At 69.7% G+C, this 109,497-nt stretch carries 112 protein-coding genes and 2 riboswitches (2 of these 114 cut by a window edge); of the genes, 65 read left to right on the top strand and 47 right to left on the bottom strand.

The window, feature by feature from the left end:
• Both FWJ24_RS11300 and FWJ24_RS11295 read right to left on the bottom strand, forming a co-directional pair.
• Positions 1-271: the start of a DnaJ C-terminal domain-containing protein gene (locus tag FWJ24_RS11300; protein ID WP_150287933.1), read on the bottom strand. Its footprint begins 662 nt before the window's first position; only the first 271 of its 933 coding nucleotides appear in the window; it begins with the start codon at positions 269-271; its stop codon lies beyond the left edge, outside the window.
• An 86-nt stretch (positions 272-357) separates the two neighbouring features.
• A complete protein-coding gene (locus tag FWJ24_RS11295) occupies positions 358-867 on the bottom strand; it encodes an RT0821/Lpp0805 family surface protein (protein ID WP_246155660.1) in 510 nt (169 codons plus the stop codon).
• Between the two features lie 151 nt (positions 868-1,018).
• On the opposite strand from FWJ24_RS11295, the gene pdxH reads away from it, so the two are divergent.
• From pdxH to FWJ24_RS11270, 5 genes are all read left to right on the top strand, one after another.
• Positions 1,019-1,621 carry a pyridoxamine 5'-phosphate oxidase gene (gene pdxH, locus FWJ24_RS11290; RefSeq protein ID WP_150287932.1) on the top strand — a complete coding sequence of 201 codons (603 nt, stop codon included), beginning with the start codon at positions 1,019-1,021 and terminating at the stop codon, positions 1,619-1,621.
• 12 nt (positions 1,622-1,633) lie between these two features.
• A complete protein-coding gene (locus FWJ24_RS11285) occupies positions 1,634-2,392 on the top strand; it encodes an SDR family NAD(P)-dependent oxidoreductase (protein ID WP_150287931.1) in 759 nt (252 codons plus the stop codon).
• Entirely contained in the window at positions 2,385-2,822 is a 438-nt protein-coding gene (locus tag FWJ24_RS11280) for an NUDIX hydrolase (protein WP_150287930.1), read from the top strand. Before FWJ24_RS11285 ends, FWJ24_RS11280 begins: the two co-directional genes overlap by 8 nt.
• A complete protein-coding gene (locus FWJ24_RS11275) occupies positions 2,819-3,295 on the top strand; it encodes a TIGR02301 family protein (RefSeq protein WP_150287929.1) in 477 nt (158 codons plus the stop codon). Before FWJ24_RS11280 ends, FWJ24_RS11275 begins: the two co-directional genes overlap by 4 nt.
• 172 nt (positions 3,296-3,467) lie before the next feature.
• Entirely contained in the window at positions 3,468-3,728 is a 261-nt protein-coding gene (locus FWJ24_RS11270) for a hypothetical protein (RefSeq protein WP_150287928.1), read from the top strand.
• A gap of 28 nt (positions 3,729-3,756) precedes the next feature.
• Here FWJ24_RS11270 and FWJ24_RS11265 read toward each other — a convergent pair whose 3' ends face one another.
• Positions 3,757-5,097 (bottom strand): dihydroorotase, encoded by a 1,341-nt coding sequence (locus FWJ24_RS11265; RefSeq protein WP_150287927.1) that lies wholly within the window; start codon positions 5,095-5,097, stop codon positions 3,757-3,759.
• A 117-nt stretch (positions 5,098-5,214) separates the two neighbouring features.
• Between FWJ24_RS11265 and ygfZ the strand changes: the two genes are divergently transcribed.
• The 6 genes from ygfZ (at position 5,215) to FWJ24_RS11235 (ending at position 9,658) form a co-directional block, all read left to right on the top strand.
• Positions 5,215-6,114 (top strand): CAF17-like 4Fe-4S cluster assembly/insertion protein YgfZ, encoded by a 900-nt coding sequence (gene ygfZ, locus FWJ24_RS11260; protein WP_246155659.1) that lies wholly within the window; start codon positions 5,215-5,217, stop codon positions 6,112-6,114.
• Positions 6,115-6,166: 52 nt separating this feature from the next.
• Positions 6,167-6,838 carry an HD domain-containing protein gene (locus tag FWJ24_RS11255; protein WP_150287926.1) on the top strand — a complete coding sequence of 224 codons (672 nt, stop codon included), beginning with the start codon at positions 6,167-6,169 and terminating at the stop codon, positions 6,836-6,838.
• Between the two features lies 1 nt (position 6,839).
• Entirely contained in the window at positions 6,840-7,358 is a 519-nt protein-coding gene (locus FWJ24_RS11250; RefSeq protein ID WP_150287925.1) for a tyrosine phosphatase family protein, read from the top strand.
• Positions 7,359-7,364: 6 nt separating this feature from the next.
• On the top strand, positions 7,365-8,324 hold the full coding sequence (locus FWJ24_RS11245) for an NUDIX hydrolase (protein WP_150287924.1): 960 nt from the start codon (positions 7,365-7,367) through the stop codon (positions 8,322-8,324).
• Between the two features lie 96 nt (positions 8,325-8,420).
• Entirely contained in the window at positions 8,421-8,675 is a 255-nt protein-coding gene (locus FWJ24_RS11240; RefSeq protein ID WP_150287923.1) for an exodeoxyribonuclease VII small subunit, read from the top strand.
• A 62-nt stretch (positions 8,676-8,737) separates the two neighbouring features.
• Positions 8,738-9,658 (top strand): pirin family protein, encoded by a 921-nt coding sequence (locus FWJ24_RS11235; protein ID WP_150287922.1) that lies wholly within the window; start codon positions 8,738-8,740, stop codon positions 9,656-9,658.
• Here FWJ24_RS11235 and FWJ24_RS11230 read toward each other — a convergent pair.
• Complete coding sequence (locus FWJ24_RS11230) at positions 9,655-10,011, bottom strand: carboxymuconolactone decarboxylase family protein (RefSeq protein WP_150287921.1); 357 nt, start codon at positions 10,009-10,011, stop codon at positions 9,655-9,657. The genes FWJ24_RS11235 and FWJ24_RS11230 overlap by 4 nt on opposite strands.
• A 152-nt stretch (positions 10,012-10,163) precedes the next feature.
• Here FWJ24_RS11230 and dxs point away from each other — a divergent pair, with 152 nt between their 5' ends.
• Positions 10,164-12,083 carry a 1-deoxy-D-xylulose-5-phosphate synthase gene (gene dxs, locus FWJ24_RS11225; RefSeq protein ID WP_150287920.1) on the top strand — a complete coding sequence of 640 codons (1,920 nt, stop codon included), beginning with the start codon at positions 10,164-10,166 and terminating at the stop codon, positions 12,081-12,083.
• Here dxs and FWJ24_RS11220 read toward each other — a convergent pair whose 3' ends face one another.
• Positions 12,084-12,821, bottom strand: a complete 738-nt coding sequence (locus tag FWJ24_RS11220; RefSeq protein WP_150287919.1) for a superoxide dismutase — start codon at positions 12,819-12,821, stop codon at positions 12,084-12,086.
• A 116-nt stretch (positions 12,822-12,937) separates the two neighbouring features.
• On the opposite strand from FWJ24_RS11220, the gene FWJ24_RS11215 reads away from it, so the two are divergent.
• Positions 12,938-13,669, top strand: coding sequence for a TlyA family RNA methyltransferase (locus FWJ24_RS11215; RefSeq protein WP_150287918.1), 732 nt, complete (start codon positions 12,938-12,940; stop codon positions 13,667-13,669).
• Positions 13,666-14,907 (top strand): class I SAM-dependent RNA methyltransferase, encoded by a 1,242-nt coding sequence (locus FWJ24_RS11210; RefSeq protein ID WP_150287917.1) that lies wholly within the window; start codon positions 13,666-13,668, stop codon positions 14,905-14,907. The genes FWJ24_RS11215 and FWJ24_RS11210 overlap by 4 nt, the downstream gene beginning before the upstream one ends.
• 29 nt (positions 14,908-14,936) lie before the next feature.
• Here FWJ24_RS11210 and FWJ24_RS11205 read toward each other — a convergent pair whose 3' ends face one another.
• Positions 14,937-16,142, bottom strand: a complete 1,206-nt coding sequence (locus FWJ24_RS11205; protein ID WP_150287916.1) for a helix-turn-helix domain-containing protein — start codon at positions 16,140-16,142, stop codon at positions 14,937-14,939.
• A 101-nt stretch (positions 16,143-16,243) separates the two neighbouring features.
• Here FWJ24_RS11205 and FWJ24_RS11200 point away from each other — a divergent pair, with 101 nt between their 5' ends.
• Complete coding sequence (locus tag FWJ24_RS11200) at positions 16,244-17,089, top strand: outer membrane protein (RefSeq protein WP_150287915.1); 846 nt, start codon at positions 16,244-16,246, stop codon at positions 17,087-17,089.
• A 70-nt stretch (positions 17,090-17,159) separates the two neighbouring features.
• Here the strand turns inward: FWJ24_RS11200 and FWJ24_RS11195 are convergent, their stop codons facing one another.
• From FWJ24_RS11195 to FWJ24_RS11175, 5 genes are all read right to left on the bottom strand, one after another.
• The gene (locus tag FWJ24_RS11195) at positions 17,160-17,459 is read right to left on the bottom strand and encodes an Rdx family protein (RefSeq protein WP_150287914.1); all 300 of its coding nucleotides are present in this window, start codon (positions 17,457-17,459) and stop codon (positions 17,160-17,162) included.
• The gene (locus tag FWJ24_RS11190) at positions 17,459-18,454 is read right to left on the bottom strand and encodes a magnesium transporter CorA family protein (RefSeq protein WP_150287913.1); all 996 of its coding nucleotides are present in this window, start codon (positions 18,452-18,454) and stop codon (positions 17,459-17,461) included. The genes FWJ24_RS11195 and FWJ24_RS11190 overlap by 1 nt, the downstream gene beginning before the upstream one ends.
• 84 nt (positions 18,455-18,538) lie before the next feature.
• Complete coding sequence (locus FWJ24_RS11185) at positions 18,539-19,405, bottom strand: SDR family oxidoreductase (RefSeq protein WP_150287912.1); 867 nt, start codon at positions 19,403-19,405, stop codon at positions 18,539-18,541.
• Between the two features lie 51 nt (positions 19,406-19,456).
• On the bottom strand, positions 19,457-20,209 hold the full coding sequence (locus FWJ24_RS11180) for a crotonase/enoyl-CoA hydratase family protein (protein WP_150287911.1): 753 nt from the start codon (positions 20,207-20,209) through the stop codon (positions 19,457-19,459).
• Positions 20,210-20,213: 4 nt separating this feature from the next.
• Entirely contained in the window at positions 20,214-22,001 is a 1,788-nt protein-coding gene (locus FWJ24_RS11175) for an acyl-CoA dehydrogenase family protein (RefSeq protein ID WP_150287910.1), read from the bottom strand.
• 261 nt (positions 22,002-22,262) lie between these two features.
• Here FWJ24_RS11175 and FWJ24_RS11170 point away from each other — a divergent pair, with 261 nt between their 5' ends.
• Complete coding sequence (locus FWJ24_RS11170; RefSeq protein WP_150287909.1) at positions 22,263-23,264, top strand: L-threonylcarbamoyladenylate synthase; 1,002 nt, start codon at positions 22,263-22,265, stop codon at positions 23,262-23,264.
• A 123-nt stretch (positions 23,265-23,387) separates the two neighbouring features.
• Positions 23,388-24,302, top strand: a complete 915-nt coding sequence (locus tag FWJ24_RS11165) for a LysR family transcriptional regulator (protein ID WP_150287908.1) — start codon at positions 23,388-23,390, stop codon at positions 24,300-24,302.
• A gap of 6 nt (positions 24,303-24,308) precedes the next feature.
• On the opposite strand, the gene FWJ24_RS11160 is transcribed toward FWJ24_RS11165, so the two are convergent.
• The 4 genes from FWJ24_RS11160 to FWJ24_RS11145 form a co-directional block, all read right to left on the bottom strand.
• The gene (locus FWJ24_RS11160) at positions 24,309-25,631 is read right to left on the bottom strand and encodes an MFS transporter (protein WP_150287907.1); all 1,323 of its coding nucleotides are present in this window, start codon (positions 25,629-25,631) and stop codon (positions 24,309-24,311) included.
• A 152-nt stretch (positions 25,632-25,783) separates the two neighbouring features.
• Entirely contained in the window at positions 25,784-27,994 is a 2,211-nt protein-coding gene (gene glyS / locus FWJ24_RS11155) for a glycine--tRNA ligase subunit beta (protein ID WP_150287906.1), read from the bottom strand.
• 3 nt (positions 27,995-27,997) lie between these two features.
• Positions 27,998-28,600 (bottom strand): cysteine hydrolase family protein, encoded by a 603-nt coding sequence (locus tag FWJ24_RS11150; RefSeq protein ID WP_150287905.1) that lies wholly within the window; start codon positions 28,598-28,600, stop codon positions 27,998-28,000.
• A gap of 3 nt (positions 28,601-28,603) precedes the next feature.
• Positions 28,604-29,530 carry a glycine--tRNA ligase subunit alpha gene (locus FWJ24_RS11145; protein WP_150287904.1) on the bottom strand — a complete coding sequence of 309 codons (927 nt, stop codon included), beginning with the start codon at positions 29,528-29,530 and terminating at the stop codon, positions 28,604-28,606.
• Between the two features lie 249 nt (positions 29,531-29,779).
• Between FWJ24_RS11145 and FWJ24_RS11140 the strand changes: the two genes are divergently transcribed.
• Positions 29,780-30,196 (top strand): hypothetical protein, encoded by a 417-nt coding sequence (locus tag FWJ24_RS11140; protein WP_150287903.1) that lies wholly within the window; start codon positions 29,780-29,782, stop codon positions 30,194-30,196.
• Positions 30,197-30,304: 108 nt separating this feature from the next.
• On the top strand, positions 30,305-30,613 hold the full coding sequence (locus FWJ24_RS11135; protein WP_150287902.1) for a hypothetical protein: 309 nt from the start codon (positions 30,305-30,307) through the stop codon (positions 30,611-30,613).
• A gap of 6 nt (positions 30,614-30,619) precedes the next feature.
• On the opposite strand, the gene FWJ24_RS11130 is transcribed toward FWJ24_RS11135, so the two are convergent.
• The gene (locus FWJ24_RS11130) at positions 30,620-31,378 is read right to left on the bottom strand and encodes a tRNA1(Val) (adenine(37)-N6)-methyltransferase (protein WP_150287901.1); all 759 of its coding nucleotides are present in this window, start codon (positions 31,376-31,378) and stop codon (positions 30,620-30,622) included.
• Positions 31,379-31,516: 138 nt separating this feature from the next.
• On the opposite strand from FWJ24_RS11130, the gene FWJ24_RS11125 reads away from it, so the two are divergent.
• The gene (locus tag FWJ24_RS11125; protein ID WP_166443669.1) at positions 31,517-32,530 is read left to right on the top strand and encodes a polyprenyl synthetase family protein; all 1,014 of its coding nucleotides are present in this window, start codon (positions 31,517-31,519) and stop codon (positions 32,528-32,530) included.
• A gap of 9 nt (positions 32,531-32,539) precedes the next feature.
• On the opposite strand, the gene FWJ24_RS11120 is transcribed toward FWJ24_RS11125, so the two are convergent.
• From FWJ24_RS11120 to FWJ24_RS11110, 3 genes are read right to left on the bottom strand one after another with little or no spacing between them, the layout of a single operon-like run.
• A complete protein-coding gene (locus FWJ24_RS11120; protein WP_150287900.1) occupies positions 32,540-33,049 on the bottom strand; it encodes a DinB family protein in 510 nt (169 codons plus the stop codon).
• The gene (locus FWJ24_RS11115; protein ID WP_150287899.1) at positions 33,036-33,944 is read right to left on the bottom strand and encodes a 4-(cytidine 5'-diphospho)-2-C-methyl-D-erythritol kinase; all 909 of its coding nucleotides are present in this window, start codon (positions 33,942-33,944) and stop codon (positions 33,036-33,038) included. The genes FWJ24_RS11120 and FWJ24_RS11115 overlap by 14 nt, the downstream gene beginning before the upstream one ends.
• Entirely contained in the window at positions 33,934-35,718 is a 1,785-nt protein-coding gene (locus tag FWJ24_RS11110; RefSeq protein WP_166443668.1) for a tetratricopeptide repeat protein, read from the bottom strand. Before FWJ24_RS11110 ends, FWJ24_RS11115 begins: the two co-directional genes overlap by 11 nt.
• 243 nt (positions 35,719-35,961) lie before the next feature.
• Between FWJ24_RS11110 and FWJ24_RS14640 the strand changes: the two genes are divergently transcribed.
• Positions 35,962-36,384 carry a thioredoxin family protein gene (locus FWJ24_RS14640; RefSeq protein WP_166443667.1) on the top strand — a complete coding sequence of 141 codons (423 nt, stop codon included), beginning with the start codon at positions 35,962-35,964 and terminating at the stop codon, positions 36,382-36,384.
• Between the two features lie 22 nt (positions 36,385-36,406).
• Here the strand turns inward: FWJ24_RS14640 and FWJ24_RS11105 are convergent, their stop codons facing one another.
• The gene (locus FWJ24_RS11105; RefSeq protein ID WP_246155658.1) at positions 36,407-38,083 is read right to left on the bottom strand and encodes an electron transfer flavoprotein-ubiquinone oxidoreductase; all 1,677 of its coding nucleotides are present in this window, start codon (positions 38,081-38,083) and stop codon (positions 36,407-36,409) included.
• Between the two features lie 195 nt (positions 38,084-38,278).
• Here FWJ24_RS11105 and FWJ24_RS11100 point away from each other — a divergent pair, with 195 nt between their 5' ends.
• The 3 genes from FWJ24_RS11100 (at position 38,279) to FWJ24_RS11090 (ending at position 40,368) form a co-directional block, all read left to right on the top strand.
• Positions 38,279-39,085, top strand: coding sequence for a uracil-DNA glycosylase (locus FWJ24_RS11100; RefSeq protein ID WP_150287897.1), 807 nt, complete (start codon positions 38,279-38,281; stop codon positions 39,083-39,085).
• Positions 39,086-39,167: 82 nt separating this feature from the next.
• Entirely contained in the window at positions 39,168-40,061 is an 894-nt protein-coding gene (ypfJ, locus tag FWJ24_RS11095; protein WP_150287896.1) for a KPN_02809 family neutral zinc metallopeptidase, read from the top strand.
• A 13-nt stretch (positions 40,062-40,074) separates the two neighbouring features.
• The gene (locus FWJ24_RS11090; protein ID WP_150287895.1) at positions 40,075-40,368 is read left to right on the top strand and encodes a c-type cytochrome; all 294 of its coding nucleotides are present in this window, start codon (positions 40,075-40,077) and stop codon (positions 40,366-40,368) included.
• A 6-nt stretch (positions 40,369-40,374) separates the two neighbouring features.
• Here the strand turns inward: FWJ24_RS11090 and FWJ24_RS11085 are convergent, their stop codons facing one another.
• Positions 40,375-40,911, bottom strand: a complete 537-nt coding sequence (locus FWJ24_RS11085) for a hypothetical protein (protein ID WP_150287894.1) — start codon at positions 40,909-40,911, stop codon at positions 40,375-40,377.
• A gap of 127 nt (positions 40,912-41,038) precedes the next feature.
• Here FWJ24_RS11085 and FWJ24_RS11080 point away from each other — a divergent pair, with 127 nt between their 5' ends.
• Positions 41,039-42,214: a PA0069 family radical SAM protein gene (locus FWJ24_RS11080; protein ID WP_150287893.1), complete on the top strand. Its 1,176-nt coding sequence runs from the start codon at positions 41,039-41,041 to the stop codon at positions 42,212-42,214.
• Positions 42,215-42,216: 2 nt separating this feature from the next.
• On the opposite strand, the gene FWJ24_RS11075 is transcribed toward FWJ24_RS11080, so the two are convergent.
• Positions 42,217-42,735: a hypothetical protein gene (locus FWJ24_RS11075; RefSeq protein ID WP_150287892.1), complete on the bottom strand. Its 519-nt coding sequence runs from the start codon at positions 42,733-42,735 to the stop codon at positions 42,217-42,219.
• Between the two features lie 172 nt (positions 42,736-42,907).
• Here FWJ24_RS11075 and FWJ24_RS11070 point away from each other — a divergent pair, with 172 nt between their 5' ends.
• Complete coding sequence (locus FWJ24_RS11070) at positions 42,908-43,471, top strand: ribonuclease HII (protein ID WP_150287891.1); 564 nt, start codon at positions 42,908-42,910, stop codon at positions 43,469-43,471.
• 96 nt (positions 43,472-43,567) lie between these two features.
• Positions 43,568-44,731 (top strand): site-specific DNA-methyltransferase, encoded by a 1,164-nt coding sequence (locus tag FWJ24_RS11065; protein ID WP_150287890.1) that lies wholly within the window; start codon positions 43,568-43,570, stop codon positions 44,729-44,731.
• A 2-nt stretch (positions 44,732-44,733) separates the two neighbouring features.
• Here FWJ24_RS11065 and FWJ24_RS11060 read toward each other — a convergent pair whose 3' ends face one another.
• Complete coding sequence (locus FWJ24_RS11060; RefSeq protein ID WP_150287889.1) at positions 44,734-45,804, bottom strand: A/G-specific adenine glycosylase; 1,071 nt, start codon at positions 45,802-45,804, stop codon at positions 44,734-44,736.
• Positions 45,805-45,881: 77 nt separating this feature from the next.
• On the opposite strand from FWJ24_RS11060, the gene FWJ24_RS11055 reads away from it, so the two are divergent.
• The 9 genes from FWJ24_RS11055 to FWJ24_RS11015 all read left to right on the top strand — a co-directional run bounded on the left by FWJ24_RS11055 (position 45,882) and on the right by FWJ24_RS11015 (position 54,588).
• Positions 45,882-46,457 carry a DUF721 domain-containing protein gene (locus FWJ24_RS11055; protein ID WP_166443666.1) on the top strand — a complete coding sequence of 192 codons (576 nt, stop codon included), beginning with the start codon at positions 45,882-45,884 and terminating at the stop codon, positions 46,455-46,457.
• A gap of 179 nt (positions 46,458-46,636) precedes the next feature.
• Complete coding sequence (locus FWJ24_RS11050) at positions 46,637-47,362, top strand: DsbA family protein (protein WP_150287887.1); 726 nt, start codon at positions 46,637-46,639, stop codon at positions 47,360-47,362.
• Between the two features lie 66 nt (positions 47,363-47,428).
• On the top strand, positions 47,429-50,887 hold the full coding sequence (gene smc / locus FWJ24_RS11045) for a chromosome segregation protein SMC (RefSeq protein WP_150287886.1): 3,459 nt from the start codon (positions 47,429-47,431) through the stop codon (positions 50,885-50,887).
• 218 nt (positions 50,888-51,105) lie between these two features.
• Positions 51,106-51,492 (top strand): AtpZ/AtpI family protein, encoded by a 387-nt coding sequence (locus tag FWJ24_RS11040; protein ID WP_150287885.1) that lies wholly within the window; start codon positions 51,106-51,108, stop codon positions 51,490-51,492.
• A 47-nt stretch (positions 51,493-51,539) separates the two neighbouring features.
• Positions 51,540-52,271 carry a F0F1 ATP synthase subunit A gene (locus FWJ24_RS11035; protein ID WP_150287981.1) on the top strand — a complete coding sequence of 244 codons (732 nt, stop codon included), beginning with the start codon at positions 51,540-51,542 and terminating at the stop codon, positions 52,269-52,271.
• 56 nt (positions 52,272-52,327) lie between these two features.
• Entirely contained in the window at positions 52,328-52,555 is a 228-nt protein-coding gene (locus FWJ24_RS11030; protein ID WP_150287884.1) for a F0F1 ATP synthase subunit C, read from the top strand.
• A gap of 76 nt (positions 52,556-52,631) precedes the next feature.
• Positions 52,632-53,198 carry a F0F1 ATP synthase subunit B family protein gene (locus FWJ24_RS11025; RefSeq protein WP_246155657.1) on the top strand — a complete coding sequence of 189 codons (567 nt, stop codon included), beginning with the start codon at positions 52,632-52,634 and terminating at the stop codon, positions 53,196-53,198.
• Between the two features lie 10 nt (positions 53,199-53,208).
• Positions 53,209-53,676: a F0F1 ATP synthase subunit B family protein gene (locus FWJ24_RS11020; RefSeq protein ID WP_150287883.1), complete on the top strand. Its 468-nt coding sequence runs from the start codon at positions 53,209-53,211 to the stop codon at positions 53,674-53,676.
• A 114-nt stretch (positions 53,677-53,790) separates the two neighbouring features.
• The gene (locus FWJ24_RS11015) at positions 53,791-54,588 is read left to right on the top strand and encodes a dienelactone hydrolase family protein (protein WP_150287882.1); all 798 of its coding nucleotides are present in this window, start codon (positions 53,791-53,793) and stop codon (positions 54,586-54,588) included.
• A 27-nt stretch (positions 54,589-54,615) separates the two neighbouring features.
• Here the strand turns inward: FWJ24_RS11015 and gcvPB are convergent, their stop codons facing one another.
• From gcvPB to FWJ24_RS10985, 6 genes are all read right to left on the bottom strand, one after another.
• Entirely contained in the window at positions 54,616-56,250 is a 1,635-nt protein-coding gene (gcvPB, locus tag FWJ24_RS11010; RefSeq protein ID WP_206110828.1) for an aminomethyl-transferring glycine dehydrogenase subunit GcvPB, read from the bottom strand.
• Complete coding sequence (gene gcvPA / locus FWJ24_RS11005; RefSeq protein WP_150287880.1) at positions 56,250-57,590, bottom strand: aminomethyl-transferring glycine dehydrogenase subunit GcvPA; 1,341 nt, start codon at positions 57,588-57,590, stop codon at positions 56,250-56,252. The genes gcvPB and gcvPA overlap by 1 nt, the downstream gene beginning before the upstream one ends.
• Positions 57,591-57,612: 22 nt before the next feature.
• The gene (gcvH, locus tag FWJ24_RS11000) at positions 57,613-57,981 is read right to left on the bottom strand and encodes a glycine cleavage system protein GcvH (protein ID WP_150287879.1); all 369 of its coding nucleotides are present in this window, start codon (positions 57,979-57,981) and stop codon (positions 57,613-57,615) included.
• Positions 57,982-58,012: 31 nt separating this feature from the next.
• On the bottom strand, positions 58,013-59,164 hold the full coding sequence (gcvT, locus tag FWJ24_RS10995) for a glycine cleavage system aminomethyltransferase GcvT (protein WP_150287878.1): 1,152 nt from the start codon (positions 59,162-59,164) through the stop codon (positions 58,013-58,015).
• A gap of 58 nt (positions 59,165-59,222) precedes the next feature.
• Positions 59,223-59,327, bottom strand: a riboswitch (glycine riboswitch).
• Positions 59,328-59,423: riboswitch (glycine riboswitch) on the bottom strand.
• A 38-nt stretch (positions 59,424-59,461) separates the two neighbouring features.
• Entirely contained in the window at positions 59,462-60,070 is a 609-nt protein-coding gene (locus tag FWJ24_RS10990; RefSeq protein WP_150287877.1) for a hypothetical protein, read from the bottom strand.
• A 34-nt stretch (positions 60,071-60,104) separates the two neighbouring features.
• The gene (locus FWJ24_RS10985; protein WP_246155656.1) at positions 60,105-60,665 is read right to left on the bottom strand and encodes an invasion associated locus B family protein; all 561 of its coding nucleotides are present in this window, start codon (positions 60,663-60,665) and stop codon (positions 60,105-60,107) included.
• A 464-nt stretch (positions 60,666-61,129) separates the two neighbouring features.
• On the opposite strand from FWJ24_RS10985, the gene coxB reads away from it, so the two are divergent.
• From coxB to FWJ24_RS10935, 11 genes are all read left to right on the top strand, one after another.
• Complete coding sequence (gene coxB, locus FWJ24_RS10980) at positions 61,130-61,957, top strand: cytochrome c oxidase subunit II (RefSeq protein ID WP_150287978.1); 828 nt, start codon at positions 61,130-61,132, stop codon at positions 61,955-61,957.
• Between the two features lie 36 nt (positions 61,958-61,993).
• Positions 61,994-63,604, top strand: a complete 1,611-nt coding sequence (gene ctaD, locus FWJ24_RS10975; protein ID WP_150287876.1) for a cytochrome c oxidase subunit I — start codon at positions 61,994-61,996, stop codon at positions 63,602-63,604.
• Between the two features lie 57 nt (positions 63,605-63,661).
• On the top strand, positions 63,662-64,609 hold the full coding sequence (cyoE, locus tag FWJ24_RS10970; RefSeq protein WP_150287875.1) for a heme o synthase: 948 nt from the start codon (positions 63,662-63,664) through the stop codon (positions 64,607-64,609).
• Positions 64,606-64,773: a hypothetical protein gene (locus FWJ24_RS14635; protein ID WP_166443665.1), complete on the top strand. Its 168-nt coding sequence runs from the start codon at positions 64,606-64,608 to the stop codon at positions 64,771-64,773. Before cyoE ends, FWJ24_RS14635 begins: the two co-directional genes overlap by 4 nt.
• Positions 64,774-64,781: 8 nt before the next feature.
• Positions 64,782-65,423: a cytochrome c oxidase assembly protein gene (locus FWJ24_RS10965; RefSeq protein WP_150287874.1), complete on the top strand. Its 642-nt coding sequence runs from the start codon at positions 64,782-64,784 to the stop codon at positions 65,421-65,423.
• Between the two features lie 19 nt (positions 65,424-65,442).
• Positions 65,443-66,315 carry a cytochrome c oxidase subunit 3 gene (locus tag FWJ24_RS10960; protein ID WP_150287873.1) on the top strand — a complete coding sequence of 291 codons (873 nt, stop codon included), beginning with the start codon at positions 65,443-65,445 and terminating at the stop codon, positions 66,313-66,315.
• A gap of 64 nt (positions 66,316-66,379) precedes the next feature.
• On the top strand, positions 66,380-66,781 hold the full coding sequence (locus FWJ24_RS10955) for a DUF983 domain-containing protein (protein WP_150287872.1): 402 nt from the start codon (positions 66,380-66,382) through the stop codon (positions 66,779-66,781).
• A 52-nt stretch (positions 66,782-66,833) separates the two neighbouring features.
• On the top strand, positions 66,834-67,604 hold the full coding sequence (locus FWJ24_RS10950; RefSeq protein ID WP_150287871.1) for an SURF1 family protein: 771 nt from the start codon (positions 66,834-66,836) through the stop codon (positions 67,602-67,604).
• A gap of 31 nt (positions 67,605-67,635) precedes the next feature.
• Positions 67,636-69,048 (top strand): threonine synthase, encoded by a 1,413-nt coding sequence (thrC, locus tag FWJ24_RS10945; protein ID WP_150287870.1) that lies wholly within the window; start codon positions 67,636-67,638, stop codon positions 69,046-69,048.
• Positions 69,045-69,641, top strand: coding sequence for a GNAT family N-acetyltransferase (locus FWJ24_RS10940; protein ID WP_425468930.1), 597 nt, complete (start codon positions 69,045-69,047; stop codon positions 69,639-69,641). The genes thrC and FWJ24_RS10940 overlap by 4 nt, the downstream gene beginning before the upstream one ends.
• Before the next feature lie 167 nt (positions 69,642-69,808).
• On the top strand, positions 69,809-72,679 hold the full coding sequence (locus FWJ24_RS10935) for an EAL domain-containing protein (protein WP_150287869.1): 2,871 nt from the start codon (positions 69,809-69,811) through the stop codon (positions 72,677-72,679).
• A gap of 22 nt (positions 72,680-72,701) precedes the next feature.
• On the opposite strand, the gene FWJ24_RS10930 is transcribed toward FWJ24_RS10935, so the two are convergent.
• Positions 72,702-73,313 (bottom strand): YqgE/AlgH family protein, encoded by a 612-nt coding sequence (locus FWJ24_RS10930; protein WP_150287868.1) that lies wholly within the window; start codon positions 73,311-73,313, stop codon positions 72,702-72,704.
• A 118-nt stretch (positions 73,314-73,431) separates the two neighbouring features.
• On the opposite strand from FWJ24_RS10930, the gene FWJ24_RS10925 reads away from it, so the two are divergent.
• Both FWJ24_RS10925 and FWJ24_RS10920 read left to right on the top strand, forming a co-directional pair.
• The gene (locus FWJ24_RS10925; protein ID WP_150287867.1) at positions 73,432-74,268 is read left to right on the top strand and encodes a protein-disulfide reductase DsbD domain-containing protein; all 837 of its coding nucleotides are present in this window, start codon (positions 73,432-73,434) and stop codon (positions 74,266-74,268) included.
• A 55-nt stretch (positions 74,269-74,323) separates the two neighbouring features.
• Positions 74,324-74,809: a peroxiredoxin gene (locus FWJ24_RS10920; RefSeq protein ID WP_150287866.1), complete on the top strand. Its 486-nt coding sequence runs from the start codon at positions 74,324-74,326 to the stop codon at positions 74,807-74,809.
• A gap of 11 nt (positions 74,810-74,820) precedes the next feature.
• Here the strand turns inward: FWJ24_RS10920 and rnhA are convergent, their stop codons facing one another.
• Entirely contained in the window at positions 74,821-75,267 is a 447-nt protein-coding gene (gene rnhA, locus FWJ24_RS10915; RefSeq protein WP_150287865.1) for a ribonuclease HI, read from the bottom strand.
• A complete protein-coding gene (gene thrB, locus FWJ24_RS10910) occupies positions 75,264-76,229 on the bottom strand; it encodes a homoserine kinase (RefSeq protein ID WP_150287864.1) in 966 nt (321 codons plus the stop codon). The genes rnhA and thrB overlap by 4 nt, the downstream gene beginning before the upstream one ends.
• Positions 76,230-76,348: 119 nt before the next feature.
• Between thrB and FWJ24_RS10905 the strand changes: the two genes are divergently transcribed.
• The gene (locus FWJ24_RS10905) at positions 76,349-77,233 is read left to right on the top strand and encodes a DMT family transporter (protein ID WP_150287863.1); all 885 of its coding nucleotides are present in this window, start codon (positions 76,349-76,351) and stop codon (positions 77,231-77,233) included.
• Between the two features lie 106 nt (positions 77,234-77,339).
• On the opposite strand, the gene ispH is transcribed toward FWJ24_RS10905, so the two are convergent.
• Entirely contained in the window at positions 77,340-78,305 is a 966-nt protein-coding gene (gene ispH / locus FWJ24_RS10900) for a 4-hydroxy-3-methylbut-2-enyl diphosphate reductase (protein WP_206110827.1), read from the bottom strand.
• A 209-nt stretch (positions 78,306-78,514) separates the two neighbouring features.
• Here ispH and FWJ24_RS10895 point away from each other — a divergent pair, with 209 nt between their 5' ends.
• Complete coding sequence (locus FWJ24_RS10895; protein WP_150287861.1) at positions 78,515-78,964, top strand: hypothetical protein; 450 nt, start codon at positions 78,515-78,517, stop codon at positions 78,962-78,964.
• 17 nt (positions 78,965-78,981) lie between these two features.
• On the opposite strand, the gene ubiA is transcribed toward FWJ24_RS10895, so the two are convergent.
• Both ubiA and FWJ24_RS10885 read right to left on the bottom strand, forming a co-directional pair.
• Positions 78,982-79,917, bottom strand: coding sequence for a 4-hydroxybenzoate octaprenyltransferase (ubiA, locus tag FWJ24_RS10890; RefSeq protein WP_150287860.1), 936 nt, complete (start codon positions 79,915-79,917; stop codon positions 78,982-78,984).
• The gene (locus FWJ24_RS10885) at positions 79,917-80,345 is read right to left on the bottom strand and encodes a hypothetical protein (protein WP_166443664.1); all 429 of its coding nucleotides are present in this window, start codon (positions 80,343-80,345) and stop codon (positions 79,917-79,919) included. The genes ubiA and FWJ24_RS10885 overlap by 1 nt, the downstream gene beginning before the upstream one ends.
• 153 nt (positions 80,346-80,498) lie before the next feature.
• On the opposite strand from FWJ24_RS10885, the gene FWJ24_RS10880 reads away from it, so the two are divergent.
• The gene (locus FWJ24_RS10880) at positions 80,499-81,251 is read left to right on the top strand and encodes a 16S rRNA (uracil(1498)-N(3))-methyltransferase (RefSeq protein ID WP_150287858.1); all 753 of its coding nucleotides are present in this window, start codon (positions 80,499-80,501) and stop codon (positions 81,249-81,251) included.
• A 116-nt stretch (positions 81,252-81,367) separates the two neighbouring features.
• Positions 81,368-82,738 (top strand): glutamate--cysteine ligase, encoded by a 1,371-nt coding sequence (locus tag FWJ24_RS10875; RefSeq protein WP_150287976.1) that lies wholly within the window; start codon positions 81,368-81,370, stop codon positions 82,736-82,738.
• Between the two features lies 1 nt (position 82,739).
• Here the strand turns inward: FWJ24_RS10875 and FWJ24_RS10870 are convergent, their stop codons facing one another.
• Positions 82,740-83,636, bottom strand: coding sequence for a LysR substrate-binding domain-containing protein (locus tag FWJ24_RS10870; protein ID WP_150287857.1), 897 nt, complete (start codon positions 83,634-83,636; stop codon positions 82,740-82,742).
• A gap of 159 nt (positions 83,637-83,795) precedes the next feature.
• Between FWJ24_RS10870 and FWJ24_RS10865 the strand changes: the two genes are divergently transcribed.
• The gene (locus FWJ24_RS10865; RefSeq protein ID WP_150287856.1) at positions 83,796-84,137 is read left to right on the top strand and encodes a DUF1127 domain-containing protein; all 342 of its coding nucleotides are present in this window, start codon (positions 83,796-83,798) and stop codon (positions 84,135-84,137) included.
• Between the two features lie 191 nt (positions 84,138-84,328).
• Here FWJ24_RS10865 and FWJ24_RS10860 read toward each other — a convergent pair whose 3' ends face one another.
• The 4 genes from FWJ24_RS10860 to FWJ24_RS10845 form a co-directional block, all read right to left on the bottom strand.
• A complete protein-coding gene (locus FWJ24_RS10860; RefSeq protein WP_150287855.1) occupies positions 84,329-86,275 on the bottom strand; it encodes a hypothetical protein in 1,947 nt (648 codons plus the stop codon).
• A 183-nt stretch (positions 86,276-86,458) separates the two neighbouring features.
• Complete coding sequence (locus FWJ24_RS10855; protein WP_150287854.1) at positions 86,459-87,271, bottom strand: DUF937 domain-containing protein; 813 nt, start codon at positions 87,269-87,271, stop codon at positions 86,459-86,461.
• Between the two features lie 72 nt (positions 87,272-87,343).
• Positions 87,344-88,702, bottom strand: a complete 1,359-nt coding sequence (locus FWJ24_RS10850; RefSeq protein ID WP_150287853.1) for an MATE family efflux transporter — start codon at positions 88,700-88,702, stop codon at positions 87,344-87,346.
• The gene (locus FWJ24_RS10845; protein WP_150287852.1) at positions 88,699-90,564 is read right to left on the bottom strand and encodes a monovalent cation:proton antiporter-2 (CPA2) family protein; all 1,866 of its coding nucleotides are present in this window, start codon (positions 90,562-90,564) and stop codon (positions 88,699-88,701) included. Before FWJ24_RS10845 ends, FWJ24_RS10850 begins: the two co-directional genes overlap by 4 nt.
• Before the next feature lie 188 nt (positions 90,565-90,752).
• On the opposite strand from FWJ24_RS10845, the gene FWJ24_RS10840 reads away from it, so the two are divergent.
• From FWJ24_RS10840 to lpxK, 6 genes are all read left to right on the top strand, one after another.
• Entirely contained in the window at positions 90,753-91,172 is a 420-nt protein-coding gene (locus FWJ24_RS10840) for an MAPEG family protein (RefSeq protein WP_206110826.1), read from the top strand.
• A 9-nt stretch (positions 91,173-91,181) separates the two neighbouring features.
• The gene (locus tag FWJ24_RS10835) at positions 91,182-92,003 is read left to right on the top strand and encodes an inositol monophosphatase family protein (protein ID WP_150287851.1); all 822 of its coding nucleotides are present in this window, start codon (positions 91,182-91,184) and stop codon (positions 92,001-92,003) included.
• Between the two features lie 73 nt (positions 92,004-92,076).
• A complete protein-coding gene (locus FWJ24_RS10830; RefSeq protein ID WP_150287850.1) occupies positions 92,077-92,334 on the top strand; it encodes a DUF4170 domain-containing protein in 258 nt (85 codons plus the stop codon).
• A 31-nt stretch (positions 92,335-92,365) separates the two neighbouring features.
• Positions 92,366-93,136 carry a lysophospholipid acyltransferase family protein gene (locus FWJ24_RS10825; RefSeq protein ID WP_150287849.1) on the top strand — a complete coding sequence of 257 codons (771 nt, stop codon included), beginning with the start codon at positions 92,366-92,368 and terminating at the stop codon, positions 93,134-93,136.
• A complete protein-coding gene (locus FWJ24_RS10820; protein WP_150287848.1) occupies positions 93,136-94,407 on the top strand; it encodes a 3-deoxy-D-manno-octulosonic acid transferase in 1,272 nt (423 codons plus the stop codon). Before FWJ24_RS10825 ends, FWJ24_RS10820 begins: the two co-directional genes overlap by 1 nt.
• Positions 94,407-95,429 carry a tetraacyldisaccharide 4'-kinase gene (lpxK, locus tag FWJ24_RS10815; RefSeq protein ID WP_150287847.1) on the top strand — a complete coding sequence of 341 codons (1,023 nt, stop codon included), beginning with the start codon at positions 94,407-94,409 and terminating at the stop codon, positions 95,427-95,429. The genes FWJ24_RS10820 and lpxK overlap by 1 nt, the downstream gene beginning before the upstream one ends.
• On the opposite strand, the gene FWJ24_RS10810 is transcribed toward lpxK, so the two are convergent.
• Positions 95,372-95,602 (bottom strand): DUF2093 domain-containing protein, encoded by a 231-nt coding sequence (locus FWJ24_RS10810; RefSeq protein WP_150287846.1) that lies wholly within the window; start codon positions 95,600-95,602, stop codon positions 95,372-95,374. The genes lpxK and FWJ24_RS10810 overlap by 58 nt on opposite strands.
• A 102-nt stretch (positions 95,603-95,704) precedes the next feature.
• On the bottom strand, positions 95,705-97,285 hold the full coding sequence (gene xseA, locus FWJ24_RS10805) for an exodeoxyribonuclease VII large subunit (protein ID WP_150287845.1): 1,581 nt from the start codon (positions 97,283-97,285) through the stop codon (positions 95,705-95,707).
• A 79-nt stretch (positions 97,286-97,364) separates the two neighbouring features.
• Here xseA and purD point away from each other — a divergent pair, with 79 nt between their 5' ends.
• From purD to FWJ24_RS10790, 3 genes are read left to right on the top strand one after another with little or no spacing between them, the layout of a single operon-like run.
• Complete coding sequence (purD, locus tag FWJ24_RS10800; RefSeq protein ID WP_150287844.1) at positions 97,365-98,627, top strand: phosphoribosylamine--glycine ligase; 1,263 nt, start codon at positions 97,365-97,367, stop codon at positions 98,625-98,627.
• Between the two features lie 12 nt (positions 98,628-98,639).
• Positions 98,640-99,539 carry an alpha/beta fold hydrolase gene (locus tag FWJ24_RS10795; RefSeq protein WP_150287843.1) on the top strand — a complete coding sequence of 300 codons (900 nt, stop codon included), beginning with the start codon at positions 98,640-98,642 and terminating at the stop codon, positions 99,537-99,539.
• Positions 99,536-100,411: a patatin-like phospholipase family protein gene (locus FWJ24_RS10790; protein WP_150287842.1), complete on the top strand. Its 876-nt coding sequence runs from the start codon at positions 99,536-99,538 to the stop codon at positions 100,409-100,411. The genes FWJ24_RS10795 and FWJ24_RS10790 overlap by 4 nt, the downstream gene beginning before the upstream one ends.
• A gap of 25 nt (positions 100,412-100,436) precedes the next feature.
• Here the strand turns inward: FWJ24_RS10790 and FWJ24_RS10785 are convergent, their stop codons facing one another.
• Entirely contained in the window at positions 100,437-100,901 is a 465-nt protein-coding gene (locus tag FWJ24_RS10785; protein WP_150287841.1) for a nucleoside deaminase, read from the bottom strand.
• Between the two features lie 73 nt (positions 100,902-100,974).
• Here FWJ24_RS10785 and FWJ24_RS10780 point away from each other — a divergent pair, with 73 nt between their 5' ends.
• Together FWJ24_RS10780 and rsmD are read left to right on the top strand one after the other, a co-directional pair.
• Positions 100,975-102,894, top strand: a complete 1,920-nt coding sequence (locus FWJ24_RS10780; RefSeq protein ID WP_150287840.1) for a pseudouridine synthase — start codon at positions 100,975-100,977, stop codon at positions 102,892-102,894.
• Between the two features lie 3 nt (positions 102,895-102,897).
• Positions 102,898-103,455, top strand: coding sequence for a 16S rRNA (guanine(966)-N(2))-methyltransferase RsmD (gene rsmD, locus FWJ24_RS10775; RefSeq protein ID WP_150287839.1), 558 nt, complete (start codon positions 102,898-102,900; stop codon positions 103,453-103,455).
• Here the strand turns inward: rsmD and mutL are convergent.
• From mutL to FWJ24_RS10755, 4 genes are all read right to left on the bottom strand, one after another.
• Positions 103,452-105,317, bottom strand: coding sequence for a DNA mismatch repair endonuclease MutL (mutL, locus tag FWJ24_RS10770; protein ID WP_150287838.1), 1,866 nt, complete (start codon positions 105,315-105,317; stop codon positions 103,452-103,454). The two genes, rsmD and mutL, sit on opposite strands and share 4 nt — an antisense overlap.
• 61 nt (positions 105,318-105,378) lie before the next feature.
• Entirely contained in the window at positions 105,379-107,205 is a 1,827-nt protein-coding gene (gene typA, locus FWJ24_RS10765; protein WP_150287837.1) for a translational GTPase TypA, read from the bottom strand.
• A gap of 107 nt (positions 107,206-107,312) precedes the next feature.
• On the bottom strand, positions 107,313-108,605 hold the full coding sequence (locus FWJ24_RS10760; protein WP_150287836.1) for a TAXI family TRAP transporter solute-binding subunit: 1,293 nt from the start codon (positions 108,603-108,605) through the stop codon (positions 107,313-107,315).
• 69 nt (positions 108,606-108,674) lie between these two features.
• Positions 108,675-109,497: the 3' portion of an argininosuccinate synthase gene (locus tag FWJ24_RS10755; protein WP_150287835.1), read on the bottom strand. Its footprint extends 407 nt past the window's final position; only the last 823 of its 1,230 coding nucleotides appear in the window; the start codon falls outside the window, past its right edge; the stop codon is at positions 108,675-108,677.

Raw genomic sequence — 109,497 nt, 5'->3', positions numbered from 1 at the left:
CCATGCCCTGGCTGGCGGGGTCGAAGCCGGGATGGAAGGTGGCGCGCGGCTTGCCTTCGGCATCGATCTCGCCGCGGTCGAATTGCCGGCGGCGCGCCGCATCGCCGAGGATCTCGTAGGCGGCGTTGATCTCGGCGAAGCGCTCCTTCGCCTTCGGATCCCCGGAATTGCGATCAGGATGCCAGGTTTTCGCGAGCTTGCGGAAGGCGCGCTTGATCTCCTCCGCGCCCGCATCGCGCTTCACGCCCAGAACAAGGTAAGGATCGCGCATCTGTCCCTCGATCGGCTGCCGCACTCGTCGCGGCGCCCGCCGCCTAGATGGGAACGCTGTTGCCGAAGCGCAACGCGCCGGAGAGGCTATTCGTCGGCCGCCCTCGCCTCGAGCGCCGAACCGGCAGGGCCGGGCAGCCGCGGCGTCAGCGCGAAAGGCGCCGCGGCGGCGCGTCCATCCCTGACTTCGGGTTCCGGAACGCTCCGGAGCGCCCATTCGCCGGGGCCGGTGCGGCAGGCGCGACCGTTGCGCCGCGTCTCGCGGGTGCCGGGCAGCGAGGAGCCGAGCGTCGCCACGAAGGGGCGGCAGACCTGCCCCTCGACGAGGACGAGGTCGCCGGCCGGCGCGAAGCTGCCGCGCCGCCGGGTTGCGGGATTGTCCCAGTTGACCGGCTGCCCCGGTCCCTGCGGATCCACGGCCAGCGCGAGCGCGGCCTGGGCGCGGCGCCAATCCTCGGCATCGAGCGCCGGATCGAGGGCGGCGGCCGGGCTCGCGAGGCTGCCCGTGGTCTCGGCATCCTGGTGGAAGGAGGCGAGCGGCATCACGAGGCTGCACCCGCCGAGCAGCGGCCCGCCGAGCAGCAGGGCCGCGAGCATGCGCGCCGAACTGTTCCGATTGCGCGCACCCGGCGGCGCGCTATATCGGAAGCATGGCACGGCCATCCGGCCGGCAGGGGAGCAGGTTGAACGCGACACGACGCGACCCCAGCGAGTGAACCGCAATCTTCATTAGAGGACGGAACCGTTAATGACCGGTTTGTGGGATGACGTGCGGGACCCTTTCGCGCTGTTTGCGGAATGGTTTGCGCAAGCGCGCGACAAGGAGATCAATGATCCCGACGCGATGGCCCTCGCCACCGCCGGCGCCGATCTGATGCCCAATGTCCGCATGGTGCTGCTGAAGGAGTATGATCCGCGCGGCTTCGTCTTCTATTCCAATCGCGAGAGCCAGAAGGGCGGCGAGCTGGCCGCGAACATGCAGGCGGCGGGCGTTCTGCACTGGAAGAGCCTGCGCCGGCAGGTGCGCTTCCGCGGCCCCGTCGAGGAGGTCGCTCCGGAACAGGCCGATGCCTATTTCGCCTCGCGCCCGCGTGACAGCCGGATCGGCGCCTGGGCCTCGCGGCAATCGCGCCCGCTCGAGGGCCGCTTCGCGCTGGAGGCGGCGGTGGCGCGCGAGGCGGCTCGGTTCGGGCTCGGCGAGGTGCCGCGCCCGCCCTATTGGAGCGGCTGGCGGATCCGGCCGCTCTCCATCGAATTCTGGCAGGACAAGCCGTTCCGCCTGCATGACAGGCTGATCTTCCGCCGCGCCGCGCTCGACGCGCCGTTCGAGATCGTGCATTTCTACCCCTGAACGGAGGCCGCCATGGAACGGGACCGCGCCAATGCCCCCGCCGAGCGGCGGACCCTGCTCCTGACCGGTGCCTCGCGCGGGATCGGGCACGCCACCGTCAAGCGTTTCGCCTCGGCCGGCTGGCGGGTGATCGCCTGCTCGCGCCAGCCCGTGCCGGAGAACTGCCCCTGGGACGCCGGGGGCGACAACCATGTCCAGGTCGATCTCGCCGACCCGGCCGACACCCTGCGCGCGATCGGCGAGATCAAGTCGCGGCTGGCGGATGGCCGGCTGCACGCGCTTGTCAACAATGCCGGGATCTCGCCGAAGGGGCCGGGCGGCGCGCGGCTCTCGGCGATCGAAACCCCGATCGAGGATTGGGCCACCGTCTTCCAGGTCAATTTCTTCGCCCCGATCATGCTCGCGCGCGGGCTGATCGATGAATTGCGGGCCGCGAAGGGCGCGGTGGTCAATGTCACCTCCATCGCCGGCGGGCGCGTCCACCCCTTCGCGGGGGCGGCCTATGCCACCTCCAAGGCCGCGCTGGCGGCGCTGACCCGCGAGATGGCGGCGGATTTCGGCCCCTTCGGCGTGCGGGTCAACGCCATCTCGCCCGGCGAGATCGACACCTCGATCCTCTCCCCCGGCACGGAGAAGATCGTCGAGACCCTGCCGATGCGCCGGCTCGGCACGCCGGACGAGGTCGCCAAGGCGATCTATTTCCTCTGCACCGATGCCTCCGCCTATGTCACCGGCGCCGAATTGCACATCAATGGCGGTCAGCATGTCTGACCCGCCGGCGCGGCCGGTGCTCGCGGCGTCGATCGCCGTGTTCCGCGACGGCCGGGTGCTGGTCGCGCGCCGCGCCCGCGCACCGGCGCTCGGGCTCTGGTCGCTGCCCGGCGGCCGGATCGAGCCCGGCGAGCGCATGGCTGAAGGCGCGCTGCGCGAACTCGCCGAGGAGGTGGGGGTCACGGCCGAGATCGTCGGGTTCGTCGATCATGTCGAGCATATCGAGCATGATCCCGCCGGGCTGCTGCGCGCGCATGCGGTGATCGCGGCCTTCGCCGGGCGCTGGATCGCGGGCGAGCCCACCCCATCGGCCGAAATATCCGATATCCGCTGGGTCGATCCGCTCGCGCCGGGCGATCTCGCGATGACGCGCGGGCTCGAGGCGGTGCTCGCGCGCGCGGCGCGCCTCGTCGCCGGGGCGGCGGCGTGACCGGGCGACGCGCCCGGTCCTTTGCCCGCGCCGCGATGGCGCTCGTTCTCTCCCTGCTGCCGGCGCTGGAGGCGCTCGCGCAACCGGCGGCGCAGCCGCGCCCGATCCGCCGCAAGCGCCCTGCGGCGGAGGCGCCGGCACCGGTGCCGAAACCGGCGATCGCGCCGCCGAATGCGCAGGAAGCTCCCCTGACGCAGTTCTCGGAGGTGATCGGGGCGCTGGCCTTCCTCGCCGATCTCTGCGCGCCGGACACGTGGCCCAACCCCTGGCAGCGGCGGATGGAGGCGTTCCTCGAAGCCGAGGGCGACAATTCCGGGCTGCGCGAGCGGCTGACCGGCGCCTACAACCAGGGATTTTCCGAATATTCGACGAGCTACCGCCAATGCACGCCGGCCGCCCGGGCCGCCCGCGCCATGCTGACGCGCGACGCCGCGCGGCTCGCCCGCGAACTCGACCGCCGCTTCGGGAGCTGAGCTTTCCCCGCTTTCATCCACAAGACGAACGGCCGCGTTAACGTTTTCTCAACGGAATGCTCGCTTTCGCGCTCTGCGCGGTCTAGCCTGATCCTGCCAGCAAGGGGCGAGTGGAAGGCGAGCAGCGCCGGGAACGGCGGGCCGACCTGCGGACGAAACGGGGAATGCGCGCGTGCAGACGAACGACGAACTGGGCAGGTCGAACGACGCGCTCTACGCCGACCAGCGGCGTGCAGCGTATAATTATGTCTCGGAAGCCTTTGCCGAAGGCCGCTATGACGGAATCGACGGCGATTGCCTCGCCCATGCCGCGCTGTTCGCCGCCTTCGTCGAGCTCGTCGCCACCTATGGCGAGGAGGCTGTCGGCAAATTCGCCGAACGGTTGCCCGAGCGGATCAAGGCCGGCGAATATTCGCTCAAGATGAAGAACTGAGCCGGCCGGCCCGTCAAGAGCGGCCCGTTCATCCGCGTTCCGGCAAGGCTTCCCCGAAACGCACCGGCTCGCCCGTTCCCGGTCCCGTCAACTCGCCCTGCCACATCACGCGGCGGCCGCGCACGAAGGTGCCGACCGGCCAGCCGGTGACCTGCATCCCGTCATAGGGCGTCCAGCCGCATTTCGAGGCGATCCAGCCGTCGGTGATCGTCTCGCGGCGCTTCAGATCGACGATCGTCAGGTCCGCGTCGTAGCCGACCGCGATGCGCCCCTTCGCGGCGATGCCGAACAGCCGCGCCGGCCCGGCCGCGGCGAGATCGACGAAGCGCTCGAGGCTCAGCCGCCCGGCATGGACGTGATCGAGCATGACCGGGACCAGCGTCTGCACGCCGGTCATGCCCGAATGCGATCCGGGATAGGGGTGATCCTTCTCCGCGCGGGTATGGGGGGCGTGGTCCGAGCCAAGGATATCGACGACCCCTTCCGCCACACCGCGCCAGATCCGCTCCTGATGCGCCCTATCGCGCACCGGCGGGTTCATCTGCGCGTAGGTGCCGAGGCGTTCGTAGCATTCCGGCGCGGCGAGCGTGAGATGATGCGGCGTCACCTCGCAGCTCGCGACATCCTTGTGACCAGCGAGGTATTCGATCTCGTCGCCGGTCGAGACATGCAGAACGTGCACCCGCCGGCCGAAGCGGCGCGCCAGCGTCACCAGCCGCTGCGTCGCCAGCAGCGCCGCCTCCGGATCGCGCCAGACGGGATGGGAGGCGGGGTCGCCCGGCCGGCGCAGATCGAGCCGCGCGCGGAGCCGCGCCTCGTCCTCGCAATGGAAGGAGGCGCGGCGGGAGAGCCGGGCAACGATCCGCGCCAGGGTTTCGTCATCCTCCACCAGCAGGTTGCCGGTCGACGAACCGATGAAGACCTTGATCCCCGCCGCGCCGGGCAGCTTTTCCAGAACCGGGATCTCCTCGACATTCTCGGCCGTGCCGCCGACAAAGAAGGCGAAATCGCAATGCATGCGGTGATGCGCCGCGGCAACCTTGGCGGCGAGCGCCGCGGCGGAGGTTGTCATCGGGTTGGTGTTCGGCATCTCGAACACCGCCGTCACCCCGCCCAGAACGGCGGCGCGCGAGCCGGATTCGAGATCCTCCTTGTGGGTGAGGCCCGGTTCGCGGAAATGCACCTGCGTGTCGATGATGCCGGGCAGGATGGTCAGGCCCCGGCAGGAGAGCGTCTCGGCGGCGGCGGCGCGGGAGAGATCGCCGATCACGGCGATCCGCCCGCCGCGCAGGCCGAGATCGCAGATGGCGCGGCCGTCCTGGTTGACGATCTCGGCGCCGAGCAGCAGGGTGTCGAATGTCTCTGCCATACCTCTCTCCGCGGCCGGTGATCCGGGCGCCCTTGCCGCGCCCCCGCACCGGACTTATCTGCCGCTCCGGAGGCAAACAAGCCCCCAACGCGCCCGCCAGCCCGTGAACGAGATCCCGTGACCGCGATCGAGCCCTCCGCCCCGCCCCACGTCATTCCCGCAGAGGATCGCGCCGTTCTCGCGATCACCGGCGGCGAGGCGCAGCATTTCCTGCACAACCTCGTCACCGCCGATATCGCCGGGCTCGCGCCGGGAACCGGCCGCGCCGCGGCGCTTCTGACCCCGCAGGGCAAGATCATCGCCGACATGCTGGTGTTCAACGGCAGCGACGACGAGCCGCTTTACCTCATCGATGTTGCAGCCGGGCTGGCGGATGACCTTCTCGAACGCCTCGAACGCTACCGGCTGCGCGCGGCGATCGCCATCAGCCGGCTCGGGGCGCCGATCGATATGCGGATCTGCCTCGATGCACCGCCGGTCGAGGGGCCGGATTTCTACGCCTTCGCCGATCCCCGCGCGCCGGAACTCGGGCAGCGGCTCTACGGCCCGCGCGATGCGCTGGAGCGTGCGACCGCCGGCTTCGCCCCCGGCGCCGCGGAAGCCTATCACGCGCGGCGCGTGGCGCTCGGCATCCCCGAAGCGGGGAAGGATTTCGTCACCGGCGACGCCTTCCCGCACGAGGTCAATCTCGACCAGCTCGGCGGGGTCGATTTCCGCAAGGGCTGCTATATCGGCCAGGAGGTCGTGAGCCGCATGGAGCATCGCGGCACGGCGCGCACGCGCGCGCTCGCGGCGCGGTTCCTCAACGGGTTCGGCGTTACCGGCGGTGCCGAGGTGATGGCGGGAGAGCGGGCGATCGGCCGGGTCGGCGAAAGCTTCGGCGACCGTGCCATCGCCATCCTGCGGCTCGACCGGCTGGCGGAGGCCGAAGCAGCGGGGCTGCCGGTCACTGCCGGCGGCGTTCCCGTCGAGCTGACGCCGCCCGCCTATGCCCGCTTCGGCAAGGGCATGGCCTGACCGGCGCATCGCGCCTGTTGCCAATCCCGGCGCGAGAGGACAAAACCGCTGCATGGCGCGCTCCGCATCCGCCCCCTCATCCGCCGCGCGGACGACGCGCGCGAAACCGCCGCGCGCCTGGCAGCGCATGCTCTCCGGGCGGCGGCTCAACCTGCTCGACCCCTCGCCGTTCGATATCGAGATCGCCGACATCGCCCATGGTCTGGCGCGGGTCGCGCGCTGGAACGGGCAGACGCATGGCACGCATATCTTCTCTGTGGCACAGCATTCGCTGCTCGTCGAGGCGATCGCGGGGGAGATGGCGCCGCAGGCCGGCCTGCGCACCCGGCTCGCGGTGCTGCTGCACGATGCCGCCGAATACGTGATCGGCGACATGATCTCGCCGTTCAAGGCGGTGATCGGCGACGCCTATCGCGAGACCGAGAGCCGCATCCTCGACGCGGTGCTGCGTCGCTTCTCGCTGCCGGCGCCGATGCCGCGCCTCGCCGCCGATCTCGCCAAGCGCGCGGATCGCGCCGCCGCGTATCACGAGGCGACCCGGCTCGCAGGCTTCACCGAGGCCGAGGCGCGGGAATTCTTCGGCCAGCCGTTCCGGCTCAAACCGGACATGGCCGCGCTCGTCCTTCCCCTGCCGATCGAGGCGGTGGAGGCGGCCTTCCTCGCCCGCTTCACCGAACTCGACGCCGCCCTCCATGCCGGGCCGCCCGGTCGACAGGAGCCCTGACATGCCCCGCATCCATGTCTGTTCGCTGCAGCGCCTGTACGAAACCGTCCGCACGACCGGCGCGGCCGATGTCGTGACGGTGATCAAGGCGGTCACACCGGTGCCGCGCCCGGAGGGAATCGCGCCGGAGCGGCATCTCGTGCTCAATTTCTCCGACATCACCGAACCGCGCGAGGGCGAGGTGATGGCCGGGGAGCAGGATGTCGCGGCGCTCGTCGCGTTCGTGACGCGCTGGGAGCGCGCGCGGCCCCTGGTCATCCATTGCTATGCCGGGGTCAGCCGCTCAACCGCGAGCGCCTTCATCGCCGCCTGCGCGCTCCGGCCGGACCGGACCGAGACCGAATGGGCCGGACATATCCGCGCCGTCTCGCCCACCGCGACGCCGAACCGGCATCTGGCCGCGCTCGGCGACGATCTGCTCGGGCGCGGCGGGCGGATGGTCGATGCGATCGACGCCATCGGCCGCGGAATCGATACGTTCGAGGGCGTGCCCTTCGCGCTCGATATCGGCGCCGGCTGAACGGATATGCGCCCCGCCCTGCCCATCGAGATCAATCTCACCGCCGTCCTCATGGCGGTGGAGGGGCAGACGCCGCTGGTCTATGCGGCGCGGGGCGGGGAGAGCCTCGGCCTGCCCTCCGGGCCGTTCGACCCGCTGAAGCATCGCACGCTGGAAATCGGGCTGCGCTCCTTCGCGCAGGAGCAGGCCGGGCAGGCATTGGGCTATGTCGAGCAGCTCTACACCTTCGGCGATCGCGGCCGGCACGCCGCCGAGCGCGCGCGCGGCGAGGTCGATGCGAGCCCGCATGTCGTCTCGATCGGCTATCTCGCCCTGACCCGGATCGCCGATCGCGGCGCGGCGCATTTCGCGCCGCTCTACGCCTGCTTCCCCTGGGAGGATTGGCGGGGCGGCAAGCCGGCGCTGATCGACGCCATGATCCGGCCGGCGCTCGAAAGCTGGGCGCGCGGCGCCGATCAGCGCGGCGCCGGCATCGACCGCCGCGCGCTCTCGCCTGTCGAGCGCGTCGCGCTCTATTTCGGTTCCGATACCCTGCCCTTCGACGAGGAGAAGGTGCTCGAACGCTACGAACTGCTCTACGAGGCCGGGCTCGTGCCGGAGGCGATCCGCGACGGCCGCGCCGCCGGCGCCGTTTGCGTGCCGGGCGAGCCGATGGCGTTCGATCATCGCCGCATCCTCGCGACCGCGCTGGGGCGCATCCGCGGCAAGCTGAAATACCGCCCGCTGATCTTCGAGATGATGCCCGAGAGCTTCACGCTGACCGATCTCCAGAAGAAGGTCGAGGCGATCTCGGGCCATCACCTGCACAAGCAGAATTTCCGCCGCCTCGTCGAGCAGGGCGGGCTCGTCGAGCCCACCGGCGGCCAGACCGTGACCGGCGGCCGCCCGGCCGCGCTGTTCCGCTTCCGCCGCGAGGTGCTGACGGAGCGCCCGGCGCCCGGCTTCCGCCTCGGCCGGCTCGGCTGATGCGCGGGCGGCCGCGTCGGGGCGTGGATAACCCGCCGCGCTGTTTCCTCCCCGGCCGCGATCGTCTAGGGTCTGCCCGATCACAGGTTCTTCCCCATGAGCAGCACCCTTCCCCCCGATATCGCCGCGATGCCCTTCGAGGCGGCGCTGGCCGAACTCGAAACCATCGTCGCCGAGCTCGAACGCGGCGAGGTGAGCCTCGAAAAATCGATCGAGCGCTACGAGCGCGGCGAACAGCTGAAGAAGCGCTGCGAGGCGCTGCTGAAGGAAGCCGAGATGCGCATCGCCCGGATCGCGCTCGGACCGGACGGCAAGCCCGCCGGCGCCGCGCCGCTCGATCCCGAGCGCTGAAGCCGCCTGCCCTTCCCGCAGCGGCGCACGGCCCCATTTGCTTGCGCAAGGAGGAGCCCGCCATGTCGAGCCTGCCCGCCGAAGATCCCGCCCCCGGCGATGCCCGCGCCTGCGCGGCGATCGAACAGGTGATCGTGCCGCGCGCCCACGATATCGGTGGATTCGAGGTGCGGCGCGCGCTGCCCGCAGCCGGGCGGCGGATGGTCGGCCCCTTCGTCTTCTTCGACCAGATGGGGCCGAGCGAATTCCTGCTCGGCACCGGGCTCGACGTGCGGCCGCACCCCCATATCGGGCTCGCGACCGTGACCTATCTCTTCGATGGATCGATCCTGCATCGCGATTCGCTCGGGATCGTGCAGGAGATCCGGCCCGGCGCGCTCAACCTGATGAGCGCCGGCGCGGGCGTCGTCCATTCCGAGCGCACCAGCCCCGAGGCGCGGCAGGCCCCGAACCGGCGGCTCTTCGGCATCCAGGCCTGGGCCGCCCTGCCCGCCAGCCACGAGGAGACGGCGCCGGCCTTTGTCCACCATGCCGAGACCGAATTGCCGCGCGTGACCGGCGAGGGCAAGCGGGTGCGGATCATCATGGGCGAGGGCTACGGCGCCCGCTCGCCCGTCGCCTTCCCCCATCCCGCCTTCTATGCCGAGGCGGTTCTGGCGCCCGGCGCCGTGCTGCCGCTCGACGCCGATCTCGACGAGCGCGCCGTCTACACGGTCTCGGGCGAGATCGACATCGCCGGCGACACGTTCGGCCCCGGCCAGCTCCTCGTCTTCCACCCCGGCGACCGGATCTCGATCCTCGCGCTCGGCCATGCGCGGCTGATGATCTTCGGCGGCGAGCCCATGGACGGACCCCGGCACATCTGGTGGAATTTCGTCTCCTCGCGCAAGGACCGGATCGAACAGGCCAAGGCCGACTGGGCGGCCGGCCGGTTCGATTCCGTGCCCGGCGAAAGCGAGTTCATCCCGCTGCCGGAGCGCTAGGTCCGGGCCTTTTCGCCGGCCTCGAACTGGAGGAAGGCGGTCATCGCATCGGCGGCATACATCAGCGAGGGGCCGCCGCCCATCTGCACCGCCACCGCCAGCACCTCCGCCAGTTCCTGGCGCGTGGCGCCGAGCCGCACCAGCGCCTCTGCGTGGTAGCCAAGGCAGGCATCGCAGCGCGCCGCGACGCCGAGCGCCAGGGCGATGAATTCCTTGGTCTTGGCATCGAGCAGCCCCGGCTTCATGGCCTCCTTGGTCAGGGCGGAGAAGGCCGCGAGCGTCTCGCCGGCATCCTTGCGCAATTCGCGCAGGCCGGCCGAGGTCGAGCGGGTGATGTCCGGATAATCCTTCATGGGGTGCTCCGCTGCCGGCGGCCATCGCGCCGGACCTTTCATAGACACATTCAGTTTTTCATATGATTTCCCTTGCGGTGGCGCAAGCCGTGGCGGTGCATGATCAGGGATGGGCGATTGCCCGAACCGCCAGAGGCGCTATAACGCTGCGGATGAACCCGCGCCCTGAAACGCCGCTGCTCGACCGCATCGCCAGCCCCGCCGACCTGCGCCGGCTCGACCCATCGCAATTGCGGCAGGTCGCCGACGAACTCCGTGCCGAGACGATCGACGCGGTCTCCGTTACCGGCGGCCATCTCGGCGCCGGGCTCGGGGTTGTCGAACTGACGGTCGCGCTGCATCACGTGTTCGACACCCCGGCCGACCGGCTGATCTGGGATGTCGGACACCAGGCCTATCCGCACAAGATCCTGACCGGGCGGCGGAGCCGCATCCGCACGCTGCGCCAGGGTGGCGGGCTCTCCGGCTTCACCAAGCGCGCCGAGAGCGAATACGATCCCTTCGGCGCCGCGCATTCCTCGACATCGATCTCGGCCGGGCTCGGCATGGCGGTGGCGCGCGATCTCGCCGGCGGGACAAACCACGTCATCGCCGTGATCGGTGACGGCGCGATGAGCGCCGGTATGGCCTATGAGGCTATGAACAATGCCGGCGCAGCGCATTCGCGGCTCATCGTCATCCTCAACGACAACGACATGTCGATCGCGCCGCCGGTGGGGGGGATGTCCGCCTATCTCGCGCGGCTCGCCTCGGGCAAGACCTATCTGAAGCTGCGTGATTTCGGCAAGCAGCTCACCGCGCAACTGCCCAAGCGGCTCGATTCCGCGATCACCCGCGCGGTGGAACATGCGCGCGGCTATGTCACCGGCGGCACGCTGTTCGAGGAGCTGGGCTTCTATTATGTCGGGCCGATCGACGGCCACAATCTCGACCATCTGCTGCCGGTGCTGCGCAATGTCCGCGACGCCGAGGTCGGCGCGCCGATCCTCGTTCATGTCGTGACGCAGAAGGGCAAGGGCTATGCCCCGGCCGAGGCGAGCGCCGACAAATATCACGGCGTCGTCAAGTTCGATGTCGTCACCGGCAAGCAGGCCAAGGCCCCGACCAACGCGCCGGCCTATACCCGCGTCTTCGCCGAGAGCCTGATCCGCGAGGCGGAGGTGGACGAGAAGATCGTTGCGATCACCGCCGCGATGCCTTCCGGCACCGGGCTCGATCTGTTCGGCGCGGCGTTTCCGCGCCGCACCTTCGATGTCGGAATCGCCGAGCAGCACGCCGTGACCTTCGCGGCCGGGCTCGCGGCCGAGGGGTTCAGGCCGTTCTGCGCCATCTATTCCACCTTCCTTCAGCGCGGCTACGACCAGGTGGTGCATGACGTCGCGCTCCAGAACCTGCCGGTGCGCTTCGCGCTCGACCGGGCCGGGCTTGTCGGCGCCGACGGGCCGACCCATGCCGGCGCCTTCGACCTCGCCTATCTCTGCTGCCTGCCGAACATGGTGGTGATGGCGGCGGCGGACGAGGCCGAATTGTGCCACATGGTGCGCACCGCCGCCGCCCATGATGCCGGCCCCATCGCCTTCCGTTATCCGCGCGGCGAGGGAATCGGGGTCGAGATGCCGGCGCGGGGCGAGGTGCTGGAGATCGGCCGGGGTCGCATCCTGCGCGAAGGGCGGGAGATCGCGCTGCTCTCGCTCGGCACCCGGCTTCAGGAGGCGCTGAAGGCCGCCGAGGAGCTGGAGAAGCTGGGGCTTTCCACCAGCGTCGCCGATGCGCGCTTCGCCAAGCCAATCGACCGCGCGCTGCTCCGGCGTCTCGCGGAGGGGCATGCGCTGCTCGTCACCATCGAGGAGGGGTCGGTCGGCGGCTTCGGCAGCCAGGTGCTGCACGCGCTGGCCGAGGACGGGTTGCTCGACGGCGCGCTCAAGGTGCGCACGATGACGCTGCCGGACCGCTATCAGGACCAGGACAGGCCGGAGCGGATGTATGCCGAGGCAGGGCTCGACGCGCGCGGCATTGTCGCCACGGTGTTGCGCGCGCTCGGCAGCCAGGCCGAGCGCGCGGTGCGGGCCTGATCAGATCGTCAGCGTGCCGGCCTTGGCGGCGGCATAGCGCTCGCCGATCTTCGTCCAGTTGACGACCGCCCACCAGTTCACGAGGTATTCGGCGCGGCGGTTCTGATACTTGAGATAATAGGCGTGCTCCCAGACATCGTTGCCGAGCAGCACCCGCTGCCCGTCCATCAGCGGCGTATCCTGGTTGGGGCGCGTGGTGATCGCCAGCTTGCCGCTCTGGTCCACCGTGATGAAGACCCAGCCCGAGCCGAAGACGCGCGCACCGGCGGCGTTGAAATCGGTCTTCATCTTGTCGAACCCACCGAGATCGCGCTCGATCGCGGTCCTGAGTTCGCCCGAGGGTTCCTTGGCGCCGCCGGGGGTCATGATGATCCAGAACATGGTGTGGTTGGCATGGCCGCCAAGCGAATTCTTGGCCCCCATGCGGATCGATTCCGGCAATTGCTGCCAGCCGGCGAGCAGCTTCTCGACCGGGTTCGCGGCCAGGACCGAATGCTCCTTGGCGAAATTGTTGAGATTGCCGATGAATGCACCGTGGTGGCGCTGCGAGTGAACCTCCATCGTCATCGCGTCGATATGCGGTTCGAGCGCGTTGAAGGCATAGCCGAGCTGCGGCAGGACGAAGGGACCGGCGGGCGCGGCCTGCGCCAGCACGGCGCGCGGAAGCGCCGGCAACGTGGCGGCGCTTGCGGCACCGGCGAGGAACAGGCGGCGCGAGAACAGGGTTTCGGGTTTCATTGTCTTCCTCCGGGTCGAGTCTGGGGTTAAGGGTCCGCTCTGGACCAGGGCGCGAAGCCTCCCCGTTTTTCTACCTCCCGGCCGCCACGCCGGATGCATAGAGGCACTGATAAAATATGGCACGGATGCGGCTCGACCAGTTGCTCGTCGAACGGACAGTCTTCCCGAGCCGCGCCCGTGCCGCGGCAGCGATCGCCGCCGGCCGGGTCCGGATCGGCGGCAGCCCGGCGCGCAAGGCGGCGCAGATGGTGGAAGCCGATACGGCGATCGAGGCGGAGCCCGAGCATGACTATGTCTCGCGCGGGGCGCTGAAGCTCGCGGCGGCGCTCGACGCGGCGGGGATCGATCCTTCCGGCGCCATCTGCCTCGATCTCGGCGCCTCGACAGGCGGGTTCACCGATCTCCTGCTCCGGCGCGGCGCAAAGCGCGTGTTCGCGGTCGATGTCGGGCACGGCCAATTGCACGCCGCGCTGCGCGACGATCCGCGCGTCGTGGCGCTGGAAGGGCTCGACGCGCGCGCGATCACCCCCGCCGAGGTGCCGGAGCCCGTCGATCTTCTCGTCGCCGATCTCGCCTTCATCGGGCTCGCCAAGGCGCTGCCGGCCGGCCTTGCCCGCGTGAAGCCCGGCGGGCGGCTGGTGGGGCTGGTGAAGCCGCAATTCGAGGCCGGGCCGGGTGCCGGCAAGAAGGGCGTGATCCGCGATCCGGCCCTCCAGGCGGCGGTTCTCGACCGGGTAGCGGCCGAGATCGCCGCGCTCGGGGTGACGGTCGAGGCCCGCCTGCCCTCGCCGATCGCCGGCGGCGACGGGAACCGCGAATTCCTGATCGTGGCGCGGAAGGCCGCATGAGCGCCGTCGCAACGCTCGACATCACCGCGATCGGCGGGCGGGGCGACGGGCTCGCCCGGGATGGGGAGGCGCGCGTCGCGGTGCCCTTCACCCTGCCGGGGGAGCGCGTGCGGGCCGCGATCGCGGACGGGCGCGGCGCGTTGATCGAGATCCTGGCCCCGAGCCCGGAACGGATCGCCCCGGAATGCCGGCATTTCGGCACCTGCGGCGGCTGCGCGCTCCAGCATTGGGCAGCACCGGCGGTCGCGGAATGGAAGCGGGCGCGGATCGTCGCGGCGCTGGCGCGCGCGGGGCTGTCGCCGCCGGTCACGCCGACGATCGACGCGCATGGCGCAGGGCGGCGGCGGGTGACGCTGCATATCCGCCGGCACACGGCCGGGATCGCCGCCGGCTTCATGCGGCAGCGCAGCCACGATCTCGTCGATCTCGACCATTGTCCGCTGCTGGTGCCGGCGCTCGCCCCGGCGCCGGACATCGCCCGCGCCATCGGCCATGTGCTGCGCGGCCTCGCCAAGCCGCTCGACCTGCTGGTGACGGCGAGCGATTCCGGACTCGATTGCGATATCCGTGGCGCCGGCGCCCTGCCGGAGGCGCTGCGGCAGAAGCTCGTCGTACTGGCGGCGCGCTTCGATCTCGCGCGCCTGACGCTGCATGGCGAGCGGCTGATCGAGGCGCGGATGCCGACGATCCGTTTCGCCGATGCGCCGGAACTCTCCGCCACCCTGCCCTCCGGCGCCTTCCTGCAGGCGACGGCCGAGGCCGAGGCCCGGCTCGCGGCGCTGGCAAGCACGGCGCTCGGGGAGGCGCGGCATGTCGCCGATCTCTTCTGCGGGCTCGGCCCGTTCACATTGCGCCTCGCACGGCGCATGAAGGTCGCGGGCTATGATTCCGACAGCGGCGCGATCGCGGCACTCGCGCGCTCGATCCGCGCCAATCCGGGTGGGAAGCCGGCGCGGGCGGAGGCGCGTGACCTGTTCCGCCGGCCGCTCTTTGCGGCGGAACTGAAGCCCTTCGACGCCGTCCTCCTCGACCCGCCCCGCCAGGGCGCCGAGGCGCAGGCGCGGGAAATCGCCAAATCGCGGCTTGCGCGCCTCGCCTATGTCTCGTGCGATCCCGAAAGCTTCGCGCGCGACGCGGCCATCCTCGCTGCGGGCGGGTTCCGGATCGAGACGGTGACCCCGGTCGATCAGTTCCGGCATTCGCCGCATGTCGAACTGGTCGCGCAACTGTCGCGCTAGGCGGACTGGCCTCCCGAACCCCCGCAGCCTCACGCCGCGCCGCGAAGCGCGGCGCGGTATTCCGAAGGCGTCAGCCCGGTCTCCTTCTTGAAGGCAGCGTTGAAGGTGGAACGCGAATTGAAGCCGACCTCCTCGCCGATCTCGATGATCGAGAATGCCTCGTCGGCAAGCAGCCCGCAGGCATCCTTGATCCGCCAATGATTGATGTATTCGTAGAAGTTGCGGCCGAGATGCTCGTTGAGCACCTGCGAGAGATAGTTCTCCGGCACGCGGGTATGATCCGAGAGATGCCGCAGGGTGACGCCCTGGTTGCGATAGAGCCGGTCCTCCGCCATCGCCTTCTCGATCTTGGAGGCGATCCGGCGGCCGCGCTCCTCGTCGAGGGCCGAGCGCTGGTATTTGGGCGCGCCGTTCGCCGGCGGTTCCGGCTCGGTCGCCTCACCCGCAGCCGCCTCGATCTCCGGCTGCGGGTGGAAATGCCGGTAGGGTTTGAAGATCGCCTGCTGCCAGAGCACCATGAAGGACAGGACATAGACCCAGCCCGCCTCGACGATCGCCGAGGCGTCCGGCGAGATCCCGAACAATTCGAGGGTCATGCCGTCGATGATGAGAATCAGGTTGACGAGCCAGATCAGGGTCAGGATCCCGATCATCCACTCGAACCAGGTGAGGCTTCGCCCCTCGATCGCGGCGAAATAATCGAACTTGCTGCGCCTGTATCGCGCCAGCAGACGCAGGGTCTGGGCGAGATAGAAGGTCGTGACGATGAGGAAGCCCCCGACGACGAGGATCGACAGCCCCACCAGCGCGATGGCCGCCGGCGGCCAGGGCGTGCCGGGAGCGAGCTTGGCCGGGTCGATGCCGGCGCGGATCAGCGGGAAGAGGATCGCCACGACTGCGAGCGTTCCGGCAAAGGGCGCGAGATGCACGAGATCGCCCCGGGCGAGCCGGACGACCTCCGGCGCCACCAGGGCGCGGGCATAGAAATAAATCGCCGGGCCGAGCAGCATCAGGAAGGCGGTCGCCAGCATCTCGCCGATCTCGACATGCCCGCCCGGCCAGAAGAACCCGACGAGATCGGGCAGGCTGGTCGTGAGATTCGCGGCGAAGAACGCCGCCATGGCGAAGGAATGGTCCTTGCGCTCCTCGCGCCGGGTCAGCAGCAGCAGGATGACGAACAGCTGGTGCAGCACCAGCGCCCCGGTCAGGATCTGCCCGACGAGAGTCATCTTCATGGAACCGTGATCCCCGATTCGCGCGCCCCGCGCTACGCTCCCTGCCGGATTGCGTTCGAGCGGGTCGAAACTGTGGCGGGCAGCGGCTGCGGCCCGCCACCATGTCCGATCCGGCCCGTTCGGACATGGCGGCGACCGGGCCGACCCGTCCGGGCGACAGGCGGGTCGGGGTCCGGCATCGGAGCGGCGAGGCGCCGGCCATGGCGCCGGCGCCGCCCGTTCCGACCAACCGAGAGACGATGATGAACAGAATAACCGGCCTTGCGCTCACCGCCGCCGCCCTAGTCCTCCTGCCGGGTGCCGCCGGCGCCGCCGATCCCCTTGCCCGCCGCCCGGCCCCGGCTGCGGCTCCGATACCCGCGCGCGTCATGGACTGGTCCGGCGGCTATATCGGCGTGCATGGCGGCGGGGATGCGAACGGATTCAAGTCGAGCGGCGCGAGCCCCAACATCAACGCGCTGAACTTCTCCGGCAAGCGCAACACCCGCAGCATGGGCGGCGGCCGGCTCGGCGTGCAGGCCGGCTACAATTTCCAGGCCGGGAGCCTCGTCTACGGCGTCGAGGCCGAGAGCGCATTGCTGCTCGGCAGCCGCAAGAAGAGCTCGACCCATCTCGGGGTCGAGCAGCATTCGCGCCATGCGCTCAAGGCCCGGCTGGGCTATTCCTTCGGCTCGACCCTGGTCTACGGCGTCGCCGGCATCGGCATCGCGCCAGTGCGCTACACAAGCCCGGCGACCGGCGGCTTCGCCTCCAGCCGCAAGAACGAGACCCGCGCCGGCCCGCTCCTCGGCTTCGGCGTCGAGCAGATGCTGACCGACCGGATCAGCCTCAAGGGCGAGGTCGATTACCTCGCACTCGGCAAGCAGAAGATGAATTTCGCCGCCGGTCGCACCCATGTCACCGCCGGCGATCTCTCCGCGAAGATCGGCGTGAATTACCGGTTCTGAACGCCCCCGGCCCCCCTAGTCCGGCGTTCGGAAGCGGGGCGGAGCCAGTCTCCGCCCCGCCGCATCCGGCTCAGCCGCCGGGTCCGCGATGGTCGCGGTCGATATGGCCGAGATCGCGGCCCGGATCGAGGCGGTCGCGCACCCGCTTCTTGAGCTCCTTCGAATCCGGGAAGCCGCCGTCGCGCACGCGCTCCCAGATCAGCTCCTCGCCGTAATGGATCGTGAAGACGCCGCCGCGCGTCGGAACCAGGCTGACGCGGCCGAGATCCTCCCCGAAGGTGGAAAGCAGTTCCTGCGCCATCCAGGCGGCGCGCAGCATCCAGTGGCAGAGCGTGCAATAGGTGATGGTGATCGAAGGCTTGCCGGACATCACAGCCACCGCTTCATCTTGAAGAAGAGATAGGTCGCCGCGGCGGAGAGCACCATGAGGCCGAGCGCCAGCGGATAGCCATACTGCCACTCAAGCTCAGGCATGTTCTTGAAATTCATGCCGTAACTCGATGCGATCAGGGTCGGCGGCAGGAAGACGACCGCCGCGACCGAGAAGATCTTGATGATCTTGTTCTGGTCGAGATTGACGAGGCCGAGAACCGCATCGAGCAGGAACTGGATCTTCGAGGACAGGAAGGTCGCGTGGTCCTCGAGCGATTGCAGGTCGCGCAGGGTGGTGCGGACCTCGGCACGCAGATCGTCGCGCAGGACGGCGCCGGCGGTGTTCGCCGAGAGGAAGAGCAGCATCCGCTCGACCGAAACCAGGCTCTCGCGAACCTTGGAGATGCGGTTGCCCTCCGCGCCCATGAGCTGGAGCGTGGTGCGAAGCTGGTCACCGCCGCCGCGCGGCGCGGCACCGTCGAAGATGGCGGCGGAGACATCGTCGATCCGCTCCCCCGTCAGGCGCAGGATCTCGGCCGCGCGGTCGATCACGGTCTCGAACAGCGCGATGAGGATATGGTCACCATCGGCCAGAGCCGCACCGGGCCGCTGGAGGCGGTTGATGAACATCTGGAAGGAGCGCGGTTCGTCATAGCGCACCGTGACAAGCACGCGGCCCTTCAGGATGAAGGAGATCGCCGCGAGCTTCGGGCTCTCCGTCCCCGATTGGCAGAGGATGCGCGCCGACATGTAGCGCGCATCGTTCTCGAAATAGAGCACCTCGGAGGGCTCGATGTTCTGCGATTCTTCTCGGGTCGGGATTTCGATGCCGAGGGCCAGTTCGACGCGGCGGTCCTCCTCGCGGGTCGGCTCGATCAGGTCGAGCCAGACGGCATCCGCAGGAACCGGATCCGAGGGGCCGAGGATGCGCCGCTCGAAATGGCAGCGGGCATCGGCCGCCGCCGCGCCCGCGGGGAGATGGGCAATGATCATTCCGGAACCTCGTCGCGGGGCGCGGCGCCTAGCGCTGTTCCAACCGATCCGTCCGGTCTTGGCAAGCGAAAAACGCGGCCGCGGTCACGCCTTGAGCGGCCCGAAGCGCGCGGTCGGCGGCGGCGGGATATCGTCCGGCACGAAGAAATCCGGCGCGAGCGCATGGGTGGGATCGGCGCGGTAAGGATCGAAGTCGGTCACACCCTCGCCGGCGAGGAAGGTGTCGTCGATCAGGAAATGGCCGGTGAAGGTCTTCGCGTCCTTGTTGAAAACCGCATAGGCCGCATCGGCCAAGATATCCGGCATGCGCGAGGCGCGCATCAGTTCATCACCGCCGAGGATGTTGCGAACCGCCGCCGTGGCGATGGTGGTGCGCGGCCAGAGCGCATTGACGCCGATGCGGCCGCGCGTCTCCCCGGCAAGGCCGAGCACGACAAGGCTCATGCCGAATTTCGCCATCGAGTAGCCAGTATGGCCGGCGAACCATTTCTCCTTCATGTCAAGCGGCGGCGACAGCATCAGGATATGCGGGTTCGCGGCCTTCGCGAGATAGGGAAGCGCCGTGCGCGAGACGAGATAGGTGCCGCGCGCGTTGATCTGGTGCATGAGGTCGAAGCGCTTCATCTCCAGCGCCGCGACCGGGGCGAGGTTGATCGCGCTCGCATTGTTGACGACGATGTCGATGCCGCCGAAATGCTGCGCGGCCTTCGCCATCGCCGCCTCGGTCGCGGCGTCGTCGCGGATATCGAGCGCGATCGGAAGCGCCCTGCCGCCGGCCTTCTCGATCGCGTCGGCGGCGGTGAAGATCGTGCCCTCGAGCTTCGGATGCGGTTCCGCGGTCTTGGCGGCGACGACGATATTCGCGCCGTCCCGCGCCGCGCGCAGCGCGATCGCGAGGCCAATGCCGCGCGAGGCACCGGTGATGAAGAGGGTCTTTGCGTGGAGGCTCATGGCGCACCTTTCAGACGGCATTGCATTCGGCGGCGGAGATCGGGCCCCGGCTCATCCCTTGCCTTTCGACAGGAACGCCTCGAAGGCCCGCCGGGCCTCGTCGGAGCGCAGACGCTCGGCGAAGGCGCTGGCCTCCGCGTCGATCCGTGCGAGCAGCGCGGCGGGATCGCCGCGCATCAGCGCCCTGGCGATCATCGTCGCCTCGCGCGGCTTGGCGGCGATGCGCCGGGCGGCGTCGATCGCGGCGGCTTCGAGCGTCTCGGCCGCGACGACGCGGTTGACAAGGCCGGTGGCCGCCGCGCGGTCCGCGTCGAACTTCTCGCCCATCACCAGCATCTCGAAGGCGAGGCGCTGGCCCATGAGCTGGGGCAGGATGAGGCTCGAACCGGCCTCGGGCACCAGGGCGAGATCGACGAAGGGCGTCTGGAACAGCGCCCGCTCGCTCGCCACGGCGTAATCGCAATGCAGGACCAGGGTGGTGCCGATGCCGATGGCGGCGCCGTCGATGCCTGCAACGAGCGGCTTCGCATTGGCGACGAGCGCGCGCAGGAAGGCGAGGATCGGCTCGCCCAGGCTGCCCGACATCGCGAAGCCGACGAAATCCTTGATGTCGTTGCCTGCGCAGAAGATGCCCGGCTGGCCGAGGATCAGCGTCGCGCCGATGGCGGGGTCGGCATTGGCGTCCGCGAGGCCGGCGCTCAGCGCGCGATACATGTCGCCGGTCAGCGCGTTCTTCTTGTCGGCGCGGTCGAGCGTCAGGACTAGGACGGCGCCTTCGCGCCGCTGGACGACATTCCCGGTCATGCTCTCACTCCGCCGCATCTTGGAAGGCGGCATTGACGGCCTCGCCGCCTTCGAGCACCGCGATCTCGAGCCCGCCGGCGCCGCTCGCAACATTCTCGGCGAAGAAACGGGCATCGCCGATGCGCCGGGCATGGCGCGGATCGGTCTCACCCGCGGCAAGCGCCGCCCGCGCGGCCAAGGCCTGATCGGCAAGGCGCGCGCCGCCGGCGGCCAGCGCGAAGAGCCGGAGATAGGGCGTCGCGCCGGCGAGTGCGGTGTCGGGCCGGGCCTTGAGATTGTCGAGCATGAAGCGCGTCGCGCGTTCGAGCGCGTCGACCGCCTCGCCGAGGCGCGCGCCCATGCGCCCGAAGCCGGGTTCGTTGACCGCGGCGGCCGCCTCGGCCGAGCGGCGGCACTCCGCGATCATCGCCGCGACGCGCGCCCCGCCGGAGAGCGGCAGCTTGCGCGTCACGAGATCGATCGCCTGGATGCCGTTGGTGCCCTCGTAGATCGGAAGGATGCGCGCATCGCGGTAATGCTGGGCCGCCCCGGTCTCCTCGACGAAGCCCATGCCGCCATGGATCTGCACGCCGAGCGAGGCGACCTCGATGCCGATATCGGTCGAGAACGCCTTGGCGATCGGGGTCAGCAGGCTCGCCTCCTCGTGCGCGATCCGCTCCGCCTCGGCATCTCCGGCGCGGTGGTGGCGGTCGAGCGCGGCGGCGGTCGCCAGGCAGAGCGCACGCGCGGCGGCGGTCTTCGCGCGCATTTCGAGCAGCATGCGCTTGACATCCGGATGCGCGATGATCGGCGAGGCCGCAGAAGCGCCGGTCGCCCGGCCCTGCCGGCGCTCCCGCGCATAGCCGAGCGCCTGCTGATAGGCACGCTCGGCCACCGCCACGCCCTGGACGCCCACCGCCAGGCGGGCATTGTTCATCATCGTGAACATGCAGGCGAGGCCCTTGTTCTCCTCGCCGACCAGCCAGCCGATGGCGCCACCCCTATCGCCATAGATCATGGTCGCGGTCGGGGAAGCGTGGATGCCGAGCTTGTGTTCGAGGGCATGGCAGCGCAGATCGTTGCGCGCGCCGAGCGAGCCATCGGCGTTGACGAGGAATTTCGGGACCAGGAACAGCGAGATGCCGCGCGTGCCGGGCGGCGCGTCCGGCAGCCGCGCGAGCACGAGATGGACGATGTTCTCCGTCATCTCGTGATCGCCATAGGTAATGAAGATCTTGCTGCCGAAGATGCGGTAGCTGCCGTCGCCCGCCGGTTCGGCCCGCGCGGTCAGCAGGTTGAGATCCGAGCCGGCCGCCGGCTCGGTCAGGTTCATCGTGCCGGTCCATTCCCCGGCGATCATCTTCTCAAGATAGGTCGCCTTCAGCGTATCCGAGCCATGCGCCGTCAGCGCCTCGATCGCGCCCATGGTGAGCAGCGGGTTGAGCGCGAAGGCGAGGTTCGCCGCGTTCCACATCTCGGTGCAGGCGATGTTGAGCAGGACCGGCAGGCCCTGGCCGCCGAATTCCGGCGCGGCCGCGACCCCCAGCCAGCCCCCCGCCGCCCAATCGCGATAGGTCTCCGCGAACCCTTCCGGCATGACCACCCGGCCGTCGACGAGGCGGGCCATCTCCCGGTCGCCGGTGCGGTTGAGCGGCGCGATCCGCGCCTCGGCGAATTTCGCCGCCTCCTCGAGCACCGCCTCGGCGGCGCCATCGGCGAGATCGGCGTAGAGCCCGCTCTCGATCCCGCGCTCAAGCCCGGCGGCATGGCGCATCGCGAACAGAATATCCTCGACCGGCGCGCGATAGGTCACGTTCCCTCCATGCGGGCGGAACGGGCCGCCCTCGTCTTTCGTGTTCCGCGAGCCTAGCAAGGCCGCCCCTCTCCCGAAAGGCCGGGGCCGCGGCTCGACATCAGTTTGTTTACATATAAACTATATCGTCTCCTGATCCGTTGCAAGCCCGATCGCACGAAGTGTCGCCGGCGACGCGATCAAGGATCGACGCGGGCCATTATCCACGCTATCGCGCGGGGCCTGTGTCAAAAACCTGACATTCGCGCGAGGGATTGGACCATGGCCGCGATCGCGCCGCCCCGTTCCGGCTCCGGCCGGCCCCTGTGGCTCGATGCCGCCCCCGCCGGCATCGCCGAGGCGGCGCGGCTTCTGCGCGCCGGGGCGCTCGTCGCCTTCCCGACCGAGACCGTCTACGGCCTCGGTGCCGACGCGACCGACCCGGCCGCCATAGCCGGGCTCTATGCCGCCAAGGGGCGGCCGCATTTCAACCCGCTGATCGCGCATGCTGCCACGCTCGACGCGGCGCTCGAGCTCGGTGATTTCCCGGAACCGGCGCGCGCCCTCGCCCGCGCCTTCTGGCCCGGACCGCTGACGCTCGTCGTGCCGGCCGGTGCGGCCTCGCCGGTCTGCGAACTGGCGCGGGCGGGCCTCGCGACGCTGGCGATCCGCGTCCCCGATCACCCGGTCGCGCAGGCGATCCTCGCCGCGACGGGGCGACCGGTTGCAGCGCCGAGCGCCAACCGCTCCGGCCATGTCTCGCCGACCCGGCCGGAGCATGTCGCGGCGGATCTCGGCGCGGGAATCGCGGCGATCGTCGCGGGCGGGGCGAGCCCGGTCGGGGTCGAATCGACGATCCTCGCCTGCCTCGACGGCGAGGTGGCGCTGCTGCGCCCCGGCGGCCTGCCGCGCGCCGCGATCGAGGCTCGGCTTGGCCGCCCGCTTGCCGCGCATCGCGGCGACGGTGCAGCACCGCTGGCGCCGGGCCGGCTCGATTCGCATTACGCGCCCGCGCATCCGGTGCGGCTCGACGCGGCGCGGATCCTGCCGGGCGAAGCCTGCCTCGGCTTCGGCCTGCCGCTGCCGGCGGGGGCGGAAGCCGGGCTGACGCTCAACCTCTCCGAAACCGGCGATCTCGCCGAGGCCGCCGCCAATCTCTACCACCATCTGCGCGCGCTCGACGCCCGCGCGCATCGCGGCATCGCGGTGGCGCCGATCCCCCCCGAAGGGCTCGGCGAGGCGATCCGCGACCGGCTGCGGCGCGCGGCAGCGCCGCGGGCGTGATCGGCGGATAGGCGCGGGGCGCGGGGCGCGGGGCGCGGGGCGCGGGCCTTGCCTGCCGTGCCGTGACACTTGTATGACGTGCTTCCGGCGGGTCCTGGCCCCGCCGTGGGTTTCGGAGTCTCGATGCAGCCGCTCGCCTGGGACGATTTCCGCCTCGTCCGCGCCATCGCCGACCACCGTTCGCTCGGCGGCGCCGCGGATGCGCTCGGCGTCAACAATTCCACGGTGTTCCGCCGCCTCAACGCGCTGGAGAAACAGCTCGGCGTGCGCGTGTTCGAGCGTGCGCGCACCGGCTACATGCTGACCTCTGCCGGCGAGGAGATGGTTGCGCTCGCGGTGCGGATGGCGGAATCGATCGTCGAGTTCGAACGGCGCGTCGCGGGACAGGATGTCCGCCCCTCCGGCGAATTGCGGGTCACAACCACCGACACGATCTTCTCGCATCTCGTCGCGCCGATGTTCTGCGCGTTCCGGCGGAAATATCCCGAGATCACGCTCGATTTCGTGATCGATAACCGCGCGCTCAACCTGTCGCGCCGCGACGCCGATGTCGCGATCCGCGCCGCGATCGACCCGCCGCAGACGCTGGTCGGCCGTCGCGTCGCCACCATCGCCTGGCATGCCTATCTCTCGACCGGCCTCGCCCATGAACTCAAGCTGCCGCTCGACGACGCGGTGGCGCTGACGCGGCCGCCGATGCGCTGGGTCGGCCTCGGCGATCCGCTGGCCATGACCGCGGGCGCGCGCTGGATGGCGGCCAATGTCCATCCCGATTGCATCGGCGTGAAGGTCAACATGGTCTCGGTGCTCGCCACCGCGATCGAGAGCGGGCTCGGCATCGGCGTGCTGCCGAGCTTCATCGGCGAATGCATCAAGGGGCTGATCCGCATCCCGGCGCTGCGGCCGACCTCCAGCACCGGGCTCTGGGTCCTGACCCATCCGGATCTCAAGAAGGCGGCGCGGGTGCGCGCCTTTCTCGAATTCTTCGGCACCGAACTCGCCCGCAAGCGCAAGATCATCGAGGGCGAGGACGGCTGAGCGGCGTCAGGCGCCCTGCAACTGCCAGCGCCCCGGCGCCGCCCTCTCGACGATCGGCAGGTTGATCAGTGCCGAGGCGATGCCCAGCGCCACGGAAAGCCACCAGACGATGTCATAGCTGCCCGTGCGCTCGAACAGGAGGCCGCCGAGCCATACGCCGAGGAACCCGCCGACCTGATGCGAGAAGAAGGCGAAGCCGTAGAGCATGGCCATGTAGCGCGGGCCGAACATGATCGAGACCAGCCCCGCCGTCGGCGGCACGGTGGAAAGCCAGAGCAGCCCGGTCAGGGCGCCGAACGACAGCGCCGTCAGAACGCCGATCGTGAGCGGAATCCCGGCCATGCTCTGGATGCCGAAGAGGGAAACCGGAACCGCCGCGAAGGGGACGGCCAGCAGCAGCCCCACCGTGACCACGGATCGCGCGAGATAGATCAGCGCCAGGATCCAGCGCTTCGGCACGCGGTTCGAGGCCCAGCCGGCCGTGAGCGAACCCGCGATGTTGAATATGCCCACCAGCGCAAGCGTCCAGCCGCCGATCTCAGGCGGGATGCCGATATCCTTGAGGTAGCTCGGCAGATGCACCGTGATGAAGGCGAGCTGGAAGCCGCAGGTGAAGAAGCCGAGCACGAGCAGCACGTAGGAGCGGTGCCGGAACGCCTCCGCCAGCGCCTGCCGGATCGATTGCCCCGCGGCGGCGGAGGGCGCCGTCATGCCCGTGCCGGGTGCCTTGTCCTGCGGCTTCGTCGCGAGCGCGAGCGCCAGCGGGAGCACGAGCAGCGTGAGCCCGGCGAAGATGACCAGCGCCTGCTGCCAGCCGTAATCCCGGATCAGCATCACGCCGAGCGGCGAATAGAGGAACTGGCCGAAGGAGCCGGCGGCCGTGCCGAAGCCGAACGCCATGCCGCGCTTCTCCGGCGGCAGCAGCTTGCCGAAGGCCGCGAGGACCAGGTTGAACGAGGAGCCGGCGAGGCCGAAGCCGATCAGCACCCCGGCGCCGATATTGAGCGTCAGCGGATCGGTCGAAAACGTCATCAGGTAGAGGCCGGCGGCATAGAGCCCGGCCCCGATCCAGAGCACGCGCAACGTGCCGAACCGGTCGGCGATCGCGCCCATGAAGGGCTGGCCGACCCCCCAGAGCAGGTTCTGGACCGCAATGGCGAAGGCAAAGACATCGCGCCCCCAGCCATTGGCGGAGATGATCGGCTGCTGGAAGAAACCCATGGCCGAACGCGGACCGAAGGTCAGCATCGAGCACAGGCAGCCGGCGAGAATGACGAGCGCGACCGGCAGGACACGAGGCGCAACGGCGGCGGAAGCCGGTGGGGACATGGCGGGCTCCAGGCGGGGCGGAGCCGCGGCGCGGCTCCCGTTGCCCCGGAGGCTACACGCACCGGACCCATTTCACGAATGAATAGATTTGATCGATCAATCGGACGCCGTGATAAGAAGGGTTGGCTGTTCGGTTCGTGTAAGGCGTGCGTTCACCCCGCGACCTTCGAGAAATCCGCCACCTGCCGCGTCACGCGCCGGAGCGCGGCGAGCAGCGCGAGGCGGTTGCGGCGGATGGCCGGATCCTCGGCATTGACCATAACCGCCTCGAAGAATCGATCGACCGGGCCGCGCAAGGCGGCCATGGCACGCATGGCGGCGGCATAATCCTGCTTGTCGAGCGCAACGGATGCCGCCTCGCCCGCTGTTGAGAGCGCATCATGCAGCGCCTGCTCGGCGCCCTCCTTCAGCAGAGCGGGATCGGCGGCGGCCTCGAACGCGCCCTCGCCGTCCTTCTTCTCCTCGGCGCGCAGGATGTTGGCGGCGCGGCGGAAGCTCGCGAGCAGGCTCCTGCCGTCCTCCGTATCGAGGAAGGCGCCGAGGGCTTCCACCCGGCGGACGACGAGCAGGAGGTCGTCGTTGGCATTGTTTCCTGACGCGAAATCTTCGCGCGAGCCGGTTTCCACCTCGTTCGATTTCGCTTTGCCGCCGTTGCCGAGCACGGCATCGACGAGATCATGCCGCGCGCCCTGGTCGCGCAGCATGACCTTCAGGCGATCATGGAAGAAGGCGAGGAGGTCGGCGGCTTGGTCCTCGCGCATGCGACGCCCAGCGTCCGGGTCCGTTTTGCCGGCCTGCTGAGAATCCAAGCCTGCCCGCATGGTGCGGAACAGAACCGGGCGAAGCTCCAACCGCACCCCATTCTCCACCACGAGCCTGATCACCCCCAAAGCCGCGCGGCGCAGCGCATAGGGGTCCTTGGAGCCGGTGGGCTTCTCGTTGATGGCCCAGAAGCCGACGAGGGTGTCGAGCTTGTCGGCCAAAGCCACGGTGACGGAAACCGGGTCCGTGGGCACCGAATCCGTCGGCCCCGCAGGCCTGTAATGCGCCTCGCAGGCGGCGGCGACGGAAATGTCCTCGCCGATCAGCCCGGCATAGATGCGCCCCATCAGCCCCTGCACCTCGGGGAATTCGCCGACGACTTCCGTGAGCAGATCCGCCTTGCAGAGCCGCGCCGCGCGATCGACCTTTGCGGGGTCGGCCCCGGTGACATTGCACAGTTCCTTCGCCAGCGCGCGGATCCGCTCGATGCGGTCCCACTGGCTGCCAAGCTTCTCGTGGAAGGTAACGTTCTTGAACTTCTCGAGCCGGGCGAATTCCTTGTCCTCGCGCCAGACCCGCTTGTCCGTCTCCCAGAAGAATTTCGCATCCGAGAGCCGCGCGCGGATGACGCGCTCGTTGCCGGCGATGATGGTTTTCCCGCCATCCCGGGCGAGGATGTTCGAGACCATGAGGAAGCGGTTGGCGAGGCTGCCGTCCGCGCGCCGCAGCACGAAGCATTTCTGGTTGGCGCGGATCGTGGCGCGGATCACCTCGCCCGGCACATCGAGGAAATCCGCCTCGAACGACCCCATCAGCACGACCGGCCATTCGACGAGGCCCGCGACCTCCTCCAGCAGGCCCTCGTCCTCCACAACCTCAAGCCCTTGCGCAAAAGCAAGATTTTTCGCATCCGCCTTGATGATCGCCTTGCGGCGCTCGGGATCGAGCACGACCTTTGAAGCTTCAAGCTTCGCGACGTAATCATCGAAGCGACGCACGGTGATCGCCTCCGGTTTCAAGAACCGGTGACCGTAGGTGACGTTGCCGGCGACGAGCCCGTCGATTTCGAACGGCACGATCTCGGGGTCCTCGGTCTCGGGGCCGAAGGTCGCGACGATCGCGCGCAGGGGCCGCACCCAGCGTAAGGAGCCCGGCGCCGCGCTTGCCGCCCCCCAGCGCATCGATTTCGGCCACGGAAACGCGCGGATGACCTGCGGCAGGATTTCGGCGAGGAGATCGAGCGTCGCGCGGCCGGGCTTCTCGATCACGGCGACATAGAATTCGCCCTTCTTCGGGTCGCTCTCGATCTTCGCCTCAGAAATATCCGTCAGCCCGGCGGATTTCAGGAAGCCGGCCAGAGCCGCCTCGGGCGCGCCGACGCGCGGGCCCTTCCGCTCCTCGCGCGTGTCCGGCTGGCGGGCGGGCAGGCCCGCCACGTGCAGCGCGAGCCGGCGCGGGGTCGCGAAGGCGCGTGCACCCTGATAGGTCACGCCGGCCTCGACCAGCGCGCCGGTCACGAGGCGCTGGAGATCCGCCGCCGCCTGCCGCTGCATGCGCGCCGGGATTTCCTCGGAGAAGAGTTCGAAGAGAAGATCGGGCATGGCTCAGGTCTGGCTGCCTAGGAAGGTCGCGGTCGAAAAAATTCCTGCGAACCGATCCGACAGGGCGGCAAGTTCCGCGCGGTGCACGACTTCCGCCGGCACCACCCCCCCCGATCCATCCGGCAGGTCACGGGTCGCACAGGCGTCGGCGAGAATTGTCGTCGCGAAGCCGAGATCGAGCGCAGCGCGCGCCGTGGATGAGACGCACATATGCGTCATGAAGCCGATCGTCACGAGCTTCATGCGGCCGGTGGCCGCGATGGCCTCGGCCAAAGTGGTTTTCGCGAAGGAATTCGGCAACGGCTTCTCGATCACGGTTTCACCGGCTATCGGGGCCAGCGCCTCGACAATCTGCCCGCGCGCCGCATCGCGATCAAAGGCGCCTCCGGGGCGACCCTTGTGCGCGATGTGGATCACCGGTGCCCCTGCCTTGCGGAAGGCGGCGAGCACCTCGGCGGAGCGCTCAACTGCAAGGCCGATGCCCGTGAGCCCCAGCGGCCCCTCGAGATATTCGTTCTGTGCATCAATGATGACGAGAACGCTTTCCGCCAGCATCGGCGGCACCGGAGCGACGCCAGCCATTTGCAACAAGGTCTTCGGCTCCATGGCTCACGCCCCCCCGGCTTCGGTTTGCACCCAGGCCGCGCCGCAGGCCTTGGCGAGTTCGCGCACGCGCAGGATGTAGCTCTGCCGCTCGGTGACCGAGATCACCCCGCGCGCATCGAGCAGGTTGAATGCGTGCGAGGCCTTGATGCACTGGTCATAGGCCGGGAGCACCTGGAGATGGCGCGCGCCCTCGCCGCGATCGCCCGCCGCGAGCAGGGCCCGGCATTCCTTCTCGGCCTCGGCGAAATTGCGGAAGAGCTTGTCCGTATCGGCATATTCGAAATTGTGCCGGGAATATTCCTCCTCGGCCTGCCGGAACACATCGCCGTAAGTGACCTTTTCCGCGCCTTCGAGCCCGTTGAAATTGAGATCGAAGCCGTTGTCGACGCCCTGGAGATACATGGCGAGGCGTTCGAGGCCGTAGGTCAGTTCGCCGGCGACCGGTGCGCATTCCTGACCCGCGACCTGCTGAAAGTAAGTGAACTGGCTCACCTCCATGCCGTCGCACCAGCATTCCCAGCCGAGCCCCCAGGCGCCGAGCGTCGGGCTTTCCCAATCGTCCTCCACGAAGCGGAGATCGTGCAGGGCCGGGTCGATCCCGATCGCAAAGAGGCTTTCGAGATAGAGTTCCTGCAGGTTGGGCGGCGACGGCTTCAGGATCACCTGGAACTGGTAATAATGCTGGAAGCGGTTGGGGTTCTCGCCGTAGCGCCCGTCCTTCGGGCGACGCGAGGGCTGGACATAGGCGGCGTTCCAGCGCTTCGGGCCGAGCGCGCGCAGGGTCGTCGCCGGGTGGAAGGTGCCGGCGCCGACTTCCATGTCGTAGGGCTGGAGGATCACGCAGCCTTTCGAGGCCCAGAAGCGCTGGAGCGTGAGGATCAGCCCCTGGAACGAGCGGGTGGGGCTCAGCGGATCGGAATCGGCGGACAAGGCGGGCGACCTTCGCAGCGGAAAGCGGGGCCTTCCGCTTAGCCGAGCCCCGGCCCGCGGGGCAAGCCTTTCCGGCGCGGCATCCGGCAGCGTCCGCCGCGGTTTCCCCGATCAGGCCTGTGCGCGGCCGCACCGACGCGCGGATGCCCCCGCCGCATGATGCGCACAGATCACGCGGCGCTTTCAAGCGCAGCCCCAGCCCGGGTTCGGGTCGAACTGAAACTGTCAGAACAGCCAGGAGAGACGACCATGACCAGCCAGACGAAATCCTCGAAGATCCACAGCATCGCGCTCGCGCTCGCCCTGTCCTGTGGCACCGCCGGCGGCATGCTCACCTTCGCAACGCTGACCGAACCCGCCATGGCCCGCGGCCAGGGTGGCGGCGGCGACAGCGGCAATGGCGGCGAGCCCGGTGGCGTGATGGCCCAGGATTACGGGGCGATCACCCATGCCCAGAACCAGCGCGAGCGGCGCCGGGCGCCGGAGACCTGCGACGCCCAGAGCGACGGCGCCAGCCTGCGCCAATGCAAGTTCACCCCGCCGCCCGGCGCCCGGCCGACGGCGCGCCTCGTGAAGATCAACGGCTTCGCCAATTGCGCCGTCGTCCAGCAGGTGCCGGTGGGGCCGGGCCAGCAGCCGGAATTCTACTGCCTGAAAGGCATGTGAGACAGGCGGCGGGGACGCCGCCTTTCCGCGCCGTAACGTGTTGTTGAACCTATGTTCATGTCCGCCGGATATGATTGCGGCGGGCGACTGAGACAGGAGACCTGCCTGATGATCCGATCAACGCATTTCGCCATTGTAGCCCTGTTCACGCTGCTTGTCGGGCTTTCCGCCGCCGCGCCGGCCCGCGCCGCCAGCCTGCCCGTCGGCCCGGCGCTCGCGCTCGACGAAACCTCGCGTCCCGCGGCCGAATCTGTGCGCTGGGTCGTGCGCTGCGGCCCCTATGGCTGCCGCCGCGTCTGGGTCGGCCCGCCGCGCTATTACAGCCGGCCGGTCTATTACCGCCGCTGCTTCACCCAGCGCCGGATGGTGTGGACGCCCTATGGCTGGCGGCCGCGCTACGTCCGCGTCTGCCGCTGAGGCCCCTCACGGCTCGATGGCTGCCGCCCCGGCATGCAGGGCGGCGGCTTCCGCGGTGAAGGCCCCGCCCGCCCCGTGAAGCACCAGGGGCGGAAGAACGGTGAGCGGTGCCCGCGAGCCCTTGATCCCCGTCATCAGAACCCGGATCGCCGTGCCCTCCGCCGTCGGATGAATGAAGCGCAGCCGCAGCCCGCCGAAGCGTCGGCCCGCGGCGCGGATCAGCGCCGGCAGCGCATCGGCGCGGTGGATGAGCACCAGCCGCCCCCGCGGCGCGAGCAGGGTGGCGGCGGCGCGCAGCCAGCCTTCGAGATCGCCGTCGAGCACATGCGCCTCGGCGCGGCGGGCATCCGCCGAGACCCGCGCCCGGCCGGCTTCGAGAAAGGGCGGGTTCGTGAGCACGAGGTCGAAATCCTCGCGCAGATCCGGTGCCCGGCCAAGCGCGAGAATGTCGGCCGCGCGCGCCGCGACGCGCGCGGCAAGGCCGTTGCGGGCGATGTTGGCCTCGGCCAGCGCGACGAGCGCAGGATCACGCTCGACGAGCAGAACGCGCGCCGCCGGCGCGATCTGCGCCGCGCGCAGGCCGACAATGCCGCTCGCCGCGCCGAGATCGGCGATCCGCGCCGCGTCGGGCGGGGTCGCGGCGGCGAGCAGAACCGCATCGGTGCCGGCGCGGTGGCCGCGCGCCGGCTGAAGCAGCAGCAGACGGCCGCCGAACAGGCGGTCCTCGGTCACGCGTTCCGGTTGCCCGGCGGCCTGTTGCGGCATTCCGGCCTCGCTTCGCCGCGCATCGCGGATGCGGCATCGGCTCAAGTTGCAATTCCGCCAATCTAGGTGCATGCCTAGCGCCGGTTCAATCGCGCGGGGGGCAAATCCCGCTCGCGCGGGCAGCGTGGAGGCGAAAGCGTGGGCGTCGTCGTTTCCTTCGGCGAGAAGGCGGATTCCGGCAGCATCGACCGCCTTGTCGCTTTGGTTCGCGAGGATATGGGCCGGGTCAACGAGACGATCCTCGCCCGGACCGGCTCGGACGTGACGATGATCCCCGAGGTCGCGCAGCATCTGATCTCCTCCGGCGGCAAGCGCCTCCGGCCGATGCTGACGCTCGCGACCGCGCGGCTCAGCCGCTATTCCGGCGCCGGCCACGTCAAGCTCGCGGCCTCGGTCGAGTTCATGCACACCGCGACGCTGCTCCATGACGACGTGGTCGACGAGAGCGACCTGCGCCGCGGCAAGCCCTCGGCCCGCAAGGTCTGGGGCAATGAGGCGAGCGTGCTTGTCGGCGATTTCCTGCTCGGGCAGGCATTCAAGATGATGGTGGAAGTCGGTTCGCTCGCCTGCCTCGACGTGCTCTCCACCGCCGCGGCCGTGATCGCCGAGGGCGAGGTGATGCAGCTCGCCGCCGCCAAGAACACCGCGACGACCGAGGACGAATATCTCGCCGTGATCCGCGCCAAGACCGCGGCGCTGTTCGCTGCGGCGGCGGAAGTCGGGCCGATCCTCGCCGGGGCGGAGCCGACGGCGCAGAAGGCCTGCCGCTCCTACGGGCTCAATCTCGGCATCGCCTTCCAGCTCATCGACGACGCGCTCGATTACGGCGGCACGGCCGCCAAGCTCGGCAAGAATGTCGGCGACGATTTCCGCGAGGGCAAGATCACCCTGCCGGTGGTGCTCGCCTTCCGGCGCGGCTCGGACGAGGAGCGCGGCTTCTGGCGCGCCGCGCTCGAGGAGGGCCGCTCCGACGATGCGGCCCTGGCCCGCGCGATCGAGCTGTTGCGCCGCCACCGCGCCATCGAGGACACGATCGAGCGCGCGCGCCATTACGGCGCCATGGCGAAGGATGCGCTGGCGCTGTTCCCGCCCTCGGACATGCGCGAGGCGCTCGACGAGGTCGTCGATTTCTGCATCAGCCGCGCGCATTGAGCGCGCCGCTCAGGCCGTCGCCTCCGCGAGCAGGAAGAGATCCGTATCTCCCGGTTTCGCGCCGGCGGCGGTCAGCATCGCGTGGACCTGGCCGCGATGATGCGTCTGGTGGTTGAAGAAATGCGCGACCAGCAGGCCGCATGGCTTCGTCACCGTGCGCCCCGCGGCGCCGGAGAACCAGGTCAGGTCGCCGGCGAGCCATTCCGCGTCGAGCCCCTCGGCCCAGGCGAGGATCGCGCGGTCCAATGCCGCGCGTTCGGCCTTGAGCGCCGCCCAATCGCCGATGCGGCCGGCGGATTCCGCGATGCCGCCCGCCGGTTTCGGCGTGCCGGCAAAGCGGTGCATCCAGATCGCATCGCCCCACAGGAGATGGTTGAAGGTGCCGTGGATCGAGCGGAAGAAGGCGCCGCGGTCGAGCCGGCGGGCGGCCTCGTCGAGCGTGTCGGCCGCATCGTAGAGCGACCGGTTCTGCCATGCGTTGTAGCGCGCCATGGTACGCACGAATTCAACCGAGACCATTCAAGCCTCCCTGCGGAGACGGGATCATGATCCGAGTCGGCGCGAGCCACCAGCGCGGATGATCGCGCGCGATCCGCGCCGCCGCCGAAGCCGTCGCCTCGCCGCTACCGAACAGGCCGAAGCAGGTCGCCCCGGATCCGGACATCCGCGCAAGGCGGCAGCCCGGAGCGGCCCGCAAGGCCGCGAGCGCCAGGCCGATCTCCGGCGCGAGCCGCAAAGCCGGCGGCTCGAGATCGTTGCGGGTGCCGGCAAGCAGTGCCCCGGCCGGACCCGGCACCGCACCCTCCGGCACGAAGCGCGCGCCGCAGGCGAGTCCGAGCGCGGCGAACACCGCCGGCGTCGCCACCGCCACGCCGGGATTGACGAGCAGTGCCGGGACCGGCGCCGCCGCAAGCGCCGGGCCGAGTTCGTGGCCGATGCCGCGCATGAGCCGTGGCGCGGCCGGATCGAGACAGACCGGCACATCCGCCCCCAGCGCGCGGGCGGCGTCCATCAGGCGGGGATCGTCCGCAGGGAGCCCGTTCGCGCGGGCCAGCAGGCGCAGGGCGGCGGCGCAATCGCTCGAACCGCCGCCGATGCCGGAGGCGACGGGAAGGGTCTTCTCCAGCCGGAAGGCCCCGAGCCGCGCGCCGGATATATGGGCGGCAAAGGCCCGCGCGGCGCGCAGCACGAGATTGTCCGCCTCGCCCCGGAGCGGGGCCGCGAAGGGGCCGCAGAGATCGAGCCCGAGCGGCGCGCCCGGCACGAGGCTCAGCCGGTCGCCGATCTCCGCGAAACTGACGAGGCTCTCCAGCGCGTGATACCCGTCCTTGCGACGCCCGAGCACATGCAGGAACAGGTTGATCTTGGCCGGTGCGAGCGCCTCGATCTCGCCGTTCCGCGCCTCAGCCGCCATTCGCTTTCGGCGTGACCGCGGCCGCCGGCCCCTCGTCGAGGCCGGTTTCGAGCTTCTTCTGGATCTTCTCGCGGTCCTCGGGCTCCGGATCGAGGCCGAGCGCCTGGCTCCATTTGAACCGCGCCTCGCGCTGGCGGCCGAGCTTCCAATAGGCATCGCCGAGATGATCGTTGATCGTCGGATCGCCGGCCTTGAGCTGCACCGCGCGCTCCAGCTCTCGCACCGCCTCGTCGAAGCGGCCGAGCCGGTAGAACGCCCAGCCGAGCGAATCGACGATCGCGCCGTCGGTCGGGGTCAGGGTCACGGCTTCGCGCAGCATCTCGAAGCTCTTCTCGATATTCATGTGCTGATCGACCCAGGAATAGCCGAGATAGTTCAGCACCTGCGCCCGCTCCGCCCGCTCGCGCGCCGTGCGCGGCCGCTTCGGCAGCAGGTCGAGCGCCGCGAGGAAATCGGGCTCCGCCTTCGCCCATTGCTTGGTGCGCTCGTAGCCGATGGCGCGGCCGAAGAAGAGCGTCCAGTGCTTGTATTCGTAATGGCGGATGGCCTTGAGCCCGGCATCATAGGCCTCGATGGATTCGGGCCAGCGCTTCTTGATGCGCAGGATCGAGCCCAGCGTGTCGATCGCCTCGGCATCCTCGGGATGCGCGGCGACCAGACGCCGAAGGATGCCGATGGCCTCGTCGGTCCGCTCCAGCCGCTCGAGCGCGGTCGCGCGGCCGATCACGGCGCGATTCGCAAGCGGCGAGGTGGCGGGAATGCGCTCGTAGAGCGCGGCCGCGCGCTCGTTGCGGCGCAATTGCTCAAAGAACTCGGCGAGGGTCATCGTGATGACCTCGTCCTCCGGCGAGAGGTAATGCGCGAGCTGCATGTAGATCAGCGCGGTCATCGGATCGCGCGAGGCGGAGCCGACGGCGCCAAGCCCGTAGAAGACCTCCGCCGCGCCCTGCGCGACATCCGCCACCAGCGGCGGCAGCGGCTCGCCCTTTTCCAGTAGCGCCAGTTCCCGCCCGAGGAAGGGCTGGCCGGGATTGCGCTCCCGCCATTGCCGGAGAGTTTCGCGCGCTTCCGGGATCTTGTTGCGGCGCGAGAGGTTCCGGGCATAGGCCTCGGTGACGCGCATGATGCCGCTCTCGGTCTTGAAGGCGCCGGCGAGCCGCTTCTCGGCCTCGCCCGGCCGCCGGCCGATCTCGGCCATGAGACCGCCGAAGAAATCGCGGTAACCGCGCAATTCGTTGTCCTGGAAGCGATCCACCATCTGGAGCGCGGCGGGCAGGTCGCCGGTGCCGACGACCGCCCAGGCCTTGAGCAGCGCGATCGTCAGATCCGCCTCGCGGACATCGCCGCCGGCGCGCTGGAAGGCGCGGCGGGCGCGGACGTAATCCCGCGCCTTGAGGGCGCGGACGCCGAGTGCGACATGGGCGAGCGCGTTGGATTTGTCGCGCTGGATCGCCCGTTCCGCGAGCCTGAACGCCTCCGGAAGGTTGCCGTCCACCAGTTCCGAGAGGAAGGCCTGGTCGAGCAGGCCCGCATTGCCGGGATCGGCCTTCAGCGCCTCGCGGAAATATTCCGCCGCCGCGCTGGTGTCGCGGCCGGCATTGGCGACCACTCCGGCCAGGAAGGTGCCCGAGGCCCCGAGGCCCGACGGACGCTCGCGCGCGGCCGCGCAGCCTGCCGCCAGCAGGAGAAACGCCGCGGCGAAAGCCGCGCCCCGCCGGAGCCGGGAAAATGCCACCCGGCTGGCGGACACGGTCGCATGGGAGAAGCGATCCATTCTGATGACCAATCCTCTGAAGGCCGGCAGGGCCGGCCGGGAAACCCCGTGAATCCGGTTATCACCGAAACAAGGCCGCAGAAAGACCCTTGCAAGCAGAGGTTCCCGAGAAGCCCCCGACGCCCCGTCCCACGGGAAAGTGATCTTTACGCCCAGGCTCGTGAAATGACAGTCCCACGCCGCGCGCGCAGGGTGCGGCCGGTCGGGAACCCGAAACCCGGACGAACCTGCGGAGACAAAACCATGACCACCCTTCCCGCCCCGAATCCGTCGCGCCGCGCCGTGCTCGGCGGCGCCACCCTTCTCGCCCTCGCCGCGGCCGCCCCGGCGCTCGCGCTCGCCGCAGGCTTCGAACCCTACAGCAAGGCGGCGTTCGAGGCGGCGCTGAAGGAACCGAAACCGGTTCTCGTGCATGTCCATGCCGATTGGTGCCCGGTCTGCAAGAAGCAGGAAACCGTGCTCGGTGAATTGTCCGGCACGCCGGATTTCCAGCAATTCCGGGCCTTCGTCGTCGATTTCGACAAGGAGACGGACTTCAAGAAGGCGCATAATATCGGCACCCAGTCGATCATCCTGGTGTTCCGCGACGGCAAGGAGGTCGCGCGTTCCGGCGGCGTGACCGACAAGGAGAATATCCGCACCTTTGCGCTCGCCGCCTTGCGCTGAAGCCGCGGCGGCCCGAACCCCGTCACATGTTCGGATACGTCGGGCCGCCTCCGCCCTCGGGGGCAATCCAGGTGATGTTCTGCGCCGGGTCCTTGATGTCGCAGGTCTTGCAATGGACGCAGTTCTGCGCGTTGATCACGAAGCGCGGATCGCGCCGCGCGGCTTCGTCCGCATAGACGACCTCGTAGACGCCCGCCGGGCAATAGAGCCGGGCGGGCTCGCCGTATTTCGGCAGGTTGTCGCGGATCGGCGCCGCTGGATCCTTCAGCGTCAAGTGAACCGGCTGGTCCTCCTCGTGGTTGGTGCCCGAGAGGAAGACGGAGGAGAGCTTGTCGAAGGAGAATACGCCGTCCGGCTTCGGATAGATGATCGGCCGCACCTCGGCGAGCGGCTTCAGGCTGTCGCAATCGCGCTTGCCGTGCCGCAATGTGCCGAACAGCGAGAAGCCGAACACTTCGTTCGTCCACATATCGAGCCCGCCGAGCGGGATGCCGAGCCAGGTGCCGAACCGTGACCAGAGCGGCTTGACGTTGCGGACCGGGCGGAGATCGCGCCCGATCTCCGAATGGCGCCAGCCGGCCTCATAGCCCGCGAGTTCATCATGGCTGCGGCCGTCCCGGAGCGCAGCGGCGATCTCGTCCGCGGCCAGGATGCCGGAGAGCATCGCGTTGTGGCTGCCCTTGATGCGCGGCACATTGACAAAACCCGCCGCGCAGCCGACCAGCGCGCCACCCGGAAAGACCAGCTTCGGCACGCTCTGATAACCGCCCTCGGTGATGGCGCGGGCGCCGTAGGAGAGCCGCTTGCCGCCCTCGAGCGTCTCGCGGATCATCGGATGCTGCTTGAAGCGCTGGAACTCGTCGAAAGGCGAGAGCGTCGGGTTCTCGTAGTTGAGATGCACGACGAAGCCGATCGAGACCAGGTCCTCGTCGAAATGGTAGAGGAAGGAGCCGCCGCCGGTCCTGCCGTCGAGCGGCCAGCCGAAGGAATGCTGGACGAGGCCGGGCCGGTGCCGGGCCTTGTCGACCCGCCACAATTCCTTGAGGCCGATGCCGAATTTCGGCACGTCCCGCCCCTTGTCGAGGCCGAACCGCGCGATGACCTGCTTCGAGAGATGCCCGCGCACCCCCTCGGCGAAGAGCGTGTATCGGCCGAGCAGCGCCATGCCGCGGGTGAAGCTGTCCTTCGGCATGCCGTCCCGGCCGATTCCCATATCGCCGGTCGCGATGCCGATCACGGCGCCGGCATCGTCATAGAGCACCTCCTGCGCCGCGAAGCCGGGATAGATCTCGACACCGAGCGCCTCCGCACGTGCCGCAAGCCAGCGGCAGAGCTGCCCGAGCGAGATGATGTAATTGCCGTGATTGCCCATGAGCTTCGGCATGGCGAAATTCGGCAGCCTGATCGCGCCGGCGGGGCCGAGGAGATAGAAGCGGTCGTCCGTCACCGCCGTCCTGACCGGGCAATCGGGATCGTCGCGCCAATCGGGGATCAGCCTGTCGAGGCCGACGGGGTCAATCACCGCGCCGGACAGGATATGCGCGCCGATCTCGGAGCCCTTCTCGACCAGCACGACCGAAATCTCGGTGCCGGCCTCGGCGGCGCATTGCTTGAGGCGGATGGCCGCCGCGAGCCCGGCCGGGCCGCCGCCCACCACGACGACATCGTATTCCATCTGGTCGCGTTCGGGCAGATCCATCCGCTTTCCTCCCCACCGGGCCGGACGGATAATAGTTTATATGTAAACCTTCTGCAAGCCCGGCTTGTTCTGGATAGGGCAGACGGCTAGAAATGGAAAGCATCACCCCCGCAACCGACGGGCGAAAGCCGGCAGCCGCTTCGGGCGGGCGCGGGCGCTTCAGCGGAACGAACCCGAGCGAGCGAACCGGAAGCCATGGACGGCGCTTCGCCCCTGCAGATCCTCGAATTCTACGCCGCGGCGGGGATTGATCTCGCCATCGGCGACACGGCTGTGAACCGCTTCGCGCCGGAGCCCTCCCTCCTGCCGGAGCAGGCGGCCGCGCCGCGTGCCGATGCGCAAGACCGCGCCGCCGCGCCGAAAGCCGCCGCACCGAGACCCGCCACCCCCCCGCCGCCGGACGACGCGGCGGGCGAGGCACGGCGTCTTGCGGCCTCGGCGCCGGATCTCGCCACGCTCGAAACCCTGCTCGCCGCCTTCGAGGGCTGCGCGCTCAAGGCCACGGCCTCCCGCCTCGTCTTCGCGGACGGCAACCCGGCCGGCCGGGTGATGATCATCGGCGAGGCGCCGGGCCGCGAGGAGGACGAGACCGGCCGGCCCTTCGTCGGCCGCGCCGGGCGGCTGCTCGACCGCATGCTGGCGGCGATCGGCCTCGACCGCAGCGGCGTCTACATCGCCAATGTCGTGCCCTGGCGGCCGCCGGGCAACCGCACCCCCACCCCGCAGGAGATCGCGATCTGCCTGCCCTTCATCCGCCGGCAGATCGCGCTCGCGGCGCCCGAACTGCTGGTGACGATGGGGGCGCCGGCAAGCCAGAACCTGCTCGGCCAGAAGGATGGCATCCTGCGGCTGCGCGGACGCTGGTTCGATTGCGAGATCGAGGGCCGGAAGATCCCGGCACTGGCGACGCTGCATCCGGCCTATCTCCTCCGCCAGCCGGCGCAGAAGGCCCTGGCCTGGCGCGACATGCGGGCGCTGAAGGCGCGGCTCGATCCGCGATGAGGCGCGCTGCGCATTGATCCCGGCCCCGGCCTCGCGATATTGATGCCGGGCGGGCGAAGGCGCCCCGGGCAGGAGACCAGCCATGCGGCTCGATGACATCGAGGAATCATCGAATGTCGAGGATCGCCGCGGCCAGGGCGGCGGGTTCGGCGGCGGCTTCCCCGGCGGTCGCGGCGGTCTGGGGATCGGGACGATCGCGGTCCTGACCCTGGTCGGCTGGGCGCTCGGCATCAACCCGGCGATCCTGATCGGCGGGGCGGAGATGATCCAGGGCCGCGGCGGGCAGGTGGTGAGCCAGAGCGCGCCGCCGCGCGCCTCCTCGCCCCAGGAGGAGCAGCTGCGGCAGTTCGTCGCGCGCGTGCTCAAGACCAACGAGGATGTGTGGGAACGCATCCTGCCCGAACAGCGCCGGGTGCAATACCGCAACCCGCGGCTGGTGCTGTTCCGCGGCGCGACGCGCTCCCAATGCGGCGGCGCGCAATCGGCGATGGGGCCGTTCTATTGTCCGCTCGACGAGCGGGTCTATCTCGACATGAGCTTCTTCGAGGAAATGCGCACCAAGATGCGCGCGGGCGGCGATTTCGCCTATGCCTACGTGATCGCCCACGAGGTCGGCCACCATGTCGAGAACGTGCTCGGCATCCTGCCCAAGGTGCAGGCGATGCAGCAGCGCCTCTCCCGGCGGGAGGCCAATGCGCTCTCGGTGCGCGTGGAACTGATGGCGGATTGCCTCGCCGGGGTCTGGGCCCATCACGCGCAGCAGCGCTGGCGCATCCTCGAACAGGGCGATATCGAGGAGGCGCTGACCGCGGCGGCGGCGATCGGCGACGACAAGCTCCAGAAGCAGGCGCAGGGCTATGTCGTGCCCGACAGCTTCACCCACGGAACCTCCGAACAGCGCGCGCGCTGGCTGACGCAGGGGCTGCGGACCGGCTCGATCCAGGCCTGCGACACGTTCAACAGCCGGGCGCTGTGAGGCGGAGGCGACCATGATCCGCGCCGCACCGCTGCTGGCGCTGCTTGTCTCCGCCGCCGCCCATGCGCAAGGCGCGCAGCCGCGCGACCATATCCGCGAATGCATGGCCTGCCATGGCGAGGAGGGAATCGCCAAGGACAAGGATGTTCCGCATCTCGCCGGGCAGAATTTCGAGTATCTCCTCAAGCAGATGCACGATTTTCGCGCCGGCCGGCGCGCGCATCGCGAGATGCGGGTCATGAGCCGCCAGATGACCGACGCGGAAATGCGCGAGATCGCCGCCTTCTTCGCTTCCCTGCCACGCTGAGGCGCGTCAGGGCAGGCGGCGGACCTCGGGGTCGAGCCGCACGAGATCGCGCCCGAACGGATGCGCGAACGGGTCCGCCTTCGCCGCCGCGATCTCGCGGGCGCGGCGGGGCGGCAGCAGCAGCGCACGGTCGCGGCCGGCGCGGCCGCCGGTCTCGCGCAGGATCGCCGCGGCCCGCGCCGCCATTCCGGCGAAACCCGGCCGCGCGGCCGGCCGCGTTACGGCCGGGCGGTCCTGGAGCAGCGGCAGGCGATCGGCGAGGATCGGCCAGAATTCCGGGCCGATCAGCAGGCCCGTATCGACGAGCAGGAAACCCGAACCGCCAGCGCCGGCCACCGCGCGCGCGAACCCTTCCGGCCAGCGCGACGCGACCAGCACCCGGCAGCCGGCGGCGTCGGCGATCTCCTCGACAGCCCGGTCCGCCGCCGGCGCCACCAGCACGGCGCCGCCGACGATGCCCTCGACCACGCCACGCACCAAAGGCGCGATCGTGGCGGCGAGCGCGGCGGGATCGGGCCTGGCATCGATGATGACGGTGAGCATGGGCCTCCAGCAATCGCGCGTGATCGATCTTTATGCTGCGCCGCAGCATACAAAAATGCAACCCGTCGCGCTTGACCTCTCGATCATGATATGTTCTTTTTATGTTCTGATATATGGAGAACATTACATGTCTCTCGGCCCGCATGCCCGCAACCAGGATCTCGCCGGCCCGGATCTCTCGCGCCAGAACCTCTCGCACCAGGACCTCGCCCGTCAGGCGCGGCTGGTCACGCCCCTCGCGGCCGCCAATCGCGGCGGCCGGGGCGCGCTGACCAATGCCTCCGGCCGCTTCGAGCCGCTGGCGCGGGAGCGTTTCGACGACGGGTGGGACGAGCCGGACGAATTGCCGCCCTTCCGCACCGAAACGACGCTCGAACGGGCAATGACGATCATCACCCGCAACCAATCGCCGGACATTCCATTCGACCGGTCGATCAACCCCTATCGCGGCTGCGAGCACGGATGCAGCTATTGCTATGCCCGGCCGAGCCATGCCTATCTCGGGCTCTCGCCGGGGCTCGATTTCGAATCGCGGCTCTTTGCCAAGCCGAACGCGGCCGAATTGCTCGCGCGCGAACTCGCGGACCCGAAATATGCGCCGCGCGAGATCGCGCTCGGCGCCAATACCGATCCCTACCAGCCGATCGAGCGCCAGCACCGCATCACCCGGCAGGTGCTGGAGGTGCTGGCGCGCGCCGGGCATCCAGTGACGATCGTCACCAAATCGGCGCTCATCACGCGCGATATCGACATCCTGACGCCGATGGCAGCGCAGGGGCTCGCGCGCGTCGCGGTGTCGATCACGACCCTCGACGGCACGCTGGCGCGGCGGATGGAGCCGCGCGCGCCGACACCGCGGCGACGGCTCGAGGCGGTGCGCGCACTCGCGGCGGCGGGAATCCCGGTCTCGGTGCTGATGGCGCCGATCATCCCCGCGATCAATGATCACGAAATCGAATCCCTGCTCGAGGCGGCGCGGGAGGCCGGCGCGGGCGATGCCGGCTACGTGCTGCTGCGCCTGCCGCACGAATTGCGCGAATTGTTCCGCGAATGGCTGCTCACGCATTATCCCGGCAAGCTGCGCCATGTGATGTCGCTCGTGCAATCGACGCGCGGGGGGCGGGATTACGTGGCCAATTTCGGCGAACGGCAGCGGGGCAGCGGCTATTTCGCCGAGATGATCGCCAAGCGGTTCCGGCTCGCCTGCACCCGGCTGGGTCTGGGACGCCGCGCGGCGGGGCGACTGCGGACCGACCTGTTCCGCCGCCCGGGGATCACCGGGGAACAGATGTCGCTGTTCTGATCTCAGGGTTGCACGACGAGAACGCGCAGCAGCAATGCCGTGACGATCACCGCCAGCAGCAGCACGAGGAGCCGCAGCGTGAGCCCCTTCCAATCGATCGGCCCGGCAGCCGGCTGGGTCTCCGGCAGCAGGCCGAACCAGGGCCAGCGACGCGGTATGGCGCTGCCGGACGGTTGTTGCCCCTGCTCCCGCACCGCATCCTGCCCCGCTCCCGCGCGCCATGACTCGACCAGGCGTCGCGCCTCGGCGCGATAGGCGGCGATCCGTGAGGGCGCGGTCTCCCCCGTCTCGAACGCCGCGATCTCGCCCGGCTCGGGCCTCCGGGCATGGCGGCGGCGGAATTCCCCGGCGAATTCGAGGCTGGCGCGGCGGTGCAGTGCATAGGCGATGAGCCCCTCGACATCCTCTCCGCCAGCGATGAAGGCGGCCTGGAGGCGGTGCTCGGCCGCGAATGCCGGGTCATCCGGCGCGTCGGGCGGGATGAAGGGCGGTGCCGGCGCGTCGGGAAGGGAATCGGCCATGGGCGGGTCCGGTGCATAGCAGGGAAGCCTGACATTCTTGCCCCCGGCGGCCCGGCAAGCCAAGACAGAAGAGGCAAGATGAACGACGCGGAATGCCCGCGGGCATTTGCCGGATCGCGCGGGCCGTGGCGAGGGGCCGGCCCCGCGCGGGAGATTGACAGGGGGAACCGGAATGGCGCCGGCAATCGCGGGGATCGACGAGGTGGGGCGCGGACCGCTGGCCGGACCGGTCGTCGCGGCAGCGGTGATCCTGCCGCGCGACTTCGACCGCACGGGGCTTGCGGATTCCAAGAGCCTCACGCCCGCGCGGCGGCGCGTTCTCGCGCAGCGAATCCTCCACGGCGCCCAGACGGGATTGGCCTTCGTGCCCGCCGCCGAAATCGACCGGTGCAACATCCATGCGGCGACGCTGCTCGCGATGCGCCGCGCCCTTGCCTGCCTGGCCGCGCCGCCGGACAGAGCGCTGATCGACGGGCGCTTCGTGCCGGAGGACCTGCCCTGCCCGGCCGAGGCGCTGGTCGGCGGCGATGCGCGCGAGCCGGCCATCGCCGCCGCCTCGATCATCGCCAAGGTCGCGCGCGACCGCATGATGGCGGAGGCCGCGCGGCGCTTTCCCGGCTACGGTTTCGAGGATCACGCCGGGTATCCGACGCCCGCGCACCGCGCCGCCCTGCGGCGCTTGGGCCCCTGCCCCATCCATCGATTGAGCTTCGGCCCGTGCCGGGCCGCGTCTTGAAACGGGACAGCGAGAGTCAACGGCCCGTAAACCTCGCCTTCACCCGGCCCGCCGATAGTCGCAGCGTCTGTTGTCCAACCGGTGCTGCCCTCTGTCATGCGTATCCTTCGCTCGGAAGCGACAAACCGGCGGCCGCGGGATCCGGTCACGCGTACCCGCGCTCCTGGGCCTGGCACCGCCTCGCCTGTCCGCGACGTCATCCTCACCGCGGAGTGCCGCGCCGCCCTCGGCGACCTCGCGCCGGAGAGCGTCGATCTCGTCTTCGCCGACCCGCCCTACAATCTCCAGCTCGGCGGCAGCCTCACCCGGCCCGACCAGAGCCTTGTCGACGCAGTCGACGACGAATGGGACCGGTTCGACAGTTTCGCGGACTATGATTCCTTCACCCGCGGCTGGCTCGAGGGCTGCCGCCGCGTGATGAAGCCGAACGCGACCCTGTTCGTCATCGGCTCCTATCACAACATTTTCCGTGTCGGCGCGATCCTGCAGGATCTCGGCTTCTGGATCCTCAACGACATCGTCTGGCGCAAGGCCAATCCGATGCCGAATTTCCGCGGCCGGCGCTTCACCAACGCGCATGAGACGCTGATCTGGGCGGCGCGCGACGCGGATGCGCGGAAATATACCTTCCATTACGAGGCGCTGAAGGCCGGCAACGAGGATTGCCAGGTCCGGTCGGACTGGTATCTGCCGCTCTGCACCGGCGCGGAGCGCCTGAAGGACGCGGCCGGCGCCAAGGCGCATCCCACCCAGAAGCCCGAGGCGCTGCTGCACAAGATCCTGCTCGCCACGACCAATCCCGGCGATCTCGTGCTCGACCCGTTCTTCGGCACCGGCACCACGGGGGCGGCGGCGAAACGGCTCGGCCGGCATTTCATCGGCATCGAGCGCGACCCCGGCTATGCCGCCGCGGCGCGGGCGCGGATCGAGGCAGTGACGCCGCTCGATCCGGCGCTCGTCGTACAGCCGCTCGCGCGGCGCGAGGAGCCGCGCGTCGCCTTCCAGGCGCTCATCGAGGCCGGGCTCGTCGTGCCCGGCGCCCGCCTCGCCGATGCCAGGCGGCGGTTCGAGGCGGTGATCCGGCCGGACGGGCAGATCACCGCCAACGGCATCGTCGGCTCCATCCACAAGATCGCCGCGCTGGTCCAGGGGCTGCCGGCCTGCAACGGCTGGAGCTTCTGGCATCTCGATGCGGGGAACGATCTCATTCCCATCGAGACATTCCGCGCCCGCATCCGCGCGGCGATGAAGGCGGCCTGACCCTACCCGGTCGCCGCGATCACCTTGCGGAACAGGGTCGGCAGCGGCTCGGCATCGAGCGCCTCCGCCGCGACCCAGCGCAGGCCGGGAGGCGGCGCCACACGCCCGACCCGCGCGGTCTCGATCGCCAGCCGCAACTCGAAATGCGTGAAGACATGGCTGATACCGGCCGGATGGCGCTGCCAATGCGCGGCAAGCGGCGGCACGGCGGCCGGCGGCGCACCCGGCGCCCAGCCGGAATTCGGGATCTCCGCCATGCCGCCGAGCAGCCCGCGCGCCGGGCGGGTGCCGAGCAGCACGCGCCCCGCGGCATCGCGGCAGAGATAGGCGATCCCGTGCCGGACGGGCCGGGGCCCGCGCGGCGCCTTGCGCGGGAAGCCGGCCGGATCGGCCCCGCGGCCGGCCCGGCAGGCGAAGGCGAGCGGGCAGCGGCCGCAGGCCGGCGCGCGGGGCGTGCAGAGCGTGGCGCCGAGATCCATCATGGCTTGCGCGAAATCGCCGGGCCGATCCGCCGGAACCAGTGGTTCGAGCGCGGCGCGGATCGTCGGCTTGGCGGTGGGGAGCGGTGTTTCAAGCGCCAGGAGGCGCGCCATGACCCGCTCGACATTGCCGTCGATCACCGCCGCGCGCGCTCCGAAGGCGATCGCGGCGATCGCCGCCGCGGTATAGGCGCCGATTCCCGGAAGGGCGCGCAAGCCCGCCTCGGTTCCGGGAAAGCGGCCGCCCGCGCCGGCCACCTGCCGGGCACAGGCAAGGAGATTGCGGGCGCGGGCGTAATAGCCGAGCCCGGCCCAGGCCGCGAGCACAGCGCCATCCTCCGCCGCCGCCAGCGCCCCGATATCCGGCCAGGCGGCGAGGAAACGCGCATAATAGGGCTTCACCGCCTCGACCGTCGTCTGCTGGAGCATGATCTCCGACAGCCACACACGATAAGGGTCGGCCCGCCCGCTGCCCGGCTGCCGGCGCCAGGGCAGGTCGCGGGCATGGCGGTCATACCAGCCGAGCAGCGCCGGCGTGATCGCGGCGGGAAGCGCCGATTCCGGCTTGGAGGCGGGTGGCGGATTTTCTACCATGCCGCCTTGTCGCAGAGCCCTGTCCCGCCGCCAAGGGTGACGGAGGGGCCACGTCGCCGCAGCCCGGAGCCTCGCCCTTGGCCACGAAGCCGCATGCCGTTTCCGTCAAGCCGCGCCGCGCCGGTGCCATCCGGGCCGGTGCCATCCGGCTCGATTCGCTGCTGCCCGAGGCGGTCGCGCCGGTACTGCATCAGCGCGGCCTCGCCTCCAGCGCGATCCTGACCGGCTGGGCGGAGATCGCCGGCCCGCATCTCGCCGGCTGGACGACGCCGCTCGAAATCCGCTGGCCGCGCCGGCCGGAAGACCGCGAGGCGGCGGAGAAGCGGCGGGCGGCACAACCGGCGCGCGGCAAGGCAGCGCGCTCCGAGCATGCGGTGCTCGTCATCGGCGTGGCCGGTGCCTTCGCGCTCGAGGCGCAGATGGCCGAGCGCGCCATCGTCGAGGCGGTCAACCGCCGACTCGGCTATGCCGCGATCGGCGGGATCGAGATCCGGCAGGCGCCGCACCGGCCGGCCGTCGCGCCCGCACCGCCCCGCGTCCTGCCGCCGGAGACGGTGGCGCGCGTCGAGGCCGGGCTCGGCGATATCGCGGATGACGGCCTCCGGCGGGCGCTGGCGCGGCTCGGCGCCGCCATCGAACGCGACCGGGGTTGATGCCGAAGCCGTGATCGCGCCGCCACGTTTCGGTCGCAATGCGCCGGAAAGGTCGCGCCGCGCGGTTCGACGCGCGGAGGCTTCCGCATTCGGAGCCCTTGCTTTCGGCATCGTCCCGGCCCTATCTCGGCGCCGCATCCGGAACGCGGTGCGCCCGCGCCGGACAGGAGGAGAATTCGATGGTCCTGCGCTTCGCCGCAATTCGTTTCACTCAACCCATTCTGCATGCGCGGCGGCTCGGCGCCCTCTTCGCGGCCGGCGGGTTCGCCCTCGCGCTGGCGGCCTGTGGCGAGAGCGGCAAGCCCGCGTCAAAATCCGAGACGCCAGCGGCGACCAACGCCTCGGCCGGAGGCAAGGGCGCCGAAATCGCCGCCCTGCTCCAGCCCGGCCCGCTCGGTGACCGGGTCGTCGGCAAGGCGGATGCGCCGGTGACGATCGTCGAATACGCCTCGCTCACCTGCTCGCATTGCGCGAACTTCCATCAGGTGACCTATCCCGCGCTCAAGGAAAAATACATCGACACCGGCAAGGTGCGGCTGATCTTCCGCGAGTTCCCGCTCGATCCGCTCTCGACCGCCGCCTCGATGATCGCGCGCTGCGCGCCCGAGCCGCGGTATTTTCCGATCATCTCGGTGCTGTTCCAGCAGCAGCGCGGCTGGGCGGGCTCGGACAAGCCGCTCGAGGAATTGCTGACCATCGCCCGGCAGGCCGGTTTCACACAGGAAACCTTCGACGCCTGCTTGAAAAACCAGTCGATCTATGACGGCCTGAACGATGTGAAGAAGCGGGGCGCGGAAGTGTTCGGCGTCAATTCCACGCCGACCTTCTTCGTCAACGGCCAGGTCCGGCGCGGGGATGCGACGCTCGAGGAACTCGAGAAGCTGATCGAACCGCTCCTGAAATGAGGCCCGGCGCCGGCCGAGGCGGAAGTTCGGGCCAGAACCGGGGATGAGCGGGCAGGACGGCATCACGTGAAATTCGAGCGGCTGCGCCTCGCCGGTTTCAAGACCTTCGTCGATCCGACCGATATCGCGATCGCTCCCGGACTCACGGGCGTGGTCGGGCCGAATGGTTGCGGCAAATCCAACCTCGTCGAGGCGCTGCGCTGGGTGATGGGCGAGACATCGTCCAAATCGCTGCGCGGCGGCGGCATGGACGACGTGATCTTCGCTGGCTCCCAGACGCGGCCGGAGCGCAGCCATGCCGAAGTCTCCATCCGCATCAGCGCGCCGCCGGCGGATCTCCCCGGCCATCTCGCAGGCGCCGACCAGCTCGACATCTCGCGCCGCATCGTGCGCGAGCAGGGCTCGACCTACCGGATCAACGGCCGCGAGGTGCGCGCGCGCGATGTCCAGATCCTGTTCGCCGATGCCGCGAGCGGCGCACGCTCGCCCTCGATGGTGCGTCAGGGGCAGATCGGCGAACTGATCGCCGCCAAGCCGCAGCATCGCCGCCGCATCCTCGAGGACGCCGCCGGCATCGCCGGGCTTCACGCCCGACGGCACGAGGCAGAGCTGCGGCTCCGGCAGGCGGAGGACAACCTCACCCGCACCGAGGACGTGCTCGGCCAACTCGATCGCCAGATCGGCGATCTGCGCAAGCAGGCGAAGCAGGCCCAGCGCTTCAAGGCGCTCCAGGCCGAGATCCGGGCGCTCGAACTGCGCCAGCTCGCGGCGAGCCTCGATCTTGCCGCGCGCGAAGCCGAGGCGGCGCGGCGCGAGCATGACCTTGCGGTGCGGGCCATTGCCGCCGCAACGATCCGTCAGGGCGAAACCGAGCGCGCCCGCGCCGTGGCGGAGCACGAGGCCGAGGCGCTGCGCCAGCGCGCCGCCGAGGCCGAGGCACGACACCAGCGGCTCATCGTCGCACGCGAGACGCTCGACAACGAGATCCGCCTCGCGGACAGGCGAATCGCCGAGATCGCGGCGCGGCGCGAGGAACTCGACCGCGACCGCGCGGCGGCGGCCCGGATGCTCGGCGATGCCGACGCGGCGGCGATCCGCCTCGCGGAGGAAGCGGAGGCGCTGGCCGCGCGGATCGCGGCGGAAATGACGGAGCAGGCCGGCGATGCCGAACGCCGGGCCGAGGCGGAAGCGGCGCGGGGCCGCGCCGAGGCCGCCTTCGCCGAAGCGCAGCGCGCCGAGGCCGAAGCCGAGGCCGATCGCCGCGCGGCCGAACAGCGGCTCGCCGAGGCCGAGAGCCGCCGCGCCCGCCTCGAGGGCGCCGAGGCGCAGGCGCGGCGCGAACTCGAAAGGCTCGAATCGAGCGATCCCGGCCTGCAACGCCTCGCCGCGCTGGAGCGCGAGGCGGAGGCCCGTCTCGCGGCCTATGATCAGGCGCTGGCCGCGGCGGAGGCGGCCGAGAACGCGGCGCGCGCCGCGCGCGCGGCCGAGCAGGCGGAGCGGCCGCGCCTCGCGGAGGCCGAGCGCCTGCTCCAACGCCTCGAGACCGAGGCCCGCACCATCCGCAAGCTCGTCGATCAGGCCGAACCGGGGCTGTGGACCCCGGCGATCGACCGGATCCGGGTCGCGCCCGGCTACGAGACCGCGCTCGCGGCGGCGCTCGGCGAGGATCTCGAGGCGGCGCTCGAACCCGGCGCGGCGCGGCACTGGGACGATGCCGCGATCGAAGCCGCCGGGCTGCCCCCCCTGCCCGAGGGCGCCGAGCCTGCCCTCAATCATGTCGAGGCGCCGGCGGCACTGCAGCCGCGCCTGTCGCAGATCGGCATCGTCACGCGCGAGCAGGGGCTCGCGCTCCGCCGCCATCTCCGCCAGGGCCAGCGGCTCGTGACCCGCGAGGGCGATCTCTGGCGCTGGGACGGTTTCACCGCCCGCGCCGAGGCGCCGAGCGCCGCCGCGCGCCGCCTCGCCGAACGCAACCGCCTCGCCGAGATCGAGGCCCATGCCGCCGAAGCGCGCCGGAAGCGCGACGAGGCCCGCGCCCGGATCGACCAGCTCGCCGGCCAGACCCGGAAGGCCGAGGCCGATTCGCTTGCGGCGCGCGAGGCGGCGCGCAGGGCCGGCGGCGCGCGGGACGCGGCGCAGGCGGAGTTCCAGCGCGAAACCCGCCGCACGGAGGAGGCGCGCCTGCGCGTCGAGGCCCTGCGCAACCGCGTCGCCGCGCTCGCGGGGGATTGCGCGGAAGCGCTGAGCCATGCCGAAACGGCGCGGGCGGCTTGCGCCGCCCTGCCGGAACGCCGGGCCGAGAACCCGCTTGCCGGGCTCGCCGCCGCCCTGGCCGAGGCGCGGCGCGCCGAGCAGGCGGCGCGCGACACGGAGAGCCAGCGGTCGGCACGGCTCGCGGCGGCGCGGGAGCGCGTCGCGGCGATCGGCCGCGAGCAGGCCGCCTGGGCCGAGCGGATCGCGCGGGCGCGCCAGCAGGATACGGATCAGGCCGAACGCCATGCCCGGCTTGCCGCCGAGGCCGAAAGGCTGGCCGCGCTCCCCGCCGAACTCGGGCAGCGGCGCCGGACCATCGAGGCCGAGATCGCGACCGCAGCACAGGACCGGCAGATGGCGGAAGATGCCCGCGCCGAGGGCGAGGCGACGTTGCGCCGGGCGGACGAGGCGGCGCGCGGCGCGATGACCGCGCTCGCCGACGCGCGCGAGGCGGCCGCGCGGCTCGACGCCCATCGCCAGAATGCCGGCGAGAAGCACGCCCATGTCGTCCGCGCCATCGAGGAGCGGATCGAGGCGCCCGTCGCGGCGCTGGCCGAGCGGATCGCGGCGCTCGACGGGCCGGCGATCGTCGATCCCGATGCGATCGAGCGCCGTCTCCAGGATCTGCGCGGCGACCGCGACCGGCTCGGCGCGGTCAATCTGCGCGCCGATACCGAACTCGCCGAGATCGAGGGCGAGCGGGCCATGCTCGACCGCGAGCGCGAGGATGTGCTCGCCGCGATCCGCAAGTTCCGCCGCGCGATCGACCAGCTCAATGCCGAGGGCCGAAGCCGGCTCCAGGCCGCCTTCGGGGTGGTGGACGGGCATTTCCGGCGGCTGTTCGAGCGGCTGTTCGGCGGCGGTGCGGCCGAGTTGCAGCTTGTCGAGGCGGAGGATCCGCTCGAATCAGGGCTTGAGATCATCGCGAAACCGCCGGGAAAGAAGCCGCAATTGCTCTCCCTGCTCTCCGGCGGCGAACAGGCGCTGACCGCCACGGCGCTGATCTTCGCGGTTTTCCTCACCAATCCCGCGCCGATCTGCGTGCTCGACGAGGTCGACGCGCCGCTCGACGATTCGAACGTGGAACGGCTTTGCGATCTGCTGCGCGACATGGCGCGGGAGACCGAGACGCGCTTCCTCGTCATCACCCACAATCCGATCTCGATGGCGCGGATGGACCGCCTCTACGGCGTCACCATGGTCGAACGCGGGGTGAGCCAGGTGGTTTCGGTCGATCTCGCTGCCGCCGAGCGCCTCGCCGAGGCGGTCTGACCGGGGCCGCCTCCGCCCTGTGCTGCATTGCGGCAACAGCCGGCGGAGGAGGTCGCGCTGCGCGCGGAAGCCGCGGAAATCCGCCCTTCGCGCGGCTTGACACGGACATTAGCGGCTGATTAACAGCGCCTCGACGCGGGGCTCCGGGAAATCGGGGCGCCGTGCCAGCGCGCCGCAGCCCTCGGGAGGCGGCGCACCTGACAGGATGATCAGGCGCCATGCGCGAACCGGACGGATCCTCGGCCCCTCAGGGCCCGAACGCCCCGCTCCCGGATCAAAGCCCGGCGGATCTCAGGTCACGGCTCGATGCTCTGAAGGCCGATCTCGGCGAGGCTGTCGCCGAGGACCGGGAAGCTTCAGGCGCATCCGGTAAGCATGCCTCTGGGGGCGAGCTGGCTGCGGGGCTGAGGGCGGCGACGGAACTCGTCGCGGGCGTCCTTGTCGGGGGGGCGATCGGGTTCTTTCTCGATCGGCAAATCGGGACGAAGCCTTTGTTCCTGGTCGTGTTCCTGATCATGGGCATGGGGGCTGGTTTCCTCAATCTCTATCGGCTCGGGCAGCGCCGCCCCGACGGGAATGGCGGACGGTCCGGGCAGGGCGACTAGGAAGAAGGGCGACCCACGTGGCGCAACCCGGCAAACCCATCGACCCGATGCACCAGTTCGAGGTGCAGAAGCTCGTCGACCTCCAGTTTTTCGGCCGCGACCTTTCCTTCACCAATGCGTCGCTCTGGATGCTGATCGCGATCGGCGTCATCACGCTGATCATGGTCTACGGCACCGCGCGGCGCGAACTCGTGCCGGGGCGGCTGCAATCCCTGGCCGAGATGGCCTATGAATTCGTGGCCAGCACCCTGACCGGCGCCACCGGCAAGGACGGCATGCAATTCTTCCCGCTGGTCTTCTCGCTGTTCATGTTCGTCTTCGCGGCGAATCTGCTCGGCATGATCCCGGGCTCCTTCACCGTCACGAGCCAGATCGTCGTCACGGCGGCCTTCGCGGTGCTGGTGATCGGGGTCGTGGTGATCGCGGGCGTGATCAAGCACGGCACGCATTTCTTCGGGCTGTTCGTGCCCTCGGGTGTTCCGGCGCCGATCCTCGCGCTGATGGTGCCGATCGAGATCATCTCCTTCCTGTCGCGGCCGGTTTCGCTGTCGCTGCGTCTGTTCGGCAACATGCTGGCGGGGCATATCGTCCTCAAGGCGTTCGGCGGCCTCGCGGTGATGCTGCTCGGGGCGGGAGCCTGGGCGGCGCTGGCGCCGGTGCCGCTGATCATGGCCGTGGCCGTGACCGCGCTCGAATTCCTGGTCGCGTTCCTCCAGGCCTATGTCTTCACCATTCTGACCTGCGTCTACCTCAACGACGCGCTCCATCCGGGGCATTGACGTAAGAAGCCGGTCGAACCCTCCACCAACCCATCTCTTCAAACGGAGTAATCTCGATGGATCCGATCGTTGGCAAGTATATCGGCGCTGGTCTCGCGGCGCTGGGCATGGGCCTCGCCGCCATGGGCGTCGGCAACATCTTCGGCAATTTCCTCTCGGGCGCGCTGCGCAACCCGTCGGCGGCCGACGGCCAGTTCACCCGCGCGCTGATCGGCGCGGCGCTCGCGGAAGGTCTCGGCATCTTCTCGTTCGTCGTCGTGATCTTCCTGCTCTTCGTCGTCTGAGATCGCGGCCGGAATCGCCGGCGGTGCGGCTTAGGTCGCGCCGCCGCTCTCTCCCTCCTGCCGAGAGGATGCAGCCATGCGCCTCGTGACTGCGCTTATGATCGCGGCGGTGCTGACCGTCCCGGCCCTCGCGGCCGGCGATGGCGGCGGCCACCGCTTCCCGCCCTTCGACGCGCGGACCTTCCCCGGCCAGATCTTCTGGCTGATCCTGTCGTTCGGCGCGCTCTACCTGCTGATGAGCCGGGTGGCCCTGCCGCGGGTGGGCGCTGTCCTCGAACATCGCCGCGAGACGATCGACGGCAATCTCCGCGCCGCCGAGGCGGCGCAGAAGCAGGCCGAGGCCGCCGCCCAGGCCCATGAGCAGGCGCTTGCCAAGGCGCGCGCCAATGCGCAGGCGATCGCGCAGGAGGCCCGCGCCAAGAGCGCGCGGGAGATCGACGCGAAACGCCAGGGGGTCGAGCAGGATCTCGCCCGGAAGATGATCGCCGCAGAACAGGCCATCGCCGAGACCAAGGCCAAGGCCATGGAGCATGTCGGCGACATCGCCCGCGAGGCGGCATCGGCCATCATCGAGCAGCTCGGCGGCAAGAAGCCGACCGCGGCGGCGCTCAACAAGGCGCTCGGCGCGGCAGCCGGCGAGTGAAGGTGAAACCATGAGCGCGGAACTGTTCGTTGCCCTCGCCTTCCTGATCTTCGTCGGCATCCTGATCTATGCCGGCGCGCACCGGATGATCCTCGACGGCCTCGATTCGCGCGGCCGGAAGATCGCCGCCCAGCTCGCCGAGGCCGAGCGGCTGCGCGACGAGGCGGCCGCCCTGCTCCGGAGCTACGAGGCGAAGCGCGTCGCGGCCGAGAAGGAGGCCGAGGAGATCGTTGCCGCCGCCAAGGCGGAGGCCACGCGGCTCGAGGCCGAGGCCAAGACCAAGCTTGAGGATTTCGTGAAGCGCCGCACCGCGCAGGCTGAACTCAAGATCCGTCAGGCCGAGGAGCAGGCGACGCAGGAGGTGCGCGCCGCTGCGGTCGATCTTGCGACGAAGGCCGCCGCCACCATCCTCGGCGCTGCGAAGGGCGACGAGGCCTTCCAGACCGGGCTTGCCGAAATCAAGGCCAGGCTCAACTGAGCGCATCCGGAGCGTGAGGAAAATGGGCCGCTTTCGAGCGGCCTTTTTCATGGCGCGGGAGCAGGGCGGCGATATCCTGTCCGGGCAATCCACCGTGTCGCCGAGGACATCGCCATGCTCGTCACCCTCCGCCTCCTCATCGCCTGCGCCGTGGGGCTCGCCGCGCTGGGGGCGGCGCTCGCCGGCGAATGGGTCACCTATCCCGGCCGCGGCGGCCACCCCGTCAAGGCGCTGATGATGCGCCCGGATGGCGGCGGCCCGTTTCCCGCCATCATCGCGCTGCATGGCTGCGCCGGGCTCGGCTCGGCGCGCGGGCTCAACCCGCGCCATTCCGATTGGGGGCAGCGGCTGCGGGATGCCGGGTTCCTGGTGCTGTTCCCGGACAGTTTCGGCTCGCGCGGCCTCGGCTCGCAATGCACCGAGCGCGACCGCGAAATCGATCTCACCGACCGGCGCGACGACATCTTCGCCGCAGCCGAATGGCTCGCCGCACGACCCGATATCCAGAAGCGCCGCATCGGGCTCCTCGGCTGGTCGAACGGCGCCATGGCGCTGCTGCACGCCACCAATGCCGGCGCGCGGCCGAGCGGGGTGGAATTCGCGCGCGCCGTCGCCTTCTATCCCGGGTGCAAGACCTTGCTGCGGAAGGGCTATTCCGCCCGCGTGCCGGTGACGATCCTGCACGGGCTCGCCGATGACTGGACCGCCGCCGAACCTTGCCGGCAACTGCCCGGCGTGCGTTTCATCGGCTATCCCGGCGCGTATCACAGTTTCGACCATCCGAACCTGCCGATCCGCACGCGCAAGGCGGCCTTTTCCGCCAATGGCAGCGGAACCGTGACGATCGGCACGCATCCCGAGGCGCGCGCCGACGCGATCGGCCGGGTGATGGCGATCTTCCAGGGGATGTGACGGCGGCGGACGCCGCCTTCGCGGAGCCTATTCCGCCGCGTCGCGCACCGGCTCCGGCGGCGTCCATCGCAGCACGGGGGCGCGGGCGGCGCGGGTTTCGTCGAGCCGCCGCCGAGGCGCGTGGAAGGGCGCGCCGGCGAAGCGCTCCGTCTCGCCGCGTTTGGCGCGCAGCGCGAGATCCCGCAAGGCCATGATGAACAGATCGAGCGCGGCGCGGCTCTCGCTCTCCGTCGGCTCGATCAGCATCGCGCCATGGACGACGAGCGGGAAATACATCGTCATCGGGTGGTAGCCCTCGTCGATCATGGCTTTCGCGAAATCGAGCGTCGTCACGCCCGTATCCTTAAGCCAGGCATCATCGAACAGCGCCTCGTGCATGGAGGGATGATCGGGGAAGGGCACGGACATCAGGTCCTGCAAGCCGGCGCGGATGTAATTCGCGTTCAGCACCGCATCCTCGCTGGCCTGGCGCATGCCGTCGGCGCCATGGCTGAGCATATAGGCCAGCGCGCGCACGAACATGCCCATCTGGCCGTGGAAGGCCGTGACGCGGCCGAAGGGCCGGGACTCGCCCGCGGCGGCACGGTCTTCGACGAGTTCCAGCCCCGTTTCCGTGCGGCGGAGGAAGGGCAGCGGCGCGAAGGGCGCGAGGCGCGCCGAGAGCACCACGGGCCCCGCCCCCGGCCCGCCGCCGCCATGGGGCGTCGAGAAGGTCTTGTGCAGGTTGATATGCATGGCGTCGATGCCGAGATCACCGGGCCGCGCCTTGCCGACGATGGCGTTGAAATTGGCGCCGTCGCAATAGAAATACCCGCCGGCCGCGTGCATCGCTGCGGCGATCTCGACCACCTGCGGCTCGAAAATGCCGCAGGTATTGGGGTTGGTGAGCATGATGGCGGCAACATCCGGCCCGAGCAGCGCCCGCACATCCTCGACATGCACCGTGCCGTCAGCCCGCGCCGGAACCGGCTTCACGACGAAGCCGATCAGGGCGGCGGTCGCCGGGTTGGTGCCATGCGCGGATTCCGGCACCAGCACCACCCTGCGCGTCTCCGCCTCGCCCCTGGCCTCGATCGCAGCCTTGATCGCCATCATGCCCGCGAGTTCGCCATGGGCGCCGGCCTTGGGCGACATCGCCACCGCCTCGGTGCCGGTCAGCGCCAGGAGCCAGCGCGCCAGTTCATCGACGAGTTCCAGCGCCCCCTGTACGGTCGATTGCGGTTGCAGCGGATGCACATCCGCGAAACCCGGCAGCCGCGCCATCTTCTCGTTGAGGCGCGGATTGTGCTTCATCGTGCAGGAGCCGAGCGGGAAGAGCCCGGTATCGATGCCGTAATTCTTCTGGGAGAGGCGCACGTAATGGCGCATCGTCTCGGGCTCCGAGAGGCCGACAAGGCCGATCGCACCCTTGCGCTCGAGCCCGCCGAGGCGGTGCTTGAAGGCCCTTTTTCCGGACGCGTTTTCTTCACGCGAGCCGGTTCCCACCTCGCTTGAAAACGCGATGCCCTCCGGCTCGTCGAGGTCAACGCCGGTGACATCGGCGCGGCCGATCTCGAAGAGCAAAGCCTCCTCGATCATGAGCGCGCGGTTGCCCGTGAAGGTTGGGTGGCTCTGGGCCCCGGCCGCGCCGGCGGCGGTGGGACGTCCCTGATTGTTGAGCATCACACGACCTCCTTCAGCGCGCCGACAAAGGCTGCGCGATCCTCGTCCGTATTCACCTCGGTATTCGCGACGATCATCAGATCGTCGAGCCCGGCGGCCGGGGCGAGCCGCGAATAGGGCACGCCCGCGAGCACACCCTTCGCGGCGAGCCTTTCCACGATAGCCGCCGCGTTGCCGGGCAGCTTCAGCGTGAATTCGTTGAAGAAGGCGCCGGTGAGAACCTCCACGCCCCGCACATCGCCCAGCATTTCCGCAAGCTTCACCGCGTTGGCATGGTTGATGCGCGCAAGGCGCGCGAGCCCTGCCTCGCCGAGCAGCGTCATGTGGATGGTGAAGGCGAGGCAGCAGAGGCCGGAATTGGTGCAGATGTTCGAGGTCGCCTTGTCGCGGCGGATATGTTGCTCGCGCGTCGAGAGCGTGAGCACGAAGCCGCGCTTGCCCTCCGCATCCACCGTCTCCCCGCAGAGGCGGCCCGGCATCTGGCGTACGAATTTCTGTCGCGCCGCGAAGAGCCCGACATAGGGACCGCCGAAATTGAGCCCGTTGCCGAGCGATTGCCCTTCCCCGACGACGATATCCGCGCCCATCGCGCCGGGGCTCTCGACGAGCCCGAGCGAGACGATTTCCGTCACCACCGCAATGAGCAGCGCGCCCCTGGCCTGACAGGCGGCAGCAAGCGGGCGAAGGTCGCGCAGATTGCCGAACACGTCCGGGTTCTGCACGACCAGGCAGGAGGTTTCGCCATCGATGAGCGCCGCGAGATCCTCGTCCGCCTTCGGGCTCGGCGGGGCGGCAACCACCGTGTCGCCCGCCATGTGCGAGAGCGTCTTCACCACCTCGGCATAATGCGGGTGCAGCCCGCCGGAGAGCACGGCCTTGTTGCGCCGCGTCACGCGATGCGCCATCAGCACCGCCTCGCCGGTGCCGGTCGAGCCGTCATACATCGAGGCGTTGGCCACCTCCATGCCGGTGAGGAGCGCCACCTGCGTCTGGAATTCGAACAGGTATTGCAGCGTCCCCTGCGCGATCTCCGGCTGATAGGGGGTATAGCTCGTCAGGAACTCCGAGCGCTGGATCAGGTGATCGACCGTCGCCGGAACATGGTGCCTGTAGGCGCCGGCGCCGACGAAGAACGGAACGGAGGCGGCCGGAACATTCTTGGCCGCCATGCGCGAAAGGATGCGCTCGACCTCCGCCTCGCCCTTGCGGCGCGGCAGATCGACCGGCCCGCGGAGCAGCTTGTCGGCCGGGATATCGGCGAAGAGCGCGTCGACATGATCGACGCCGATCTTCGCGAGCATGGCCGAGCGGTCCTCGGCGGTCAGCGGCAGGTAACGCATCGAAAGCCTCCCTCCGGCAGGTTCAGGCGCCGACCAGCGCCTTGTAGGCGGCTTCGTCCATCAGGCCCGCGAGCTCGCCCGTGTCGGCGAGGCGGATCTTCATGAACCAGCCTGCGCCCTCGGGATCCTCGTTGACCGTGGCCGGCGCATCAGGCAGCGCGGCATTGACCGCGACGACCTCGCCGGAAACCGGGGCATAGACCTCGCTCGCGGCCTTGACGCTCTCGACCACGGCGGCCTCGCCGCCCTGCTTCACCGCCCTGCCGATCTCCGGCAGCTCGACGAACACCACGTCGCCGAGCTGTTCCTGGGCGTAATGCGTGATTCCGACGGTGCCGGTATCGCCTTCGACGCGGATATATTCGTGATCCTTGGTGTAATAGGTCGGCATGGCTCTCTCCCCGAGCGATGGCGGAAGGGTGTCAGCGGAAATAGCGGTGCGGCACGAAGGGCATGGCGGCGATATGCGCCTGAAGCTCCCGACCGCGGACGATGAGCGTGACGGGCGTGTCGGGCCGCGCGAAGGCCGCCTCGACATAGCCCATCGCCACCGGCGCATTGGCCGAGGGGCCGAACCCGCCGGAGGTGATGCGGCCAACCGGCCGGCCGCCGACCAGGATCTCCGTGCCCTCGCGCGCGGGCTGGCGCCCCTCGGGGCGGATGCCGACGCGCAGCCGCGCCGGCCTCTCGCGCAATTCGCGCTGGATGCGCGCCGCGCCGGGGAACCCGCCCGCCTCGCGCCGGCGCTTCTGGATCGACCATGTCAGATCGGCCTCGACGGGCGAGGTCGTGGGATCGATATCGTGGCCATAGAGGCAGAGCCCCGCCTCCAGTCGCAGAGAATCCCGCGCGCCGAGCCCGACGGGACGCACACGCGCATCGGCCATGAGCCGGTCGCAGAACGCAACCACATGCGCGTCGGGCACCGCGATCTCGAACCCGTCCTCCCCGGTATAGCCGGAGCGCGAGACATGGAGATGGACCCCTTCGACCAGGGCGGCATGCGACATCATGAACGGCAGCGCACCGATGCCGGGCACGATGGCGCCGAGGATATCCGCCGCCGCCGGCCCCTGAAGCGCGACGAGCGCCATCTCGTCCTCCAGTTCGAGCCGCACGCCGGCAGGCAGGCGGGCGCGGAGATGCGCGTAATCCTGCTCCTTGCAGCCGGCATTGACGACGAGATAGGCGTAGCCATCGAAGCCGGGATAGGCCGGGCGGGTGATCATCAGATCGTCGAGAATGCCGCCATCCTCGGCGAGGAGCTGGGAATAACGCTGCTGACCCGGCCTGAGATTGAGGATGTCCGCCGGCACCAGCGCCTCGAGCGCACGGGCTGTGCGCTCCCAGGAATCCGAGATCACGAAACACTGGCCCATATGCGAGACATCGAACAGGCCGGCCTTCTCGCGCGTCCAGAGATGCTCGGCCATGATGCCGGACGGATATTGCACCGGCATGGAATAGCCGGCGAAGGGCACCATGCGCGCGCCCTGCGCCCCATGCCAGGCCGCAAGCGGCGTCGTCCTGAGCTCGCCGGTCTCGGTATTGTCAGCCTTGGAAGTATCCGCCATCCGCGCCCGGCCGCAGCCGCCTCCGTCAACAGGTGTCAGCGCGTCCTCACGGAACGCGGCTGCCCCCTCTGTCACGGGACCTGAGAGATTTCGCGGGGCGCCGCCTGCCGGGCAACCCGCTTACTCCGTCGGTGGAGGGCGCGCCCTCGCTTTCCAGAGCGGCTTTTCTCGCGCGGTCCTTTTGCCTGAGCGTTTCCGGGGCGGTTGCGCCTTCGGCGGCGGCGGGCCGAAGCCTTCCGCTCTCTCCCGCGCGGGAGATGGCCTATGCTAAGACCCCTAACGGATTTCCGGGGCCTGTCAACGCCGCCGGCGTCGCTCCGGCCGGGCGCCCTGTGGATCGATGCCGACAAGGATGGAATAATATTCGCCGGGATCCTCCCCCGTGATCGGCAGGGCGATCTGGTCGTCGATCACGACAAAGCTCGCCTGGGTGTCGTTGGACGGAATCGTCACCGCCAACGGCACGAGCCGCGAATAGACCGTCTGGCCATTGCCGCGTACCGCGACCCGGAGCGGGACGGTCACGGTGCCGGGCTTGCCGCTATCCCCGAGCAGCACGCGGCCCTGCACGCCGACCCGGATCCGCATCACCTCACCATCGGGGTTACATTCGCGCGCGAGATCGTTGATCGCCGCCTGGAAGGTAACCCCGCGTGCGCCCCCGGCATCGCCCGCCCGGAAAACCCCGGTTCCCTCGAGGATCCGCGCCGAGGGGCAGCCGAGTTCGCGCCGGCTCGCCTCGGATGTCTCCTTCTGCTCGGGCAGCTTGGTGCCGGCGAAGAGAAAGCGCTCGGTGAACGTCTTCTCGCTCTGCGTCGCGGTCGTGCCCGAGCAGGCGGCGAGGCCGGCGCCGGCGAGACAGAGGGCGGCAAGGCGGACGAAGCGGGACGGGACGCGGGCACTCACGGGCATTCATCCTCGGGATGGCGGCGGAAGGGACTCACTTCAGTTGCGCGAAGCCCTGTTCGAACCCGGCGAGCGTGACCGGCAGGCCCCGCCCCTCCTCCGGCGTCAGGAACACCGCGAACAATGCAACCTTGCCCTTCCTGAAGCTGTCGATCAAGCTCTGGTCCATGTCGACCTCGGCCACGCAGCCCGATTCGAGGCAGCGCACGAAGCCGGTCGAGCCGATCTCCCTGTCGTCGATCTTCAGGCCAAGTCCGCGCGGCAGCAGGATGCCGAGCGGCGCGATGACGCGCAGCACCGGCCGGCGCACCGGCGGGGCCTTGGCATCCTTCTTGCGTGCCTCGGCGGTAGCGAGCGTGTCCTCGACGCGCAGGACGACCACCGCGAGATTGAGATCCGATTGGTCGAGCACGTTCTGGATCAGGATGCATTGCTCGATCCCGGTCGCGGCCGGCGTGTCGCAGCGATGCTGCCAATCCCCGAACTTGCCCTTGAGCGCGCCCTGCGCGCAGGCCGGAGCCACGAGGCCGGCAAGCAGCGCAAGAGCGGCGACGGCGCGACGAATGGAGCGGGGAAACGGAAGGCTCTGGGGCAAGGCTCGGGTGACTCCGCGAGTTCGGCAGGTGATTGGCCTAACAGAGCCGTCCCCCGTGTCAAGAAAGCGGAAACCCCATTGCCGGAAGCCCTGCCAGCGCGCTGCGGCGAACGGACGCCGCTGCTTTCGGCGCGCTTGCCTTCATCGAAAATCCGCTTAAGTGGAAAAGGCAAAGCTGGGCTCGCCCGGCCTTGCATCATCGCCCCGATCATGAATAGTGATCGGGATCATATACGCAAGCACGCATATGAGTGCGCGGATTTCCGCCCCACCGGATCGGGGCGATCGAAGATCCCGGCGCCGGTGGCAATCCGGCGCGAAGACCGACCGGATCCGGGGCGGGTTTTAGGGGAGTGGCAGCGGCCATGGCTTTGACGTCGATCAATCGCGCGCTTGGCGCGCTGGCTCGGACGACGACTCCGGGAGGAGTGCTCCGATCGGTCTCGGCGGGCGCGCTCTGCGCAATGCCGGGCGTCGCCGCCGCAGGATACGGGCAGGCCACGCCCTGGCAGATCGGGCTGCAGAGCGCGGCAACGCCGGTCGCGCAGGATATCCACTGGTTCCACAATGCGCTGCTGATGCCGATCATCACGGTGATCACGCTGTTCGTGCTGGTGCTGCTGGCGATCGTGGTCGCGCGGTTCAACGCCAAGGCGAACCCGACCCCCTCGAAGACCACGCATCATGCCGGGCTCGAAGTCGCCTGGACGTTGATCCCGGTGCTGATCCTGGTCGTGATCGCGATCCCGTCCTTCCGGCTGCTCAAGGAGCAGATCGTGGTGCCGAAGCCGGACCTGACGCTGAAGCTCACGGGCCATGCCTGGTATTGGAAGTTCGAATATCCGAAGGATGCCGGCGGCGGCTTCGAATTCGAGGCGCGGATGCTCGCTGAAGAGGATATCCGCAAGCTCGTGGCTGAGGGCAAGGCCAAGGCCGAGGATCTGCCCCGTCTGCTCGCGGTCGACAATGTCGCGGTGGTGCCGGTGAACAAGGTTGTGCAGGTGCAGGTGACCGCGGCGGACGTGCTGCATGCCTTCGCGATGCCCTCGTTCGGCGTCAAGGTCGATGCGGTGCCGGGACGCCTGAACCAGACCTGGTTCAAGGCGACGCGCGAGGGCATCTATTACGGCCAGTGCTCGGAGCTGTGCGGCAAGGACCACGCCTTCATGCCGCTCGCGATCAAGGTCGTGCCGGAGGCGGAATACGTCGCCTGGCTCGCCGACGCGAAGAAGAAATTCGCCTCGACCGACGCGCCGACGAAGACCGCCGACGCGACCCCCTTCGCGCGCTGAGCGCGCCGTCAGAACCGTTTCGACAGGAGTTCGGCAATGGCTCACGCCCACGCAGCTGACCATGATCATGGCGTTCCGACCGGCTGGCGGCGCTATGTCTATTCGACCAACCACAAGGATATCGGCACGCTCTACCTGATCTTCGCGCTCTGCGCGGGCATCATCGGCGGGGCGCTCTCCATCGCGATGCGCATGGAATTGCAGGAGCCGGGCCTTCAGATCTTCTCGAACCCGCACACCTTCAACGTGTTCGTCACCGGGCACGGGCTGATCATGATCTTCTTCATGGTCATGCCGGCGCTGATCGGCGGCTTCGCCAACTGGTTCATCCCAATCATGATCGGCGCGCCGGACATGGCGTTCCCGCGCATGAACAACATCTCGTTCTGGCTGCTGCCCGCGGCCTTCGGGTTGCTGCTGATCTCGATGTTCGTCGAGGGGCCGCCGGGCGGCAACGGCGTCGGCGGCGGCTGGACGATCTACCCGCCGCTCTCGACCTCGGGCCAGCCCGGCCCGGCGATGGATTTCGCGATCCTGTCGCTGCATATCGCCGGCGCCTCCTCGATCCTCGGCGCAATCAACTTCATCACCACGATCTTCAACATGCGCGCGCCGGGCATGACGCTGCACAAGATGCCGCTTTTCGCCTGGGCGATCCTCGTCACGGCCTTCCTGCTGGTGCTCTCGCTGCCGGTCCTGGCGGGCGGCATCACGATGCTGCTGACCGACCGAAATTTCGGCACGACCTTCTTCGCCCCCGAGGGCGGCGGTGACCCGATCCTCTTCCAGCACCTGTTCTGGTTCTTCGGGCATCCGGAGGTCTATATCCTGATCCTACCGGCCTTCGGCATTATCAGCCACATCGTCTCCACCTTCTCGCGCAAGCCGGTCTTCGGCTATCTCGGCATGGCCTATGCGATGGTGGCGATCGGCTTCGTCGGCTTCATCGTGTGGGCGCACCACATGTACACCACGGGCATCTCGCTCGCCGCGCAGCAATATTTCGTCGCGGCGACGATGGTGATCGCGGTGCCGACCGGCGTGAAGATCTTTTCCTGGATCGCGACGATGTGGGGCGGCTCCATCCAGTTCCGGACGCCGATGGTCTGGGCGATCGGCTTCATCTTCCTCTTCACGGTCGGGGGCGTGACGGGCGTCGTGCTCGCCAATGCCGGCGCGGACCGCGTGCTGCACGACACCTATTACGTCGTCGCGCATTTCCACTACGTGCTCTCGCTCGGCGCGGTGTTCGCAATTTTCGCGGGCTGGTATTACTGGTTCCCGAAGATGACGGGCTATGTGGTGCCGGACTGGATCGGCAACCTGCATTTCGCCATCGCCTTCATCGGCGCGAACGTGCTGTTCTTCCCGCAGCATTTCCTCGGGCTCGCGGGCATGCCGCGCCGCTATGTCGATTATCCGGATGCCTATGCCGGCTGGAACTACATCTCCTCCATGGGCTCCTACATCTTCGCCTTCGGAATGTTGGTGTTCTTCTACGGCATCTGGCATGCCTTCGCGAAGAAGGTTCCGGCGGGCAACAATCCCTGGGGCGAGGGCGCCACGACGCTGGAATGGACCCTGTCCTCGCCGCCGCCCTTCCACCAGTTCGAGACGCTGCCGCGCATCACCGGCAGCTCGCATTGACCAAAGCCCGGGAGGCCCCGCGCGGGCCTCCCGCCCTGTCGAACGGAACCGAACGACGTGAGCGATCTGGGTGCCGACCTGCGGCGTGAGACGCTGATCTCCAACGCCGACCCTGCGGATTTCCTCGCCCTGCTCAAGCCGCGGGTGATGTCGCTCGTCGTCTTCACGGCCCTGGTCGGGCTGCTGCTCGCGCCGGGCGCCATCCATCCGGTGATCGGCGCGACCGCCATCCTCGCCATCGCCGTCGGCGGCGGCGCCTCCGGCGCGCTCAACATGTGGTATGAGGCCGAGACGGATGCGCTGATGCGCCGCACCGCGAACCGGCCGATTCCCGCCGGGCGCGTGACGCGGGAGGAGGCGCTCGCCTTCGGCCTCTGCCTGGCCTTCTTCTCGGTGATGGTGCTCGGCCTTGCGACGAACTGGGTCGCCGCCGGGCTTCTCGCCTTCACGATCTTCTTCTACGCGGTCGTCTACACCATGCTCCTCAAGCGGCGCACGGCGCAGAACATCGTGATCGGCGGCGCTGCGGGCGCGCTGCCGCCGGTGATCGGCTGGGCGGCGGTAACGGGCTCGCTGGCGGTGGAGCCGCTGGTGCTGTTCGCGATCATCTTCCTGTGGACGCCGCCGCATTTCTGGGCGCTGGCGCTCGTCAAATCCGGCGATTATGGCCGTGCCGGCATCCCGATGCTGCCGAATGTCGCGGGCGAGCGCGCGACGCGGATGCAGATCCTGCTCTACACCTTGGTTCTCGTGCCCTTCGCGCTCGTGCCGCTGGCGCTCGGCTTTGCGGGCCCGGTCTATGCCGTGGCGGGGTTCGGGGGCGGCTTGCTGATGCTCGTCTGGGCGTTCGCGATCCTGCGCGCGCCGACGCCGGACCGCCTCGCCCGCGCCTGCTGGCGCATGTTCGGGGGCTCGATCCTCTATCTCTTCGCGCTGTTCGCGGCGCTGCTCCTCGAATGGAGCGCGGGCCGGCTGGCGCCGCTGCTGCCGGGAGGCTGGGCATGACGACCGGCGAGGAGCCCGAGGGCCTGCGTCTGACCGCGGCGGAAGAGGCATCGCGGCGCCGGCGCAACCGCGCGATCGGTCTGGCGGTGGCGGCCCTGTGCCTGCTTTTCTACGCGATCACCGTGTTCAAGATGGGGCCGGCGATCCTCAGCCGGCCGATGTGAGGGGAACTATGGAAGCGCCTCACCCCACGCTCTCGCCACAACCGGTCGTCATCGACCCGGCCAAGAACCGTCGCGTCGCAGCGATGGTCGCAGGCGGCTTCTGCGTGATGCTCGGCGCCTCGTTCGCCGCGGTGCCGCTTTACGATCTCTTCTGCCGCGTGACCGGCTTCGGCGGCACGCCGATGATCGCGAGCGCCGCGCCGGCCGAGACCGGAACCCGCGAATTCACCATCCGCTTCGATGCCAATGTCGCAGCGGGGCTCGGCTGGCGCTTCGAGCCCGAGATGGAAACGGTGACGATCCGGGTCGGCGAGGTGCGGACGGTCGGCTATCGCCTGCGCAACATGCGCGAGGTGGCGACGACGGGAATCGCCAGCTTCAATGTGACGCCGGAGCAGACCGGGGCCTTTTTCAACAAGATCACCTGCTTCTGCTTCACGGAGCAGACCCTCCAGCCCGGCGAGACGCGCGTCGAGGAGGTGGTGTTCTTCATCGATCCGGCGATCGTCCGGGAGCGGGAGCTGGAATCGATCCAGCAAATCACCTTGTCTTACACGTTTTTTCCGGTCAGAAACGCAGCGAGACCGCTCGCGAATGCCGGGGTACTGACCACGTCGTCGGGCGGGGCGCCCGCCGCGGGTTCGAACTAGGAAGGGGGGCCTTTCGCTCATGGCCGACGCGCACGCGAAGAACCACGATTATCATATCCTGCCTTTGAGCCCGTGGCCGTTCGTCGGCTCGGTCTCGGCCTTCGTCATGGCCGTCGGCGCGGTGATGTGGATGAAGAAGATGACCCTTGGCGGCCTGCCGATGGGCTCCTTTCTGTTCTTCGCCGGCTTCCTCGGCGTGCTCTACACCATGTATGGCTGGTGGTCCGATGTCGTGCGCGAGGCGAATTCGGGCGATCATACGCGCGTCGTCCAGATGCATCATCGCTACGGAATGATCCTGTTCATCGCCTCCGAGGTGATGTTCTTCGTCGCCTGGTTCTGGGCCTATTTCGACGCCGCCCTCTGGCCGGGCGAGGCGATCCAGTTCCAGCGCACCGAGCTGACCGGCGGGCATTGGCCGCCCAAGGGCATCGCCGTGTTCAGCCCCTGGGATCTGCCGCTCTTCAACACGCTGATCCTCCTCACCTCGGGCACTACGGTCACCTGGGCGCATCACGCGCTGCTGCACGGCGACCGCGAGGGGCTGAAGAAGGGCCTGTGGCTCACGGTGGCGCTGGGCGTGCTGTTCAGCTTCGTGCAGGCCTATGAATACAGCCATGCCGGCTTCAAGTTCTCGGGCCATATCTACGGCGCCACCTTCTTCATGGCGACCGGGTTCCACGGTTTCCACGTGCTGGTGGGAACGATCTTCCTCGCCATCTGCCTGATCCGCGCCTATCGCGGCGATTTCACGCCGAAACAGCATCTCGGCTTCGAATTCGCGGCCTGGTACTGGCATTTCGTCGACGTGGTCTGGCTGTTCCTGTTCGCGGCGATCTATTTCTGGGGCTCGAATTACGGCGCGGCGGCCGGCGCTGCCGGAGCGCATTGACGCACCCCGAAGAAGGACAAGGGCGGCACCGGCCGCCCTTTTCGTTCCACCCGGAAAGACGATGATGACAGCCGGCCCCTCCGAGACACCCGCGCCCTATTCCGGCCCGATGGCCGATGATCCGGTCTCGGCCGCGCTCGGCGGGCGCTGCCCGCGCTGCGGCGAGGGGCGACTCTTCGCTGGCTTCCTCAAGCTCGCGCCGGGCTGCCGCGCCTGCGGGCTCGATTATGCCTTCGCCGATTCGGGAGACGGGCCGGCGGTGTTCGTGATCCTGATCGCCGGGTTCCTGATCATCGGGCTCGCGCTCTATGTCGAGATCGCCTACGAGCCGCCGTTCTGGCTGCATCTCGCGCTGTTCCTGCCGCTGACGATCCTCGTCTGCCTCGCGCTGCTGCGGCCGCTCAAGGCGCTGATGATCGGCCTCCAGTTCCGCAACAAGGCCGAGGAAGGGCGGCTGTCGCGGTGAGGCCGCGCGCGCCCCGCGCCACCGGCCCTGCGCGCCGCGCCGCGGGGGCCGCATGAGTTGGCGGCTGCGCCTCTTCCTCGCCTTCATCGCGACGGTCACCGCGCTGCAAGCCGGGCTCGGCTTCTGGCAATGGGAGCGGCGCAAGGAGAAGGCCGCCTTCCTGGCGGCCATCGAACAGGCGGCGAGCTCTCCGCCACGCGCCCTTTCCGGCGCGCCGCTCTGGTCGCGCGTCGTGCTCCGGGGCCGCTACGCACATGAGCGCTCGGCCTATGTGCGAACCTCGCGCCCCGCCGGCAAGGACGGGCGTGGCGGCGGCTTCGGCGTCTTCGTGATGACCCCGTTCATCACCCGGATCTGCGGCACGGACGGCAAGTGCAGCCTCACGAATGTCTATGTGAATCGCGGTTTCCTTCCCACGCCGCCAGACGGGCGCATTCCGTCCCATGACCGGCCGGAGGATCCGGTGACGGTGACCGGGTTTCTCCGTCCCGGCGAGAAGCCGGGCCTGTTCCAGCCCCGCAATGACCCGGCAAGAGATGTCTGGTTCCATCGCTCGACCGAGGAAATGGCGCTCAGAGCGGGATTGCCCGGCGCGATCCATGCCGAGGCCGCGAGTTATCTCTATGAACGATTCATCGATCGCGAAGCAGAGCCCGGGGAACAGGCGCCCCCCTTCGGCATCGAGCCGGCCGCCTTTCTGGCCGCGATCCCCAACAACCACCTGACCTACGCCCTCACCTGGTGGGGGCTCGCCGCCACCAATCTCGTCGTGCTGGCCGTGTTTCTCCGACAGCGGCGGCGGCAGGATGAAGAGGCGCGCTGACAAGCCGCCGCGATTTCGCTAGAGGGGCGGCATGCGCTACATCTCGACCCGGGGCGAGGCCCCTTCCCTCGATTTCTCCGAAGCCCTGCTGGCGGGCCTCGCCCGCGATGGCGGGCTCTACCTGCCGGAAACCTGGCCGCGGGTGAGCCCGGCCGAGATCGCCGCCTATGCCGGCCGGCCGTTCCATGCCGTGGCCTTCGACATCATCCGCCGCTTCACCGGCGGGACCATTCCGGACCCGGTGCTCGCGGCGGCGACCGAGGCCGCCTATGCCGGGTTCGGGCATCAGGCGGTGACGCCGCTGCAGCAGATCGGCCCGAACCGGTTCGTGCTCGAACTGTTCCATGGCCCGACCCTCGCCTTCAAGGATGTGGCGATGCAGCTTCTCGCGCGGCTGATGGACCACGCGCTCGGGGTGCGCGGTGGCCGCGCGACGATCGTCGGGGCGACCTCGGGGGATACCGGCGGCGCGGCGATCGAGGCGTTCCGCGCCTCGACCCGGACGGATGTGTTCATCCTCTTCCCCGATGGCCGCGTCTCGGACGTCCAGCGCCGGATGATGACCACCCCAGGAGAGGCACATATCCACGCGCTCGCGATCCCCGGCACCTTCGACGATTGCCAGAACCTCGTGAAGGCGCTGTTCAACGCGCATGATTTCCGCGATTCCATACGCCTCTCGGGCGTCAATTCGATCAACTGGGCGCGGATCGTCGCGCAGGTGTCGTATTATTTCGTCGCCGCCGTGGCGCTCGGCGCACCGCACCGCAAGGTGGCCTTCGCGGTGCCGACCGGCAATTTCGGCGACATCTTCGCCGGCCATGTCGCCAGGCGGATGGGGCTGCCGGTCGAGACGCTCGTCATCGCCACCAATTCCAACGACATCCTCGCGCGCACGCTCGCGACGGGGCGCTACGAGATGGCGGCGGTCGAGGCGACCTCCTCGCCCTCGATGGATATCCAGATCTCGTCGAATTTCGAGCGGCTGCTGTTCGAGGCCACGGAGCGCGATGCCGGGGCGGTGCGGCGGATGATGGCCGGCCTGCGCCAATCGGGCGCCTTCACCGTGCCGGAGCCGGCCCTGGCGGCGATCCGCGCCGGGTTCCAGGCGTTCCGCGCCGGGGAGGAGGCGGTGGCGGCCGCCATCCGCGAGACCCGCGACCGCGCCGCCTATCTCACCGATCCGCATACCGCGACCGGCATCGTCGCCGCGGACCGGGCGGCGATCGACCCCGCGGTGCCGATCGTCGTGCTGGCGACCGCGGCGCCGGCGAAGTTTCCCGAGGAAATGCGCGCGCTGGCCGGCGCCGAGGCGCCGCTGCCGGCGCGGCTCGCGCATCTGATGTCCGCCCCCGAACGCATCGCGCGGGTCGCGAACGACGCGGCGGCGCTGATGGATTTCATCCGCCGGAACGCGCGCGCGGCGGAGGAGGCGGCGCCTTGATCCGCCTGTTCGGCGCGCCGAGCCTGGTGCGGCCGGAAGGGCTCCTGATCGAGGCCGGCGACCTGCGGCTGCGCGTGCCGGAAGCGGCGGATTTTCCCGCCTGGTCGGCCGTTCGCGCGGCCTCGCGCGCCTTTCTCGAACCCTGGGAGCCGCTCTGGCCGGCGGATGACCTCACCGAGCGCGCCTTCCGCCGCCGCGTCGCCCGCTATCGCGAGGAGATCGCGGCGGACAGCGCCTATCCATTCTTTCTCTTCCACCGCGCAAGCGGCGCGCTTCTCGGCGGGCTGACGCTCTCCAATGTGCGGCGCCGGGCGGCGATGAGCGCCTCGCTCGGCTATTGGATGGGCGCGATGCATGCCGGACAGGGCCATATGTCGCGCGCGGTTCCGGCCTTGTGCCGCCACGCCTTCGCCATGCTGGCGCTCGAACGGATCGAGGCCGCCTGCCTGCCGGAGAATGCCGCCTCGATTCGCGTTCTTGAAAAAGCCGGATTCCGGCGCGAGGGCTTCGCCCGCGGCTATCTCGCGATCGCCGGCACGCGGCGGGATCATCTGACATTCGCGCTGCTGCGATCCGATCCCGGCCCGGAATAGCGGGGGATCGGTGCTCCGCTCCGCCTTCTCCGCTTGCTCCCCATCAACCCCGTCGTTACTCCTCAGCCATGCGCGCGCTCCAGGTTTGCGTCCCGACCGGTAATCAACCGGCCCGATTCTCCGGGGCGGAACGGGGCCTGTCTTCACGCGTCATGGGGCCGGTGCTCATGCTGCTCTGCGCGCTTCTTCTCGCGCCCGGCGCGGCACGGGCGCTCGAGGCGGTGCGCGTCGTGCCGCAGGTCGAGGCGATCGATCTCCTGCCGCTGACGCAGGCGCAGCAATCGCGCGATGACCGGATCGAGATCCAGACCGCGCGTGACGCCAACGGCATCGTGCGGCGGATCGAGGTCCAGGCGCGCGAGCCGGGTTCGCGGCCGCGCTGGATCGCCTTCGCGCTCGCCAATGAATCGAACGAACAGGTCGAGCGGCTTCTGGTGGCGCCGCGCTTCAAGCTCGCCGGCTCGGGCGTGCTCTGGCCCGATCTCGCCGCATCGCGGATCGAGGCAATCACCGCGAGCCACGGTTTCCGGCCGGAGCGCGAGGATTCCTCGGATGCCGACCTGTTCCTGATCACCCTCGACCCCGGCGCGATCGTCACCTTCGTCGCGGAGCTGCGCGGCAACCGGCTGCCGGAACTCACGCTCTGGGATCCGGATGCCTACAAGGACAAGCTCAATTCGCTGACGCTCTATCGCGGCATCGTCACCGGCATCGCGGCGCTGCTTGCGATCTTCCTGACGATCGTCCTCGCGCTGCGGGCGGCGCTGGTCTTCCCGGCGGCGGCGGCGCTCGCCTGGGCGGTGCTCGTCTATCTCGGCATCGATTTCGGCTTCATCGGCCGCTTCTTCGGGCTGCGGCCGGAGATCGAGAACATCTACCGCGCCGGCGCCGAGGCGGTGCTCGGCGGCACGCTGCTGGTCTTCCTCTTCGCCTATCTCAATCTCAACCGCTGGCACGCGCGCTACGCGCATATCACTCTGGTCTGGCTCGGGCTGCTCGCGGTGCTGATCGCCCTCTCCTCGATCGATCCGGCGGTGGCCTCCGGCATCGCCCGGATCTCGATGGCAGCGATCGCCGTGATCGGCTTCGTGCTGATCGTGTTCCTGGCGCTGCACGGCTATGACCGCGCGACGATGCTGGTCCCCACCTGGCTGATGCTGCTGGTCTGGGTAGTGGCGGCAGGGCTCGTCGTCTCGGGGCAGATCGTCAACGACATCGCGGCACCGGCGCTGCTCGGCGGACTGGTGCTGATCGTGCTGCTGATCGGCTTCACGGTGATGCAGAACGTATTCTCCTCGAGCGCGGTCGCGACCGGCGCGGTGCCGGATTCCGAACGCAAGGCACTGGCCTTCCTCGGCGGCGGCGACCTCGTCTTCGACTGGGATGTCGGGGACGACCATCTCCATGTCAGCCCCGAACTCGAAATGCATCTCGGGCTGGAGCGCGGTGAACTCGACGGGCGCGCGGCGGCGCTGATCGATGTCATCCATCATGTCGACCGCGACCGCTACCGCACCCTGCTCAACGCGCTGATCGAACAGCGGCGCGGCCGGCTGGCGCAGGATCTGCGCTTCGTCGCGCGGGACGGCTCGATCCTCTGGTATCGCCTCAAGGCCCGCCCGGTCGTCAACCGCGAGGGCGAGGTGGTCCGGGTTGTCGGGACGCTGGCCGATGTCACCGCGCTGCACATGCAGCAGGAGCGGCTGCTGCACGACGCCATCCACGACCACCTGACCGGGCTTCCGAACCGCCGCCTGCTGCTCGACCGGCTCGAAACCGCTCTGGCCGCCGCGCGGCACCTCAACGGCGCCGCGCGGCCGGCTTCCGGCGGCAGCACGCCGAAGCCGAGCCTGATTCTCGTCGATGTCGACCGGTTCAAGCAGGTCAACGAGCAGATCGGCGTCAATGCCGGCGATATGGTGCTGCTGACGATCGCGCGGCGGCTCGCGCGCGTCGTCCGGCCGGGCGACACGCTGGCGCGGCTCTCGGGCGACACATTCGTGCTGGTCGTCGTCTCGGAGCAGGAGCCGCAGCGCATCATGGCGATGGCGGACCTGGTGCGCCGGGCGGTCTCCACACCGATCACCCATGGCGAACGGCAGATCTACCTGACCGGCTCGGTCGGCGTCGCCTTTCTCGACGAGGCCGGGCTCGCCGATCGCGAGGCTTTCCTGCGCAACGCGGAACTGGCGGCGATTCATGCCAAGCGCACGGGCCGCGACCGGATCGAGGTCTACCGTGCCTCGATGCGCGCGGTGCCGCAGGACAAGCTTGCGCTCGCGGCCGATCTGCGCAAGGCGATCGAGCGCAAGGAACTCGAGGTGCAGTTCCAGCCGATCGTGCGGCTGGAGGACCGTTCGATCGCCGGGTTCGAGGCGCTGGTGCGCTGGAACCACCCCCGGCTCGGCCGGCTTCCGCCTTCGGAATTCATCTCGATCGCCGAGGAGACCGGCACGATCGTCGAACTCGGCCTGTTCGTGCTCGAGACCACGGCGCGGGAATTGCTGCTCTGGCAGCAGAACCTTGTCGTCGATCCGCCGATCTTCGCCTCCGTCAATGTCTCGAGCCGCCAGCTCATCCGCAACGACCTGCTCGCGGATGTGAAGAACGTCCTGATCCGCTACCCTGTCCAGCCGGGCTCGCTCAAGCTCGAGATCACCGAAACGCTGGTGATGGAAAACCCGGAATACGCCGCGCAGATGCTGCACAAGATCCGGGAACTGGGCGCCGGCCTCGCGCTCGACGATTTCGGCACCGGATTCTCCTCGCTCGCCTATCTCCAGCGCTTCCCCTTCGACACGCTGAAGATCGACCAGAGCTTCGTCCGCCACGACGACAGCGGCAAGCGCCCGCTCATCCTGCGCTCGATCGTCGGGCTCGCGCATGATCTCGGCATGACGATCGTCGCCGAGGGCGCCGAAACCGAGGCGGATACGGTCGAACTGTTCCAGCTCGGCTGCGAATTCGCGCAAGGTTACGTGTTCGGGCCGGCGATCAATCTCGACCAGACGCGCAAGCTGATCGGCATCAACGGCTGAGGCTCAGGCCCGCCCCGCCTCCTCAGGCCCGCCCCGCCTCCTGCGACAGGAAGGCCGGATCGATGCCGAGCGCGCGCAGGGCGCGGTCGTATTTCCCTTCATGGTCGCCGCCGAACACGATGCCCGTATCCGGCGGGCCATGCAGCCAGACATTCGACTGGATCTCGTGCTCGAGCTGGCCGGCGCCCCAGCTCGCATAGCCAAGCGCGAGAACCGCGCTTTCCGGCCCCTCGCCGCGCGCGATGGCGCGCAGGATATCGACGGTGATCGTCAGCCCGATATTCTCGGCGATCGGCAGGGTCGAATCCTCGATGATGAAATCCGTCGAATGCAGCACGAAGCCGCGCGTCGTCTCGACGGGGCCGCCCGAGAGCACCGCGACGCGTTCCGCGCGGCGCGGCAGCCGGATCGCCTGATCCTTGGCGATGATGTCGAGCTGAACAAGCAATTCGGGAAAGGCAATGTGCCGGGCGCGCCGGTTCACGACGATCCCCATCGCGCCCTCGTTCGAATGCGCGCACATATAGATCACGGTCCGGCTGAAACGCTCATCGGGCATGCCCGGCATGGCGATCAGCATCTGCCCGTCCAGGAACCCCGGCGGGCCAGCGCGGCGGAGCGAGGCGAGGTTCATGGTTGAAGCTTCGCAGCCCCGCGCCGGGTTGCCAAGGGGAAATCGCGCGCCAGGATTGGCAACCAAGCATCACGCGTTTGTTCATCGGTCTTGAAGGCACGTTCCGGCATAAGGAGACATGAGATACGCTCCGCTTCTCGCCCTCCTGATCGCCGGAGCCAGCCTTGCCGCCCCATGCGCGGCGGCCGGCGAGGCCATCGTTTCGCCCTGGACGGATTTCCGTGAGGCGAAGGTGCGGCTCGTTGCCGCAACCCCCATCCGCCCCGGCGCGCCGCTCTCGGCCGGGCTCGAGATCCGCCTTGCCGAAGGATTCAAGACCTATTGGCGCAGCCCCGGCGATTCCGGCGTGCCGCCGGTCTTCGATTTCTCGCGCTCATCCGGCCTCGAAGCCGTCACCGTCCGCTTCCCGATGCCCGAGACCTTCGATGACGGCGCCGGCGGCCGAGCCTGGGGCTATAAATCCAGCGTGGTGCTGCCGATCGAGGCGCAGGTGACGGCGCTGCCGGCCCGGCTCGATCTCAAGCTCGATTTCGCGGTCTGCGGCACGATGTGCATCCCGCTTTCCGGCGAACTCCGTCTCGAAGCCGCGACGGCCGGCCCGGCCGAAGCCGCGAGCGCCGCCGCGCTCGCCTTCTGGCGCGGCCGCGTGCCGGAACCCGCTTCCGCCCTCTCCCCGCCCCTCGCGGCGACACGGCTTCCGGGCGATCCGCCGCGATACCGGATCCTGCTGCCCTTCCCCGGCGATGCGGCCGAACTCGCCGTCTTCGCCGAGGCGAACGGCTTCCTGGAAACGCTGACGATCGCACCGGCAGGGACCGGTCTCGCCGAGATCACGCTCAGGGGCGAGCCGATGCCGGGAACGGGGCGCCTCGGCCCGGTGCGGCTGACCTATGGCGACCGGCACCGCGCCTTCGAGCGCGTCATCGATCTCGACGGGCTCGCGGCCTTGCCCTAAATCTCACTCCGCAAGGCGCCGCGACGTTGCAGGCGCCGGAACAGCGGGGAGCGCCATGCCTATTGCCGTCGGAGATCGTCTGCCGGATGTCACATTCCGAACCCTGACCGAGAGCGGCCCGAAACCGGTTTCGACTGCCGATCTCTTCGCCGGCAAGACGATGGTGCTCTTCGGCGTGCCAGGCGCCTTCACCCCCACCTGCCACAACACGCATCTGCCGGGTTTCCTCAAGGAAGCCGAGGCGTTCAAGGCCAAGGGCGTCGCCGGGATCGCGGTAGTCGCGGTCAATGACCCGTTCGTGATGGGTGCCTGGGCGAAGGAGACCGGCGGGGCCGGCGCGATCACCTTCCTCTCGGACGGCAACGCCGAATTCGCGAAGGCGACCGGGCTCGATGTCGATCTGTCCATGGCCGGGCTCGGCATTCGCTGCCGCCGCTTCTCGATGCTGGTCGAGGACGGGGTGGTGCGGAAGATCAATATCGAGGAGGCGCCGGGCAAGGCCGAACTGTCCTCGGCTTCGACGCTGATCTGCCAGCTCTAGACAAGGCGGGCCTAGGCCCCGGGGCCGAGCGCTGCGATCGCGGCGCGAGCGAGCGCATCCGCGCGCTCGTTCTCGGCATGGCCGGCATGGCCCTTGATCCAGCGCCATTCGACCTGGTGGCGGCGCACGGCCTCGTCGAGCGCCTGCCACAATTCGGCATTCTTCACCGGCTTGCGGTCCGCCGTCTTCCAGCCATTGCGCTTCCAGCCATGGATCCAGGCGGTGATGCCGTTGCGGACATATTGGCTGTCGGTGGTCAGCACCACCGTGCAGGGGCGCTTGAGCGCGTTGAGCGCCTCGATCGCCGCCATGAGCTCCATGCGGTTGTTGGTCGTCAGCATCTCGCCGCCGGAAAGCTCGCGCTCGGTTCCGCCATAGCGCAGCAGCGCGCCCCAGCCGCCCGGGCCGGGATTGCCGGAGCAGGCCCCGTCGGTCCAGATCAGGACGGGATCGCTCATTCCATCAGGCCGTAGGCGGTGGCGGATTGCACGCCCTGGTGGAAGCGCAGCTTCTTGAAATATTCCATCGGATCGAGCGGGCGGACGAGCGCCCCCACCGGCACGTTGAGCCAATCGACGAGCCGGGTCAGCAGGAAGCGCATGGCCGCGCCGCGGCACAGGATGGGCAGCGCCTCGATCTCGGCGCGGTTGAGCGCGCGCCGCGCGCGATAACCGGCGATCATCGCCCGGCCCTTGGTGAGATTGAACGAGAAATCCGGCTCGAAGCACCAGGCATTGAGGCAGATCGCCAGATCATAGGCGAAGGCATCCTCGGCCGCGAAATAGAAATCGATCAGCCCCGAAAGCTGGTCGCCGACGAAGAGCACGTTGTTGGGGAAGAGATCGGCATGGATGATGCCCTTTTCGAGATTGCGCGGCCAATGCACCTCGAGATCGGCCAGCTCGGTGCGGATCGCGATCGCCAGCCCCGGCGCGATGCTCTCGGCCCGCTCGCCCGCCGCCTCGGCCAGCGGCCGCCAGCCGGCGACCGACAGCGCATTGGCGCGGCTCATCCCGAACCCCCGCGCCGCCTCGTGCAGGCCCGCGAGCGCCCCGCCGAGCGCCCCGCAATGCGCAACCGAGGGCCGTCGATAGGAGACGCCTTCCAGAAAGGTGACGATCGCCGCCGGCCGGCCGGCAAGCACGCGCAGGGCCTGCCCGTCATGCGCCTTGACCGGCAGCGGACAATTGATGCCGCGATCGGCGAGATGCCCCATCAGGCCGAGGAAGAAGGGGATCTCCTCCGGCTTCACGCGCTTCTCGTAGAGCGTGAGGATGTAGCGCCCGCCGCCGGTCTCGATCAGATAATTTGAATTCTCGACGCCCTCGGCGATCCCCTTGAAGCTGAGCAAGGGGCCGAGATCGTAGGCCTTGAGGAACTCGACCAGTTCCTCGGCGCTGATATCGGTGTAGACGGCCATGATCGGGCGCGATGCCCCCTCCCCGCGGAGATGACGCGTGACAGGTCCATGACGCCGGTGATACGCCGCGTTTCCGCCTCCCGTCAAACATCAAGCCGCGCCATCCCGTTCTTTTCCCGATGCTCTGGGCCGTCTTCACGATCCTCGCCGCCGCGGCGCAGACCCTGCGCAACGCGCTCCAGCGCGACCTGACGGCGCGGCTCGGCGTGACGGGGGCGACGCATGTGCGCTTCCTGTTCGGCTTTCCCTTCGCGCTTCTGTTCCTGGCAGGGATGGTGCTCCTGACGGGCGAGACGGTGCCGCCGGTCACGCCGGCGGTGCTGCCGCCGGTGATCCTCGCCGCGCTCGCGCAGATCGGCGCCACCGCCCTGATGCTCGCGGCGATGAAGACGAAATCCTTCGTCGTCGCCACCGCCTATACCAAGACCGAGCCGGTGCTGGTCGCGCTGTTCGGGTTGATCGTCCTCGGCGATGCGCTGAGTCCGGCCATGGCGGCGGCCATCGCGATCGCGACCTTCGGCGTGATGCTGACCGCCTGGCCGGAGCGGCGCGGCGAGGGCTGGTCCCTGCCGGCGCTCGGGCTCGGCCTGCTCTCGGCAGCGCTCTTCGCGATCGCCGCGATCGGTTTTCGCGCCGGCATCCGCGCCCTGCCCTCCGGCGGGTTCGGCATCCGCGCCTCGACGATCCTGGCACTGGGGCTCTTCGTGCAATCGGCGGGGCTCACCCTCTGGCTCGGGCTGACCGACAGGCCCGCCCTGCGTGCCATTCTCGCGCTGTGGCGCCCCTCGCTCTTCGCCGGGTTCATGGGGGCCGCAGCCTCGCAATTGTGGTTTCTCGGCTTCGCGCTGACCTCGGCGGCGAAGGTGCGGACGCTGGCGCTCGTCGAGGTGTTCTTCGCCAGGATCATCTCCGGCAAGATGTTCCGCGAAGCCCCATCGCGTCGCGAGGGCCTCGGGCTCGCGCTGATCGTGCTCGGCGTCGCCCTGCTGCTCAACAGCGGGTGACGCGCCATTTCATGGCGAAGCGCCGGCTTTCCGGATGCGTCCCGCCCGCCCCTGCCGGAAATTGCCACGGGAACCGGCCTTGCCTCGGGGCGAGACCGGGCGGGCCTCAGGCCGCGTCCGGCCGCAGCGCGCGCGGCAGGGGGAAGAACACGCTCTCGTCGGCGGTCGAGACCGTCTCGACCGCGACCGTGTAGCGCGCCGCGAACGCGTCGATGATCTCCTCGACGAGGATTTCCGGCGCCGAGGCCCCGGCGGTGATGCCGAGCGAGCCGATGGCGCCGAACAGCGCCCAGTCGATCTCCTCCGCACGCAGCACCAGCGCCGCGCGTCGGCAGCCGGCGCGCTCCGCGACCTCGCGCAGACGCTGCGAATTCGACGAATTCGGCGAGCCGACGACGATCATCGCATCGACCTGCGGCGCGACCCGCTTCACCGCTTCCTGGCGGTTGGTGGTCGCGTAGCAGATATCCTCCTTGTGCGGCGCGACGATCTCGGGAAAGCGCGCCTTCAGCGCCTCGACCACCTGGCGGGTATCGTCCACCGAAAGCGTCGTCTGCGTGACGAAGGCGAGCGGGGTGCCCGGCGGGATTTCGAGCCGGGCGACCTCCTCCGCCGTCTCGATCAGCACGACCGCGCCCGGCGGCAATTGCCCCATCGTGCCGACGACCTCGGGATGGCCCTGATGCCCGATCAGGATCACGAGCCGGCCGCGCCGGTGATGGATCTCGGCCTCGCGATGCACCTTCGTCACCAGCGGGCAGGTGGCGTCGATGGCATGGAAGCGGCGCGCCTCGGCCTCCTCCGGTACGGATTTCGGCACGCCATGGGCGGAAAAGATCACCGGCGCGTCGGTATCCGGGATTTCCGACAATTCGTCGACGAAGATCGCGCCCTTCCGCTTCAGCCCCTCGACGACATAGCGGTTATGGACGATCTCGTGCCGGACATAGACCGGGGCGCCGAACTTGCGCAAAGCCTCCTCCACGGCGTCGATCGCCCGCACCACGCCGGCGCAGAAGCCGCGCGGCGCGCAGAGCAGGATCCGGAGCGGCGGTTTCGCGGAAACGGACATCGACATCTCGTGCCCGGTTCTGGGGCGGCAGGGCGCTTCCGTCAAGCGTCGGGCGGGTTACGTTTCGTGAAGCACGATCCGACGAAACCATGCGGAAAGCCATGGTTATCGGGGTTTAACCGCGTTTTTTAAGCGGATTCGCGGCTGGCGCCGCTAGATTGGGCCGAGATCGGGAACGTCAGATTTTCCGACAGGAACAGGCGTCAGACATGACAGCGAGCCATCACGCCGATGGACCGGGCGGCCGCGCGCCGTCCGGTCCCGGCAGTCGCGACACGCCCTTCGCCAACGACAATCCGCCGGCCGTCGCCGGCGCGGTCGGGCTCGCGCTTTCGGCCGAGCATCGACGGGACGGCACCCCGGTCCTCGCCATCCGCCCGGTCCTGGCCGGTGGCGGCCTCGGCGACGCGGTGCATGTCGCCGGCGACGATCCCGACATCATCGCGCTCTGGCGCGGGCTCGGACGCGACCTCAACCTGGCGCTCTACCTGCGCGACCAGACCGGCGCGACGACCCCTGTCGCGCCGCAGGCCGGGCGCGGCGCGCCCCGCCGCCGGGGGTCGCCGCTCGCCGCCCGTCGCCCGCGCTTCCTGACACGGCGGAAAGTGCCGGGTCCAGAGGCGCCCGCCGGCGCATCGCCGCGCCGCCGCGAAGGCTGAAGCGGCGGAGCCGCGCCTCAGAACCGCTGCGCGATCGCGTCGAGGAACAGCCCGGCGAAGAGCAGCAGCCCCGCATCCCGGTTCGCGCGGAACAGCCGCAGCGCCTGGGCGGCATCCTCCCGGCGCAGGATCGCGACCTGCCAGCCGAGATGCACCGCGAAGGCGGCAAGCCCGAGCCAGGCCGCCGGACCGGACCCGGACAAAACGAGCGCGAGGCCGACAAGCGCCAGCGTGCCGGCGAACATCGCCGCGATGAAAAGCCGCACCCTGTCGCCATAGGCCCGTGCGGTCGAGCCGATGCCGACGATGGCGTCGTCCTCGATATCCTGCAAGGCGTAGATCGTGTCGTAGCCGATCACCCAGAGGATCGCGCCGGCATAGAGCGCGAAACCCGCCGGCGGAATCGCGCCGAGATGCGCGGCGAACCCCATCAGCGCCCCCCAGGCGAAGGCGAGGCCGAGCACGATCTGCGGATGGTTGGTCACCCGCTTCATGAAGGGATAGACGATCACCGGCGCCATGGCGCACAGCCCGGCCAGGATCGCGAAGCGGTTGAGGCTCAGGAGCACCAGCAGCCCGACCAGGAGCTGCGCCGCAAGGAACAGGGCCGCGCGGGCCACGCTGACGGCGCCCGAGGGCAGCGGCCGCCCCATGGTGCGCGCGACGCGGGCATCGAGATCGCGGTCGGTGATGTCGTTCCAGGTCGAGCCGGCGCCGCGCATCGCAACGGCACCGATCAGGAACAATGCGAAGAGCGGCAGGCTCGGCAGGTCGCCGGCCAGGCGCGCGGCCAGCGCCGCGCTCCACCAGCAGGGCAGGAGGAGCAGCCACCAACCGATCGGCCGGTCAAGCCGGGCGAGACGCGCATAGGGCCGCCAGGCAGGCGGCAGCTTCTCGACAAAGGAGCGCCGGACGGCATCCGGGATCGCCCCGGAAAGGCCGTCCCCCGCCATCAGAGCGCCCCCTGCGGCAGACGCACGCCGCCGCCCGGAACGGGGCCGCGCGGGCCGCCGGCGCCGCCGCCCCCGGCGGCCTGCCGCTTCGCGGCCGTGCAGGCCTGGCCGCGAGCCTTGACCGCTTGCTGCGAGCCTTCCTTGAAATTGGCGATCAGCGCTTCCGGCAGGCGGCACCAATCCTGGTTGTCCTGCATCCATTTCAGCATCTTCGCTTCCGATGCCACAAGCTCGCCGAACGCCGCGCAGGCTTGCTGCGCCGTCGGCCGCTTCTTGGAGAAGCCGTTGATGCGGTTGATGACCTTCAGCCGCGCCTCTCCGAGCGAATCAAGCTCCGCCTGGCAACTGGCCGGCATCTGCTGCGCGCCCGCCGGCGTGGCGGTGAACAGGCACAAGAGCAGAAGGCCGGGCAAAGACCGCTTCATCATGGGCTCCCCTCTCGCGCGTTTCGTTCTCCCCGCCCGCCCCCGGACGCGGCCCTTTTCTTTCGGCGCGGCACGATTGCCATCAGGGCCGAAAAATCAAGGCATTTTTTGGCTCGCCTGCGATATTGGAGGCTGTCTTTCCCGAATCGCTCCGCCATGGCCCGCTACGATTTCGCTTCACACCGCCTGTTCGTCGATTACCCACTCGCCGCCGGCACGGATGCGCCGGTGACCCGCGAACAGGCCAATTACCTGCTCAACGTGCTGCGCATGGCCGAGGGCGCGAAGCTCCTGGTCTTCAACGGCCGGGACGGCGAATGGCGCGCCGAACTGCGCCAGCCCAACCGGCGAACCGCCGTGCTCCATCTCATCGAACAGACGCGACCGCAGACGCCGCCCGCAGGGCTGCGCCATGCCTTCGCGCCGCTCAAGGCCGCGCGGCTCGATTATCTCGTCCAGAAGGCGGTGGAGATGGGGGCGGGGCGGCTCGCGCCGGTCATCACCCAGCGCACGCAGGTCAGCCGGCTCAAGGCCGAACGGCTCGCGGCGAACGCCATCGAGGCCGCGGAGCAATGCGGCATCCTGGCGCTGCCGGAGATCGAACCGGAAACCAGGCTTCCCGCCTTCCTCGCCGGGCTCGCGGCGGAGGAACTGCTCGTCTTCGCCGACGAGGATGCCGAGGTGGCGGACCCGCTCGCCCTGCTGACGGCAGCGCCGGCGGCGGAGCGGATCACGCTGCTGATCGGCCCGGAAGGCGGGTTCACGGCGGAGGAACGCGCCGCGATCCTGAAGCATCCCCGTCTCTGCCGGCTCTCGCTCGGCCCGCGCATCCTGCGGGCGGACACCGCCGCGGTGGCCGCCCTGGCGCTGGTGCAGGCGGTGCGGGGCGATTGGCGGTCGGCGGGCTGAACGGCCACACCTCCCGGCCGCGAAGCCGGCGGCCATTGCCGATCGGGAGCCGCATACCTATACATCCGGTCGGCCGGGTTTCCCCGGACGAGCCGCAGACGATCACCGGGGGCTTCATGGCGCGGGACACGGTCGACCTCACCCCGATCGAGGGGCGCGATGCCCTTGTCGCCTGGATCGAGAAGGGCGTGAAGCCGGAAGCGGAATTCCGCGTCGGCACCGAGCACGAGAAAATCCCGTTCTACGCGGCGGACCATTCGCCCGTGCCCTATGACGGCCCGCGCGGCATCCGCGCATTGCTCGAAGGCATGCAGGGCCTGCTCGGCTGGGAGCCGATCATGGAGGGCGACCACCCGATCGGCCTCGTCGATGTCACCGGCGGCGGCGCGATCAGCCTGGAGCCGGGCGGCCAGTTCGAATTGTCCGGCGCGCCGCTCGAGACGCTGCACCAGACCTTCCTCGAAACCGGCGCGCATCTCGCCCAGGTCAAGGAAATCGCCGATCCGCTCGGCATCCGCTTCCTCGGCCTCGGCATGTCGCCGCTCTGGACGCTCGACGAGACGCCGGTCATGCCGAAGGCGCGCTACCGCATCATGCGCGCCTATATGCCGAAGGTCGGCTCGCGCGGCCGCGACATGATGTTCCGCACCGCGACCGTGCAGGCCAATCTCGATTTCTCCTCCGAGGCGGACATGGTCCAGAAGCTGCGGATGAGCATCGCGCTCCAGCCGGTGGCGACGGCGCTGTTCGCGAATTCCCCCTTCACCGACGGCCGCCCGAACGGCCTGCTCTCGGCGCGCTCCGAGATCTGGCGCGATACCGACAATGCCCGCGCCGGAATGCTGCCCTTCGTCTTCGAGGAGGGGTTCGGCTTCGAGCGTTACGTCGATTACGCGCTCGACGTGCCGATGTATTTCGTCAAGCGCGGCGACACCTATCACGATGTCACCGGCCAGTCCTTCCGCGACCTGCTGGCAGGGCGCCTCCCCGGCCTGCCCGGCACCCGGGCGGTGATTTCCGATTGGGCGAACCATCTCTCGACCATCTTCCCCGAAGTGCGGCTCAAGCGCTATCTCGAAATGCGCGGCGCCGATGTGGGGGATCGCGACATGATCGCGGCGCTCTCGGCGTTCTGGGTCGGGCTGTTCTATCACCGGCCGAGCCTCGACGCTGCCTGGGATCTCGCGAAGGGCTGGAGCGCCGAGGAGCGGCAGCGCCTGCGCGACGATGTGCCGCGGCTGGCGCTCCGCGCCGAGATCCGCGGCCGCTCCGTGCGCGATCTCGCCCGCGACCTGCTGGCGCTCGCCCGCGCCGGCCTCGCCGCACGCGCGCGGCGCGACGCGCAGGGCCATGATGAGACGCGTTTCCTCGATCCGCTCGATGCCATCGTCGCGCGTGGCGAAACGCGGGCCGAGGCGCTGCTAGCCCGCCATGGCGGCGCCTGGGGCGGACGGATCGCGCCGGTCTTCGACGAAGCGGCCTATTGAGCTATTCCGCCGCAGCGATGAGGCTCGGGCGTGGCTCAAGCGAGAGATTGTCGAGACTCTGGACGATATGCGCTGCCAGCGCATTCGCCACCGTGTCACGCGCATGCGGATTGCGGACCAGGGCGATCTTCACCGTCGGCAGATCGGGAAAGCCGGCTTCCGGCGTGAGGATGCGCATGCCCGAACGCACCGCGCTCTCCGGAAGCACGCTGACCGCCATGCCGGCGAGGACCACCGCACCGACGGCAGCCGAATTCCAGCTCGTATAGAGCACCTTGAACGCCGTGCCGGCCTGATCCAGCGCCGCGGTGGCGGCGCGGCGCCAATCGCAGGTATCACGCCCCATCGCCAGCGGCACCGGCCGGTTCTGATGCGTGCAATGGCGCTGCGAGGAAACCCAGAGCAGCTTCTCCTCGCGGATGATCTCGCCGACATCGCGCTTGCGCGAATGGGTGATGATCGCCATGTCCATCTCGTTGGCCTGGATATTGGCCACGAGGCAGGGGGTCGGCTCGCAGACGACGACAACCTCGATCCCCGGATTGCTCTCGGTGAAGCGGGCGAGGATCTGCGGCAGATAGCGTTCGGCATAATCATCCGGCACGCCGAGCTTGACCTTGCCGGTGAGCCGCGCGCCGCGCAGGCTCGCGACCGCCTCGTCGGAAAGGCGGATGATGCGGTAGGCGTAATCGAGCAGGCGCTCGCCCTCCGGCGTCAGCCGCGCCGAGCGCCCCTCCTTGACGAAGATCTCGACGCCGAGCCGCTCCTCCAGCCGGCGGATCTGCATCGAGATCGCGCTCTGCGTCTTGTGGATGGCATCCGCCGCCCTGGTGAAGGAGCCGGTCTCGGCGATCGCGATCAGCGCGCGCAGATGTTCGTTGTCGAGCAGCGGCAGCATGGGATCTCCCAGGATGCGCCCTCCAGGCGCATATATCGTATTTGGTGATGATTACATCATAAACATTCGTTTTTCAAATGAACGGGGGATTGCTACAAGAACTCTGCACCTGACGCAATTCGATGTTGCTCCGACGGCCGACCTTGAAAGGAATATCCCATGGCCATCCTTCCCGGCACTCTGACCGCCCTGATGATCGCGCTCGCCAAGACGGCGAACCGCGTCCGGACGGCCATGGAGAACCGCCGCGCCGCGAAGGAGCTCCTGGCCTGGGACAACCGCGCACTCAAGGATATCGGCCTCACCCGGAGCGATGTTCGAGGCGCGCTTCAGCTCCCCTTCAACCAGGATCCCACCCTGGTTCTCTCCCTGATCGCAGCCGGCGGCGAAACCCGCCACCGGCGGGAGAGCCCGGCCGGACGGGCGGTTCTCCCCGCCCGCCCGAACGCGGCGCACGCGCCCGGCATTCTCCCCTCCGCCGCGCCCGCGCTCTGCAACTGACCGGGGTTCCCGGCGATCGCCTCGAGCACGCTCGGCGCATTTCCTGGCGCCGGGCGTGCTCGATCTTTTTCGGGGTCCAGAGCATGCCTGCCCCCGGCGAAACGTCGCCGGAAGCTCTCCGCTGGAATGGAAAAGGCCGCCCGGAGGCGGCCTTCCCATCGCGTTTCGGAACCGGCGCGGCAGATGCGCGCTCAGGCGATCTTCTTCACCAGGCCGGAGAGGACCGGCTCCACCGGCGCCGCGGCGCGGTAGGCGCCGATCTTGCGGCTGGTCTCGGCATCGCGGACCGGGAATGCCTCCGTCGCCTCCGAATCCGCCCGCGTGGCATCGAGCCGCTTTGCCTCGCGCCGCTTGCCGTCGCGCTCCGCAAGTTCCTCACGCAGCGCATCGGCCCGCTCGCGGAAGCGATCGTTCAGCGCGCGCGTGGTGCCGGTCCGCTCGCGCATCATGCCGGTCATCCACTCGCCGAAGCGGTCACGGATCTCCTCGAGCGCCTTCAGAACCGGCTGGGCAGCTTCCGCGGTCGCGCCCGCATTCGCGTTCTCCTCGACGGCCTCCGTCGGCTTCGTCACCGACTCGCGCGTCTCCTCGGCGGGAGCCGGCTTTGCCGTGGCAGGCGTTCCGACTTCGGGTGTGTCGGCCTTGGGAGGCTCGACCGCAGGCGGCGTCACCACCGGCGGCTCCACGGATGGCGGAGTCACATTGCTGCCGTTGCCCGCGCCGCCACCGGCAACCGGCGTGCCGCCACCGGAGCCGTTGCCCGAGCCGTTGCCCGTTCCGCCGCCGGTAACCGGTGTGCCGCCACCGGAGCCGTTGCCGTTCCCGCCGCCCGAGCTACCGCCCGAAACCGGCGTGCCGTTGCTCGAGCCGCCACCCGTCGCGGGCGTGCCGCCGGGATTGGTGAAGATGCCGGTCCAGCGATCCTTGTTGCCCTGAAGATTGGCATTGAGCAGCGCGAAGTTGTTGAGCTCGGTCTGAAGCTGGAGATATTCCGCGCGGGTCAGGCCACCATTGTCGAGCTTATTCTCGAGCGCCTGGATTGCACGCTGCGATTGCAGCAAAGTTTCGGCCTCGTCATTCGTCAGCCAGCCGTTATCGATGCCGCGCGTGATGCTCTCGAGTTGCTGGGCCTGACGCTGATCGATGTATTTGACATCGACATAGCTGTCTTCGAGCTTCACGCCGGCATCGTTGCGCTGGAGATCATAGAGCACGATCTCGGCACTGTTCAGCGCGTTCGACACCAGGGTGTGCTCGCGCCAATCGACGCGGCCATTGGCGAGCGCCTTGATCTCGACCTCGGCCGCCTTCTCGAACGCGCTGCGAACCTGATCGGCCTCTTCCGCGGTGATCGAGCCGAGCTTGATCGCCTCGTCGAGCTGCTTCTCAAGCGCCGCCTGGCGCTTGTCGATCTGCTCGGCATAATTCAGCGTGTTGACGTTCACACCCTCGCCGTTGCGGCGCGCGGCGTTGATCTGGTCCGCCGTCTTGCGCAGATCGTCGAGCAGAACCTTCTGTTCGCCCGCCGTCAGCTTGCCGTCGCTCGCGCGGAGCTTCTCCTCGACCGCGGCAATCTCGCGCTGGCGGGCGAGAAGGGTCTCGGCCTCATCCTTGGTCAGCGAACCGTCATGGATGCCGGCCCGGATGCGGGCGAGGAGATTGTCCTGGACCGTATCGAGATCCTTGCCGTCGATCGCCTCGATGCTCGAAAGATTGGCGCCGCGATCATTGTTCTGGAGCTTCGCGATCTGCTTGTCGGCATTGTCGAGCTTGCGCGCGAGCTTGCGCAGATCCTTGTCGGTCGGACCGCCGGCCTGCTGCGCCGCCTGGGCGGCATAGGCCTGGATCGCGTCCTGGCGCCGCAACGTCCGCGTGCCCTCGGCGAGGGTCAGCGACCGGTCATAGAGTCCGGCGGCGATCTGCTGGCGCTGCGTGGCCGCGCGCTGGTTGAGTTCCTCGATCGTCGGAACCTTGGCTTTCTCGGCAGCACGGGCCTCGCGTTCGGCGATGCGGGCCGCCTTCTGCTCGGCGCGCTCTGCGGCCTTCGCCGCCTTTTCTGCGGCCTTGGCCTGCTGCTGCGCCTGTTTCGCGAGCGCAGCACTGCTTGCGGCCGAGGCCGCGGATACATTCTGGACCATTTCCACTCTCCAAACCCAAGCCTTCTGCCTGGCTGGAGGCGATTACACGCGCGGGTTTTGCGAGTTCGGAAACGCAACCTTTAAAACTTTAACGGTCAGCCTGCGGTTGCACAATCTGCCGTTGCCGATACCGCGACGGTTAACCGCGCGTTTCGCGATCGAATCAAATCGTCGCCGCGCCGTTCAGCGGCGCTGGGTGAACGGGCCGAGGATCTGCTGGAGCGCGTCGAGCTGGGCGTTCTGGACCTGCTGGCCGGTCTGGAACATGCCCTTGAGCGCGTCGAGCCCGGCAGCGACCGGGTCCGGGCCCTGCGGCGCCTGAGGCTGCGCGCCGCCCCCGAGAAGCGAGCCAAGAATGCCGCCAAGGCCGCCTGCCTGCGGCTGCGGCTGCGGCTGCGGCTGGCCGCCGCCGAGGATCGATCCGAGGATGTTTCCGAACATCCCGCCCGACACACCGCCGGGCATGGGCGGAGGCGCGGATGCCTGCCCGCCGAGCAGGCCGCCGAGCACCGAACCGAGCCCGCCGGCGCCGCCCTGCATCATCTGCCCGAGCAGGCCGCCGAGGCCGTTATTCGCGGCGCCCTTGAACAGCCCGCCCAGCACCATGGTCGCGATCACCGGCAGCATCTGCTGCATCAGCGAGGCGGGCAGGCCGGCGAATTGCGCCGCCTGCGCCGCAACGGCGCCGCTGGCCTCGGGCGAGCCGAACAGCGCACCGAGCGCGGTCTGGCCCTGCTCCTCGAGGTGATCGGGGATGCCGTCGCCGTCGGAATCGTAGAATTCCTGGCTGCCCTGCCCCTGGCTTGCGAGCCCGGACAGGATGTTCGACCAGCCCTCCAGCGTCTCCGCCTGCTGCTGGAGGCCGAGCGAGAAGGCCGGGAGCACCGCCTGCACCGCCCGTTGCGCCTGTTCCGGCGCGATGCCGAACTGGCGCGCGAGGTTGTCATAGGCCTGGCCGCCCTGCGCGGCCTGCATGATCTCGATCAGGTTCATCATCGACGCTTCCCCCTCGCGCACGCCCCGGACGACAGAACGGTAGCCTCCGGCAGCGCCCGGGGCAACGACTTGTTAACCGGCCGCCGTGATCCGCGTCTCGATCCGTCGGATGGCGCGGAACGCGACGAAAGCCGCCGCAAGCCCGAAGATCACCGAACCGAGCGTCATGCCCGCCGCCGCGCCCTCAACCCCGGCCAGCGCCGCACCGGCCATGCTGAGCGGGATCGTCCCCAGCGTCGCCCGGCCCCAGTTGAAGACCGTGGCATAAAGCGGAAAGCCGAGATTGTTGAACGCGGCATTGGCGACGAACAGCAGGCCGTTGAAGATCCAGCCGAACCCGCCGACGAGGCAGAAATAGGCAAGGTAGCGCGCCGTCTCGCCCTCGACGCCGAACAACGCGGCGATCGGATGGCGAAACAGCGCCAGCGCCAGCCAGGCCAGCACCGAATAGCCCATCGCGAAGAGCAGCGCGTCGCGCAGCGCGGCGCGGAGCCGGTCAAAGCGACGCGCACCGAGATTCTGGCCGAGGATCGGCCCGACCGCGCCGGAAAGCGCGAACAAAACGCCGAACGCCACCGGCACCAGCCGGTCGATGATCGTGCTGGCGGTGATCGCCTCGGCGCCGAACGGCGCGAGGATGCCGACGAAGAACAGGAGCCCGACGGGGCTCGCGACATTGGTCAGCACCGCGGGAACCGCGATCGCCGCGAAGGGGCGGGCATCGCCCCGGATCTCGGCGGGGTGCGCCCAGCGCAGCAACCGGTGGACGCGCAGGACGCCGTTGAGCCCCACGGCGGTGAAGACCAGGCGGCTGATGACGGTGGCGATCGCCGCGCCGTCGGTTCCGAGCCCCAGTCCGAAGATCAGCAGCGGATCGGTGATCGCGGTGACGAGGCCGCCGATCAGCGTCACCAGCATCGCCCGCCGCGCATCGCCGACGGCGCGCAGCAGCGCGGAAAGCATCATCCCCGCCGCCATCAGCGCGTTGGCCGGCAGCGTGATCGCCAGGAAGCGCGCTGCCACCGTGCTCGGCGTGCCCTTGGCGCCGAGCGCCGCCAGAACGGGATCGAGCGCGACAAGCAGCCCCGCCGAGACCAGGAGAGCGACGAGCATGCCGAGCGCCAGTGCCGAGCCGGATAGCCGGCGCGCGGCATCGCGCTCGCCGGCGCCGATCGCGCGGGAGACCAGCGCGGCGCCGGCGATCATCGTGCCGATATTCACGGAAATGGCGAGGAAGAGCACCGTCGTCGCATAGCCGACGCCGGCGGTCAGTTCGTCGTTTCGCAGCAGCGAAATGTAGAAGAGCGACAGGAAATCGACGACGAAGATCGCCATCAGCCCGATAGCGCCCGTCATCGTCATCTCGATGACATGGCGCATGGTGGAGCCCTGCGTGAAGCGGGGCGGCGGCGCGGCGAGCGGTGCGTTCACGACGAGGCCCCCGTCACGCCCTCGAGATCCGTGCCGGAGGGCGGGGCGGGCTTGGGCGGCACGGAAATGTCGCGCCCCCTGCGCTTGGGCTCGGAAAGCGGCGTCGGCGTCACACGGATGCCGTGCAGCAGATCATGGCCGCCGAAGAGCCCCTCCTCGCGCTGCCGCAGCAGGCGCTGCGTGTCGCGGCGGCGGATATCAAGCCGGACTTCCTCCGCCGTCGCCTCCGAGACGCCAAGCGCAAGCAGCGCGTCGCGTCCCAATATCAGCGCCGATTCGAAAGTCTCCCGCACCGGCGCCTTGACGCCGCGGTCCATCAGATCGAGCGCATGGACGCGGTCATAGGCGCGCACCAGCAGCCGTGCCTGCGGGAAGCTGCGCAGCACCATCTCGGCGATCATCGTCGTCGCCTCGCTGTCCTCGATGCAGATGACGATCACCCCCGCCCGCTCGGCCCCGGCGGCGCGCAGCACGTCGAGGCGGCGTCCATCGCCGTAATAGACCTTGAAGCCGAAGGTTCCCGCCGCCTTCACGCTGTCGATATTGCGGTCGATCACGGTCACGTTGCGCTCGATGGCGAGCAGCATCTGATTGACGACCTGTCCGAAGCGCCCGAACCCGATGACGAGGACATCGCCGGTGGCGCCGTCGAAATTGTCAGCCACCCCCTCCTCCGGCACCGCTCGCGCCTGGCGGCGCGCGATCAGCATTTCAAGAGCCTTCGCCGCGAGCGGGCCGAAGAACATCGTCAACGCGGCGATGGCGGTCAGCAGCGACGCCTCGCGCGGACCGAGCAGCCCGAATTGTGCGCCAAGCGGGACGATGACGAAGGAAAACTCGCCGATCGTCGCGAGAAGCACGGCAGCACGGGCGGAATCCGTGACGCCGAGCCGGGCGAAACGCAGCAGGCCATAGACAAGCCCCGCCTTGACGGCAAGGATCGCCAAAGCGCCGCCGAGGACGAGCGCGAGGTTGCCCGTGACCACCCTGGCCTCGATCCCCATGCCGACGCTCATGAAGAACAGGCCGAGCAGCAGGCCGCGGAACGGTTCGATATCCGCCTCGAGCTGGTGTCGGAAATGGCTCTCCGCCAGCAGAAGCCCGGCGAGGAAGGCGCCCAGCGCCGCCGAAAGCCCGACGATATGCATCGCCTCCGCCGCGCCGAGCACCACGAGCAGCGCCGCGGCCGTCATCACCTCGCGGGCATCCGCGCGGGCGAGGATGCGGAACAGCGGGTTGAGCAGATAGCGCCCGGCGAGCACCAGCGCGGCCAGCGCCCCGAGCGCCAGCGCGAGGTCCGGCAAGTGCTCGACGAACCCGCCGCTCGCCGCCGCCTGCCCTCCGGCGAGCGGCAGCAGCGCGATGAACGGCACGATCGCGAGATCCTGGAACAGCAGGACCGAGAAGGTCTTCTGCCCGTAGGGCGAAGACATCGCGCCGCGCTCGTCGAGTGTCTGGAGTGCGATGGCCGTGGCCGAGAGGGCGAAGGCAAAGGCGGCAACGAAAAGCCCGGCCCCGGCCGGCAGGACCAGTTTCAGCAGCGCGGCAAGGATCAGGGTCGTGATGGCGACCTGCGTGAGGCCGAGCCCGAGAATGTCGCGCCGCATCGAGAGGAGCTTCGAGGGCTTGAGTTCCAGCCCGATCACGAACAGGAACAGGACGATGCCGAACTCGGCGATCGAGCGCAGAACCTCCGGCTCACGGAACAGCCCGAGCCCCGAAGGACCGATGATCAGCCCGGCGCCGAGATAGCCGAGCACCGCCGAGAGCCCGGCGAACCGGAACAGCGGCACCGCCGCCACGGCCGCCGCGAGAAACACCAGAATGGAAAGCGTGGCCCCGAGAGGCGCGGCATCAGCCATGGGGAGGGTCTCGACCGGAGGGATATTTCGGACGGGAGCGGAAGCCTCGGATTCCTGCGAGGCTGCTGCTCCATTCCGGGCAAGATAGGCATGCCGGAACGAATTGCGAGGGCGGCGCGAAGGCCCTATGGCGAATGCGGCCGGAATCGCTCCGGCGTTGCAAAATCGCTGCAGGGAGCGGAATGCCCATGGACATGCTCGTGAAGGCCGGCGCGACCCAGGCCCTGGCATTCGCCGTCAGCTATGTGGCGCTGCTCGCCATTCTCGGCGTGGCGCTGACGGTTCGCGTCATCGGGCAGCGGCGCGCGGCGGGAATCGGCATCGGCGATGGCGGCGACCGCGATCTTGCCCGGCTGATCCGCGTCCATGGCAATTTCAGCGAGACGGCGCCGATCATGATGATCCTGCTCATCGCCCTGGCGCTCGCCGGCGCGCGGGAATGGATGGTGCACCTTGTCGGCGTCAGTGCCATCCTCGGCCGGCTGCTGCATGCCGTCGGGCTCGGACGCAGCATCGGCGCGAGCTGGCAGCGGGTGGCGGGCATGACGCTGACCTTCACCGCCATTCTCTCCGGGGCGCTGCTGCTGCTCCTGCGCGCCTGGGCCTGAGCCATCCGGATGTCCTCCACCCGTGCCGATCTCGACAGCACCCAGCGCCTTCAGGCCCTGCATGACGGGCTGATCGCGCTGGCACGGGAAGCCGGCCGGCTCGCGCTGCGTCATTACCGGCCCGGCGCGACGACAACGGCCCGGATCGACTGGAAGACCGGCGGATCGCCGGTCACCGAGGCCGATCACGCGGTGGACCGGCTGCTTGCGGCGGAATTGCCGCGCCTCGCGCCGCTCCCCATCCATTCCGAGGAGCGGCCGGAGGGCTGGGCGCAGCCCGCGGGCGGCGATGCTTTCGTGCTCGACCCGATCGACGGCACGCGCGATTTCGCCGGCGGCGGCCGCGATTGGTGCATCGTGATCGGCGTGCTCGCCGGCTGGCGGCCGATTGCGGGGGTCGTGCACATGCCGGCCACCGGCATGATGGTCTCGGCCTTTCGTGGCGGCGGTGCCTTCCGTGACGGCGCGCCCCTCGCCCCACCCCCTGCCGCCACGCCGCCGCGCGCCACCGGGCCGCGCAGCATCGCCGAGATCGCCGAACGCCGCCTCGGCACGCCCTTGGCGCCGATCGCCCGCATCGCGCCGCTCGCGCATCGATTGCTGGCGCCGCTGACCGGCGCGGCGGAATTCGCCTGCGCCAATCCCGGCGCGCATGACTGGGACATCGTCGCCTCGGATTGCATCCTCGCGGAGGCCGGCTTCCGCCTCGCGACGCTCGCCGGCGCATGCCCCGATTACCGGCTCAAAGGCGGCGAACAGCCGGCGCTGATGGCCGGATCCGCGGCGCTGATCGAGAAAATCCGCCCGCCGCTCTTGACGAAACCCGGCTGATTGAGGATCGACGTCGGCGATCCCAACCGGCGCCGGAGCCTCCCGCGCGCGAGTGAATGCAACGGATTTCACCATGCCCCAATCCGCCGCCTCCCAGAACGAAGCCGCACCGAAGCAGCTCCTGCACCTCGTGTTCGGCGGCGAACTCGAGCAGATCGACGGCGTGACCTTCCGGGATCTCTCCAAGCTCGATCTCGTCGGCATCTATCCGAATTACGCCAGCGCCCATGCCGCCTGGAAGGCCCGCGCGCAGGCGACGGTCGACAATGCCCAGATGCGCTATTTCATCGTGCATCTCCACCGGCTGCTCGACCCCGAATCCGGCGCATGATCGCCGCCGCCCCGCACGGGGAACGCCTCTGATGCTGCGCCGCATCGGCCGCTCGGCCTTCGTCAAGCACGCGCTGGGATCGCTCCTCGCCGGCTATCTCCATGTCGTGCGGCGGACGAACCGGATCATCGTGATCCCCGAGGATGCCTATGAGGGCATCGCGGCGATCCAGCCGGCCATCTTCACCTTCTGGCATGGCCAGCACCTGATGCAGACCTTCTTCCGCCGGCCGCAGGACCGCGCGCATGTCATGATCTCGCGCCATGGCGACGGTGAGATCAACGCCATCGCCGTCGAGAAGCTCGGCATGAACGTGGTGCGCGGCTCGGGCGCCCAGCGCGCCGATCAGATCCAGAAACGCGGCGGAATCCCGGCCCTGCGCGCAATGCTGGCGCTTCTGGAACAGGGCGAGCACGTGGCGCTGACGGCGGATGTGCCGAAAATCTCCCGCGTCTGTGGCGAGGGTGTCGTCACGCTCGCGGCGCTGTCCGGGCGGCCGATCCTGCCGGTGGCGGTCGTCTGCTCGCGGCGGATCGATTTCAAGAGCTGGGATGCCGCGAGCCTCGGCCTGCCCTTCGGCCGCAGCGTGATCGCGGTCGGGGCTCCGATCCGCGTGGCGCGCGATGCCGATGCCGGCGCGCGCGAGACGGCGCGGCTGGCGGTCCAGGCGGAACTCGACCGCGTCTACGCGGTGGCCTATGGCGTGCTCGGCCAGCGCGACCCCGGCGCGGGGCGCGCCTCGGTGGCGGCGGCACGCGAAGCGCACCGCAATGCACGCCACCCCGGCGCTGCGGGCCCGTGATGGCAACGCCGCTCACGCTTCATCTCTACGCGGCTGCGGGATTGCTGCTGACCCCCTTCGCCAAGCGCATCCTGCGCCGGCGTCTGGCGCGCGGCAAGGAGCATCCGGAGCGGCTCGACGAGCGGCTCGGCCGACCGGGGCAGGCCCGCCCCGCCGGGTTCCTCGTCTGGCTCCACGCCGCGAGCGTCGGCGAGACGATGTCGATCCTGCCGCTGATCGGCCGCCTCGCGGCGCGCGGGCTTCCGGTGCTGCTCACGACCGGCACCGTGACCTCCGCCGAGCTGGCGGCGCGGCGCCTGCCAGCGGGGGCGCTGCACCAGTTCGTGCCGATCGATCTGCCGGGGCCGGTCCGGCGTTTTCTCGATCATTGGCGGCCGGATCTCGCGCTGTTCTGCGAATCCGAACTCTGGCCGGGGTTAATGCGTGCGGTGCAGGCGCGCGGCGTGCCGCTCGGGATCGTCAACGGCCGGATGTCCGCGCGTTCGGCGCGGGCCTGGCAGCGGCTGCCCGGCACGGCGCGGGCCCTGCTCGGCGACCTCGCCCTCTGCCTCGGCCAGAGCGCGGAGGATGCCGCGCGCTACCGTGCGCTTGGCGCCCCGGCGGAGGCGATCGGCAACCTGAAATTCGATGTGCCGCCGCTGCCGGTCGAGGCCCGGGCGCGCGCTGCGCTCGACGCGGCGATCGCCGGCCGGCCGGTGCTGCTCGCCGCCTCGACGCATCCCGGCGAAGAGGAGATTGTTCTCCGCGCGGCGGAACGGCTGCGCGCGACACATCCCGCCCTGCTGACGGTGCTCGCGCCGCGTCATCCGGGCCGCAGCGCCGAGCTCGCCGCCCTCTGCGCCGCGCATGGCGAGGCGCCGGCGATCCGGAGCCTCGGCGCCCTGCCCGGTCCCGAGACGCGGATCTATCTCGCCGACACGCTTGGCGAGCTGGGGCTGTTCTACGCGCTCGCGACCCTGGCCTTCGTCGGCGGCTCGCTGGTGCCGATCGGCGGGCACAACCCGATCGAGCCGGTGAAGCTCGGTGCACCGGTGCTCCACGGGCCGGAGATCGCCAATTTCCGCGATGTCTACGCCGCCCTTGCCGGCGCCGGCGGCGCGATCGCGGTGGCGGATGCGGCCAGCCTCGCCGAAGAAGCCGCACGGCTGCTCGCCGACCCGGCGGCGTGCCGGCGCCTCGCCGATGCCGCGCGGGAGGTCGTCGCGCGTTCCGAGGGCGCGCTCGCGCGCACGCTCGCGGCGCTCGCGCCGCTGCTGCCGGAGCCGGGCTGATGCGGATGCCGGATTTCTGGCGCGCGGAGGGCGCGCTCTGGCCGGCCCGGCTCCTGACCCCCTTCGCGGCGGTGCTCGGCACACTGACCCTGCGGCGCATGGCGCGCACCGGATTCCGCGCGCCGGTCCCGGTGGTCGCGATCGGCAATTTCACCGCCGGCGGCGCCGGCAAGACGCCGGCGACGATCGCGCTGGCAGAAGCCTTTTCGGCGCGCGGCGAGCGCCCTTTCGTGATCATGCGCGGCCATGGCGGGCGCCTCGCCGGGCCGGTGGCGGTCGATCCCCGGCGGCACGCGGCCGAAACCGTCGGCGACGAGGCGCTCCTGCTCGCGCGGGCGGCGCCGGTGATCGTGGCGCGGGACCGTGCTGCCGGGGCGCGCCGCGCCGTGGCGGCAGGCGCGACGCTGCTGCTGCTCGACGACGCGCTCCAGAACCCGCATCTTATCAAGGATCTGACGCTGGCGCTCATCGATGGCGCCTTCGGCTTCGGCAATGGCCGGGTCATTCCCGCCGGCCCGCTGCGCGCGCCGCTTGAAGGGCAATGGCCGCAGGTGGATTGCGCGGTGATCGTCGGCCCGGATACGGCCGGGATCGCGGCGCGGATCGGCCCGGCGATCCCGCTGCATCCGGCCCGGCTGGAGCCGGCGCCGGAGGCCGCCGCGCGGCTGGCGGGCGTGCGGGTGCTGGCCTTTTCCGGCATCGGCCTGCCGGAGAAATTCGAGGCGAGCCTGCGCGCCTGCGGGGCCGAGATCGCCGCGGCCCATCGCTTCGGCGACCATCACCGCTTCACCCCGGCGGAGGCGCGGCGGATCCTGGCCGAAGCCGAACAGCTTGGCGCGCGGCCCGTCACCACCGAGAAGGACCATGTCCGGCTCGGAGGGCATCCCGATCTCGAACGCCTCGCCGCGCGGGCGGAGATCCTGCCGGTGACGCTGCGCCTCGCGCCGGAAACGCTGGACCTCGCCTATCGCGCGGTCGATTCGGCGCGCAGCCGCATCAGCACGGCTTCCGGCCCGGCATAGGCCTCCTGCCGCTCGGCGCTCCAGTAGCGGAGTTCCTCGATCGGGATCACGGCACCGGTGACCGCGCAGCGCACGAAGCTGCCCGGCCGCACGATCCGGTAATCGCTGTCGCTGTATTCCAGCACGGCCTCGGTGCCGAGGCCCGGGCCGGCGGGGCCGGGATTGCCGCGCATCTGCCGTTTCCTTTCCGTCCAGCGTCGATCTAGGCGGAGGCGCCGTCGCATGCAAGCCGGCCGGCGCCGAGCCCCTCGCCGGCAAAGCCCCGACCGATGCGCTCAGAACAGCGAGCCCTGGCCGCCCTCCCCGCCGCGCGGCCGGGCGGGGCGCGCCGCGGACGGGCGCGGCGGCGCCTCCCCCGCGGCGACGGCGCCGAGCCTGCCATCCGCGAATTCGATCGTCATCGCGGCGCCGGGGCGCGCAGCGCCGGCGGAGGCGAGGATCGCCTCGCGCTCGTCGCGCACCACCGCGTAGCCGCGCGCCAGCACCCGGCGATAGCCGAGCGATTCCAGCAATTGGCCGCGCGCGGCGACCCGATCCGAGAGCCGCGCGAGGCGCGCACCAAGGGCGCCCTCGAGGCGGGACGAGAGCGCGGCCAGCCCGGCGATCCGACGCTCGGAATCGCGGCGCTCGAGCGCGAGGCGCTGGGCCAGGGCGCGTCCGAGGCGCTCGGCAAGCGCGGCGAGGCGCTCGCGCCGCCGCTCCATCAGCCGGGCGGGCAGCACCGGCAGGCGGCGTCCGAGCCCGTCGAGCCGCTCCGCCGCGCGGGCGAGCCGCGCTTCCGGCGTCTGGGCGCCGAGGCGGCGGGCCAGCCCGGCCAGGGCGAGGCCCCTCCGGTCGAGCCCGGCGCGGATCAGCCCCGCCGCGCGCAGGCCGGCACGGTCGAGCCGCTGGCGCGGCGCCTCCAGCGCCCGCTCGGGCGGCGGCAGGGCGCGGGCGAGGTTCTGGAGATCGCGCCGCCACCGCTCCTGAAGCCGGGCCATGCCCCGCGCGAGCCGGCCATCCCGATCGCGGACCCGCGCGATCAGCTCGGCGCGCACCGGCACCACCATCTCGGCGGCGGCACTGGGCGTCGGGGCGCGAATATCGGCGACGAGATCGAGCAGGGTCCAGTCCGTCTCGTGGCCGATCGCCGAGACGAGCGGGATCGCGCTTTCCGCCGCGGCACGCACGACGATCTCCTCGTTGAAGCTCCAGAGATCCTCGAGCGAGCCACCGCCGCGCGCAACGATGATGACATCGGGGCGCGGCAGGTCGGGGTCCTCCGCGGCGATGGCGTTGAGGCCGCGGATACCGGCGGCGATCTCCGCCGCACTGCCCTCGCCCTGGACCCGGACGGGCCAGACCAGCACCTGGCGGGGAAACCGGTCCGACAGGCGGTGGATCATGTCGCGGATCACCGCGCCGGTCGGCGAGGTGACGATGCCGATCACGCCGGGCAGAAAGGGCGGCCTGCGCTTGCGCGCGGCATCGAAAAGCCCCTCCTCCTGCAATTTCCGGCGCCGCTCCTCAAGGAGCGCCATCAGCGCGCCGATACCGGCCGGCTCCAGCGCCTCCACCACGATCTGGTAGGTCGATTTGCCGGGGAAGGTGGTGATCCGCCCGGTGGCGACCACCTCCAGCCCCTCTTCGGGGCGGAAGCGCAGGCGCGAGAAAACGCCCTTCCAGATCACCGCATCGATCTTGGCGTTCTGGTCCTTGATCGAGAAATAGCAATGCCCCGAGGAATGCGGGCCGCGATAGCCGGAAATCTCGCCGCGCAGCCGGACATGGCCAAATGCGTCCTCCAGCGTGCGCTTGAGGGCGCCGGACAATTCGGAAACCGAGAGTTCGGGCGCGTTGGAAACCGGATCGGGCATCGCGCCGGAGTGTAGAGATCACGGCCGCGCGATGCTACAGCGCGAACCGGTTTTCGACAGCGGCGCGCGGGAGCGATTCATGAATGTCCTTCTCATCGGCAATGGCGGGCGCGAACATGCCCTCGCCCATGCCATCACCCGCAGCCCGCGGCTCGGCACGCTGTTCGTGCCGCGCGGCAATCCCGGCCTCGCCGCGCTGGGGCGCGAGGTCGCGCTCAATATCGGCACGGCGGAGGATGTGATCGGCTTCTGCCGCGACCATGCGGTCGATCTCGTCGTCGTCGGCCCGGAGGCGCCGCTGGTGGCGGGCCTCGCCGATCCGCTGGCCGCGGCGGGAATCGCGGTGTTCGGCCCGTCGAAGGCGGCCGCCGCGCTTGAGGGGTCGAAGGATTTCACCAAGACGATCGCGCAGGCCGCCGGCGTGCCCACGGCCGCGCATGCGACCTTCACCGACGCGGCGGCGGCGCTCGCCCATGTCCGGGACAAAGGCGCGCCGATCGTCGTGAAATATGACGGGCTGATGGCCGGCAAGGGCGTGACGGTCGCCTCAACGCTCGCCGAGGCCGAGGCGGCGATCCGCGCGCTTCATGCCAACGAAGCCGATGCCCGCATCGTGATCGAGGAGATGCTGGTCGGCGAGGAAGCAAGTCTCTTCTGCCTCGTCGACGGCGAAACCGTGCTGCCCTTCGGCTCGGCGCAGGACCACAAGCGCGCCTTCGACGGCGACAGGGGGCCGAATACCGGCGGCATGGGTGCTTATTCCCCCGCCCCGGTGATGACGCCCGCGATGGAGCGACGCGCGCTCGACGAGATCGTCATTCCCACCATGCGCGAGATGGTGCGGCGCGGCACGCCCTATCGCGGCGTGATCTTCGCCGGGCTGATGATCACCGCGGAGGGGCCGAAGCTGATCGAATACAATTGCCGGTTCGGGGATCCGGAATGCCAGGTGCTGATGCTGCGGCTGGAGAGCGACCTGCTCGACCTGCTGGAGGCGACCGCGCGGGGCAGCCTCGCCGGGCATCGCGTGACGCTGCGGCCGGACGCCGCCGTGACGATCGTGCTGGCATCGCAAGGCTATCCCGGCGAATACGCGAAGGGCAGCGAAATCCGCGGCGTCGAGACGGCATCGGCCATGCCCGGCGTGACGATCTTCCATGCCGGCACGCGGCGCGAGGGTGGGCGCCTGCTTGCCGCCGGCGGGCGGGTGCTCAATGTCTCGGCGGTGGGCGCCGATCTCGCCGAGGCGGTCAGCCGCGCCTATGCGGCGGTCGACGCCATCGATTGGCCGGAAGGCTTCTGCCGCCGCGACATCGCGGCGCGCGGGCTTATTGCGCGCTGAAGGACCGTCACGATGTCTGATCTCGCCGATCTCTTTCCCGGTTTCGAGAGCCGCCATATTCCAACCGAGGCCGGGCATGTCTTCGCCCGGATCGGCGGCGCGGGCACGCCGCTGGTCCTGCTGCACGGCTTCCCCCAGACGCATGTGATGTGGCACCGGATCGCGCCGGAACTCGCACGGCGCTTCCGCGTCATCGCGCTCGATCTGCGCGGCTATGGCTGGTCGAGCGCGCCGGCCGATGATCCGCGCCACGAGACCTATTCGAAGCGCGCAATGGCGACGGACGTGATCCGCGTCGCTGAGGCGCTCGGCCATGCCCGTTTCGCGCTCATCGGCCATGATCGCGGCGCGCGGGTCGGATACCGCCTCGCGCTCGACCATCCCGGCCGGGTGACGCGGCTCGCGCTCCTCGACATCATTCCCACGCTCGCGATGTGGGAGCGGATGGACGCAACCCGCGCGATGCAGGTCTATCACTGGACGTTTCTCGCCCAGCCGGCGCCGATGCCGGAGAGCCTGATCGGCCGGGCGCCGATCGACTGGCTCGAACATACGCTGGCGAGCTGGACGCGGCAGAAGGATCTCTCGGCCTTCGACCGGCGGGCACTCGCGCATTATCGCGCGTTCTTCAACAATCCCGACCGCATCGCCGCGACCTGCGCCGATTACCGCGCCGGACAGAGCCGCGACCCCGAGGCCGACGCGGCCGACCGCGCCGCCGGCCGCGTCATCGGCTGCCCGACCCTGGTGCTCTGGGGCGACAAGGGCATTCCTGCCGAGGGCGCTTCACCCCTTAACGATTGGCGCGCCTTTGCGCCGCAGGCGACGGGGCATGCGATCGCCGGCGGGCATTTCCTGGCCGAGGAAAACCCCGCGGACACGCTTGCCGCCCTTGACGGCTTCCTCGGATGAGCGCGCGGCGCCAGCGCAACTGGCCGCGATTCGGGCTCGTGCTGGGCTCCGGCGGCGCGCGCGGCATCGCGCATGTCGTGGTGCTCGAAACCCTCGACCGGCTCGGGGCGCGCCCGGTCCAGATCGCGGGAACCTCGATCGGCGCGATCCTCGGCGCGGCCTATGCCGCCGGGGCGAGCGGCGCGCAGCTGCGCGCCCATATGCTTGCGGATTTCCGCGACCGCGCCGATGTGATGGCGCGGCTGTTCCAGGCCCGCGTCGGGAAATTCGCCGATCTCTGGCGGCGCGGGCTCGGCAATCCGGTGCTGATCGACGGCGAGGGCATCCTCCAGCGCTTCCTGCCCCGGCCGCTGCCGCCGCGCTTCGAGGATCTCGCGATCCCGCTCGCGGTGGTGGCGGCCGATATCCACCGCCTCGAACGGGTGGTGTTCACCGAGGGCCCGCTCCAGCCGGCGATCGCCGCCTCGATGGCGATTCCCGGCCTGGTGCGGCCGGCCGTGATCGGCAACCGCGTGCTGATTGATGGCGGCGCGGTCGATCCGCTGCCGGTGCGGGCGATCACGGCGGATGTCGACATGATCCTCGCGATCGACGTCTCACGCGCCGCCGCGCGCGACGAGGGCGAGAAGATCCCCGGCCCGGTGGAGACCGGGTTCCGCGTCTTCGACCTGATGCAGGCCGCGCTGGCCGATGCGCATGTCGAGGAGGGGCTGCGCCCGGTGCGGCGGCTCAAGGCACCGGTCGAGGGCTACAACGCACTCGATTTCTTCTCGGCCCGGAAAATCCTCGCCGCCTCGGAGAGCCTCGCCGGAGCGGTCGAATCGGCGCTCACGCTGCCGGTCGGCGCGATGCCGGGCCCATCAGGAGCGTGAGCGGGTCCCGGCGCGGAACGGCCGATCAGACCCGGCGCGCCGCGAAGAAATCACGCAGCAAAGCCGCCGCCTCGGCCTCGCGGAACCCGGAATAGACCTCCGGTGCGTGGTGGCAGGTCGGATGCGCGAAGACGCGCGGGCCATGTTCGACACCGCCGCCCTTGGGGTCGGCGGCGGCGTAGTAGAGCCGACGGATGCGCGCGAAGGAAATCGCGCCGGCGCACATCGGGCAGGGTTCGAGCGTGACATAGAGATCGGCGCCGCCGATCCGCTCCGAGCCTATGGCGGCGCAGGCCGCGCGGATCGCAAGGATCTCGGCATGGGCGGTGGGATCGTTGCATTCACGGGTGCGGTTGCCGGCGCGGCCGATCACCCGGCCGTCGAGCAGGATCGCGGCGCCGATCGGCACCTCGCCGCGCGCGCGCGCGGCCTCCGCCTCCGCGAAGGCGATATCGAAGCCCGATTCTGCCGCGCCCTGCGCCGGGTGCATGCCGCCCGTCCCCGCAACCAAAAATGCGGATCCGGCCCTCGCAAGGCCGGACCCTTCCTGTTAGAAGCGCCCGATGACCGACAGCGATAATGACAAACGCCGCCCTGGCAAGCCCCGCGCCCCCCGTTCCCGTTCCGAGCAGGACCGGCCGGCACGGCCCGGCCCTGCGGGCGAGACGCGCCCCAAGCGGGGCTTCCGCCCCCAAGGCCCACGCGCCGAGGCGGGAGAAGGCGGCAACCGGGAGCCGCGCGCCTTCCGCCCCCGCCCGCCGCGCGCGGATTTCGCGCAGCAGCGGGAGCGTGAGGAGCGCCCCCGCCCGCCGCGTGCGGAAGGCACTGCCGGCATCGCCCCCGGCGGCGAGCGCATCGCGCGGGTGATGGCACGCGCCGGGCTCTGCTCGCGCCGCGAGGCCGAGGAATGGGTGGCGGCCGGCCGCGTCTCGGTGAATGGCCGCGCCATCCTCTCGCCGGCGCTGGATGTGACAGGCCGCGACACGATCCTCGTCGATGGTCGCCCCCTCCCCCAGCGCGAGCGGACGCGGCTCTGGCTCTACAACAAGCCGCGCGGGCTGGTGACAACCGCCTCGGATCCCGAGGGCCGGCCGACGATCTTCCAGAATCTGCCGGAGGATTTGCCGCGCGTCGTCTCGATCGGCCGGCTCGACATCAACACCGAGGGGTTGATGCTGCTCACCAATGATGGCGGGCTCGCGCGCGTCCTCGCCTTGCCGGAAACCGGCTGGCTGCGGCGCTACCGGGTCCGCGTCCATGGCGATGTCGACCAGGCCGCGCTCGATACCCTGCGCGAGGGCGTGACGATCGACGAGGTGCATTACGGCCCGATCATCGCAACGCTCGACCGCGAGATCGGCGACAATGCCTGGCTGACCATGGATCTCCGCGAGGGCAAGAACCGCGAGATCAAGCGCGTGCTCGAACATCTCGGCCTCCAGGTCGGGCGGCTGATCCGCGTCTCGTTCGGCCCGTTCCAGCTCGAGGATCTCGGCCCCGGGGCGGTCGAGGAGGTGCGCACGCGGGTGCTGCGCGACCAGCTCGGGCCGCGCCTCATCGAGGATTCCGGCGCCTGGTTCGACGGCCCCGAGGAGGATGGCGAGACGCCGATGCAGCGCTCGGCCCGCCCGAAGCGCTTCGACCGTCGCAAGCCCGGCGAGAAGCGTGATCTCGCGCTCAAGGGCGAGGCGAAGGATCTCAAGGTGGAGCGCGAACGCGTCGCCGACCGCAAGGGACGCGTGGTCAAGGTGGAGCGCGTGGTGACGCTCGATCGGCCGCCCATGCCGGCACCGCGGCCGAGCCGCGACGAGCGTCAGGCCGAGCGGAAGGCCCGCTACGGCCGCGAGGGCGGCGACGCGCGGCGCGAGGGCGCACGCCCGTTCCGCGAGCGCCGGGACGATCAGGCCGGCGAGCGGCCTTTCCGCGAACGCCCGCCCCGCGCTGCCGGGGAACGCGGCGCCGGCGGAGGCAAGCCCTTCCGTGATCGTTCTCCCCGCCCGCGCCGGGAGGAGGAGGGCGGCGAGAACATGTTCCGGCCCCGGCCGCCGCGCCGCGAGGGCGGCGGGCAGCGCGAGGACGCGCGCCCGTTCCGGCCGCGGCACGAGGAGGGCGATGCGCGCCCGTTCCGGCCGCGCGGGGAGAATGAAGCCGGCGCGCGCCCCTTCCGCGAGCGCCGGGACGATCAGGCCGGCGAGCGGCCTTTCCGCGAACGCCCGCCCCGCGCAGCCGGGGAACGCGGCGCCGGCGGCGGCAAGCCGCAGGGCAAGCGAGCCGGCGCCCCGGGAGCCGGAGGCAAGGATTTCCGGGGGCGCGATTCCCGCGGCGCGCATGCCGGCGGCGGACGGCGGGATGGCGCACCGGGCGGCGGCAAACCTTCACGCGGCAAGCCTTCGCGGGGCGGGGGGCGCGGCGGCGCGCCCGCCGGCCGGCCGGGCGGCAAGCCTCCGCACGGCAAGCCCCCGCGCGGGCGCGGCGGAGGCTGAGCGATGCGGATCGTCGGCGGCCGGCTCGGCGGGCGGGTGCTCAGGGCCCCCGCCTCGATGGCGATCCGCCCAACGACCGACCGGATGCGCGAGAGCCTGTTCAACATCCTCGAACACGGGTTCGAGGAGGCGCTCGCGGGGGCGCGCGTGCTCGATCTCTTCGCCGGCACGGGGGCACTGTCCTGCGAGGCGCTGTCGCGCGGCGCCGGCTTCGCGGTGATGGTCGATATCGGCGCCGAAGCGCGCGGCCTCCAGCGCGAGAATGTCGAGGCGCTCGGCCTCGGCGGCGTCACGCGCATCCTGCGGCGGGACGCGACACGGCTCGGCGATGTCGCGCCGTTCACCCCGTTCACGCTGGTCTTTTGCGATCCGCCCTATGGCCGGGGGCTTGGCGAGGCGGCTTTGCGCGCGGCACTTCAGGGCGGCTGGCTCGCGCCCGGCGCGATCGCGGTTCTAGAGGAACGGGCGGGCACCGACATCGCCCTTCCCGCCCCGCTGGCCGAGATCGACCGGCGCAGGGCCGGCGACACGCAGCTGCTCTTCGCACGGATGCCTGGCTAGCTTCGCCCGAACAGGCGCTCGAGCGCGCCGAGATCCATCTCGATATAGGTCGGGCGGCCGTGATTGCACTGGCCGGAGCCGGGGGTCGCCTCCATCTCGCGCAGCAGCGCGTCCATCTCCTCGCGCCGGAGCAGGCGCCCGGCGCGCACGGAATGGTGGCAGGCGAAGGTCTTGAGCACGTGGTCGATCCGCGCCGCGAGCGCCTCGGCGCTGCCCCATTCCGCGATCTGGTCGGCGAGATCGCGCACCAGCGCCGGGATATCCGCCCCCGCGAGCGGCGCCGGCACTTCCTGCACCGCGATCGCGCCGGGGCCGAAGGGCTCGATCACCAGCCCAGCCCCGGCCAGGTCTTCCGCCGCCCCGGCGAGCCGCGCCGCGCCAGCCTCGCCGAGATCGACGATCACCGGAATGAGCAGGGGCTGGCGCGGCACGGGTCCGGCGGCGCGGGCCGTCTTCAGCCGCTCGTAGACGAGCCGCTCATGCGCGGCGTGCTGATCGACGATCACGATGCCGCGCGCGGTCTGGGCGACGATATAGGTCGCGTGAAGCTGCGCCACCGCATGGCCGAGCGGAAATTCCGCCCCCTCGCCCGGCTGCGGCACGGCAGCGGGCCGCACCGGCGGCTCGGCGAGACCGGGGGAGCCGGCCGCCGGCGGAAGCCCGTCGGGAAAGACGAAGGACAGCGGCCGCCCGCCCGGGGGCGATGCCATTCCCGGCGGCGGGGCGAGATGGCGCAGGCCATGGCTTTCGAAGCGGCGCAGCATCGCCGTGCCGCCGAGACTCGAGGTACGGTGCCCGGCTGCGGCGAGCGCATCGCGGATGCCCGAGACGATCAGCCCGCGCACGGCCTCGCCGTCACGGAAGCGCACCTCCAGCTTGGCAGGGTGGACATTCACGTCCACGGCCGCCGGATCGAGCGTCAGGAACAGCGCGACGACCGGGTGGCGCCCGGCGGTGATCGTATCGGCATAGGCCGCGCGCAGGGCGCCGATCAGCAACCTGTCGCGCACCGGGCGGCCATTGACGAACAGATATTGGTCGAGCGCGCTCGCGCGGTGGAAGGTCGGCACCGAGGCGAGCCCTTCGAGCCGCAAGCCGGGTCGCTCGGCCAGCACCGGCGCGGCATTGGCGCCGAAATCGCGGCCGAGAAGGGCGGCGACACGCCGCGCGACGGCCTCCGCTCCGCTCTCGGCGGCAAGCTCGAACCCGGCGAGATGATCGCCGGCCAGCGTAAACGCGATCCCCGGATGCGCCATGGCGAGCCGCCGCACCACCAAGGCCGCCGCCTGGGCCTCCGCGCGGTCACTCTTGAGGAATTTGAGCCGCGCCGGCGTGGCGTGGAACAGATCCTCGACCTCGATCCGCGTACCGGGCCCATGCGCCGCCGGCCGCACCGGCGCGACACGCCCGGCATCGACGCGGATCATGTGGGCGTGGGTATCTTCCCTCGCTCCGGAGAGCGCTCGACCGCTCGGGTGTTCTTCCCGCGCTCCGGACTGCGCTCGACCGCTCGGGTTTGAGCGCGGGCGCGAGGTGATGGTGAGCCTCGCCACGGCACCGATCGAGGGCAGCGCCTCGCCGCGGAAGCCGAGCGTGCGGATGACATCGAGCCGGCCATCGGGCAGCTTCGAGGTCGCGTGGCGCTCCACGGCGAGCGTGAGATCCGCCGCGCTCATGCCGATTCCGTCATCGCTGACGCGGATGAGCCGCCGCCCGCCCTGCTCGACGCGGATATCGATGCGGCGCGCGCCGGCATCGATGGCGTTTTCGACCAGTTCCTTCACGGCGGCAGCCGGGCGCTCGATCACCTCGCCGGCGGCGATCTGGTCGATGAGCACGGGGTCAAGGCGGCGGATGGGCATCTTGCCTAGATAGGCTGATTCCGATGCCGGGGCGACCTTTGTCGCCCGCCCTCGTCCCGCCTCAGGCGCTCAGCGCTTCCTTCTGCTTCTCGGCGCGCTTGCGGTCGTTCGGATCGAGGAAGCGCTTGCGCAGGCGGATCGATTTCGGCGTCACCTCGACGAGTTCGTCGTCCTGGATCCAGGCCAGCGCGCGTTCGAGCGTCATGCGGATCGGCGGGGTGAGGCGCACGGCCTCGTCCTTCGAGGTGGTGCGGATATTGGTGAGCTTCTTGCCCTTGAGAACATTGACCTCAAGGTCGTTGTCGCGGGAATGGATGCCCACGAGCATGCCCTGATAGACCTTCCAGCCCGGCTCGATGATCATCGGCCCGCGATCCTCGAGGTTCCAGAGCGCATAGGCCACCGCCTCCCCCGCCTCGTTGGCGATGAGCACGCCGTTCGAACGCCCGGCGATCTCGCCCTTGAATGGCTCATAGGCCTTGAACAGCCGGTTCATGATCGCGGTGCCGCGCGTATCGGTGAGGAGTTCGGATTGATAGCCGATCAGCCCGCGCGTCGGCGCGTGGAAGACGAGGCGCTGGCGGTTGCCGCCCGAGGGCTTCATCTCGATGATCTCGGCGCGGCGCTCGCTCATCTTCTGCACGACGGTGCCGGAATATTCCTCGTCGACATCGATGACGACCTCTTCCACCGGCTCCAGCATCTCGCCGTTCTCGCCCTCGGTGAACACGACGCGGGGGCGCGACACGGCGAGTTCGAAGCCCTCGCGGCGCATGGTCTCGATCAGGATCGCGAGCTGCAATTCGCCGCGGCCGGAGACGAAGAACGAATCCTTGTCCTGGCTCTCCTCGATCTTCAGCGTCACGTTGCCCTCGGCCTCCTTGAACAGGCGGTCGCGGATCATGCGGCTCGTGACCTTGTCGCCCTCGGTGCCGGCGAGCGGGCTGTCATTGACGATGAAGCTCATCGTCACGGTCGGCGGGTCGATCGGCTGCGCCTGGATCGGCTCGGTGACGGCGGGATCGCAGAACGTGTCCGCGACCGTGCCCTTGACGAGCCCGGCGATGGAGACGATGTCGCCGGCAACGCCCTCGTCGATCGGCTGACGCTCCAGCCCGCGGAAGGCGAGGATCTTCGAGACGCGGCCGGTCTCGACGACATTGCCCTTTCGGTCGAGCACCTTGATCTGCTGGTTCGGCTTCACCGAGCCGGAGGAGATCTTGCCGGTGATGATGCGGCCGAGAAACGGGTTCGCCTCGAGCAGCGTGCCGAGCATGCGGAAAGGCCCTTCCTCGGTGCTCGCCTCGGGGACATGGCTCAGAACGAGGTCGAACAGCGGCGCAAGGCCCTCGCTCTGGTCGCCGTCCGGCTTCAGGCTCATCCAGCCATTGCGGCCGGACCCGTAGAGGATCGGAAAATCGAGCTGCTCGTCGGTCGCGTCGAGCGCGGCAAACAGGTCGAAGACCTCGTTGACCACCTCGGTGACCCGCGCGTCGGGCCGGTCGACCTTGTTGATCGCGACGATCGGCTTGAGCCCGATCTTCAGCGCCTTGCCGACGACGAACTTGGTCTGCGGCATCGGCCCCTCGGCGGCGTCGACGAGCACGATCGCCGAATCCACCATCGAGAGGATGCGCTCGACCTCGCCGCCGAAATCGGCGTGGCCTGGCGTATCGACGATATTGATGCGCGTGCCCTTCCAGACGACCGAGGTCGCCTTGGCGAGGATGGTGATGCCGCGCTCCTTTTCGAGATCGTTCGAATCCATCACGCGCTCGGCGACGCGCTGGTTGTCCCGGAAGGCGCCGGATTGCGCGAGGAGCTTGTCGACCAGCGTTGTCTTGCCGTGGTCGACATGCGCGATGATGGCGATGTTGCGAAGGGCCATGGGAAATCCGGGTTCGTGGTGGCGCGCGGCTTCGGTCGCGGCCAGACCGTGTCATCTCGAAAGCGGGTGTTGCGGCGCAATAACCGTTTTACGCCGCCGGAGCAAGCTCAGCCCGCGCGAAGGAGCCCCGCGCGCCGTCGCGCCAGGGCCGCCTCCAGTTCGTCGATCAGGAAGCGCATCGCCGCGATCTGGTCGGCATCCGGCTCGTTGGCGATCATGGCGGTGGCGAAATCGGCACGCAACCGCTCGCTTTCGCGTTCGATTGCGGCCAGATCCTCCGCGTCGGGCCCGGCCCGCACCCGCTCGATCAGCCGCACGAAGTCGGAAAGATCGCTGCGCAGGTTGACGGGCGGCCGCGCCGCCGTGAGCCGCGACCAGAAGGCCGCGACCACGGAGCCGACCAGCGAGAACCCCATCACGCCGAGATAGAACCAGTCGCCGTAGCGCTCGAAGAAGGTGCGCGTCTCGCCCTCGGCATAGGCGATCGTGCCGGGATGGATCGGCAGCTTCGCCGCGCGGTCCTCGGTCGAGGGCAGCTCGATCTGGTTCGCGGCCGGCGCCTCGGCGACGATCGCCAGCCGCAGCTGGGAGAGCAGGCGGGTGAGATCGGCGATCAGCGCATCGTCGAGCCGGCGGCGGGCGATCAGCCGATGGCTGACGGCAAGCGTCGTCAGCGTCTCGGCCGGGCGCGGCGGCTCGCCGCCGAAGGCCCCGCGGACGATCTCGATCGTGTCGAGGCCGGGATTGTCCTCGACGAGCGCGTCGGCCTCCGTCACGGCGATGATCGCCGGCTCCTGCCCCTCGACGGGCGGAAAGCTCTGGAAGAAGGTCCGGCCCACCCGGTCCGCCGGCGGCGCGACGACGAAGATCGCATCGAGCCGGCCTTCGCGTGCCGCCTGCTGGAGCTCGGCGGCGCTGCCGCGCAGGAGATCCGCGTCGTCGATCGCGAGCCCGTAATGTGCGAGCACCTTCTCGAAGGTCGCGTCATTGGCGGGACGCCCCTCGATCAATCCGACCGTCTTGCCGCGGAGATCGCTGAACCGCGCGATCTCCGCGCCGGGCCGCGTGATCAGATACACGGCATCGCGGCGAATGATGGCCACCGTCGCGCCCTCCGGCGGCAGGCCGGCATCGGAGCGGACGATCGCGAGATCGGCTCGCCCCTCCGCGAAGGCGCGGGCGCTGGCGACGGCACCCTCGGTCAGAACCAGCTTGAGGCGGATCTCCGCGCGCTCGCGCTGGAGCGCCTGGAGGAACGCGACGACGACGCGGGTATCGGCACCGCCGACGGGGCCGACCGCGATGCGCAGGGTGCGCGGCGCAAGGAGCCAATAGCCGAGCGCCGCGAGCGTCGCGACCGCCACCAGCGCCAGAGCGATGACCTTCAGGCGGTGCCGCATGCGATGCCTTCCCCCGGTTGCGCCTCAGGAAAAGCCCGATTGCGGCACGAGCATGTCGGCCGCGCCCTCTCAGCCGATCCGGGCCCGGCGCATGGCGAGCGTGCGCAGGCGGAGCGCGTTGAGCTTGATGAAGCCCTGCGCATCACGATGATCATAGGCGACTGCACCCTCCTCGAAGGTAACGAGGTCCTGATCATAGAGCGAGAACGGGCTTTCGCGGCCTATCACAGTGACATTGCCCTTGTAGAGCTTCAGCCGCACGCGGCCGGTGACCATTTCCTGGCTCTTGTCGCAGAGCGCCTGGATCATCTCGCGCTCGGGCGTGAACCAGAACCCGTAATAGACCAGCTCCGCATAGCGCGGCATCAGGCTTTCCTTGAGATGCATCGCCTCGCGATCGAGCGTGATCGACTCGATGCCGCGATGCGCCACGTGCAGGATCGTGCCGCCCGGCGTTTCGTAGACGCCGCGCGACTTCATGCCGACGAAGCGGTTCTCGACGAGATCGAGCCGGCCGATGCCGTTGGCGCGCCCGAGTTCGTTGAGCCGCGTGAGCAGGGTGGCGGGGCTCATCGCCACGCCGTCGATCGCCACGGGATCGCCCTTCTCGAAATCGATGGCGATGATGGTGGCCTTGTCCGGCGCGGCCTCGGGGGCGATGGTGCGCATATAGACCATCTCCGGCGCCTCGACCGCCGGATCCTCCAGAACCTTCCCCTCCGAGGAGGAATGGAGGAGGTTGGCGTCCACAGAGAACGGCGCCTCGCCGTATTTGTCCTTGGCGATCGGGATCTGATGCGCCTCTGCGAAGGCGATGAGCTTCGTGCGGCTCGCGAGATCCCATTCGCGCCAGGGGGCGATGATCTTGATATTGGGATTGAGCGCGTAATAG

Source organism: Rhabdaerophilum calidifontis (assembly GCF_008641065.1).
Taxonomy (GTDB): domain Bacteria; phylum Pseudomonadota; class Alphaproteobacteria; order Rhizobiales; family Beijerinckiaceae; genus Rhabdaerophilum; species Rhabdaerophilum calidifontis.
The sequence above is the reverse complement of the archived record's forward strand: the minus strand, read 5'-3'. Positions and strand labels throughout refer to the sequence as shown.

What these genes read in the sequence shown, in the direction of transcription:
- FWJ24_RS10920 (WP_150287866.1), top strand. Translation starts at nt 74,324, where the DNA reads ATGCCTATTGCCGTCGGAGATCGTCTGCCGGATGTCACATTCCGAACC.
- FWJ24_RS11265 (WP_150287927.1), bottom strand. Translation starts at nt 5,097, where the DNA reads ATGGCAGAGACATTCGACACCCTGCTGCTCGGCGCCGAGATCGTCAAC.
- FWJ24_RS11075 (WP_150287892.1), bottom strand. Translation starts at nt 42,735, where the DNA reads ATGGCCGATTCCCTTCCCGACGCGCCGGCACCGCCCTTCATCCCGCCC.
- mutL (WP_150287838.1), bottom strand. Translation starts at nt 105,317, where the DNA reads ATGCCCATCCGCCGCCTTGACCCCGTGCTCATCGACCAGATCGCCGCC.
- FWJ24_RS10795 (WP_150287843.1), top strand. Translation starts at nt 98,640, where the DNA reads ATGTCTGATCTCGCCGATCTCTTTCCCGGTTTCGAGAGCCGCCATATT.
- purD (WP_150287844.1), top strand. Translation starts at nt 97,365, where the DNA reads ATGAATGTCCTTCTCATCGGCAATGGCGGGCGCGAACATGCCCTCGCC.
- FWJ24_RS10780 (WP_150287840.1), top strand. Translation starts at nt 100,975, where the DNA reads ATGACCGACAGCGATAATGACAAACGCCGCCCTGGCAAGCCCCGCGCC.
- FWJ24_RS11100 (WP_150287897.1), top strand. Translation starts at nt 38,279, where the DNA reads ATGGACGGCGCTTCGCCCCTGCAGATCCTCGAATTCTACGCCGCGGCG.
- FWJ24_RS11210 (WP_150287917.1), top strand. Translation starts at nt 13,666, where the DNA reads ATGAGCGCCGTCGCAACGCTCGACATCACCGCGATCGGCGGGCGGGGC.
- FWJ24_RS11150 (WP_150287905.1), bottom strand. Translation starts at nt 28,600, where the DNA reads ATGGAGCCGAAGACCTTGTTGCAAATGGCTGGCGTCGCTCCGGTGCCG.
- FWJ24_RS11295 (WP_246155660.1), bottom strand. Translation starts at nt 867, where the DNA reads ATGCTCGCGGCCCTGCTGCTCGGCGGGCCGCTGCTCGGCGGGTGCAGC.
- ctaD (WP_150287876.1), top strand. Translation starts at nt 61,994, where the DNA reads ATGGCTCACGCCCACGCAGCTGACCATGATCATGGCGTTCCGACCGGC.
- FWJ24_RS11065 (WP_150287890.1), top strand. Translation starts at nt 43,568, where the DNA reads ATGCGTATCCTTCGCTCGGAAGCGACAAACCGGCGGCCGCGGGATCCG.
- FWJ24_RS11110 (WP_166443668.1), bottom strand. Translation starts at nt 35,718, where the DNA reads ATGGATCGCTTCTCCCATGCGACCGTGTCCGCCAGCCGGGTGGCATTT.
- FWJ24_RS10935 (WP_150287869.1), top strand. Translation starts at nt 69,809, where the DNA reads ATGCTGCTCTGCGCGCTTCTTCTCGCGCCCGGCGCGGCACGGGCGCTC.
- FWJ24_RS11060 (WP_150287889.1), bottom strand. Translation starts at nt 45,804, where the DNA reads ATGGTAGAAAATCCGCCACCCGCCTCCAAGCCGGAATCGGCGCTTCCC.
- FWJ24_RS10950 (WP_150287871.1), top strand. Translation starts at nt 66,834, where the DNA reads ATGAGTTGGCGGCTGCGCCTCTTCCTCGCCTTCATCGCGACGGTCACC.
- gcvPB (WP_206110828.1), bottom strand. Translation starts at nt 56,250, where the DNA reads ATGCTCAACAATCAGGGACGTCCCACCGCCGCCGGCGCGGCCGGGGCC.
- FWJ24_RS14635 (WP_166443665.1), top strand. Translation starts at nt 64,606, where the DNA reads ATGACGACCGGCGAGGAGCCCGAGGGCCTGCGTCTGACCGCGGCGGAA.
- FWJ24_RS11135 (WP_150287902.1), top strand. Translation starts at nt 30,305, where the DNA reads ATGATCCGATCAACGCATTTCGCCATTGTAGCCCTGTTCACGCTGCTT.
- FWJ24_RS11255 (WP_150287926.1), top strand. Translation starts at nt 6,167, where the DNA reads ATGGCGCGCTCCGCATCCGCCCCCTCATCCGCCGCGCGGACGACGCGC.
- FWJ24_RS11285 (WP_150287931.1), top strand. Translation starts at nt 1,634, where the DNA reads ATGGAACGGGACCGCGCCAATGCCCCCGCCGAGCGGCGGACCCTGCTC.
- FWJ24_RS11140 (WP_150287903.1), top strand. Translation starts at nt 29,780, where the DNA reads ATGACCAGCCAGACGAAATCCTCGAAGATCCACAGCATCGCGCTCGCG.
- FWJ24_RS11220 (WP_150287919.1), bottom strand. Translation starts at nt 12,821, where the DNA reads ATGAAACCCGAAACCCTGTTCTCGCGCCGCCTGTTCCTCGCCGGTGCC.
- FWJ24_RS10790 (WP_150287842.1), top strand. Translation starts at nt 99,536, where the DNA reads ATGAGCGCGCGGCGCCAGCGCAACTGGCCGCGATTCGGGCTCGTGCTG.
- FWJ24_RS11090 (WP_150287895.1), top strand. Translation starts at nt 40,075, where the DNA reads ATGATCCGCGCCGCACCGCTGCTGGCGCTGCTTGTCTCCGCCGCCGCC.
- ypfJ (WP_150287896.1), top strand. Translation starts at nt 39,168, where the DNA reads ATGCGGCTCGATGACATCGAGGAATCATCGAATGTCGAGGATCGCCGC.
- FWJ24_RS10905 (WP_150287863.1), top strand. Translation starts at nt 76,349, where the DNA reads ATGCTCTGGGCCGTCTTCACGATCCTCGCCGCCGCGGCGCAGACCCTG.
- FWJ24_RS11205 (WP_150287916.1), bottom strand. Translation starts at nt 16,142, where the DNA reads ATGAAGATGACTCTCGTCGGGCAGATCCTGACCGGGGCGCTGGTGCTG.
- FWJ24_RS11085 (WP_150287894.1), bottom strand. Translation starts at nt 40,911, where the DNA reads ATGCTCACCGTCATCATCGATGCCAGGCCCGATCCCGCCGCGCTCGCC.
- FWJ24_RS10880 (WP_150287858.1), top strand. Translation starts at nt 80,499, where the DNA reads ATGGCCCGCTACGATTTCGCTTCACACCGCCTGTTCGTCGATTACCCA.
- pdxH (WP_150287932.1), top strand. Translation starts at nt 1,019, where the DNA reads ATGACCGGTTTGTGGGATGACGTGCGGGACCCTTTCGCGCTGTTTGCG.
- FWJ24_RS10825 (WP_150287849.1), top strand. Translation starts at nt 92,366, where the DNA reads ATGCTGCGCCGCATCGGCCGCTCGGCCTTCGTCAAGCACGCGCTGGGA.
- dxs (WP_150287920.1), top strand. Translation starts at nt 10,164, where the DNA reads ATGAACCCGCGCCCTGAAACGCCGCTGCTCGACCGCATCGCCAGCCCC.
- FWJ24_RS10845 (WP_150287852.1), bottom strand. Translation starts at nt 90,564, where the DNA reads ATGGCTGATGCCGCGCCTCTCGGGGCCACGCTTTCCATTCTGGTGTTT.
- FWJ24_RS11170 (WP_150287909.1), top strand. Translation starts at nt 22,263, where the DNA reads ATGGCCGCGATCGCGCCGCCCCGTTCCGGCTCCGGCCGGCCCCTGTGG.
- FWJ24_RS11020 (WP_150287883.1), top strand. Translation starts at nt 53,209, where the DNA reads ATGAGCGCGGAACTGTTCGTTGCCCTCGCCTTCCTGATCTTCGTCGGC.
- gcvT (WP_150287878.1), bottom strand. Translation starts at nt 59,164, where the DNA reads ATGGCGGATACTTCCAAGGCTGACAATACCGAGACCGGCGAGCTCAGG.
- FWJ24_RS11035 (WP_150287981.1), top strand. Translation starts at nt 51,540, where the DNA reads ATGCACCAGTTCGAGGTGCAGAAGCTCGTCGACCTCCAGTTTTTCGGC.
- thrB (WP_150287864.1), bottom strand. Translation starts at nt 76,229, where the DNA reads ATGGCCGTCTACACCGATATCAGCGCCGAGGAACTGGTCGAGTTCCTC.
- gcvPA (WP_150287880.1), bottom strand. Translation starts at nt 57,590, where the DNA reads ATGCGTTACCTGCCGCTGACCGCCGAGGACCGCTCGGCCATGCTCGCG.
- xseA (WP_150287845.1), bottom strand. Translation starts at nt 97,285, where the DNA reads ATGCCCGATCCGGTTTCCAACGCGCCCGAACTCTCGGTTTCCGAATTG.
- FWJ24_RS11245 (WP_150287924.1), top strand. Translation starts at nt 7,365, where the DNA reads ATGCGCCCCGCCCTGCCCATCGAGATCAATCTCACCGCCGTCCTCATG.
- FWJ24_RS10965 (WP_150287874.1), top strand. Translation starts at nt 64,782, where the DNA reads ATGGAAGCGCCTCACCCCACGCTCTCGCCACAACCGGTCGTCATCGAC.
- FWJ24_RS11120 (WP_150287900.1), bottom strand. Translation starts at nt 33,049, where the DNA reads ATGGTCTCGGTTGAATTCGTGCGTACCATGGCGCGCTACAACGCATGG.
- FWJ24_RS11185 (WP_150287912.1), bottom strand. Translation starts at nt 19,405, where the DNA reads ATGAGCCTCCACGCAAAGACCCTCTTCATCACCGGTGCCTCGCGCGGC.
- FWJ24_RS10885 (WP_166443664.1), bottom strand. Translation starts at nt 80,345, where the DNA reads ATGATGAAGCGGTCTTTGCCCGGCCTTCTGCTCTTGTGCCTGTTCACC.
- FWJ24_RS11195 (WP_150287914.1), bottom strand. Translation starts at nt 17,459, where the DNA reads ATGTCCGGCAAGCCTTCGATCACCATCACCTATTGCACGCTCTGCCAC.
- FWJ24_RS10930 (WP_150287868.1), bottom strand. Translation starts at nt 73,313, where the DNA reads ATGAACCTCGCCTCGCTCCGCCGCGCTGGCCCGCCGGGGTTCCTGGAC.
- FWJ24_RS10840 (WP_206110826.1), top strand. Translation starts at nt 90,753, where the DNA reads ATGGACATGCTCGTGAAGGCCGGCGCGACCCAGGCCCTGGCATTCGCC.
- FWJ24_RS10830 (WP_150287850.1), top strand. Translation starts at nt 92,077, where the DNA reads ATGCCCCAATCCGCCGCCTCCCAGAACGAAGCCGCACCGAAGCAGCTC.
- ubiA (WP_150287860.1), bottom strand. Translation starts at nt 79,917, where the DNA reads ATGGCGGGGGACGGCCTTTCCGGGGCGATCCCGGATGCCGTCCGGCGC.
- FWJ24_RS14640 (WP_166443667.1), top strand. Translation starts at nt 35,962, where the DNA reads ATGACCACCCTTCCCGCCCCGAATCCGTCGCGCCGCGCCGTGCTCGGC.
- FWJ24_RS10895 (WP_150287861.1), top strand. Translation starts at nt 78,515, where the DNA reads ATGACAGCGAGCCATCACGCCGATGGACCGGGCGGCCGCGCGCCGTCC.
- FWJ24_RS11230 (WP_150287921.1), bottom strand. Translation starts at nt 10,011, where the DNA reads ATGAAGGATTATCCGGACATCACCCGCTCGACCTCGGCCGGCCTGCGC.
- FWJ24_RS11215 (WP_150287918.1), top strand. Translation starts at nt 12,938, where the DNA reads ATGGCACGGATGCGGCTCGACCAGTTGCTCGTCGAACGGACAGTCTTC.
- FWJ24_RS10855 (WP_150287854.1), bottom strand. Translation starts at nt 87,271, where the DNA reads ATGATGAACCTGATCGAGATCATGCAGGCCGCGCAGGGCGGCCAGGCC.
- FWJ24_RS11030 (WP_150287884.1), top strand. Translation starts at nt 52,328, where the DNA reads ATGGATCCGATCGTTGGCAAGTATATCGGCGCTGGTCTCGCGGCGCTG.
- FWJ24_RS10860 (WP_150287855.1), bottom strand. Translation starts at nt 86,275, where the DNA reads ATGGTCCAGAATGTATCCGCGGCCTCGGCCGCAAGCAGTGCTGCGCTC.
- FWJ24_RS10760 (WP_150287836.1), bottom strand. Translation starts at nt 108,605, where the DNA reads ATGCGGCACCGCCTGAAGGTCATCGCTCTGGCGCTGGTGGCGGTCGCG.
- FWJ24_RS11180 (WP_150287911.1), bottom strand. Translation starts at nt 20,209, where the DNA reads ATGACCGGGAATGTCGTCCAGCGGCGCGAAGGCGCCGTCCTAGTCCTG.
- FWJ24_RS10870 (WP_150287857.1), bottom strand. Translation starts at nt 83,636, where the DNA reads ATGCTGCCGCTGCTCGACAACGAACATCTGCGCGCGCTGATCGCGATC.
- gcvH (WP_150287879.1), bottom strand. Translation starts at nt 57,981, where the DNA reads ATGCCGACCTATTACACCAAGGATCACGAATATATCCGCGTCGAAGGC.
- FWJ24_RS11250 (WP_150287925.1), top strand. Translation starts at nt 6,840, where the DNA reads ATGCCCCGCATCCATGTCTGTTCGCTGCAGCGCCTGTACGAAACCGTC.
- FWJ24_RS11165 (WP_150287908.1), top strand. Translation starts at nt 23,388, where the DNA reads ATGCAGCCGCTCGCCTGGGACGATTTCCGCCTCGTCCGCGCCATCGCC.
- FWJ24_RS10810 (WP_150287846.1), bottom strand. Translation starts at nt 95,602, where the DNA reads ATGCGCGGCAATCCCGGCCCCGCCGGCCCGGGCCTCGGCACCGAGGCC.
- FWJ24_RS11015 (WP_150287882.1), top strand. Translation starts at nt 53,791, where the DNA reads ATGCTCGTCACCCTCCGCCTCCTCATCGCCTGCGCCGTGGGGCTCGCC.
- coxB (WP_150287978.1), top strand. Translation starts at nt 61,130, where the DNA reads ATGCCGGGCGTCGCCGCCGCAGGATACGGGCAGGCCACGCCCTGGCAG.
- rsmD (WP_150287839.1), top strand. Translation starts at nt 102,898, where the DNA reads ATGCGGATCGTCGGCGGCCGGCTCGGCGGGCGGGTGCTCAGGGCCCCC.
- FWJ24_RS11240 (WP_150287923.1), top strand. Translation starts at nt 8,421, where the DNA reads ATGAGCAGCACCCTTCCCCCCGATATCGCCGCGATGCCCTTCGAGGCG.
- FWJ24_RS10875 (WP_150287976.1), top strand. Translation starts at nt 81,368, where the DNA reads ATGGCGCGGGACACGGTCGACCTCACCCCGATCGAGGGGCGCGATGCC.
- FWJ24_RS11070 (WP_150287891.1), top strand. Translation starts at nt 42,908, where the DNA reads ATGGCGCCGGCAATCGCGGGGATCGACGAGGTGGGGCGCGGACCGCTG.
- FWJ24_RS11235 (WP_150287922.1), top strand. Translation starts at nt 8,738, where the DNA reads ATGTCGAGCCTGCCCGCCGAAGATCCCGCCCCCGGCGATGCCCGCGCC.
- FWJ24_RS10865 (WP_150287856.1), top strand. Translation starts at nt 83,796, where the DNA reads ATGGCCATCCTTCCCGGCACTCTGACCGCCCTGATGATCGCGCTCGCC.
- FWJ24_RS11160 (WP_150287907.1), bottom strand. Translation starts at nt 25,631, where the DNA reads ATGTCCCCACCGGCTTCCGCCGCCGTTGCGCCTCGTGTCCTGCCGGTC.
- typA (WP_150287837.1), bottom strand. Translation starts at nt 107,205, where the DNA reads ATGGCCCTTCGCAACATCGCCATCATCGCGCATGTCGACCACGGCAAG.
- FWJ24_RS10785 (WP_150287841.1), bottom strand. Translation starts at nt 100,901, where the DNA reads ATGCACCCGGCGCAGGGCGCGGCAGAATCGGGCTTCGATATCGCCTTC.
- FWJ24_RS11040 (WP_150287885.1), top strand. Translation starts at nt 51,106, where the DNA reads ATGCGCGAACCGGACGGATCCTCGGCCCCTCAGGGCCCGAACGCCCCG.
- FWJ24_RS11115 (WP_150287899.1), bottom strand. Translation starts at nt 33,944, where the DNA reads ATGGCGGCTGAGGCGCGGAACGGCGAGATCGAGGCGCTCGCACCGGCC.
- FWJ24_RS11025 (WP_246155657.1), top strand. Translation starts at nt 52,632, where the DNA reads ATGCGCCTCGTGACTGCGCTTATGATCGCGGCGGTGCTGACCGTCCCG.
- FWJ24_RS11190 (WP_150287913.1), bottom strand. Translation starts at nt 18,454, where the DNA reads ATGATCATTGCCCATCTCCCCGCGGGCGCGGCGGCGGCCGATGCCCGC.
- glyS (WP_150287906.1), bottom strand. Translation starts at nt 27,994, where the DNA reads ATGCCCGATCTTCTCTTCGAACTCTTCTCCGAGGAAATCCCGGCGCGC.
- FWJ24_RS11105 (WP_246155658.1), bottom strand. Translation starts at nt 38,083, where the DNA reads ATGGATCTGCCCGAACGCGACCAGATGGAATACGATGTCGTCGTGGTG.
- FWJ24_RS10835 (WP_150287851.1), top strand. Translation starts at nt 91,182, where the DNA reads ATGTCCTCCACCCGTGCCGATCTCGACAGCACCCAGCGCCTTCAGGCC.
- FWJ24_RS10955 (WP_150287872.1), top strand. Translation starts at nt 66,380, where the DNA reads ATGACAGCCGGCCCCTCCGAGACACCCGCGCCCTATTCCGGCCCGATG.
- FWJ24_RS11080 (WP_150287893.1), top strand. Translation starts at nt 41,039, where the DNA reads ATGTCTCTCGGCCCGCATGCCCGCAACCAGGATCTCGCCGGCCCGGAT.
- rnhA (WP_150287865.1), bottom strand. Translation starts at nt 75,267, where the DNA reads ATGAGCGATCCCGTCCTGATCTGGACCGACGGGGCCTGCTCCGGCAAT.
- FWJ24_RS10925 (WP_150287867.1), top strand. Translation starts at nt 73,432, where the DNA reads ATGAGATACGCTCCGCTTCTCGCCCTCCTGATCGCCGGAGCCAGCCTT.
- FWJ24_RS11280 (WP_150287930.1), top strand. Translation starts at nt 2,385, where the DNA reads ATGTCTGACCCGCCGGCGCGGCCGGTGCTCGCGGCGTCGATCGCCGTG.
- FWJ24_RS11130 (WP_150287901.1), bottom strand. Translation starts at nt 31,378, where the DNA reads ATGCCGCAACAGGCCGCCGGGCAACCGGAACGCGTGACCGAGGACCGC.
- ispH (WP_206110827.1), bottom strand. Translation starts at nt 78,305, where the DNA reads ATGTCCGTTTCCGCGAAACCGCCGCTCCGGATCCTGCTCTGCGCGCCG.
- FWJ24_RS10820 (WP_150287848.1), top strand. Translation starts at nt 93,136, where the DNA reads ATGGCAACGCCGCTCACGCTTCATCTCTACGCGGCTGCGGGATTGCTG.
- FWJ24_RS10960 (WP_150287873.1), top strand. Translation starts at nt 65,443, where the DNA reads ATGGCCGACGCGCACGCGAAGAACCACGATTATCATATCCTGCCTTTG.
- FWJ24_RS11200 (WP_150287915.1), top strand. Translation starts at nt 16,244, where the DNA reads ATGTCCGATCCGGCCCGTTCGGACATGGCGGCGACCGGGCCGACCCGT.
- lpxK (WP_150287847.1), top strand. Translation starts at nt 94,407, where the DNA reads ATGCGGATGCCGGATTTCTGGCGCGCGGAGGGCGCGCTCTGGCCGGCC.
- FWJ24_RS11050 (WP_150287887.1), top strand. Translation starts at nt 46,637, where the DNA reads ATGGTCCTGCGCTTCGCCGCAATTCGTTTCACTCAACCCATTCTGCAT.
- thrC (WP_150287870.1), top strand. Translation starts at nt 67,636, where the DNA reads ATGCGCTACATCTCGACCCGGGGCGAGGCCCCTTCCCTCGATTTCTCC.